The sequence below is a fragment of the Andreprevotia chitinilytica DSM 18519 genome (assembly GCF_000711875.1).
Lineage (GTDB): Bacteria > Pseudomonadota > Gammaproteobacteria > Burkholderiales > Chitinibacteraceae > Andreprevotia > Andreprevotia chitinilytica.
On record NZ_JONM01000006.1, the window covers coordinates 114457 to 227548 of the forward strand.

111 protein-coding genes (2 of these 111 running past the window's edge) are annotated in these 113092 nt (G+C 60.6%); 50 read left to right on the forward strand and 61 right to left on the reverse strand.

Annotation, left to right across the window (positions count from 1 at the left end; all coding sequences use genetic code 11):
* The 9 genes from BR41_RS22855 to gshA all read right to left on the reverse strand — a co-directional run.
* Positions 1–347 carry the 5' portion of a tetratricopeptide repeat-containing diguanylate cyclase gene (locus BR41_RS22855; protein ID WP_051710620.1) on the reverse strand. It extends 1282 nt beyond the left edge of the window, so only the first 347 of its 1629 coding nucleotides appear in the window; its start codon is at positions 345–347; its stop codon lies beyond the left edge, outside the window.
* Positions 348–514: 167 nt separating this feature from the next.
* Entirely contained in the window at positions 515–2242 is a 1728-nt protein-coding gene (gene ptsP, locus BR41_RS09865) for a phosphoenolpyruvate--protein phosphotransferase (protein ID WP_035055786.1), read from the reverse strand.
* Positions 2243–2344: 102 nt separating this feature from the next.
* On the reverse strand, positions 2345–2617 hold the full coding sequence (locus BR41_RS09870) for an HPr family phosphocarrier protein (protein WP_035055788.1): 273 nt from the start codon (positions 2615–2617) through the stop codon (positions 2345–2347).
* Between the two features lie 51 nt (positions 2618–2668).
* Positions 2669–3070: a PTS sugar transporter subunit IIA gene (locus BR41_RS09875; RefSeq protein ID WP_035055790.1), complete on the reverse strand. Its 402-nt coding sequence runs from the start codon at positions 3068–3070 to the stop codon at positions 2669–2671.
* Positions 3071–3514: 444 nt separating this feature from the next.
* Positions 3515–7381, reverse strand: a complete 3867-nt coding sequence (locus BR41_RS09880) for a carbohydrate-binding module family 20 domain-containing protein (RefSeq protein ID WP_035055792.1) — start codon at positions 7379–7381, stop codon at positions 3515–3517.
* A gap of 454 nt (positions 7382–7835) precedes the next feature.
* A complete protein-coding gene (locus BR41_RS09885) occupies positions 7836–8201 on the reverse strand; it encodes a hypothetical protein (protein WP_035055794.1) in 366 nt (121 codons plus the stop codon).
* 489 nt (positions 8202–8690) lie between these two features.
* A complete protein-coding gene (locus tag BR41_RS09890) occupies positions 8691–9725 on the reverse strand; it encodes an FAD:protein FMN transferase (RefSeq protein ID WP_035055796.1) in 1035 nt (344 codons plus the stop codon).
* Positions 9715–10665 carry a glutathione synthase gene (gene gshB / locus BR41_RS09895; RefSeq protein ID WP_035055798.1) on the reverse strand — a complete coding sequence of 317 codons (951 nt, stop codon included), beginning with the start codon at positions 10663–10665 and terminating at the stop codon, positions 9715–9717. Before gshB ends, BR41_RS09890 begins: the two co-directional genes overlap by 11 nt.
* A 186-nt stretch (positions 10666–10851) precedes the next feature.
* Positions 10852–12150, reverse strand: a complete 1299-nt coding sequence (gshA, locus tag BR41_RS09900) for a glutamate--cysteine ligase (protein WP_035055800.1) — start codon at positions 12148–12150, stop codon at positions 10852–10854.
* Between the two features lie 178 nt (positions 12151–12328).
* Here gshA and BR41_RS09905 point away from each other — a divergent pair, with 178 nt between their 5' ends.
* The 3 genes from BR41_RS09905 (at position 12329) to BR41_RS09915 (ending at position 13454) form a co-directional block, all read left to right on the forward strand.
* Complete coding sequence (locus BR41_RS09905; protein WP_156970639.1) at positions 12329–12799, forward strand: DUF4259 domain-containing protein; 471 nt, start codon at positions 12329–12331, stop codon at positions 12797–12799.
* 35 nt (positions 12800–12834) lie between these two features.
* Positions 12835–13122, forward strand: coding sequence for an immunity protein TriTu family protein (locus tag BR41_RS09910; protein ID WP_035055802.1), 288 nt, complete (start codon positions 12835–12837; stop codon positions 13120–13122).
* Between the two features lie 68 nt (positions 13123–13190).
* Positions 13191–13454, forward strand: a complete 264-nt coding sequence (locus BR41_RS09915; protein WP_035055805.1) for a hypothetical protein — start codon at positions 13191–13193, stop codon at positions 13452–13454.
* Positions 13455–13506: 52 nt separating this feature from the next.
* On the opposite strand, the gene BR41_RS24630 is transcribed toward BR41_RS09915, so the two are convergent.
* On the reverse strand, positions 13507–13683 hold the full coding sequence (locus tag BR41_RS24630) for a hypothetical protein (protein ID WP_169741281.1): 177 nt from the start codon (positions 13681–13683) through the stop codon (positions 13507–13509).
* 737 nt (positions 13684–14420) lie between these two features.
* Here BR41_RS24630 and BR41_RS25165 point away from each other — a divergent pair.
* Both BR41_RS25165 and BR41_RS09930 read left to right on the forward strand, forming a co-directional pair.
* A complete protein-coding gene (locus BR41_RS25165) occupies positions 14421–15944 on the forward strand; it encodes a polysaccharide lyase (RefSeq protein WP_245615849.1) in 1524 nt (507 codons plus the stop codon).
* A gap of 149 nt (positions 15945–16093) precedes the next feature.
* A complete protein-coding gene (locus tag BR41_RS09930; RefSeq protein WP_035055809.1) occupies positions 16094–17065 on the forward strand; it encodes a hypothetical protein in 972 nt (323 codons plus the stop codon).
* A 152-nt stretch (positions 17066–17217) separates the two neighbouring features.
* On the opposite strand, the gene BR41_RS09935 is transcribed toward BR41_RS09930, so the two are convergent.
* The 8 genes from BR41_RS09935 to BR41_RS09970 form a co-directional block, all read right to left on the reverse strand.
* A complete protein-coding gene (locus BR41_RS09935; RefSeq protein ID WP_035055811.1) occupies positions 17218–17424 on the reverse strand; it encodes a zf-HC2 domain-containing protein in 207 nt (68 codons plus the stop codon).
* Positions 17417–18049 carry an RNA polymerase factor sigma-70 gene (locus tag BR41_RS09940; RefSeq protein WP_211251714.1) on the reverse strand — a complete coding sequence of 211 codons (633 nt, stop codon included), beginning with the start codon at positions 18047–18049 and terminating at the stop codon, positions 17417–17419. Before BR41_RS09940 ends, BR41_RS09935 begins: the two co-directional genes overlap by 8 nt.
* 33 nt (positions 18050–18082) lie before the next feature.
* Entirely contained in the window at positions 18083–18550 is a 468-nt protein-coding gene (locus BR41_RS09945; protein WP_035055813.1) for a DoxX family protein, read from the reverse strand.
* Entirely contained in the window at positions 18547–19341 is a 795-nt protein-coding gene (locus BR41_RS09950) for an HvfC/BufC family peptide modification chaperone (RefSeq protein ID WP_051710626.1), read from the reverse strand. Before BR41_RS09950 ends, BR41_RS09945 begins: the two co-directional genes overlap by 4 nt.
* Positions 19335–20192 (reverse strand): MNIO family bufferin maturase, encoded by an 858-nt coding sequence (bufB, locus tag BR41_RS09955; protein ID WP_035055815.1) that lies wholly within the window; start codon positions 20190–20192, stop codon positions 19335–19337. Before bufB ends, BR41_RS09950 begins: the two co-directional genes overlap by 7 nt.
* A 63-nt stretch (positions 20193–20255) precedes the next feature.
* Positions 20256–20504, reverse strand: coding sequence for a BufA1 family periplasmic bufferin-type metallophore (bufA1, locus tag BR41_RS09960; protein WP_035055817.1), 249 nt, complete (start codon positions 20502–20504; stop codon positions 20256–20258).
* 87 nt (positions 20505–20591) lie between these two features.
* On the reverse strand, positions 20592–20834 hold the full coding sequence (locus tag BR41_RS09965) for a BufA1 family periplasmic bufferin-type metallophore (protein ID WP_035055819.1): 243 nt from the start codon (positions 20832–20834) through the stop codon (positions 20592–20594).
* Between the two features lie 267 nt (positions 20835–21101).
* On the reverse strand, positions 21102–21344 hold the full coding sequence (locus BR41_RS09970; protein WP_035055821.1) for a BufA1 family periplasmic bufferin-type metallophore: 243 nt from the start codon (positions 21342–21344) through the stop codon (positions 21102–21104).
* Between the two features lie 213 nt (positions 21345–21557).
* Here BR41_RS09970 and BR41_RS22865 point away from each other — a divergent pair, with 213 nt between their 5' ends.
* On the forward strand, positions 21558–22583 hold the full coding sequence (locus BR41_RS22865; protein WP_051710628.1) for a trypsin-like peptidase domain-containing protein: 1026 nt from the start codon (positions 21558–21560) through the stop codon (positions 22581–22583).
* A 265-nt stretch (positions 22584–22848) separates the two neighbouring features.
* Positions 22849–23343, forward strand: coding sequence for a hypothetical protein (locus BR41_RS09980; RefSeq protein ID WP_035055823.1), 495 nt, complete (start codon positions 22849–22851; stop codon positions 23341–23343).
* A gap of 68 nt (positions 23344–23411) precedes the next feature.
* Here BR41_RS09980 and bcaP read toward each other — a convergent pair whose 3' ends face one another.
* A complete protein-coding gene (gene bcaP / locus BR41_RS09985; RefSeq protein WP_035055825.1) occupies positions 23412–24806 on the reverse strand; it encodes a branched-chain amino acid transporter BcaP in 1395 nt (464 codons plus the stop codon).
* 429 nt (positions 24807–25235) lie between these two features.
* Between bcaP and BR41_RS09995 the strand changes: the two genes are divergently transcribed.
* Positions 25236–26345, forward strand: coding sequence for a hypothetical protein (locus BR41_RS09995; protein ID WP_035055829.1), 1110 nt, complete (start codon positions 25236–25238; stop codon positions 26343–26345).
* A 201-nt stretch (positions 26346–26546) separates the two neighbouring features.
* Here BR41_RS09995 and ilvC read toward each other — a convergent pair whose 3' ends face one another.
* The 3 genes from ilvC to ilvB are packed head-to-tail and all read right to left on the reverse strand — an operon-like array spanning position 26547 to position 29889.
* A complete protein-coding gene (gene ilvC / locus BR41_RS10000; protein WP_035055831.1) occupies positions 26547–27563 on the reverse strand; it encodes a ketol-acid reductoisomerase in 1017 nt (338 codons plus the stop codon).
* Positions 27564–27617: 54 nt separating this feature from the next.
* Positions 27618–28109 carry an acetolactate synthase small subunit gene (gene ilvN, locus BR41_RS10005; RefSeq protein WP_035056018.1) on the reverse strand — a complete coding sequence of 164 codons (492 nt, stop codon included), beginning with the start codon at positions 28107–28109 and terminating at the stop codon, positions 27618–27620.
* A gap of 13 nt (positions 28110–28122) precedes the next feature.
* On the reverse strand, positions 28123–29889 hold the full coding sequence (ilvB, locus tag BR41_RS10010; RefSeq protein ID WP_035055832.1) for a biosynthetic-type acetolactate synthase large subunit: 1767 nt from the start codon (positions 29887–29889) through the stop codon (positions 28123–28125).
* Positions 29890–30337: 448 nt separating this feature from the next.
* Between ilvB and BR41_RS10015 the strand changes: the two genes are divergently transcribed.
* The 5 genes from BR41_RS10015 to BR41_RS10030 all read left to right on the forward strand — a co-directional run bounded on the left by BR41_RS10015 (position 30338) and on the right by BR41_RS10030 (position 32809).
* A complete protein-coding gene (locus BR41_RS10015) occupies positions 30338–30907 on the forward strand; it encodes an RNA polymerase sigma factor (protein WP_035056024.1) in 570 nt (189 codons plus the stop codon).
* A 19-nt stretch (positions 30908–30926) separates the two neighbouring features.
* Entirely contained in the window at positions 30927–31346 is a 420-nt protein-coding gene (locus BR41_RS22870; protein WP_169741282.1) for a DUF3619 family protein, read from the forward strand.
* The gene (locus BR41_RS22875) at positions 31325–31774 is read left to right on the forward strand and encodes a DUF3106 domain-containing protein (RefSeq protein WP_084186988.1); all 450 of its coding nucleotides are present in this window, start codon (positions 31325–31327) and stop codon (positions 31772–31774) included. The genes BR41_RS22870 and BR41_RS22875 overlap by 22 nt, the downstream gene beginning before the upstream one ends.
* A gap of 3 nt (positions 31775–31777) precedes the next feature.
* Positions 31778–32350 (forward strand): RDD family protein, encoded by a 573-nt coding sequence (locus tag BR41_RS10025; RefSeq protein ID WP_051710634.1) that lies wholly within the window; start codon positions 31778–31780, stop codon positions 32348–32350.
* Between the two features lie 141 nt (positions 32351–32491).
* Positions 32492–32809, forward strand: coding sequence for a hypothetical protein (locus BR41_RS10030; protein ID WP_035055833.1), 318 nt, complete (start codon positions 32492–32494; stop codon positions 32807–32809).
* Between the two features lie 7 nt (positions 32810–32816).
* Here BR41_RS10030 and amaB read toward each other — a convergent pair whose 3' ends face one another.
* The 8 genes from amaB to BR41_RS10070 form a co-directional block, all read right to left on the reverse strand.
* Positions 32817–34367, reverse strand: a complete 1551-nt coding sequence (gene amaB, locus BR41_RS10035) for an L-piperidine-6-carboxylate dehydrogenase (RefSeq protein WP_051710636.1) — start codon at positions 34365–34367, stop codon at positions 32817–32819.
* 49 nt (positions 34368–34416) lie between these two features.
* Positions 34417–35535, reverse strand: a complete 1119-nt coding sequence (locus tag BR41_RS10040; protein WP_035055834.1) for a saccharopine dehydrogenase family protein — start codon at positions 35533–35535, stop codon at positions 34417–34419.
* Positions 35536–35559: 24 nt separating this feature from the next.
* On the reverse strand, positions 35560–36495 hold the full coding sequence (locus BR41_RS10045) for a TIGR02285 family protein (protein ID WP_169741283.1): 936 nt from the start codon (positions 36493–36495) through the stop codon (positions 35560–35562).
* Positions 36496–36514: 19 nt separating this feature from the next.
* Positions 36515–37396 (reverse strand): TIGR02285 family protein, encoded by an 882-nt coding sequence (locus BR41_RS10050; protein WP_035055836.1) that lies wholly within the window; start codon positions 37394–37396, stop codon positions 36515–36517.
* A 52-nt stretch (positions 37397–37448) separates the two neighbouring features.
* Positions 37449–38336, reverse strand: coding sequence for a TIGR02285 family protein (locus BR41_RS10055; RefSeq protein ID WP_035055837.1), 888 nt, complete (start codon positions 38334–38336; stop codon positions 37449–37451).
* Entirely contained in the window at positions 38333–39139 is an 807-nt protein-coding gene (locus BR41_RS10060) for a DUF1338 domain-containing protein (protein ID WP_035055838.1), read from the reverse strand. Before BR41_RS10060 ends, BR41_RS10055 begins: the two co-directional genes overlap by 4 nt.
* 70 nt (positions 39140–39209) lie before the next feature.
* Positions 39210–40703 carry an apolipoprotein N-acyltransferase gene (gene lnt / locus BR41_RS10065; RefSeq protein WP_051710638.1) on the reverse strand — a complete coding sequence of 498 codons (1494 nt, stop codon included), beginning with the start codon at positions 40701–40703 and terminating at the stop codon, positions 39210–39212.
* Complete coding sequence (locus BR41_RS10070; protein ID WP_035055839.1) at positions 40700–41551, reverse strand: CorC family transporter; 852 nt, start codon at positions 41549–41551, stop codon at positions 40700–40702. Before BR41_RS10070 ends, lnt begins: the two co-directional genes overlap by 4 nt.
* 410 nt (positions 41552–41961) lie before the next feature.
* Between BR41_RS10070 and BR41_RS10080 the strand changes: the two genes are divergently transcribed.
* The 3 genes from BR41_RS10080 to BR41_RS10090 all read left to right on the forward strand — a co-directional run bounded on the left by BR41_RS10080 (position 41962) and on the right by BR41_RS10090 (position 44896).
* Positions 41962–42870 carry a LysR family transcriptional regulator gene (locus tag BR41_RS10080; RefSeq protein ID WP_035055841.1) on the forward strand — a complete coding sequence of 303 codons (909 nt, stop codon included), beginning with the start codon at positions 41962–41964 and terminating at the stop codon, positions 42868–42870.
* A 121-nt stretch (positions 42871–42991) separates the two neighbouring features.
* Positions 42992–43282 (forward strand): hypothetical protein, encoded by a 291-nt coding sequence (locus BR41_RS10085; protein WP_035055842.1) that lies wholly within the window; start codon positions 42992–42994, stop codon positions 43280–43282.
* Positions 43283–43609: 327 nt separating this feature from the next.
* Positions 43610–44896 (forward strand): tetratricopeptide repeat protein, encoded by a 1287-nt coding sequence (locus BR41_RS10090; RefSeq protein WP_035055843.1) that lies wholly within the window; start codon positions 43610–43612, stop codon positions 44894–44896.
* A gap of 262 nt (positions 44897–45158) precedes the next feature.
* Here the strand turns inward: BR41_RS10090 and BR41_RS22880 are convergent, their stop codons facing one another.
* Positions 45159–46637: a rhomboid family intramembrane serine protease gene (locus BR41_RS22880; RefSeq protein ID WP_051710640.1), complete on the reverse strand. Its 1479-nt coding sequence runs from the start codon at positions 46635–46637 to the stop codon at positions 45159–45161.
* A gap of 269 nt (positions 46638–46906) precedes the next feature.
* Here BR41_RS22880 and BR41_RS10100 point away from each other — a divergent pair, with 269 nt between their 5' ends.
* From BR41_RS10100 to BR41_RS22885, 4 genes are all read left to right on the forward strand, one after another.
* The gene (locus BR41_RS10100) at positions 46907–47197 is read left to right on the forward strand and encodes a co-chaperone GroES (protein ID WP_035055844.1); all 291 of its coding nucleotides are present in this window, start codon (positions 46907–46909) and stop codon (positions 47195–47197) included.
* Between the two features lie 111 nt (positions 47198–47308).
* Positions 47309–48949, forward strand: a complete 1641-nt coding sequence (gene groL / locus BR41_RS10105) for a chaperonin GroEL (RefSeq protein WP_035055845.1) — start codon at positions 47309–47311, stop codon at positions 48947–48949.
* Between the two features lie 146 nt (positions 48950–49095).
* Entirely contained in the window at positions 49096–49617 is a 522-nt protein-coding gene (locus tag BR41_RS10110; RefSeq protein WP_035055846.1) for a BRO-N domain-containing protein, read from the forward strand.
* A gap of 76 nt (positions 49618–49693) precedes the next feature.
* A complete protein-coding gene (locus tag BR41_RS22885; protein WP_051710642.1) occupies positions 49694–50614 on the forward strand; it encodes an ankyrin repeat domain-containing protein in 921 nt (306 codons plus the stop codon).
* Positions 50615–50626: 12 nt separating this feature from the next.
* Here BR41_RS22885 and BR41_RS10120 read toward each other — a convergent pair whose 3' ends face one another.
* From BR41_RS10120 to BR41_RS10150, 7 genes are all read right to left on the reverse strand, one after another.
* The gene (locus tag BR41_RS10120; RefSeq protein WP_035055847.1) at positions 50627–51088 is read right to left on the reverse strand and encodes an acyl-CoA thioesterase; all 462 of its coding nucleotides are present in this window, start codon (positions 51086–51088) and stop codon (positions 50627–50629) included.
* A 218-nt stretch (positions 51089–51306) separates the two neighbouring features.
* Entirely contained in the window at positions 51307–52290 is a 984-nt protein-coding gene (lipA, locus tag BR41_RS10125) for a lipoyl synthase (protein ID WP_051710643.1), read from the reverse strand.
* 48 nt (positions 52291–52338) lie between these two features.
* The gene (gene lipB / locus BR41_RS10130; protein ID WP_035056039.1) at positions 52339–52971 is read right to left on the reverse strand and encodes a lipoyl(octanoyl) transferase LipB; all 633 of its coding nucleotides are present in this window, start codon (positions 52969–52971) and stop codon (positions 52339–52341) included.
* Between the two features lie 73 nt (positions 52972–53044).
* Complete coding sequence (locus BR41_RS10135) at positions 53045–53350, reverse strand: YbeD family protein (protein WP_035055848.1); 306 nt, start codon at positions 53348–53350, stop codon at positions 53045–53047.
* The gene (locus tag BR41_RS10140; RefSeq protein ID WP_035055849.1) at positions 53347–54243 is read right to left on the reverse strand and encodes a D-amino acid aminotransferase; all 897 of its coding nucleotides are present in this window, start codon (positions 54241–54243) and stop codon (positions 53347–53349) included. Before BR41_RS10140 ends, BR41_RS10135 begins: the two co-directional genes overlap by 4 nt.
* A 27-nt stretch (positions 54244–54270) precedes the next feature.
* A complete protein-coding gene (locus BR41_RS10145) occupies positions 54271–55407 on the reverse strand; it encodes a D-alanyl-D-alanine carboxypeptidase family protein (RefSeq protein WP_035055850.1) in 1137 nt (378 codons plus the stop codon).
* Between the two features lie 344 nt (positions 55408–55751).
* On the reverse strand, positions 55752–56597 hold the full coding sequence (locus BR41_RS10150) for a PhzF family phenazine biosynthesis protein (protein ID WP_035055851.1): 846 nt from the start codon (positions 56595–56597) through the stop codon (positions 55752–55754).
* Between the two features lie 162 nt (positions 56598–56759).
* Here BR41_RS10150 and pcnB point away from each other — a divergent pair, with 162 nt between their 5' ends.
* From pcnB to panC, 5 genes are all read left to right on the forward strand, one after another.
* A complete protein-coding gene (pcnB, locus tag BR41_RS10155; protein WP_035056041.1) occupies positions 56760–58127 on the forward strand; it encodes a polynucleotide adenylyltransferase PcnB in 1368 nt (455 codons plus the stop codon).
* Entirely contained in the window at positions 58127–58609 is a 483-nt protein-coding gene (gene folK / locus BR41_RS10160; RefSeq protein ID WP_035055852.1) for a 2-amino-4-hydroxy-6-hydroxymethyldihydropteridine diphosphokinase, read from the forward strand. Before pcnB ends, folK begins: the two co-directional genes overlap by 1 nt.
* Before the next feature lie 172 nt (positions 58610–58781).
* Positions 58782–59573 (forward strand): 3-methyl-2-oxobutanoate hydroxymethyltransferase, encoded by a 792-nt coding sequence (gene panB, locus BR41_RS10165; RefSeq protein WP_035055853.1) that lies wholly within the window; start codon positions 58782–58784, stop codon positions 59571–59573.
* Complete coding sequence (locus BR41_RS10170; protein ID WP_035055854.1) at positions 59573–60199, forward strand: transglutaminase-like domain-containing protein; 627 nt, start codon at positions 59573–59575, stop codon at positions 60197–60199. The genes panB and BR41_RS10170 overlap by 1 nt, the downstream gene beginning before the upstream one ends.
* A gap of 24 nt (positions 60200–60223) precedes the next feature.
* Positions 60224–61063: a pantoate--beta-alanine ligase gene (panC, locus tag BR41_RS10175; RefSeq protein WP_035055855.1), complete on the forward strand. Its 840-nt coding sequence runs from the start codon at positions 60224–60226 to the stop codon at positions 61061–61063.
* A 43-nt stretch (positions 61064–61106) separates the two neighbouring features.
* Here panC and BR41_RS10180 read toward each other — a convergent pair whose 3' ends face one another.
* The 9 genes from BR41_RS10180 to BR41_RS10220 form a co-directional block, all read right to left on the reverse strand.
* The gene (locus BR41_RS10180; protein WP_035055856.1) at positions 61107–62630 is read right to left on the reverse strand and encodes a sensor domain-containing diguanylate cyclase; all 1524 of its coding nucleotides are present in this window, start codon (positions 62628–62630) and stop codon (positions 61107–61109) included.
* A 93-nt stretch (positions 62631–62723) separates the two neighbouring features.
* On the reverse strand, positions 62724–63338 hold the full coding sequence (locus BR41_RS10185) for a LysE family translocator (protein ID WP_035055857.1): 615 nt from the start codon (positions 63336–63338) through the stop codon (positions 62724–62726).
* 287 nt (positions 63339–63625) lie between these two features.
* Positions 63626–64420 carry a thiazole synthase gene (locus tag BR41_RS10190; protein WP_035055858.1) on the reverse strand — a complete coding sequence of 265 codons (795 nt, stop codon included), beginning with the start codon at positions 64418–64420 and terminating at the stop codon, positions 63626–63628.
* Between the two features lie 114 nt (positions 64421–64534).
* Positions 64535–64738 carry a sulfur carrier protein ThiS gene (thiS, locus tag BR41_RS10195; protein WP_035055859.1) on the reverse strand — a complete coding sequence of 68 codons (204 nt, stop codon included), beginning with the start codon at positions 64736–64738 and terminating at the stop codon, positions 64535–64537.
* 91 nt (positions 64739–64829) lie between these two features.
* A complete protein-coding gene (locus BR41_RS10200; protein ID WP_035055860.1) occupies positions 64830–67016 on the reverse strand; it encodes a RelA/SpoT family protein in 2187 nt (728 codons plus the stop codon).
* A gap of 15 nt (positions 67017–67031) precedes the next feature.
* On the reverse strand, positions 67032–67241 hold the full coding sequence (gene rpoZ, locus BR41_RS10205) for a DNA-directed RNA polymerase subunit omega (protein WP_035055861.1): 210 nt from the start codon (positions 67239–67241) through the stop codon (positions 67032–67034).
* A 159-nt stretch (positions 67242–67400) separates the two neighbouring features.
* The gene (gene gmk, locus BR41_RS10210; protein ID WP_035055862.1) at positions 67401–68015 is read right to left on the reverse strand and encodes a guanylate kinase; all 615 of its coding nucleotides are present in this window, start codon (positions 68013–68015) and stop codon (positions 67401–67403) included.
* Between the two features lie 135 nt (positions 68016–68150).
* A complete protein-coding gene (locus BR41_RS25425; protein WP_035055864.1) occupies positions 68151–69764 on the reverse strand; it encodes a flagellin N-terminal helical domain-containing protein in 1614 nt (537 codons plus the stop codon).
* Between the two features lie 309 nt (positions 69765–70073).
* Positions 70074–70940: a YicC/YloC family endoribonuclease gene (locus tag BR41_RS10220; protein WP_035055865.1), complete on the reverse strand. Its 867-nt coding sequence runs from the start codon at positions 70938–70940 to the stop codon at positions 70074–70076.
* 102 nt (positions 70941–71042) lie between these two features.
* Between BR41_RS10220 and BR41_RS10225 the strand changes: the two genes are divergently transcribed.
* From BR41_RS10225 to gabD, 18 genes are all read left to right on the forward strand, one after another.
* Positions 71043–72011 carry a serine/threonine protein kinase gene (locus tag BR41_RS10225; RefSeq protein ID WP_035055867.1) on the forward strand — a complete coding sequence of 323 codons (969 nt, stop codon included), beginning with the start codon at positions 71043–71045 and terminating at the stop codon, positions 72009–72011.
* Between the two features lie 27 nt (positions 72012–72038).
* Positions 72039–72947 carry a PP2C family protein-serine/threonine phosphatase gene (locus tag BR41_RS10230; RefSeq protein ID WP_035055868.1) on the forward strand — a complete coding sequence of 303 codons (909 nt, stop codon included), beginning with the start codon at positions 72039–72041 and terminating at the stop codon, positions 72945–72947.
* Positions 72948–73164: 217 nt separating this feature from the next.
* The gene (gene rph, locus BR41_RS10235) at positions 73165–73881 is read left to right on the forward strand and encodes a ribonuclease PH (RefSeq protein ID WP_035055875.1); all 717 of its coding nucleotides are present in this window, start codon (positions 73165–73167) and stop codon (positions 73879–73881) included.
* A gap of 92 nt (positions 73882–73973) precedes the next feature.
* Entirely contained in the window at positions 73974–75032 is a 1059-nt protein-coding gene (dusA, locus tag BR41_RS10240) for a tRNA dihydrouridine(20/20a) synthase DusA (protein ID WP_084186994.1), read from the forward strand.
* The gene (locus BR41_RS10245; RefSeq protein ID WP_035055877.1) at positions 75029–75661 is read left to right on the forward strand and encodes a retropepsin-like aspartic protease family protein; all 633 of its coding nucleotides are present in this window, start codon (positions 75029–75031) and stop codon (positions 75659–75661) included. The genes dusA and BR41_RS10245 overlap by 4 nt, the downstream gene beginning before the upstream one ends.
* A gap of 14 nt (positions 75662–75675) precedes the next feature.
* Positions 75676–76272, forward strand: a complete 597-nt coding sequence (gene rdgB / locus BR41_RS10250; protein WP_156970641.1) for an RdgB/HAM1 family non-canonical purine NTP pyrophosphatase — start codon at positions 75676–75678, stop codon at positions 76270–76272.
* A complete protein-coding gene (locus BR41_RS10255) occupies positions 76269–76505 on the forward strand; it encodes a hypothetical protein (RefSeq protein WP_035055879.1) in 237 nt (78 codons plus the stop codon). The genes rdgB and BR41_RS10255 overlap by 4 nt, the downstream gene beginning before the upstream one ends.
* Before the next feature lie 4 nt (positions 76506–76509).
* Positions 76510–77697, forward strand: coding sequence for a radical SAM family heme chaperone HemW (gene hemW / locus BR41_RS10260; RefSeq protein WP_211251715.1), 1188 nt, complete (start codon positions 76510–76512; stop codon positions 77695–77697).
* 128 nt (positions 77698–77825) lie between these two features.
* Complete coding sequence (locus BR41_RS10265) at positions 77826–78131, forward strand: ElaB/YgaM/YqjD family protein (RefSeq protein WP_035055881.1); 306 nt, start codon at positions 77826–77828, stop codon at positions 78129–78131.
* Positions 78131–78502 (forward strand): phage holin family protein, encoded by a 372-nt coding sequence (locus BR41_RS10270; protein WP_035055882.1) that lies wholly within the window; start codon positions 78131–78133, stop codon positions 78500–78502. The genes BR41_RS10265 and BR41_RS10270 overlap by 1 nt, the downstream gene beginning before the upstream one ends.
* Entirely contained in the window at positions 78499–78804 is a 306-nt protein-coding gene (locus BR41_RS10275; protein WP_035055884.1) for a hypothetical protein, read from the forward strand. The genes BR41_RS10270 and BR41_RS10275 overlap by 4 nt, the downstream gene beginning before the upstream one ends.
* A 70-nt stretch (positions 78805–78874) precedes the next feature.
* A complete protein-coding gene (gene rnk / locus BR41_RS10280) occupies positions 78875–79288 on the forward strand; it encodes a nucleoside diphosphate kinase regulator (RefSeq protein ID WP_035055885.1) in 414 nt (137 codons plus the stop codon).
* A gap of 181 nt (positions 79289–79469) precedes the next feature.
* A complete protein-coding gene (locus tag BR41_RS10285) occupies positions 79470–79853 on the forward strand; it encodes a Rid family detoxifying hydrolase (protein WP_035055887.1) in 384 nt (127 codons plus the stop codon).
* A 98-nt stretch (positions 79854–79951) separates the two neighbouring features.
* Positions 79952–80638: a tRNA (guanosine(46)-N7)-methyltransferase TrmB gene (gene trmB, locus BR41_RS10290; RefSeq protein WP_035055888.1), complete on the forward strand. Its 687-nt coding sequence runs from the start codon at positions 79952–79954 to the stop codon at positions 80636–80638.
* Positions 80639–80856: 218 nt separating this feature from the next.
* Complete coding sequence (locus BR41_RS10295; protein ID WP_051710645.1) at positions 80857–81462, forward strand: LPP20 family lipoprotein; 606 nt, start codon at positions 80857–80859, stop codon at positions 81460–81462.
* A 19-nt stretch (positions 81463–81481) separates the two neighbouring features.
* Positions 81482–82819 carry a flagella assembly protein FlgT middle domain-containing protein gene (locus BR41_RS10300; protein ID WP_035055890.1) on the forward strand — a complete coding sequence of 446 codons (1338 nt, stop codon included), beginning with the start codon at positions 81482–81484 and terminating at the stop codon, positions 82817–82819.
* A complete protein-coding gene (locus BR41_RS10305; RefSeq protein ID WP_156970642.1) occupies positions 82816–83136 on the forward strand; it encodes a hypothetical protein in 321 nt (106 codons plus the stop codon). Before BR41_RS10300 ends, BR41_RS10305 begins: the two co-directional genes overlap by 4 nt.
* A 199-nt stretch (positions 83137–83335) precedes the next feature.
* Entirely contained in the window at positions 83336–84790 is a 1455-nt protein-coding gene (gabD, locus tag BR41_RS10310) for an NADP-dependent succinate-semialdehyde dehydrogenase (RefSeq protein WP_035055893.1), read from the forward strand.
* A gap of 163 nt (positions 84791–84953) precedes the next feature.
* On the opposite strand, the gene BR41_RS22890 is transcribed toward gabD, so the two are convergent.
* The 5 genes from BR41_RS22890 to BR41_RS10335 form a co-directional block, all read right to left on the reverse strand.
* Entirely contained in the window at positions 84954–85820 is an 867-nt protein-coding gene (locus BR41_RS22890) for an SPOR domain-containing protein (protein ID WP_051710647.1), read from the reverse strand.
* Positions 85817–86575, reverse strand: coding sequence for a type III pantothenate kinase (locus tag BR41_RS10320; RefSeq protein ID WP_035055895.1), 759 nt, complete (start codon positions 86573–86575; stop codon positions 85817–85819). The genes BR41_RS22890 and BR41_RS10320 overlap by 4 nt, the downstream gene beginning before the upstream one ends.
* Positions 86572–87531, reverse strand: coding sequence for a biotin--[acetyl-CoA-carboxylase] ligase (locus BR41_RS10325; RefSeq protein ID WP_035055897.1), 960 nt, complete (start codon positions 87529–87531; stop codon positions 86572–86574). Before BR41_RS10325 ends, BR41_RS10320 begins: the two co-directional genes overlap by 4 nt.
* A gap of 76 nt (positions 87532–87607) precedes the next feature.
* Positions 87608–88141, reverse strand: a complete 534-nt coding sequence (gene hslV, locus BR41_RS10330; protein WP_035055899.1) for an ATP-dependent protease subunit HslV — start codon at positions 88139–88141, stop codon at positions 87608–87610.
* A 90-nt stretch (positions 88142–88231) separates the two neighbouring features.
* Positions 88232–89452: an STAS domain-containing protein gene (locus BR41_RS10335; protein WP_156970643.1), complete on the reverse strand. Its 1221-nt coding sequence runs from the start codon at positions 89450–89452 to the stop codon at positions 88232–88234.
* Positions 89453–89675: 223 nt separating this feature from the next.
* Between BR41_RS10335 and BR41_RS10340 the strand changes: the two genes are divergently transcribed.
* Positions 89676–93308, forward strand: a complete 3633-nt coding sequence (locus BR41_RS10340; RefSeq protein WP_035055902.1) for a DUF748 domain-containing protein — start codon at positions 89676–89678, stop codon at positions 93306–93308.
* Positions 93309–93500: 192 nt separating this feature from the next.
* Here the strand turns inward: BR41_RS10340 and BR41_RS10345 are convergent, their stop codons facing one another.
* Together BR41_RS10345 and BR41_RS10350 are read right to left on the reverse strand one after the other, a co-directional pair.
* Positions 93501–94748 (reverse strand): carbohydrate-binding protein, encoded by a 1248-nt coding sequence (locus BR41_RS10345; protein WP_084186998.1) that lies wholly within the window; start codon positions 94746–94748, stop codon positions 93501–93503.
* A gap of 215 nt (positions 94749–94963) precedes the next feature.
* A complete protein-coding gene (locus BR41_RS10350) occupies positions 94964–95887 on the reverse strand; it encodes a LysR family transcriptional regulator (RefSeq protein WP_035055904.1) in 924 nt (307 codons plus the stop codon).
* A 96-nt stretch (positions 95888–95983) separates the two neighbouring features.
* Here BR41_RS10350 and metE point away from each other — a divergent pair, with 96 nt between their 5' ends.
* Positions 95984–98329, forward strand: coding sequence for a 5-methyltetrahydropteroyltriglutamate--homocysteine S-methyltransferase (gene metE, locus BR41_RS10355; RefSeq protein WP_051710649.1), 2346 nt, complete (start codon positions 95984–95986; stop codon positions 98327–98329).
* A 225-nt stretch (positions 98330–98554) separates the two neighbouring features.
* On the opposite strand, the gene BR41_RS10360 is transcribed toward metE, so the two are convergent.
* Positions 98555–99295 carry a glyoxalase superfamily protein gene (locus tag BR41_RS10360; RefSeq protein WP_051710651.1) on the reverse strand — a complete coding sequence of 247 codons (741 nt, stop codon included), beginning with the start codon at positions 99293–99295 and terminating at the stop codon, positions 98555–98557.
* A 535-nt stretch (positions 99296–99830) separates the two neighbouring features.
* On the opposite strand from BR41_RS10360, the gene BR41_RS10365 reads away from it, so the two are divergent.
* The gene (locus tag BR41_RS10365; protein WP_035055906.1) at positions 99831–101408 is read left to right on the forward strand and encodes a tyrosinase family protein; all 1578 of its coding nucleotides are present in this window, start codon (positions 99831–99833) and stop codon (positions 101406–101408) included.
* Positions 101409–101539: 131 nt separating this feature from the next.
* Here BR41_RS10365 and BR41_RS10370 read toward each other — a convergent pair whose 3' ends face one another.
* From BR41_RS10370 to BR41_RS10395, 6 genes are all read right to left on the reverse strand, one after another.
* Complete coding sequence (locus BR41_RS10370) at positions 101540–102166, reverse strand: response regulator transcription factor (RefSeq protein ID WP_051710653.1); 627 nt, start codon at positions 102164–102166, stop codon at positions 101540–101542.
* A gap of 155 nt (positions 102167–102321) precedes the next feature.
* Positions 102322–104559, reverse strand: coding sequence for a PAS domain-containing sensor histidine kinase (locus tag BR41_RS10375; RefSeq protein ID WP_051710655.1), 2238 nt, complete (start codon positions 104557–104559; stop codon positions 102322–102324).
* 270 nt (positions 104560–104829) lie between these two features.
* Positions 104830–105825, reverse strand: coding sequence for a 2-hydroxyacid dehydrogenase (locus tag BR41_RS10380; RefSeq protein ID WP_035055908.1), 996 nt, complete (start codon positions 105823–105825; stop codon positions 104830–104832).
* A 71-nt stretch (positions 105826–105896) separates the two neighbouring features.
* Positions 105897–106145 carry an RNA-binding protein gene (locus BR41_RS10385; protein ID WP_035055910.1) on the reverse strand — a complete coding sequence of 83 codons (249 nt, stop codon included), beginning with the start codon at positions 106143–106145 and terminating at the stop codon, positions 105897–105899.
* A gap of 129 nt (positions 106146–106274) precedes the next feature.
* Complete coding sequence (locus tag BR41_RS10390) at positions 106275–107195, reverse strand: complex I NDUFA9 subunit family protein (RefSeq protein ID WP_035055912.1); 921 nt, start codon at positions 107193–107195, stop codon at positions 106275–106277.
* 44 nt (positions 107196–107239) lie between these two features.
* On the reverse strand, positions 107240–109135 hold the full coding sequence (locus BR41_RS10395) for a lytic transglycosylase domain-containing protein (protein WP_051710657.1): 1896 nt from the start codon (positions 109133–109135) through the stop codon (positions 107240–107242).
* Between the two features lie 261 nt (positions 109136–109396).
* Between BR41_RS10395 and glyQ the strand changes: the two genes are divergently transcribed.
* From glyQ to gmhB, 4 genes are all read left to right on the forward strand, one after another.
* Positions 109397–110290, forward strand: a complete 894-nt coding sequence (gene glyQ / locus BR41_RS10400) for a glycine--tRNA ligase subunit alpha (protein WP_156970645.1) — start codon at positions 109397–109399, stop codon at positions 110288–110290.
* Positions 110291–110313: 23 nt separating this feature from the next.
* Positions 110314–110808 (forward strand): hypothetical protein, encoded by a 495-nt coding sequence (locus BR41_RS10405; protein WP_035055915.1) that lies wholly within the window; start codon positions 110314–110316, stop codon positions 110806–110808.
* A 130-nt stretch (positions 110809–110938) separates the two neighbouring features.
* Positions 110939–112999, forward strand: coding sequence for a glycine--tRNA ligase subunit beta (gene glyS, locus BR41_RS10410; RefSeq protein ID WP_035055917.1), 2061 nt, complete (start codon positions 110939–110941; stop codon positions 112997–112999).
* A 67-nt stretch (positions 113000–113066) separates the two neighbouring features.
* Positions 113067–113092, forward strand: the start of a protein-coding gene (gene gmhB / locus BR41_RS10415) for a D-glycero-beta-D-manno-heptose 1,7-bisphosphate 7-phosphatase (protein ID WP_035055919.1). 517 nt of this gene lie beyond the right edge of the window; only the first 26 of its 543 coding nucleotides appear in the window; the start codon lies at positions 113067–113069; the stop codon falls past the right edge of the window.

Here is a 113092-nt window from a genome sequence, read left to right on the forward strand (position 1 = left end):
TTGATCCAGTAAGCTACAGCCTTACCGGAGTCTCCGTTCGCGGCGCTGCATTGGCCAAGGGCGAGCAGGAGTTGCGCAGCGAGATGCGGGTGGTTTGCTTCTTCTGCGAGGCGCAGCCCTTTGATGAAGAGCGGCCTTGCCTTGCTGGCGCCAGAGAGGACGAGGGCCGATTTGCCCCACCAGAGCAGCGCTTGCGCTTCGCCTGCCGTGTAATTTGCGGCTGTCGCCAGTATGGCGGCTTTTTGCGCAAGCTCCAGGGTCAGCTCGCAGCGCGGCGCGTAACTGTCCTTCGCCTCGTTGAGAAGGCGGTCGATTTCAGCGAACGGGTGCGCGATGGCTGGATTCATGGGCAGAGTTTCTTGGCTCTGCCATTGTAGGTAAATCTGTAAGGCTACAACAGTGCGGCGATTCCCCGATTGGGGGCCGGCGGGAGGAGACGATCGGTAGCAGGGTCGGGCTTGACCGTGCGCATGGCGCCATCGGGGCGCGGCCAAGCCCGGATCATGTCAGCTGGTCAGCTGTTCAGCTTCACCAGCAGATTGCGCAGTTCTTCCGCATCGCCGCTGGCGCGCATGGCATCGATGGTCGGGCGAATCTTGCCCAGGTCGGTCGAGAGCACCTGCTGCTTCACCTTGAGCAGCTGCGCCGGCAACATCGAGAAACGGCGCAGGCCCAAGCCCAGCAACAGGCGGGTCAGGTTCGGGTCGCCAGCCATTTCGCCGCACATCGATACCGGTTTTTCCATGTGATTGGCGGTTTCGATGATGTGCGCCAGCAGCGAGATCACTGCCGGGTGCAGCGGGTCGTACAAGTGCGAGACGCTATCGTCATTGCGATCGACCGCCAGCGTGTACTGGATCAAGTCATTGGTGCCGATCGAGATGAATTCCAGATGATTCAGGAACGAGGCTACGCTGACGGCGGCGGCCGGCACTTCGATCATGCCGCCCAGTTCGATGTGCTCGTCCATCGTGACGCCTTCTTCTTTCAGCTGCGCCACGACTTCGTTCAGATGCTTGCGAATCTGCTTCACTTCCCCGACGTGCGACAGCATGGGAATCAGCAGCTTGATCTTGCCGTGTGCCGAGGCGCGCAGCAGCGCCCGCAATTGGGTGCGGAACATCTGTGGTTCCGCCAGGCACAGCCGGATGCCGGTCAGGCCCAGTGCAGGGTTGGGGGTGTCTACCTCTTCCTGCCATTTCGGAATCTTGTCTTTGCCCAGGTCAATGGTGCGGATGATGATGGGTTTCTTGCCCATCGCCTCCGCCACTTGCTTGTAGGCTTCGTACTGTTCGTCCTCGGTCGGCAGGTCGTCTTCGCGCAGGAACAGGAATTCAGAGCGGAACAGGCCGATGCCGGCCGCGCCGTTGCCGAGCGCCTGCACGCTGTCGTCGGGCAGTTCGATATTGGCGAAGAGTTCGATCTCGATGCCGTCACGCGTCACCGCTTTTTTCTTCAGGATGCCCTGCAATGCGGACTGTTTCTCGGCCCACAGGGTTTGCCGGGCGCGGTATTCGGCGAGGATGGTTTCATCCGGATCGACGATGACGACGCCGTTGACGCCGTCGACGATGATCAGCTCGTTGTCCTGGATCATCGAGCGCGCGTGGCGCAAGGCCAGCACCGACGGCAAATCGAGACTGCGGGCGAGAATGGCGGTGTGGGAGGTCGGGCCGCCGACGTCGGTGATGAAGGCGACGTATTGGCTGTCCTTGAACAGCACCATGTCGGCGGGCGACAGGTCGTGCGCGACCAGGATGCCGTCGCCGGCGTTGGGCACCGGCAAGGGCGACAGCGCATCGTGGCCGGCCAGTGATTTGAAAATCCGCTCTGCCACCTGGATCACGTCATTGCGGCGTTCGCGCAGGTATTCTTCTTCGATCTCGTCAAATTGCGCGAGCAGCACATCAAGCTGCTGGCGTAGCGCCCATTCAGCGTTGCAGCGCTCGTGCGCAATCAGGTCGCGAGGTTCTTTGGATAAGGTGTGATCGTTCAGCAGCATGATATGCAGGCTGAGGAACGCGCCCAGTTCGGTCGGCGCGTTTTCGGGAATGCTGCCCCAGAGCTGTTCCAGCTCTTGCCGGGCGTGGCGCACGGCGGCGTCGTAGCGGGCCTGTTCGGCCGGCACGTCCGCATCGTGCAGCATGTAGTGCTCGACCTCGATGTCGGCTTGGGAGACGAGGTGTGCGCGGCCAATGGCGATGCCGCCGCCGATCCCGATCCCGTGCAGTGAAATACTCATATGCCTTCCTCGTCGACCGCTGATACGGCCTTTTTTTTATATGGTCGGGCGTGCCGGCGACTGCATGCGACCGGCTGCGTATGTTCTATTTTATTTTTGTATTTATTCGCCTTCACCAAACTTGTCGGCAACCAGCGCCTTGAGCGCGTCCAGCGCTTGCGCGTCGTCCGGGCCATTGCTGGTTTCGATGGTGATCATGCTGCCTTTGCCGGCGGCCAGCATCATGACGCCCATGATCGATTTGGCGTTGACGCGCTTCTGGTTACGGCTCACCCACACTTCACATTGGAACTGGCTGGCCAATTGGGTGAATTTGCTCGAGGCCCGCGCATGCAGGCCCAGTTTGTTGACGATTTCGACTTCTTGGCTGGGCATACTGGTAATCCGTAAATGCTTAATCTTAGGTACTTTGGGGCCGTTTGCTGCTTAGCTGCTTGATGGCGGCAACATGTAGAGCACGCCTTCCAGCCCACCGGTGATCGCCTTGCTGACGACGGTTTCGAGCGGTTGATGGCAATAGGTGAGCGCGCGTACCAGCATGGGCAAATTGACGCCCGCCACCGCTTCGATGCGGCCCGGTTCGATCAACCGGTTGGCGACGTTCGATGGCGTGCCGCCATAGATGTCCGTGAGCAGTAGCACACCGCTGCCGTCGCTATCGAGCGTCGCGACCATTTGTCGTGCGCGTTCGACCACTTTGTCCGGGTCATCTGCCTTGCTGACGGCAAGCTGCATCAGGTTGGGCAGGGGACGGCCCATGATGTGCTGGGCACAGGACATGAGCGCATCGCCGAGCGAGACATGGGTGACGATGATGATGCCGACCATGCGAAAGGGTTTCCTTTGAGCGCCACCCCCTCCGCAGACGGATGGCGATGACGGATAAATATCATGGATTCCTGAATTTATACCGGAATCCGGGGATGCTTCCCAGCGTGACGATCCCCGCTTGACGTGCAATTACAACCGGCTGCCAGTAAGGGGGGCGCTTGCGGCCAGTCAGCCGTGTCATGACAAGCGATATCAGGTGATGCTGATCCACCACACTCGTTGCGTATCAGCGCTGGCGGACCGGTATCGACATGATCGCCAAGCCTCGGTTCCACCGCCAGATGCAATCGGCAAGCGGGGCTGTTTTTAAGTGGGGGCTTAGGAATGCATGGCGTGGCGGAAATAAAAAAGCGGCCCGCATGACGGGCCGCCCCAGTTGGCTACTTCGCTACTACTTAATAGCTTTCTTATCTTTTATCCATACCGCACCGTATGTCGCGGTTAGAAATTCCCGTCGCTCAACGACTGCGTGGTGCCGCAAGTCGATGAAGTGGTGGCTTCCCGATTGCCGCTGGTGGTCGACTGATTGCTCTCCCACACGGCGGTGGTGCCGTTCCATTTCACGTACTTGTACTGGATCGCCGTACCGATCGGCAGCGCGACAGTGCCTGTCCACGGCACATTTGCGCCACTGCCCTGGATCGTCAGCGCAAAGCCGCTGGCGGGCGTCCAGCTGCCCAAGGCCGTCTGATTGCCGACCACGTAGAGGTTCTGGCCGGTGACGGTATTGGCGTTGGCGATGGTGAAGGTGACATTGATCGTGGTGCAGGTCGCCGCCGCCGGCGTGGTGACTGACAGCGCTGTGCTGGCCGCTGAGACATTCCCGGCCGCGTCATATGCCTGCACCGTGTAGCTGTAAGTGGTGCTGGCGGCTGCCGTGGTGTCGGAGTAGCTGGCGGTGGTGCTGGTGCCGATTTGCGTCCCGTTGCGCAGAATCTTGTAGCCGGTGACGGCCACGTTATCGGTTGATGCCGTCCAGGTCAGCGCCACGCTGGTGGCCTTGATGGTGCCAGCGGTGAGGCCGGTCGGCACGCTCGGTGGCGTGGTATCTGCCACGCAAGGGTTGGTGGTGCCGGTCTTGCCGCCGGATACCGTCCACACGCCCGTGCTCAGCTGGTAGTTGATGCCGCTGTTGTTATCCCAGGTCGAACCGTTGTTGAAATCGACCTGGAAGGTGCTGTAGCTGCCCAGGTTGATGGTCTTGCTGTACCAACCGGTGCAAGCCAGCGTCATCGCCACACCCGGCGAGGTGGTCCACGTGCCGTTGATACCGTAGTGGATGTTGACCGTGGTCCAGCTCGATGCCGGCTGGTAATACACCGTCGCCGAGTTGCCGGCCAAGGTGGTGGCCGAAACTGCAGCACTGGCCGCCGAGGTATTGCTGGCTGCGTCATACGCCTGCACCGAATAGCTGTAAGTGGTGCCGGCGACGGCCGTGGCATCGGTATAGCTCGTGCCTGTGCTGGTGCCGATCTGCGTGCCGTTGCGCAGAATCTTGTAGCCGGTGACGCCGACGTTATCGGTCGATGCTGTCCAGCTCAAGACCACGCTGCTGCTGGTGACGGTGCCCACGGTGACGCCGGTCGGCACGCTCGGTGGCGTGGTATCCGGCGCTTGCGTGGTGGCCGACACCGCACCGCTCGCTGCCGACGTATTGTTGGCCGCGTCGTATGCCTCCACGGTGTAGCTGTAGATGGTCGAAGCGGTCAGACCCGTGTCGGTGTAACTATTGGTGCTGCTGGTGCCGATTTGCGTACTGTCGCGGAAGACCTTGTAGCCGGTGACGCCGACGTTGTCGGTCGAAGCAGTCCAAGAGAGGCTCACTGTGTTCGTGGTCGTGGCTGAGACAACAGGTGTACCCGGTACGGTCGGCACGGTCGTATCGATGACCAGGAAGGGGTTGATGCCCTGCACCGTGCCGTTCACGTCCTCGACATAGCCCGAACCGGTGGTGGACGTGGAATACGTGCCCGCGCCGACAAAGACCTGCTGGATATCCGTCCTGGTGACGTTGCCGCCGGCATCGGTGGCCTCGATGTAATAGTCGACCAGCTGGTTGCGGTAGTCGGAGATATAGCTGTAGTACAGATTGCCGATCTCCTGCGCCGGCAGCACCTGCATGGTCGCCTTCACATTGGCGTTCCAGTCCACGCCATTCATCACTGGCTTCAGGTCACGCATGGTCATCGGGTACGACTTCCATGCGCCGACATTGGCCGGGTTGATGCTCAGGCCCGTCTTGCCGGCCATCGCTGCCGGGTCGTAGACCTTCCAGGTGTCGTCCGCCGCATCGAGGGTATTCGACGTATGCGGGCGGATCTTCACCTGCATGCTGGAGATACCCAAGGCATCGAAGGCGTAGGTGTAGATCGCGAAATTGCTGTTGTAGTGCTGAACCGTCCAGCCCTCGGCCTTGGAGCCGTTCACCGAACCGGGGTTGTACGGATAGCGCTGCGGCCACCATACCGACGGGCCGGTTTTGACCTTGGCCAGATTGGCATTCACATACGGTTTGGAGAATGCCAGCGAGTTGTTGAACGCCAGCGTCGGTTTGACGTCGTCATCCTTGTTCTCGTCGTAATAGCCGAAGCCCGAATCCATCGCCGGCAGCAGGAAATACCACGCCAGTTCGGCCGGATTCGCGCCGCTCTTGTAGTCGTTGGCAGCATCGCCCTTCACCGGGTAGGAGATCATCCACGGATTGAGCTGGTTACCGGCGTAGGTCACCTGCTTGTCCAGCGCCGTCGTTGGTGACCAATAGCTGGGGTGGCCGTCGAGCCAGATTTGCTCGGATGCCTTGGCGTAATACATCGCTGCCTGTAGCAGCGCGAAGTTGCGCTCCAGGTAATGCCAGCCGTATTCGAACGAGACGGTTGCACCTTCGGCGACCCCCTTGAGGTTCTTCTTCGGTGCCAGATTCATGCCGGTGGCGGTGTTGAAGGCGGAGAACTGGCCAGCCCAGATCATGAACGGCAAGTGCCAGTGATACCAGGTCGGGTCGGACGACGAATCGCGCGTATCTACCCACGAGCCATCCTGCACGTGCTGGATGTCGGTCGCGGGAATCGGGAATTTCTTCAGGTATTCATCGATGCCGAGACAGTAACCGTTGCCGGCGCAGGTGGTGTTGTAGCCCGCTTGCCAGGTATCGAGCGAACCCGAGCGACCGCCGGAGTTATCGCCATCGTGCGCGATCACGTAGAACTGGCGCGCTTCCTGGCTGGCGTACGGTACGTATTCATCGGCCGTCGCCGAGCCATCCCACCCTTCCTGCCACGAGCCGTTCTGGCTGACCGGAATACCGGCGACTTGCGTGACTTCCCCCGTGGCCGGGTCGACATGACGAACCCAGTGTGGTGTCGAGGCGAACGGGAATTTGTTGATGATGTTCTGTTGCTCGTGGGCCATGCCGTTGGCGACCCACGCACCGACGTTGGAGGTGTTCTGCAGATCGGCCCGGTTCGGCGGTGAAATCAACGTATCGCCGGTCGGGTCGTAGGTGCTGTACGGATAGTCTTTCAGCGTGCGCGAGAAATGGTTGTTGCCCATTACCGACCACTGCACGCCGAGTTTGGAGAGCGTGGGAATCAGCCGCTCAGAAAACCCCAGCTCAGTGGGGAAGAACCCATGCGATGCCGTGAAATTGCTGCCGAGGAAATACGACTGCGCCAGCGTGGCGTTCTGGTAGATCAAGTCCTTGAGGAAGTAATCCGGCCCCACCAAAGGCCCCATCGAATGGTGGCCGGTGAAGTGGATGACATCCAGCGTGCGGTTGCCGTTATTGGTCTTCAGCCCGTTGTAGGCGCTGATCCACGATGCGCCCCAACTCGGGTTGGTATAACCCGGCACGTTCTGCAGGTTTTCCAGACTGTTGACGTCATTGACGACCGCGCCGGACATCGTCACGTGGATCTGGCCATTGCCGCCCGCAAAAGTCTGTACTTCGCCGGCTACTTGCTGCGGCCAATACTGATAAGCGCCGGTTTTGGCATTGGCGCTGTAATACGACACCAGATCATCGTGCGGCATGATTGCCCCGCCCAATACCGACGGCAGGTAATAGGTGTAACCCGTTGGCGGGCTGGTTTTCAGGTTGATGACCTGACCGTCGTAGGTGTAGCGGATCGGCGCGCCGATTGCGGTCGCGTTATACGTGGCGTTGACATCCACCCCGTAGAACGGCCAGAAATTCGGCATGTGATTGTGGTAGACGTGGGCGGCCGGAATGGTCCCGGCGGCGGCCGTCAACGCGTAGCATGCCGCGGCTGCGGCCATACCGGCCGCAAGCGGCCTGAGGCGGAAATACATAGGCTTTTTTCCTTTCGATATAAGGCGCACATCACGGCTGCCGCCCGCGGCAAAAGCGAGCGGCAGCGTGCTCGTCATCAACTCCAGGCTTCATTCCGGTGCGCATCCGTTGCATTGACGGCGCGCATTGCTGTGGGGGTGTTGCGATCCCGAAATGCAGCTGTTTCGCGCTTGGCCTGGTTCAGTTTTGTTTAATCCAAACCGGTTTGATTGCGAAACGGATTGAGCATAGTGCTGCAACTGAATGATTTACAACCTCGCGTTGCACCAAAATCAAACCGGTTCGAATTCATTTGGGCTGAAACAGGGCAGAAGGATGGCTTGTGTTGCAGGCGTGGCTTGGATTCAGCCGGTTGTGCTACCGGCTGTCGAATTGATGTCGGTCTTGAGGAAATCGCTGGAAAGGAAAACCGGCCGCCGAAGAGGGAGGGAGCGGCCGGGGGATTCCAGAGGGTCAGCTCGTCATGTCACACATGAGCTTGATTTTGTAATCACCGCTGGCGTCGCTCAATATTTCTGAGCTGTATGTACTGCCATCGGCAGTACATAGCCGACGAAGCTCACTACCGTTGAGCCCTCCATTCCTGACGGCAGTGAATAGGGTACGGTTGCCGATGCCGTACACGATGGAGAGTTTGGTTTTGCCATCCACCGTCGAGCAGGTCGCAGCGCTGACGGCTGCATCGCCGTAGTTCTTGGCTGCTTCCTTGTATTGATCCAGCACCTGCTCGCAGGCGGCATTGGCCAAGGCAGACGCCCCAAAGACGCCCAGTGCGAGCAGCAGTGCGGACATATCGAACAACTTGCTTGTCACTTTCATCGCGGTATTGCTCCATGAAGAAGGAAACGAATGCATCACGATGCACCGTCACGGCCTCAGCCTTTGATGTGTGATGCGAAAGAAATTGTATTTATTTTTGAAAGACATACATACAAAAATTTATATTAATTTATGTCTTTGAATGAAAGTTTTTGGGGTGGGAGGCAGACGCAGCGTGCTAGATCAGATCAAGCTGTAGGGCGGGTTAGCCCTCGCGTGCGAAGCTTGCTTCGCTCAGCTACAGGCGTAACCCGCCGGGCAGCGCTCACAATGGCAGCCAACAATGGCGTGTTGCACTGCGTGGGAAATCGGGAGTGAGCGCGCTGTTGTAGGAGCGAGCTTGCTCGCGATAGCGACGGTAAACGAACCATTGCCATCGCGAGCAAGCTCGCTCCTACAAGGTTGGCGGCATGCGCAGCCCGGACAGCTTAGCCGGCAGAGGTGCCTGTAAAAGACCCGGCCGACAAAGTCGTCCGGGCTACCACGCCATTACCGCAGCCGATAAAGATGCGTCGGCGCAGCCAGCCACTTCAGCCGCGCCTGCAGTCCTGGCGTGCTGTAGGCGTCGCCATCGTTGGCAATCAGCAGCACCTCGCCAGCGCCAAACCGACGCGCGTAGCCTAAAGCGTTATCGATGCCGCCGATGAATACGGGCTGCGTTGCCGCTGCGGCAATCGCTGCCGCTTCCAGTGTCGGCGGTGTGATCACCAGTGCCGCCTGCATGGTCTGCGCCGGTGCACCGCTATGCGGGTCGATCAGCCGGGAATAGCGCTTGTTGCCGACCATGAAATAACGCTGGAAATCGCCCGCCAGCGCCACAGCTTCGCCACTTTGCAGCAGCACCGTGGCCATCTCCGTCGCCTTGCGCGGATGGCGGATCGACACTTTCCACTGCACGCTGCCGTTGCGGCCTAGTGCGATGGCATTGTCGCCCACCGTGATCAAGGCGTTGAAGACGCGATGCTTGCGCAGGTACGCCGCGCTTCGGTCGAGCGCCCAGCCGGTGGCGACGGCATCCAGATCCAGCGCGAGCGCGGGATTGCTGCTGGAGACCTCTGAGCCATCAAAGTGCAGGTCAGCCAGTGTGGGGTGAGTGGACAACAGGGCCGCCACCGTGACGGCATCCGGCAATTTCGTGACCGGCGTGTCCTGATGAAAGCCCCATGCCGCCACGAGCCGGCCGATGCCCGGTTCAAACAAGCCATCCGAGCGCTGTTCATAATCGATGGATTGCTTGAGCAAACCCAGCAACTCTTCATCGACCGGGATGGCCTCGCCGCGCTCGAATGCTTCATTCAGCTGGGTGACCGATGAAGGATGCCAAGCATGCAGCTTGGTGGAGATGCGTTGCAGATCGGCCAGGACGGCATCGGTGTGTCGTTCGGCCTGATCGTCCGGCAGCCCCCAGATCGAAATCGTGACCGGACGCTCGAACGCCTTGCCTTGGCGCTGGTAGAGCGGGTCTTTGCTGCAGCCGGCGAGTAGCAGGCCGAGCAAGGCAAGCGCGGTGAAGCTAAGCCGCAACCCGACGCTCCAGCGCGTCGATAAACAGCGCCGCTACATCGATCCCCGATTGCGCAGTGATCTCGCGGAAGCAGGTCGGGCTGGTGACGTTGATCTCGGTCACCTTGTCGCCAATCACATCCAGCCCCACCAGCAGCAAACCTTCCGCCGCCAGTTTCGGGCCGAGTGCCTCGGCGATCTTGCGGTCGGTATCGGTGAGCGGCCGTGCCACGCCGGTGCCACCCGCCGCCAGATTGCCGCGTGTTTCGCCTGCCTTCGGAATCCGCGCCAAGCACCAATCCACCGGCTTGCCATCGATCAGCAGGATGCGTTTGTCGCCGTCCTTGATCGCTGGCAGATAACGCTGCGCCATGATGGTTTGTGTTTCGTTGGCGGTGAGCGTTTCGATGATGCTGCCGACGTTCGGATCGTCCGAACGCACGCGGAAGATGCCCATGCCGCCCATGCCATCCAGCGGCTTGAGAATGATGTCGCCATGTTCGGCGAGGAAGACGCGGATGTCGGCCTCCAGCTGCGTGACCAGCGTCGGGGCGATGAATTCCGGATGCTTGAGAATGGCGAGTTTCTCGTTGTACTCGCGCAGGCAACGGCCGGGGTTGAACACCTTTGCGCCTTGCGCCTCCGCCAGACTCAGCAAATGCGTGTTGTAGAGATACTGCTGATCGAACGGCGGGTCTTTGCGCATGATCACCGCATCGAAATCCTTGAGCGCGAGCGTTTCAGTCGCGCCGGATTCGAACCACACGCCGTACTCCTGCTGGCTGGTAAACGCAAAAGCCTGCGCTTGCGCTTCGACCACGCCGTTTTTCACCCGCAGCGTATCGGCTGAGCAGGTGTGGATGACGTAGCCACGCCGGTCAGCCTCGACCAGCATGGCGTAGGTGGAATCCTTGTAGATCTTGAACTTGGAGAGCGGGTCGGCGATGACGAGGAGTTTCATCTTGAGCGGGGGTCCGGGGTTCGGGTGTTAGTCCCCTCTCACATCCCGTGCAAGGCTTTGCCTTGTTCAGGGACAGTGGGAGAGGGTTAGGGAGAGGGGGCTTGAAAAGGGCGCTGCATGTTGCACCACCCTCTCCCCCTGCCCCTCTCCCACAAGTGTGAGAGGGGAGTAAAAAGTGCGGCGTATCTACACCGCCAACGCCATCGCCATTTCCGGCTGCGTCGCTTCCAGTTCATAAGAAGCCGCCAGCAACGCCAGCCGGGCAATCACGCCATAGGCGTAGAAGCGGTTCGCATCGCAATCCGGCGAGTCATCACAGTCGGGGGTATTGGCCGGCGTGGCAAACGCCAGCGGCACGAAGTGCATGCCCGGCGCATTCAGGTTCTCATCCGGGCCGCGCTCGGTGTGCACGCGGTAGAAACCGCCGACCACGAAGTGATCCATCATGTACACCACCGGCTCGGCAATCGCGCCATCGATGCTCTCGAACGTCGGCACGCCTTCCTGCACGATCACGTCGTGCACTTCCAGCCCTTCCTTCACCACCGACATCTTGTTGCGCTGCTTGCGATTCAGCCCGACCAGCTCCGCGCCGGATTTCACGCTCATGATGCCCATGCCATAGGTGCCGGCATCGGCCTTCACGATCACGAACGGCGTCTGCTCGATGCCGTGCTCGGCGTATTTGACGCGAATCTTCGCCAGCATGTCGTCCACGGCGGCGGCGAGTTTTTCTTCCCCGGCGCGCTCATGGAAATCCAGTCCGCCCACCGCGCTGAAGTAGGGATTGATCACCCACGGATCGATACCGATCAGCTTGGCGAATTCGGCCACCACTTTGTCGTAAGCGGCGAAATGCTTGGTCTTGCGGCGCATATACCAGCCGGCATGCAGCGGCGGCAGCAAGGTTTGCTCAATGCCTTTCAGAATCTCCGGCACGCCGGCCGACAGATCGTTGTTCAGTAGCACCACGCACGGATCGAAATCCTTCAGCCCGATGCGGCGGCCGTTGCGTACCAGCGGTTCCAGTGTCAGCTTTGCGCCATTGGCGAGTTCGAAATCCGTTGGCTCGGTGATGTCCGGGTTGAGCGAGCCTAGCCGCACCTTCACGCCTGCATGGCGCAGGATCTTGGCCAGCGCCGCCACGTTCTGCAGATAGAACTGGTTACGCGTGTGGTTTTCCGGGATCAGCAACAGGCGGCGCGCGTCCGGACAGAAGCTCTCCACCGCCGTCATCGCCGCCTGCACACACAAGGGCAAAAAGTCCGGATTCAGATTGTTGAACCCGCCCGGGAACAGGTTCATATCCACCGGCGCGAGCTTGTAACCCGCATTGCGCAAATCAACCGAGCCATAGAAAGGCGGCGCATGTTCTTGCCACTGATTGCGGAACCAATGCTCGATCTCGGCCTGCGCCGTGAGGATCTTCTGTTCCAGTTCAAGCAACGGGCCGGACAAAGCCGTGGTCAGGTGTGGGACGGACATGCGGGAAACCTCTTAGGACTGAACTGGCAGCATATGCGGTCAGGGGCTGGGGATTCAACCTTTGGGGGAGGGATTCCATGCGCAGGGCACGGGCCGAGTCTGGTATCGTGCCGCTCCTTCTGCAGCATGGCCCGCTGCAGCAGGTTGACGGCGCTGAAGTTGCGGTAAATTACGACGCATGGATGCGGTGCAACGCCGTACCGGGATCGCTCGTTCAGGAGCGCAGTGCAAGGATCAACAATCAATGAGCGTATGGAATACCGGCATCTTCGATAATGACGACGCCGAGGATTGGCTAAGCGAATTAAGCGGCGCAGAGGCCGGTTTTCTTGAAACAACACTGTCATTGGCCTTTGCCCCCTATCTGGAAGCGCCCGAAGGGAGCCGCGTCATCTGCGCCGCCAAGGCCGCCTCCATGCTGTTGGGAAATACGGCAGACGACGCGCCAGAGGCATTAATGGTTTGGCTCTCGGAACCGAAGTTTTTCTATCTGGAAGATTTGCGGCGGCTGGCATTGCAAGGCCTGGATCGGGTGCTTGCAGATGGCAGCGAATTGAATGAATTGTGGCAAGAAAGCGAAGAGGGTTATCTGCAATGGAAAGCGCAGATACTTCTGCTGGGCGATGAATTGCAAGACGCAGCTTCCTAATGCGTTGCCCACCCATAAGCGCCATGTGAACCGAGATGCTTACCTTATTTCTTGAATGGGTCTATACGAGGGCGGCGGAGCAGATGCCCGCTGCAGAAATGTACGTGACCTTCTGCGCGGAGACAGATAACCGGGCCGCCCGGCTTGATCTGGATACGCCTACTGCCGTTGCTCGAATCACGTGTTGGGACAGCGGAGACTATTTCGCTGAGATTCTTGAGTTCGAAACAGCGAAGCATGTGTACACGTCCCACGGACAACTCGTGCCGGACGAGTGCCTCTCGGAACGATTTCAGGATTTCTTTGTGGCACTGGGCGGTTGATCAAAACAGCCGGTGCCTTTCATCTTCACGGGTCGCATCGCTGATCAGTGGGCGTTACGATTCCGCCCATGCCTGCTCTCAATCTCAAATCGCTCGACCCTGCTGAGCTGATGCCCTTGCCCGAAATTCCGGAAAGCTACGGCCCCCGGAATGAGGAAGAGCAGCGCATCGATGACTTGGTGATGGAAGGTATTAACAGTGGCCCTGGCAAGCAATACGCCAGTGTGGCCGAGTTTGCCGCCGAGTTCCGCGCCCAACGTTCTGCATGCGTGAGTTGCCAAGATTGTTGGGCTTCGCTGCGCTCTGCGCCAACCTACCAAAATCTGCGATAGCTTAAAGGGCCAGCACCTTTTAAAGCGCTGGCCCCTTCCCATCACTTACCGCTTACTTCCTGTCTTTCTCCCTGAACGCCCTCAGTGCCTTTTCATTGATCCGCGCCATATCAATCGCGCTGCGTCGCTCCTGAGCCAGCGAGATACCCGTTTGTGTCAGCTGGTACGCGGCGGAGCCGGGATCGACGATTCGGGCGAGGATTTGGAACAGCCGTCCTAGTTCGTCCACGCATTCGACGCCGTAACGGGCAAAGTCATCGGCGGTGCGGCCGATCGAGCGGGGGGTAGAGGCGTAGCGGGGGAGTGGTGGTGCGGGGCGTACCTTGGGGTTGGTTTGGCATATTGCCTCCTGTGAGTGTGGTGAAACCCCGTCGCTTCGCTTCCAAACGAAGGTGGCGGGCACGAGATGGCGTTGGAAGACCGGTCACAGGAACCCGGCAGCCCGAAGGCTCGCCACCCCAGCCCGCCGCAGAAGACGTGCCAAGGCATGCGGACAAAAAAATAACCGCGGCTGCGGTTGTCCGCCTGTGGATCCGGGCTTCCAAACCCGATCGCGCTATTGAACGCGACGCTCCAAAAGTATCCCAGCCGCGCCGGCTTGGTCAAGGCAGCAACCGTAGGTGGCACCCGTAGCCCGGACGGCTCCGCTGGCCGGGATGGCAGTGGCACGTGGGGCCAGCAACCCCGGCCGCAGAATGCGTCCGGGCTACGGGGGGGCAGCTGTTAGTCGGGGGAAGAATTCGGCGTGTTGCCCGGCGAGCGGATAACTTGCATTCATTGACTGAAAATGGATGCCAAAGTGACAGGTTGTGTGGGGTCCAATCTGGATTTGTTGTTTACATTACAACAGCTTATGACGTTTTTTTGACGCCCCATTCTCGCTATTGCAACCTCCTGCAATCCGGCCGATCGAGCCGGCAACAGGCGTCCGCCATAGAACAAGACGCCAGAGGATGGAGAAGAGAGATGATGCGAACGACCCTATGGGGCGCGGCGGCTGTTGCTGCGTTCTTTGTGCTGGATGCCAGCGCGGCCTGTCGTGGTGCGTGGGCGGAAGGCAATACCTACCAAGTCGGTGACGTGGTGACCTATAACAGCGCGACCTACACCGCGCTGGTGACGCATACCGCGTATGTCGGCACCAACTGGAATCCGGCGTCGACCCCGACCTTATGGAAAGCGGGCGGCAGCTGCGGCGTGACGCCGACTCCCACACCGACTCCGACGGCAACCCCGACCCCCAAGCCGACGGCCACACCAACTCCGGTCCCGACTGCTACGTCGACGCCGAAGCCTACCGCGACGCCTACGCCGACACCCACTGCAACACCAACACCAACACCAACACCAACACCAACACCAACACCAACACCAACACCAACACCAACACCAACACCAACACCAACACCAGTTTCGACCCCTACCCCTACCCCTACCCCTACCCCTACCCCTACCCCTGCGCCGTCACCGACGCCTGTGCCGGGCAGCTGGTTGCTGCAGAACACGTTCGAGAATGACGCGATCGGTCTCTACACCGCGAGCGAATTCCAGAATGACTGGGGCGTCGCGCCGCAAAGCTCCACCGGTTTGGCTGCTGGCCGGCTTTCCATCGTTGCCGATCCGGACAACAGCGCCAACAAGGTGCTGCGCGTCACCTATCTGGCCGGCCAGATCGGCGGTAATTCGGCGATGACGTTCGATGCGCCGCTGCCAACCGGCTACAACCAGCTGTGGCTGCAATACAAGGTGCGCTTCGACAATGCCTTCGCCTGGACCAAGGGTGGCAAGTTGCCGGGTCTGGCCGGGGGCGATACGCCGACTGGCTGCATCCAGAACGGGACGTTCGATGGCTTCACCACGCGCTTGATGTGGCGCGAGAACGGGCTGGCGTTCAGCTATCAGTACTATCCGGGCAAGCTGAATGACTGCGGCGACTATTACGCAGTGGCGACCAAGTTCAAGCCGGGTGTGTGGTACACGCTGACGCAGCAAGTGATCCTGAACGATGCCGGCCAGGCCAACGGGCAATTCCGCCAGTGGGTCGATGGTGTGCTGACGTTGCAGCAAAGTGGCTTGCTGTTGCGCAACGCCGCGACGGTGAGCGTGTCGGCTATCAAGATGGACACCTTCTTTGGCGGCTCGACTACCGATTGGGCGCCGGCAACGGATCAGTACGCCTACTTCGATGACTTCCGCGTGAGTACCGCCTCACCGCTGGCGCTGGTCGATACCGCCAAACCGGCTCCCGCCCATACCGATCCGCTCAATGGCTACAGCCAGTGGAGCAATACGGCGACGTATCAAACGAACGCGCTGGTGTTCCGCATCGATGGCCAAGGCGTGTATCACTACTACAAGTCACGTGGTTATACCGGGGCCAATGTCGATCCGCTGACCACCAGCATTCTCGATATCTATTACCAGGTGTATTCACCGCTACGGCTCGACAATGGTCAGCAATGGCTGGAGCTGACTGCGCCTTGGTCTTGATGGGCACTGTTTGACGTAGTACGTGTAACAAGAAAACCCGCGCATTGGCTCAGCCCTGCGCGGGTTTTTCTTTTGCGCGAGCGTAATTTGCATTCAAGTTTGTCTGCTTTGTGTCGATGTTACATTGACCATTCCCCAGGCTGACATTCATGAAAATTTCGCCGGATTCTTCGTCCCTTGCCAATGCCACGCCGTCAGATCGTCGCAATACCGTATCCGCCCGCAGTCAGACCGCCGCTACCAGTAGCGATGCGCAACCGTCCACAGTGCAGCCGTCCGTCAAGGTCACGCTAAGCCCGTTTTCGAGCAGCGCGTCCACCAATGCTACGAGCGATTCGGATCAAAGCCCGCTGTTCTCTCAGCTGCAGGGCATCATGCGTGCCTTGCGGCAAATGGGGTCGGGCAGTGCGCAGCGCAAAGCCGCCGCGCGGGCGCGGGTGGAGCAGATCAAGAAGCAGATCGAGTCGATGCAGAAGTTTGCCGTCGCGCTTACCCCGCAATCGGCCAAGGCGATGGCGGCACAGGTGCGGATGCTGGCGCAGCAGCTCAAGGCGGCAGCGGCGGAGTTGTCTGGTGGCGGTGGGAGTGCGGTGGTGGTGCCGGAAATATCGATCAACCACGCGGCAGGAGCATCGGATGCTTCACCTACGGTTTCTGCTTCATCCGATCAGGTCGCTACGCCCAGCGCTGCAGATGATGCAGCTTCCCAAGCGCCGACGGCGAATGACGTGCCTGCAGCAACGGATTCGACCAAGGCAGACGATGCTGCCGCCGTTGCCGCAGCGAAAGCTGCCGAGACAGAGGCCACTGCTGCAGCTGGCAAGGCAGAACAGCAGGGGGATGACCCGAAGGCGGGCACCGATACTCACAAGACCCAAGCCACCGGGACAACATCCAGCGACGAAAGCCGCGCCGATCTGGCTACTGTTCGGGCGGTAGCGGAAAAGCTCAAGCAACTGCTGGCGCTGATCCGCATGCATTTGCGGGATGGCCGCAATGCCGATACCAAGGCGGTGGATCGTGCCCTGCACGATATCGACGAGATGAAGCCGGAGCAGGCGGGTGGGGCTGCAGGAGGGGAGAGCGCTGGCGTTGCTGCTGCGGATGGTGGGGCTGCTTGAAGCTGTTCACATTGCCCCTGAACAAATGCCTTGCAGGGACGGAGGGCAACCGTAGCCCGGACGGCTTCGCCGGCCGGGGAGCAACGGTACGTGTAACAGTGCCCCCGGCCGCATAAAGCGTCCGGGCTACAAAGGCAGCCTTGCGCTGTTACTTAACCCGCTGCCTCGTCCGCCGCCGCAGGCGCTTCACCATCCCGAATCAGCTTCGTGGCTTCACGCAATAGGGCGATCTGCTTGCGGTAATTGCGGCAGCCGCTGCACATCGGCAGGTGAGTGCGAATGGTCAGCCATTCGCCGGGGGTGAGCGGGCGATCAAGTGCGTCGGACAAGAGCCGTGTCACTTTTTTGCAGTTAGCCATCGTTGTCCTCCCCGTCGTAGCCCGAATCGTCAAACCCTTTTTCGGTCAGGCAAGTGCGCAGCTTCAGGCGTGCGCGGTAAAGCAGCACGCTACAGTGATTCGCGCTCACCGTCAGCTCGTCGCAGATCTCGGTGGTTTCCAGACCGAGAAACTCGCGCATCATGAACACGCGGCCGGTGCTTTCGGGCAGGTTGTCGAGGCAGAGCTCGAACAACTTCCAGAATTGTTTTTGCTGCAGGGCGGTTTCGGGCTTGGGCCATGGGCGCGGCTTGCTGTGTTGCGCCCAGTGGCCGCTGTCCTTGAACAGCAGCGTATCGAGGATTTCCTCGCCTTCGATTTCGCTATCGAGCGCCGAGAGGTTGATGGTGCGTTGTTTGACGCGCAGCGTATCCACCAGCTTGTGGCGCAGGATGCCGAACACCCAGGTCTTGTGCTGCGACTGGCCGGCAAAGCGTTCTTGCGCCGTCCATGCTGCTGCCAGCGCTTCTTGCACAGCGTCTTCCGCTGCTGCCGCGTCACGTAGCTGCAGTTGGGCGAAGCGCAGCATGTCGCGCCGCAGCCGGCTCAGGTATTCGTGGTCGTGCTGCCAGGGCAGGGCCCTTGCGCTTGCTGCTTCTTCAGCCACTGCGTCTCCGCGTCATCGTTGTTCTTATCCAATTCAAGCCTTTGCCGCACATTGGCTGCGCAGCCGTCCCAATAGCCAAGTATCGACCGACCACAGGCCAGTGCCATGCACGACAAGATAACCCAGCAAGACGCCCCACAACACATGATCCTTGATCGCGATCGGCTCCAGCCCCGGATACGAGATCACCGCCATCACATTGACGAAGAACAATCCGACTGCGCCAAAGCGGCCGGCCAGCCCCAATACCAGCAGTACCGGGAAGAACAATTCGCCACCCGCGCCGAACACGGCTGCAATCGGCGGGGGCAGGACGGGGACATGGTATTCGTTGCTGAACAGCCAGAGCGTGGCGTCCCAATCGCGAATCTTGGTCAGGCCGGACAGGAAAAAGGCGCGGGCGACATAGATGCGGGCGGCGAGCGCGAACAGCGGTTGTAGTTTGGCGGCCAGCGTTTCGAACAGCGCATACAGGCGCTGCAGCATGCACAGGTATTTCATGGGGTGGTCTCCTCGGGTTCTTTTTGTTGATCGTTTTGGTGATCGCGTTGTGGGTCGACGTACTGGTCGACATGGCTGACCAATCCATGCGCGAACAGGTGGGTCAGCAAGGGATTGGGGTCTTCTTGGGCGGCGGCGAGAGCCTCGCCAACCGAGCTGCCGGCCAAGAGCGTGCTGAGCCAGCGGGCTTCGTCGTCATTGAGCTGCCGCCACGCCACGCCGTTGCTGCCACGCCAGACCAGCACGGTTTGCCCGCCGGCATCGATGTGCGCCGTGGGGCCGCCCTCGTGCATGGCGAGCAGATCGGCAATCGGCCATTGCGCGGACTGCACCAAGGCTACGGCCGGGTGAAACCAGAAGCGGGCGGCAGAGAATTGCTCCGGCGATAGCGCCGCGACTTCGGTGGCATCGAGCGGCGGGACATTGTCGGCGTAATAGGCGCGGTGCCGTGCCCAATCGAGCCGGGCGACATCGGCCAGATAAGGCAGCTCCTGCGCGGGGCCGAAGCCGGCGATGAAGTCGGCCAGGCTGGCCCCGTCGTCATGCAGATTGGCGGAGCGGGCGGGTGTGTCGATCACATAGACCCGTGCCAAGGCCCGGAAATATTCCTCGCCGACCAGTTCTGCCACCAGCGGAAAGGCGGCGGGCAGCGCATCCATGCGGTTCAGGCGCACGTTGTTGCGGTAGACGGCGATGCGCTCGCGGGTGGCTTCGGTGAGGCCGGCGGGGACGTGTTCTGCGTCGGAGAGCGCGGCGGTGAAGTCGGCGAGGGTTTCGGCGTAGCTCAGCATGACAGCGCCTCCGCCTGCAATGCAGGTTCCGTGTGGGCACGGGCAATGTGCATGGAGAGCTGGCGGTATTCGTCCAGCAACTCGGGCAGGGACGGCAGATTGGTATCGCGCTCGAGCAGTACCGGTACCGGGCCGAAGCGTTTCAGCGCGGCATCCAGCAGCAGCCACACTTCGGGGCAGACCGGTGCGCCGTGGGTATCGATGGCGCAGCCTTCGACATATTCAAAACCAGCCACGTGGATTTCGCCCACGCAGCCCAAGGGAATCCGGGCGATCTCGGCCAGTGGATCGGTGCCGAGATTGAGCGTGTTCACAAACAGGTTGTTCACATCGAGCAGCACGCCGCAGCCGGTGCGGGTGACCAGTTCTGCCATCAGTTCGGCTTCGGTACAGGTCTCGTTCTGAAAGGCGACATAGGTCGAGACGTTTTCAATCAGGATGCGCCGGCCCAGCGTGGTCTGGACCTGATCGATCCGGCTGGCCAGCAGCGCCAGCGCGCCTTCCAGGCGGGGCACCGGCAGCAGATCGTTGAAAAAACGGCCGTGGTCGCGGTTCCAGCACAGGTGTTCGGAAATGAGCGCCGGCTGCACGCGGGCGATCAGTTGTTTCAGTTGCGCCAGGTGATGCGGGTCAAGCGGATCGACACTGCCGAGCCCTAGACCGACGCCATGCAGGCTGAGCGGATAGTCGGCGCGAATCCGTTCCAGCGCGGCAATCGGCTCGCCACCACCGAAGTAGTTCTCGCTGTGTACTTCCCACCATTCGACTGCCGGGCGGCTGGCGATCACCTCGCCCACGTGCGGCGAGCGCAAACCGAGGCCGGCGGTGGAGAGTGCAGGTTGATTCGACATGGTCTGTTCCGATCCGTGATGCGATTTGCGATTGATTTGATCTGTAACGCGATCCGTAGCGGATCACTGACTGCTGAGTTGCTGTTGTACGGCGGCCTTCAGCTCGGCGCAGGTGCCATCGGGCACGAAGCGGAAATCGGCGTGGGCGTAATCCTCGCTGCCATGGTGAGCGCAACCGTGAGCGGGCGTACGGCAATCGTTCTCACCGGCCTTGGAGACGCCAAAGCATTTTTCAGTGTTGGCGGCGTGAGCCAAGGTGGCAAAGCCAGCCAGGGCCGCGATCAATGCAGTAGTGACGAGGGGATATTTCATTCAACTTCGATTCCGTAGGAGAAACGCTGGGTAGATGGGGCAGAGGCGCGCTGTGCGGCGCCTCTGCACAAACGCTGGCTGGCGCGCTTACATCGGCTTGAGCGTGCCCTTCAAGTGAGTGCATACACCCTTGGCCACGACGCGGAACTCCTTCGGGTCGTTGTCCTTGGTGGCTTGGCCGGCGCAGGAGTGGCCATTGGCCTTGCAGGAATTTTGACCGGCTGCGGCGATGCCGTAACACGGTTCCAGATCCGCAGCCAGAACCGGTGCAGCGAGTGTGCCGCCCAGAACAGCGGTGAGGGCGGATGCGATGACGAGTTGCTTGTTCATGGTCGATCTCCAAAAAAGGTTTGGATGTGGAGGCAACATTGCCTCTCACGGCTTGAGTCGGCACTGGTGGGCCGATATGACACAGACTAGGCAAAATATTTTTGTCCGCTGGTTGCAACGTTGCCGTAATGCGCCGTGCGGTATGCCAATGGGATTGTGGCGGGGCGCGGCGTGACGTTGCGGCATCTGCAGGCGGTGTAGGCACAACAGGCAAAAAAAGGCCGGCTGCACATTACGCAACCGGCCTGCCGTGCAGGGAACTGCGACTTACATCGCAGTGAGCGAGCCGCCCAACTTGCTGCAGGCGCCGACTGCAACGGCCTTGAATTCACCTGGGTCCTTATCCTTGCTGGCTTGGCCAGCGCATGAGTGGCTGTTGCCCTTGCAGTCGTTTTGGCCAACCTTGGCGATGCCGTAGCACTTTTCCTGGTCGGCAGCGAAAGCCGGTGCAGCAAGGGTGGCGCCCAGAACGGCGGTCAGAGCGGATGCGATAAGGAATTGCTTGTTCATGGTCGATCTCCAGATGGTTTGATTCAGGGTTCAGATTTGGGTGTGGAGGCAAGTGCCTCTCACAGCTTGAGTCGATGCAGTTAGGGAGATATGACACCGCGTGGAAAATTTTTTTACGAATTTCTTCGCGCGCTGGCAAATGGCTGTACTGCGTCCTGCACATACGCCAATGGCATTGGATTATATTGACGCATCCGTTAGGGAGCGGTCGGGATGAAAAAAACTTTATATGACGTGCTGGGCATCACGCCGGATGCGACAGCGGCGCAAATCGAGGCGCGTTGCCAGCAATTGCTGGCGCAATTGGCAGCGCAACAAGGCCAGCCAGAGGCCGACAATCAGATCAAATTCATTCAGCACGCCCGTGAGACCTTGGGCGACCCGGTGCGCAAGGCGCTGTACGACCAGCGGCTGGTCGAGCCGGCACCCGTGGCGAGCATGGTCAGCCGTCATGAACTGCCAGACGGCCCAAGTGATCGGCGCTGGCTTTGGGTGTTGCTGGGCGTGATCCTGCTGGGCGGCGGTTATTACCTTGGCTCGCGCTGGCATGCCAAGTCACCGCAGCCCACGCTGGTGACACAAGCGACGGTGAATCTGGTTGGCCGGCCGGCGCAGGTGCAGCAGGCGGCCACCTTATCGAGCACCGAGCTGTTCGAGCGGGTCAGCCCATCCATCGTGGTGGTGATGGGGCTGAACAATAACGGCGATCGCGTGGAGCAGGGCAGCGGCGTGGTGATCGCCGCCGGCCAGGTCATCACCAACTGCCACGTGGCACTCGGCGCGCCGTCGCTGGAGATCTACCACCAGGGCAAGCAATACGATGCCTCGCTGCATTACCGCGATCAGGGGCATGACCTCTGCCAGTTGTCGGTGACCTCCTTGCCGGCGCAACCGGTGCCGCTGGGGGCACTGGCCGCTGTCAAAACCGGCGATCCGGTGTATGCGCTTGGTGCGCCACAAGGGCTGGAGCTGTCCTTGAGCCAGGGCATCGTTTCGTCTCTGCGCGAATTCGATACATCCCGACTGATCCAGACCACGGCATCCATCTCGCCGGGCTCCAGTGGCGGCGGCTTGTTCGATCGTAGCGGCAAGCTGATCGGCATCACCACCTTCCAGTCCCGCACCGGCCAGAACCTCAATTTCGCCGTACCGGTGGATTGGATTGCCCAATTGCCAACGCGCGACGGCAATAGCGACCAACTGCTTGGGGGTGATGAAACGAACCACGAGGGCGGTTAGTCATCGATGTCGTTACCTCGCGTCGTCATCAATCAGCCCGTGTAAAAACGGGCTGATTTTTTTTGGCTAACATAAATGCAGCATCCGCCTGTCTTGGGCCCGATCGACACGATATGCGCCGTACATAAGCGCGTATGCGCTGGCAGGCCACATGAAATGAGGAACGTTTGCTAAGACCACAGAAGGTGTTCCTGCCTTGCCCTTGGTTGATTGGCCAAGGACGACCGCAAGGTGGAACGAAGGCACTTTCTCTGAGGAGATTCAAATGTTCAAAAGATGGTTGGCCGGTGTGTTCATCACGCTGTTTTTCATCCTTGCTCCGTTCGCTGCACGGGCAGAGGTGCCGGAGGAAGCGACGGCGAACGGCAAATATTCGCATCTGATCCAGGTGCTGACGTGCCCAGCCGATGCCGGGAGCTACGGTGATTTCCGGGATTACGGTTATTGGGGTGGCGGGGCGTGGTGCGGGCAGACCGGGCAGGCCGGCTATTGGGTGTGGGTCAACCCGAGCTGGTATGTCTGGAAGGTGAAGTCACCCCACCACGCTAATGACGGCCGGGTGCCGGCTGTTGCTGCGGTGAACGGCAAGTATTCGGATTTACTGCAGGTGTTGCCGTGCCCGGCAGATAGCCACACCTATGGCGACTTTAACGATTATGGCTATTGGGGTGGTGGCCCGTGGTGCCGGCAAACCGGCATGGCCGGCTATTGGGTGTGGGTGGCGCCCAACTGGTATGTCTGGCGGAACAAGAACGACTGAAATGCCGAGCCACACCGGAAATGAAACAGGGGACTTCGAGTCCCCTGTTTTTACGTCATCTGCGGCAATCAGCGATGCAGCAAGGAGTTGCGCCGCGAATAAGCGAAGTACACCGCCAACCCGATCACCAGCCAGATCGTAAAGGCGATCCAGGTGACCGCTTGCAGGTGTGTCATCAGGAACACGCACAAGGCTACGGCCAGCAGCGGGGTAACCGGTGCGCCTGGGCAGCGGAAGCCGCGACGGAGGTTCGGCCGGGTTTTGCGCAGCACCAGCACGGCGATGGCGATCAGTGAGAAGGCGGCGAGCGTACCGATGTTGATCAGTTCGGCCAGGATGTTGAGCGGCACCAGCGCAGCGATCAGCGCGAAGATCACGCCAACGATCCAGGTGGTGACAAAGGGCGTGGCAAAGCGCGGGTGGACTTCTGACAGCTTGGCCGGCAGCAAGCCATCGCGGCTCATGGCGAAGATCACACGGCTTTGGCCGTAGGCCATCACCAGAATCACCGTGGTCATGCCGAGGATTGCGCCGACGTCGATAAAGCCCGCCACCCAGTTCTGGCCGGCATATTGCAGCGCCAGCGACACCGGGTGATCGATACCGGCGAATTTCGGGTAGGGCACGATGCCGGTCATGATGGCGGACACGGCGACATAAAGAATGGTGCAGACCACGAGCGAGCCGATGATGCCAATGGGCAGATCGCGCTGCGGGTTGCGAACTTCCTCGGCGGCCGACGAAACGGCGTCGAAACCGATGAAGGCGAAGAACACCAGGGCTGCAGCGCTGAACACACCCGAGAAGCCGAACGGCATGAACGGCGCCCAGTTGACCGGCTTCACATAGCCGACGCCCACGACGATGAAGAGCAGCACGATGCCGATCTTGATCGCCACCATCACGTTATTGAGCTTGGCAAAGCCTTGCACGCCGACTGACAGCAGGGCGGTGATCGCCATCATGATCAGGAAGGCCGGCAGGTTGAACAGGGTTTCCACGCCCGGCACTGCACCCGGTGCGGCAGTGAGCAGGGTTGGCAAATGCAGGCCAAAGCCGGATAGCAGCGACTGGAAGTAGCCAGACCAGCCGACCGATACGGCCGAGGTCGCCAAGCCGTATTCCAGCATCAGATCCCAGCCGATGATCCACGCGACCAGCTCGCCCAGCGTGGCGTAGGAGTAGGTATAGGTCGAACCGGATACCGGGATGGTCGAGGCGAATTCGGCATAGCACAGCGCCGCCAGACCGCAGGCCAATGCTGCGATGACGAAGGACAGTGTCAGTGCCGGCCCAGCCGTGAGTGCGCCGGTGCCGGTCAGCACGAAAATGCCGGTGCCGATGATGGCGCCAATGCCCATCAATACCAGGTCAATCGGGCCGAGTGCGCGTTTGAGCCCGCTGCTGCCATCGGTGCTGGCGGCGAGCATGGCTTCGATATTCTTGGTGCGAAACAAACTCATGATCAGTATTTCCGGTGATGGCCGTCGCCGCCGTTGGGCACGGCGACGACGGGGATGAAGACAAAACACGAGTGCCTGATCTGGCAAGTTGCCACGGTGGCGATGAGGATGCGGGTGGCATCTGCGTCGCAAGCCCGGGCTGAAAAACGGGATGGCGGACCATACATTGCCGGGGTGATCGGGGGTATTGCGGTCTTCCCGTGTTGAACGAAGTCAGTCATTGCTTAGGTAGTCGGCTGATTTTGCATGGGTTTTTTTGCATGGGCGGCGTTCCGGTCAGTGGTTCATCGGTTCGGGCGGGGCGGCTTTCTGCCGTGCCCAGTTGCATCTGTTCCACAGCATGCTTGCTGGTGTCTGACCATCATCGCCCCGGTGGCGCTTTGTGGCTAAAATGACCAAATTTTTCTCAAAGCTGACTGGAGTTGATGGATGTCGTCCGAGATTGAACCTACTGGATCGGAACCGCAGGAATCAGGGCATGGTGAGGCGGCACATGAGGTCGTGTCGCCGGGAAGCACCGACGAAGCGCACACCACATCCGCTGAGGCTGAACCGCCAGCTGCATCCGCTGCCGCAGATGCGCAGGCCAAACCGAAGCGCTCGAAGTCATCGCGGATCGTGCGCTGGGTGCTGATGAGTGTCGGTGTATTGGCTTTGCTGGCGGTGGTCATTGGCGCAGCGGCTTATTTCATGCAGCCAAGCCGCAACGTGCAGGACACGATCGAGAGCGTGATGGCGGCGGAATTCGGCCCGTATTCGAAGGATCTCAGTGGCTGGCCGTTCGTGGCTGACAGGGAGACCTACGTAATGCATGTCGTCAGTCAGAATCAGGTCGAGATCGATGGCAAGCCGAAGCTGTTGATTGGCGTGATCGGCTATCCGGTGAACGATCCGGCTGGTGCGAATGGTCTGGTACAGCATCGCACGCTGGTCGCCGATATGACCGGGTCGAGCAACGATGGCGTCAAATACTTTGGTATGTACGGTGCGATCAAGGTCTACCACGCGTTCCAGGAAGTGAAGATCGACATGATCAAGCCGGGCAAGGATATGTATGGCTGGCAGGTCGAGTACAAGCACGGCAAGAATGAGGGCTACGAGCAGATTGATCGCGAAATCTATCTGATCGATACGGCCAAGTCGGAAGTGATTTTTGCCGGCACGCTACCGGTGTTGTCGGACAACACCAGCCAGTGCGAACAGCGGAACGTGCAACGTGCGACGGCGAAAGCCAAGGTGGAGGAGCAGAAGGCTTCCGATGCCGCACAAGAAGAAGCATCGTCCGTTGCCACGGCGCAGGCTGATGAAGAAGCACAGGATGAGCCGGATGATGAGCCAATGACTTGCCAGCGCGTCGTGACCGAGTACAAGCCGATCACGTCGAACAATGCCGGTGTCTACCCGCTGGAAGCGAAGACGGAAGTCACGGTCGACGACAAGACCACCAAGATCAGCGGCCGGGTCGTGTTTGATGCGCACACCATGAAATTGACGTTGCCGGATGCGTTGTCCGAGGCGTTTTATGGCAATGGGGATTGATTGCTGATTGTGTCCCCTTTCCCTTGCGTGTAAGGCTTCTGGCTTATTCAGGGATAGAGGGTTAAGGATAGGGGAAAGAGCTCAGCCCTTGGCAAGCACCCTCTCCCCCGCCCCCTCTCCCACAAGTGGGCGAGGGGAGGACGAGCAAATAAAAACAGCCAGCTTTTGCTGGCCGTTTTTATTTGCTGCGAACGCTGCCGATTAGTTCTTGGACTGATCGACCAGCTTGTTCTTCGCAATCCACGGCATCATCGCGCGCAGTTCGGCACCGACGGTTTCGATCGGGTGAACAGCGTTCAGACGACGGCGAGCGGTCATGGCTGGGTAGTTGGTCTTGCCTTCCAGGATGAACTGCTTCGCGTATTCGCCGGACTGAATGCGATACAGCGCCTTCTTCATCGCTTCCTTGGTTGCTGCGGTGATGACTTCCGGGCCGGTCACGTATTCGCCGTATTCGGCGTTGTTCGAGATCGAGTAGTTCATGTTGGCGATGCCGCCTTCGTACATGAGGTCAACGATCAGCTTCAGTTCGTGCAGGCACTCGAAGTAGGCCATTTCCGGCGCGTAACCGGCTTCGGTCAGGGTTTCGAAGCCCGCCTTCACCAGCTCGACCGCACCGCCACACAACACGGCTTGTTCGCCGAACAGGTCGGTTTCGGTTTCTTCGCGGAAGTTGGTTTCGATCACGCCGCCCTTGGTGCCGCCGTTGGCAGCTGCGTAGGACAGAGCAACATCACGTGCCTTGCCGCTCTTGTCTTGGTAGACAGCGATCAGGCTCGGCACGCCGCCGCCTTTCAGGTATTCGGAGCGAACAGTGTGGCCTGGGCCCTTCGGAGCAACCATGATCACGTCGATGTCGGTGCGCGGCACGATCTGGTTGTAATGGATGTTGAAGCCGTGAGCGAACGCCAGTGCAGCGCCGGCCTTCAGGTTGTTGGCGATGTCGCGGTAGTACACGTCCGGCTGGGATTCATCCGGCAGCAGGATCATGACGACGTCGGCATTCTTGACGGCTTCGGCAACTTCTTTCACCGGCAGGCCAGCGGCTTCAGCCTTGGACCACGATGCACCGCCCTTGCGCAGGCCGATGGTGACGTTCACGCCCGAATCCTTCAGGTTCAGCGCGTGGGCATGGCCTTGCGAGCCGTAGCCGACGATGGTGACTTGTTTGCCCTTGATCAGGCTGATGTCGGCGTCTTTATCGTAAAAAACTTTCATGTCTAGGTTCCTTTCAGGGTTGTACTGGGGCGGGCGGTAAGCCCATGCCCGCCGTTAAATCTTCAGAATGCGTTCGCCGCGACCAATGCCAGAGGCGCCGGTACGTACGGTTTCCAGAATCGCGGTGGCATCGAGCGCCTTGATGAAGGCGTCGAGCTTTTCACCGGTACCGGTCAACTCGATGGTGTAGGTCTTCTCGGTCACGTCGATGATGCGGCCACGGAAGATATCCGCGGTGCGCTTCAGTTCTTCGCGATCCTTGCCTGCTGCACGAACCTTGATCAGCATCAGTTCGCGTTCGATGTGGTCGGCCTCGTTGAGGTCGATCACCTTGACCACTTCAATCAGCTTGTTCAGCTGCTTGGTGATCTGCTCGATCACGTCGTCCGAGCCATGCGTGACGATGGTCATGCGGCTCAGGGTCGGGTCTTCGGTGGTTTGCACCGTCAGCGAATCGATGTTGTAACCGCGTGCGGAGAACAGGCCGGTAACGCGGGACAGCGCGCCGGCTTCGTTTTCGATCAGGACGGAAAGAATATGTCGCATGTTCATCCCCTCCTCAGCACAGGTTGCCGTAATCACGGTTGTTTTCGAACGGCGTCTGCTGCATGCCGCGCATGTGTTCCGGCAGATCCATCTGGTTCAGCCCACGGCCGTTCTGGATCATCGGGAAGACGTTCTCGGTCTGGTCGGTACGGAAGTCGATGAACACCAGGCGTTCTTTCAGCGCCGGGCCGAAGGCTTCTTTCAGTACCGGTTCGACATCGGCCGGGTTCTCGACCTTGAAGCCGACGTGACCATAGGCCTCGGCGATCTTCACGAAGTCAGGCAGCGCATCCATATAGCTCTCGGAATAACGCGTGCCGTAGAAGAACTCCTGCCACTGGCGAACCATGCCCAGATAGCGATTGTTCAGGCTGAGCACTTTCACCGGTGTGTGGTACTGCTTGCAGGTGGAAAGCTCCTGAATGTTCATCTGGATCGAGCCTTCGCCGGTCACGCAGGCAACTTGCGCATTCGGGTTGGCAAGCTGTGCCCCCATGGCTGCCGGCAGGCCGAAGCCCATCGTGCCGAGGCCGCCGGAGTTGATCCATTGCTTGGGGCGGCGGAACTTGTAGTACTGCGCTGCCCACATCTGGTGCTGGCCGACGTCGGACGTGACGATGGCTTCGCCGTTGGTGACCTTCCACAGCGTTTCGATCACGTGCTGCGGTTTGATGACTTCGGTCGACGGCGTGTACAGCAGCGAGTTCGGCTTGCGCCATTCGTCGATCTGCTTCCACCAGTTGGCGAGTGCATCCGGGTTCGGCTTGAGGTTCTGCTCTTTCAGCACCGCGATCAGGTCGGTGAGCACCGCCTTCACATCACCGACGATAGGCACGTCGACCTTCACGCGCTTGGCGATCGAGGACGGGTCGATGTCGATGTGGACGATTTTTTTCGGATTGGACAAGAACTGGCCCGGCACCGAGATCACGCGGTCGTCGAAGCGGGCACCGACAGCGATCAACACATCGCAGTACTGCATTGCGAGGTTGGCTTCGTAAGTGCCGTGCATACCGAGCATGCCGACGAAATTCGGATCGGTACCATCTAGTGCGCCCAAACCCATCAGGGTGTTGGTGCACGGCACGTTCAGCATCTTGACCAGCTCGGTTACCTGCGCAGCAGCACCACCTTGCACCGCGCCGCCGCCCACGTAGATATACGGGCGCTTGGCGTCGGCGAGCAGTTGTGCGGCTTTCTTGATCTGGCCTGGGTGGCCTTTGATCGGCGGGTTGTAGCTGCGGATGCTGACCGATTCCGGGTAGGAATATTCAGTCCTGGCCATGGTGACATCCTTGGGGATGTCGATCACGACCGGGCCGGGACGACCCGTGGCGGCGATGTGGAAGGCCTTCTTGAAGGTGGCGGCGAGTTCGCGCACATCCTTCACCAGGAAGTTGTGTTTCACGATCGGGCGTGAACAGCCGATCATGTCCACTTCCTGGAAGGCATCCAGACCGATGGCGGCCGAGGGCACCTGACCGGAGATCACCACCAGCGGAATCGAATCCATATAGGCGGTGGCAATACCGGTGAGCGCGTTGGTCGCACCGGGGCCGGAGGTCACGAGTGCGACGCCGACCTTGTTGCTGGAGCGCGAATAAGCGTCGGCGGCATGCACCGCAGCCTGCTCATGACGAACCAGCACGTGTTTGAATCTGTCTTGCTTGAAAATGGAATCGTAGATTTCCAGCACTGCGCCGCCGGGATAGCCGAACAAGAATTCGACACCTTCCTCGGCCAAGCAGCGGGAAACGATTTCCGCGCCTGAAAGTTCCATCAGGTCACCCCTTGAGGATGCGGACGGAAAAGACTGCCGTCCATTCAGTTCGAGTCCGCAAGTCTGCGTTGCCTGACACCGGGTGAGCTGGAAACGGGCGTGTTTCCAGGCCGGAACGACTGCGGTAACAGCCACTCCCGTGGTGGTTGGCGCTCGGCAGAGCCGCTTTCCCTTCGCTTGTAACCGGGCATCTGCCAATGGTGTTGCGCTTGTGGCACAACTCAATCCGACGCTGTGTGATGCGTGGGCAGTGCAACCGGTTGCGGCGGCCAAATAGGTGGTGCCGCCGGTAAAACTAGTTTGGGTGTGAACCGCGGAAAATAGCCGATTGTCTAGTGCTTGGCAAGTTTTTATGGCCCCTTGGGGCTGCGTTTGTTAGCATCTGCGCCTTCGAGCGCGCGTAGCGTGCTATCTGATAAACGTGATCGCAGATTGGCCGGGGAGCGATTTGGCAACGCAACAAGCGCTGGCGCAGTTTCTGGAAGAAGTGCAACGCAGGGCGTTTCGCCAGGCCATGTTTGCCGTCCAGGATGAAGACACCGCGCTCGATCTGGTGCAGGACGCGATGCTACGGCTGGCCGATCGCTACGCCGACAAGCCGGCCGAAGAGCTGCCGCTGCTGTTCCAGCGCATCCTGCAGAACGCGATCCGCGATCATTTCCGCCGCCAAAAGACGCGTGGTTTCTGGACCGTGTTGCTATCGGCCTTCCAGCCGGACGATGACGACGCCGACGCAGGCGATCCGCTCGAATGGCTGCCCAACCAACCGACCGCGCCGAGCCCTCAGGATGAACACGATCAGGCCCGCTTGATGGCCTTGATCGAAGAGGGCATCAGCAAGCTGCCTGCCCGTCAACGGGAAGCCTTTCTGCTACGTTATTGGGAAGAGTTCGACGTTGCGGAAACCGCTGACGTCATGGGCTGTTCCGAGGGGAGCGTGAAAACGCACTGCTCTCGTGCCACTGCGGCGCTCGCCAAGTGGCTTGGGCATCACGGCATCAGCTGGACGCCCGAATGATTGCCGAGGTATGAAAAAAATGAAGCCATCAACAAACCCGCTAGAAGCGAAGCAGACGCCCACCCCGGCGAAACCTGAGCTTGCCCGCCGGACCACCCAGCTGCTCGATGCTGCGCCGCTGTCGCCGCGTGCGCAGTCGCGGCTGACTGATATCCGCTCGCAAGCGCTCGCGCGCGCACAAACACGCGCTGTGCAGCCGAAATGGGCACAGGCGGGGACATGGGTCTTGTCGCAATGGCAGGCTCATCCGGCGGTTTGGGGCGGCGCGCTCTTGTTGTGTGCGGCGGTGTTGGTCGGCGGTGCCTGGCATGTCGGCGCGTATGAGCCTGATCCGGCGCTCGATACCATGCTGCTGGCCGATGACGTCCCGCTTGATGCGCTGGCCAATGCCGGATCGGGTGAGCGGGAGGTGGCAGCATGGCCCGCCGTAAAGCGCTGAGCCTGTTTGCCGCAGCCAGTTTCGCCGCCGGTGGCGCTTGGGCGGCAGATGTCCCTGCGTGGTCGGCCCTGACGCCGGCGCAGCGCGAGTTGTTCGCGCCGCTGGCCAGCCAATGGAATACGCTGCCTGATCAGCAGCGCGAGCACTTGCTCAACGTCGCCAAGCGGTACCCGACCCTGGAAGCCGAGCAGCAAACGCGTGTGAAAGCGCGCATCTCCCGCTGGGCCAGCTTTACCCCGGCGCAACGCGAACAGGCGCGTGCCAATTACCAGCGCCTGCGAGCGCTGCCGCCAGAAGAACGTGCCCGTGCCATCGCCAGCCTGCGCGAACAAGAGCGCGCCCGTGCCGCAGACAGCCCGCGCGAGCCGGAGCGCGTTACCACTCCCGAGCCAATCCATCAGCTGAAGCTGCAATCAAATAAACCGTAATCCATGAATATTGATATCCCGGCAGCCGTCGCTGCCCTGCCGCGCCGCGCCGGTTGGTGGCGCCGTTTTTTTGCCTGGCTGTATGAAATGCTGCTGTTGGTGCCGGTGCTGCTGCTGGCCAGCATTCCCAGCCTCGCTGTGCAATCCCTGATCCAGTCGGCGAATGGTCTGCCGGTCAATGGCGTGATCGATACGCTGCTGGCACGCTCGCTCAATTTTGTCTGGGAGTTGCTGGTTGGTTTCATCTACTTCGCCTGGTGCTGGCGACGCGGTGGCCAGACGCTGGCGATGAAAACATGGCGCATGCGCCTGGTGAGCATCGAAGGCAACGCGATTGGCTGGCGTGTAGTGGTGATTCGCTTTGCCGCGGCCTTTGTCTGCTGGTTTCCGTTGTTCCCCTTGTGGATTCAGGCCCGGCATCATCCGGAATGGATTCCTTATGCCTGGTTCTCGCTGGGCCTCTTCCTTGCCCCATTCTTCTGGAGCCTGATCGATCGCGATCGGCAATATCTGCATGATCGGTTGGCGGGCACGCGGTTGATATTTGCGCCTAAACAGCTGTCGCGAGCTACGTGATCGACGATATCAAGGTTTTTATTGATATATTCTTTCTGGTTTCGTAAAGTGTTGCGCGAATTAGTCGTTCGATGGAAAGACTACGTTTGAAGATTTTGGTCTGATGTTAATTGCAGCCATATTTGGATATTGGGGTTCTGAATGAAAAAATTGTATCTGATGCTTCTCATGAGTGTTCTAGCTTCGGTCGTTCAGGCCGACGACACCGTTGTGATTAGCGATGTGAGCAAGCTGAAATGGCTTGGTAGTACTAATGGCTTGATTTATTTGAGGAATTTGAGTGATTTTGACCCATCTTTTCTGCCGTGTTGCTACAACTACTATGTCGATACCAGCACCCCAGCAGGGAAAGTTACCTGGACGGCGATCCTGATGAAAATGGGTACTGCTCAGTCGATTAATCTGAGCGTGAGCAATAAAAGCCAAGCAGGCCCAATCGTTTCGTTTGGCAATTGGTAATTCATCGTTATAGAAACTTCACCCCTTGCGCCAGCGGCAACGTACTCCCGTAATTGATCGTATTCGTTGCCCGGCGCATATACGCTTTCCAAGCATCAGAACCACTTTCCCGCCCGCCGCCGGTGTCTTTCTCGCCGCCGAACGCCCCGCCGATTTCCGCGCCCGACGTCCCCGCATTCACATTCGCCAAGCCGCAATCCGAGCCGGCCGGGCCGATGAAGGCTTCTGCCTCGCGTAGATCACGCGTAAACACCGCTGACGACAAGCCTTGTGCCACGCTGTTCTGTAGCGCCAGCGCCTCATCCCATTCGCGATAAAGCAGTACGTACAGGATGGGTGCGAAGGTTTCTTCCTGCATGACGGCGGTTTGGGCGGGCATGTCGACGATCGCCGGCTGCACGTAGTAACCCTCGTTCGGCACGCCGCTTTCGACCGCTTCCCCGCCAACCACCACCGTGCCGCCGTCCGCGATGGCTTGTTGCAGCGCTGCCTGCATCCGCTCCGCTGCCGCGCCATCAATCAGCGGCCCGATCAACACATCGGCCTCACGCGGGTCGCCGATCTTGAGCGACTGGTAAGCGGCAACCAGACGTGGCAGCAGCGTATCCGCCACCGATTCATGCACGATCAGCCGGCGCAAGCTGGTGCAGCGCTGGCCGCAGGTGCCGGCGGCGGCGAAGACGATGGCGCGCAGGGCCAGATCGAGGTCGGCGGACGGTGCGACGATCAGTGCGTTGTTGCCGCCTAGTTCCAGCAGGCTGCGGCCAAGCCGGCCGGCAACGGTTTGCGCAACAGCGCGGCCCATGCGGACCGAGCCGGTGGCGGATATCAACGGCAATTGAGGATTGGTTGCCAGCAAGTGCCCGACGTCGGCCTTGCCCTGTACCAGCTGCACCAAGCCGGTAGGGGTGCCGGGTGAATCCGCAATCACATCCAGTACGATGCGCGTCGCCGCCAGCGCGCACAGCGGCGTTTTTTCGGATGGCTTCCACACCACTGCATCGCCGCAGACCAGCGCCAGCATGGCGTTCCACGCCCAGACCGCCAGCGGAAAGTTGAAGGCGGTGATGACGCCGACCGGGCCGAGCGGATGCCATTGCTCCATCAGCCGATGGTTGGGGCGTTCGCTGGCGATGGTCAGCCCATGCAGCTGGCGCGACAGTCCGACGGCGAAATCGCACAGGTCGATCCACTCCTGCACTTCGCCGGCGGCCTCGGAGGCGATCTTACCGGTCTCCAGCGTGACCAATTGGGCCAGGCTGTCCTTGTGTCGCCGTACCGCATTGCCGATGCGTCGCACCAGTTCGCCGCGTTGCGGGGCCGGGATTTGTCGCCACTGCAGGAACGCCGCATGTGCACCGGCAACCGCCACGTCGACGTCGAGTTGGCAGGCAGGCAGGACGATGCCATGCGCCGCGCCGTCAATCGGGCTGGCTAGCGTGATGGGGGGCGAGGCCGGGTAATGGGCTTTGCCGTCAATGATCACTCCGGGCCAGGTATCGTTTTGCCGCCAATCGTCCAGGTGTAGTGAAGCAAGCAATCGGTTCAAGGCGGTCATGGCAAGACCTCCAGTGGGTTAGTGCAGAAGAGGGGGGGGTGAATCCGGTTCATACCGGTATCTCCTCGGCATAGCGATCCAGCGCGTAATAACCGCCGAACCGGTTGACGAGGAAATCGCTGAGCGCCACCGCATCCTGCGGCACAAAGCCTTGGGTTGGCAGCTTGCCCTCGAAGAACAGGTCGAGCACCGCAGCGGCGCTGGCTGCGGTGGTGAGCTGGATGGCGCTCCAGACTTCGCCGAACAGCTCGCGGTGGTAAATCTTGCGGGCATCGGTGATCTGGCGAAACTGCCCGTGCAGCTGGCCAGAGACCGACACGAACACCAGCACCACGTCCTGCATGGTGATCGGCACGGCGGCTTCCAGCATCTTCTTCATCTGCAGCCGGCCGTGGCGGGATGCGCCCAGCCGCAGGCCGTTCACAAGGAAATCCATCAGGTATTGGTGGCCGGCGTAGCGCACGGTCTTGTAGTTCATCGTCGTCACCTTGCCGGCCAGTGTTTCGCAGAGCGTGCCGAGGCCGCCGGAGGTGTTGAACGCCTCATATTCCAGCCCATCGAGCGAGAAGTGCTCCAGTCCTTCCAGCGGTAGCACTTCGATTTGCCGGCCGTTGATGATGGCTTCGCAGCCATTGCAGTACTCGTTGATCAGCCCGTCGGTGGACCAGGTGAGGTTGTACTTGATGGCGTTGCTGGGGTATTGCGGCAAGGCGCCGACCCGCATCTTGATCGTATCCAGCCGCTCGAAACGGCGCGCGAAGTCAGCGGCGAGAATACCGATGAAGCCGGGCGCGAGGCCGCATTGCGGCATGAAAATCTGCCCCGGCACCGCCGATTTCGCCACCCGGCGGATGGCGCGGGTGGTGGCGACATCTTCGGTCAGGTCGAAATAGCTCACCCCGGCGGCCAACGCCGCGCGGGCAATCGCCGCGTTGACGTCGAAACTGGCTGCCGACAGCACGGCATCTTGCCCCTTGAGGGCCGCCGCCAGTTCCTCGGGTTTGCGGATGCTGCCTGCCCGGGTTTTGACCGGCGCTCGCTCCGCCAGCCGGGCCAGCGCCACGGCATCGCGGTCGGCGACCGTCACATCGTAGTCACCGCTATGGCTGAGCAGTTTGGCAATGCTGGCACCGATCTTGCCGGCACCGATGACGAGGACGGCGGGCATGGCAGCTCCTATCTTGGTCGGGCGCTAGTCGGGGGGTACATCCGGGTGAGTGGCGCGGTAGCTGAAGAACGCGTCGTAGGTCGATTGATATCGTTGCCGCACCGGTGGCGCCAGCCAATCCGCGAGTGCCTGACGATAGAACGGCGTTTTGACCGCTTCGCGTATCGCCGCATCGATATCCCGGATGGCTTGTTTGCCCCGCTCGTTTTTCGTGCAGGCGATGTAGCTGATGAGGCTGTCGGGCGCTTCGTCGATGGGGAGCACGGTGATGTCGTGCTGATAGCGTGCTTGTTGGCGCAGGTATTCGACCACGAAGGGATATTCGATCGTGTAGTCCATCCGTCCGCCATCGAGCATGCGCATGACGTGGCCCATTTGCGGTACGACCATTCGGTGAATCTTGCTCGACGGCGCGTTCAGGATGGCATCCAGTGCCGGGTTGAAACTGCGCTTGTCCTCGACATATCCCGTCACATCCGTACGCGCGACCAGCGTTGCCAACATCAGGCTGGATTTGCCTTGCGCCACCGCGTGAGCGTGGTCGTCACGCATCACCACATGCAATGGCGGCACCAGCAAAGCGCTGGTGAAGTAAGCGACTTTCTCTCGCTCTGGTGTTTTGAGGGCAGAGGCGTAACACAGGGCGTTGCCCTGCGCTATTTCAGTCCAGACGCGTGGAATGCTGGTGCGGATGAAGTGATGCTGATAGCCCGCCATGCGGGGCAGGATGGCGGCCATCAGCCGATCGCTCATGCCATTGCCGAGTTCAGTCGATGATCTTGGTGTGGCCCAGGTGGGCAAGATGTAAATCGGTGGCCAATCGACGAGTGCCCAAGTGATCTCTCTGGTCTGGCCCGAGGCGGGCTTGGCGAGCAACCCGCACAGTGCCGCGCCCAAAGCGAACAGCAACGACCCACAAATGGATGGGATGGGGGCGTGGGCTCTGAGGGCGGCTCGCATGGCGCATTCCTCGTTTGATCTAGTCGGCGAGCCTGAGTGGCTGCTTGCGGCCGTTGTAGAACGCCTCGAAGCGGGGGCGGACGCGCAGCACGACATCTGCCGTCAGCCACGGCGTGACGATGTTGCGGAAGGCTTCGTTGGCCGAAAGCTCGATCAGCGCCGCGTCGATGTCCTGAATGGCCTGCTTGCCCCAGCCATTGCGGGTGCACGCCACATTGGCGGTCAGAATGTCCGGGATTTCGGCCAGCGGCAGCGTGATCAGCTCATGCTCGAACGGCTTGAGCTTCTGGTGGTAGGCCACGACGATGGGGTATTCCAGCGTGTAGTCCAGCTGGCCGGCATCGATCAGCCGCAAGATCCGGCCGGAAACCGGTTCGGCGATCCGGCGTGTTTTGTTGCCGGCCTGGTCGATCAGGACATCGACTTCGGAGGAATAACTGCGCTTGGTCGCGAAGGCGCCTTTCAGTTCGGCATGGTTGAGCAGGTTGGCGAGCACCACCGGTTGGCCCGTCGCGCTGATGCGATTCGCCTGGTCTTTGCGCAGGACCAGATTCAGCGGCGGCAGCACGAATGACGGCGTGAAATAGGCCAGCTTTTCCCGTTGCGGCGTTCTGAGTGCGGAGAGGTAGCACAGGTTATGACCATGCTCGATCTCTCCCCATAAGCGCTGCAGGTCGGTGCGGACGAAATGATGGTGGTACTGCGGCAGCTTGGCGGCCAGCAGCGTACTGGCCCGGTCGCTGATGCCATCGCCCAGGCTGGACGGCCCCTCCAGTGCGCCGTCGGGCGGCACGATGTAGAGCGGCGGCCAATCGATCAGCACCCAGGTGATCTCGCGTGGCTCGCCGCTGCCGGCTGCGACCGCGGTGAATAACAGACAGAGCGTCAAAAGCACGCGCATTGCTGCATCCTCATGTGACCTGCCGACCCGACGTCGGCTGGATTCCCTGTCGCTAGTCCGTCAGCCGGATTGGCTGGGTGTGTCCGTTATAGAACTGGTCGAACCGGGGGCGATACTTATGCTGGATGTCCGCCGGCATCCACGGTGCGGTGATGTTGCGGAACGTCTCGGTCGCCGAGAGCGCAATCAGTGCTGCGTCGATATCCTGCAGGGCTTGCTTGCCCCAGGCGTTGCGCGTGCAGATGGCGTTCAACGCGAACACATCCGGAATTTCAGGCACCGCTTGCAAGGCCAGTTCGTGCTCGAACGGCTGCGTTTTCTGGTGGTACGCCACAATGAACGGGTATTCCAGCGTGTAATCGATGCTGCCGGCCGCAATGAGCCGCAGCAGCTGGCCGGAACTCGTATCGACCACCCGGCGTGCGCCATCGCTGGGGCGGTCGATCAACGCGTCGACCGGCGTGGTGTAGCTGCGTTTGGCCGTGAATGCGCCGGTCAGCTCAGGCTTGGCAATGAGTGCGGTGAGTGATGCCGGCTTGCCGCCCACGTTGAACTGGCTGAGCCGGTCCTTGCGAACCACCAGCGCGAGCGGCGGCAGCACGATCGATGGCGTGAAATACGCGAATTTTCCCCGGTCCGGCGTCCTGAGCACCGAGATATTGCACAGGTTATGGCCACGCTCGATTTCGCCCCACATGCGTTGCAGGTCGGCGCGGATGAAACGGTGCCGGTATTGCGGCAGTTTGGCGGCGACCAGCATGATCGCCCGGTCGCTGATGCCCTCGCCAAGCTCCGCCGGGGTTTCCGGTGTTTTGTCTGCCTTCAGCAGGTAAAGCGGTGGTCGATCCGGCAGCAGCACCCACGTGATCTCCCGCTCAGCCGCGTTGATCACGCTCGCAGCCAGCCCGATCAGCCCGGCGAGGATGCGCGGCCAGTTCATTGCATCCCCCCGCCCTTGAAATCGGTCGATTCAAAGATGCGGTTGGCGCTGGCGGCGACAAAGCCTTGGTACAGCGCGCCGTCTGCATCGGGATAGCGGCGGGCGAATTCGTAATAGCAGGTCGGGATGGTGAGCGGGCCATCGGCAAACCGGATTTCGATCCGGTCAGCCAGTGTGCTGGCCTGCTCCAGCAGTTCATCCGGCGTGCCCTTGATCTTGCCGCCCGCGCTATTGATGGCAAACCCGGCAGCCTCGACGCGTGCCACTGCCTCTTCCAGCGCGAGCGGTGGCGTGAGCTTGTGCATGGCAACGGTGAAGTGGTTGGCCGTCAAACCATGCGCCAACAGCCAGCCGGCGTATTCGCTTTCCGCTGCGACCTGCTTGTATTCCGCGCGGGTCACGGCGGGCCACAGCCGTCCGGCCATGAAGATTGCGGGCTTGATGACCAGATTGCCAGAAATTGCGGTGATGGCGCGTTCGACAATGGCGCGGCTGGCGGGCGAGAGCGCGGCCACGTGCAATTCGGACAAAAACACCAAGGGATCATCGGGCCAGGCCGGCACATAACCCCATGCGCTCAAGTGCTTATCGGGGAATTCATACGGTGCATGGCGTTGGTAGCCGAGGCCGAACAGTACGGTTTCGAGTTCGGCCAGCTGGATCGGGCTGTGATCGAAGGTGCGAAACGCGACGTGATCGTTCACCACGTCGTCGTCGCCAAATAGCGTGCGGATGCGGGCTGCCTGCGGGGCCAGCTGCACATAGCGTTGCCACAGCTGGGAGAAAAAGAGATCGGTATCCATGGGCGGGAGGGTAAAGCAGGAACAATCCTGTTTCAGCCTAGCCCGTGTTTGGCGTGATTTCAGCCGTGGCTTACGGTCGGCGAGAGTCCAGCAGGCGACGAATGACGCAAGTGCCAATCGCAACGAGCAACACCAGGCCGATGGCCCAGTCGCCCCAGCGCATATACGGCGTCAAGCCGGTCATCGGCTGCACTTGCGCTTCCAGCACGCCGCGCATGCGTTCCGGCAATGCGGCAACGCGCCGGCCCTGTGGATCGATCACGGCGGTGAGGCCGGTATTGGTGGCGCGCAGCATCCAGCGGCCGTTTTCCAGTGCCCGTGCCGCACTCATCTGGCCGTGTTGCTCGGCCGCCCATGAGCCGTCGAACCACGCCATGTTGGAGAAATTCGCCATCAGCGTTGCGTTTGAGGTATTGCGGCGCAGCTCGTCGCCGAACGCATCTTCGTAGCAGATGTTGGCTGCCACCGGCACGTTGCCGGCCATCAGCGGTGGTTGGCTTGACCCGCCCGAGGTAAAGCCGGACATCGGCATGTTCAGATAGTGGTACATCCAGCCGAACAGCCACGGCAGCGGCACGAATTCGCCGAACGGAACGAGGTGCGACTTGGCGTAGCGCACGTCCGGCCGGGCGATATTGATCACGCTGTTGTAATACTCGCCGGACCGTTCGCCCTCGATGGCGAATCCGAGCAGCAAATCGGCGTTCTTGCTGCGAGCCGTCTGCTGCAAGCGCTCGATATACGCCGGTGGCGTATCGGCGAGGAAAGAGGGAATCACCGTTTCCGGCAGCAGGATCAGCTTGCCCTTGGCCTCGCTGACCAGGATGGCATTGGCCGACAGTGAGGCGGAGTAGTAGGCGGCATCCCATTTCTCGCTCTGGCGAATCGCGCTCTGGCCAATGCTGACTGCGAGCGGTGCCCCGATTGGCTTCGTCCACTGGATTTGCGCCAAGCCAAAGCTCACCGCGAGCAACGCCACTGTTGCGATCAAGCCCCGCCGCCAATGCACCAGCCATTGCGCCGTCGCCAGCGCCAGCAACCAGCCGACGCCATACACGCCGATCAGCGGGAAGAAACCGGCCAGCGTCGAGACCTGGTTATTGCCAATGGCCGACCACGGAAAACCGGTAAACAGCCAGCCGCGCAGCCATTCGGCGGCGATGAACAGGCTGGGCAAGGTGACGGCGAACCAGATGCTGCTGGGGCTGGCCGGGATTTGCGCGCCACCGGCTCGCAGCCGCACCGCCAGACCGCCTGCCAGTGCCGGAAACAACGCCAGATAAGCCGCGAACAGCAGCACGCATCCTGCCGCCATCCACGCCGGCATGCCGCCGTAGGTGTACAGGCTGATGAAAATCCAGTGCACGTTGGCAGTGAAATAACCCAGCCCCCAGACCCAAGCACGCACAAAGGCGGATTTGGCGGTCGGTGCCTTGGCAATGGCGATGAATAGTGCCGCGAGGGAAACCAGCAGCAGCGGCGCGAGATTGAGGGGGGCGAATGAAAAGACGCTGGCCGCCCCGCAGGCGGCCAGTAACACGGTTGAGGCGAGGCGCCGGATCAAACCTCTTCCTCTTCCTGCACCTTCTCGACCAGTACCGAATGCACGCGACGGCTGTCGGCGCGGACGATCTGGAAGGTGTAGCCGTCGAAGGCGGTCCGTTCGCCGCGTTTGGGCACGTGGCCGAAACGGCTGGTGACGAGGCCGGCGACGGTGTCGAATTCCTCATCGGAGAAATTCGTGCCGAGCGCTTCGTTGAGGTCTTCGATTTCCGTCACGCCCTTCACGCGCCAGTGACCACGGCGGTCGACGATGATGTTGTCTTCGGTTTCGTCGTAGTCGTATTCGTCTTCGATATCGCCGACGATCTGCTCCATCACGTCTTCGATGGTGATCAGGCCGGCCACGCCGCCGTATTCATCCACCACGATGGCCATGTGGTTGCGGTTGTTGCGGAAATCCTTGAGCAGCACATTCAGGCGCTTGGATTCGGGAATGTAGACTGCCGGGCGCAGCATTTCGCGCACGTTGAAGTTGTCTTCGCCTTCGGCGTAATAGCGCAGCAGGTCTTTGGCGAGCAGGATGCCGACTACGTCGTCTTTGTTGCCATCGATGACCGGGAAGCGGGAGTGCGCCGTTTTCATCACGAAGGGAATGAAATCATGCGGCGGGGTACTGATGTCGATCACGTCCATCTGGCTGCGTGGCACCATCACATCGCGCACCTGCATGTCGCCGACATTGAGCACGCCTTCGATCATGGCAAGCGCATCCGCATCCAGCAGATGCCGCTCGAAGGCGGAGTGGAGAATTTCTACGAGTTCGCCGCGGTCTTCGGGTTCACGCAGCAAAAAGTGGGTCAGACGTTCCAGCCAGCTTGCTTTGGGCTGCGTCTGCGAGGGGTCGTCCATTGGGGGATGTACATCCGGTTACGAAGATAGGGGGATGATACCGGAAGATCGCGGAAGTCGTGTTACAGGGCGGTGAGGGATATTGATCGGATAGCCCGGATTGCGCTGCTAAATGAGCGGGCAGTTAATTTCGAAGGAAGATGCATGAACAACTGGGGATTCAGGCTGGTATTCGCCTGCATTATGTGGGCGATTTGCGCGGTGATGAGCGGCGCTTCCACCATGCATTGGTGGCCTCGGCTTTTTACACTCGCGTGTGCATACGTGATGCTTTACACCGCCATTTTTGAATGGCATGCATATGCTGGACTCGGCAGGGTCTCCCAAATAGCCGTCATATTCGTCACCGTACTGCCCGTTGTGATAGCGAGTTATTTTGTGACGCTTGCGTTTATAAGCTAGGTAGTTAAATGCCCGTCCCCGACCTCAACCGCCTCGAACTCTTCATCGCTGTCTTTGAAGCTGGCGGGTTCTCCGCCGCAGCCGACCGCCGTGGCGTTGCCAAATCCCTCGTCAGCCAGCAGGTCGCCAAGCTTGAAGCGGAGCTGGGCATTGCCTTGTTCACGCGCAGCACGCGGCGGGTGTTGCCGACCGAGGCGGGCGAGGCGCTGTATCAGGAATGCTCCCCACTGCTGGCTGCGCTATCGCAAGCGGTGGCGAATGTCGGTGAGCAGCGGGGGCGGTTGGAGGGGCGGTTACGGCTGACCGCGCCGGCGGACTATGCCGGCAATGCACTCAGCGCCTTGCTGGCTGAATTCGCACTGCTGCATCCGGCGCTGGAAATCGAGCTGGTGGTGAGTGATGCCGTGCTGGATCTGGTCGGCGAAGGGTTGGATTTGGCGATCCGCATGGTCGGTAGCCTCAAGGATTCCAGTCTGCATGCGGTCAAGCTGGGCGATTTTGCGCAGATGGTGGTTGCTGCGCCGTCCTTGTTGGCGAAAGCGGGTGAGGTGACCGAGCCGGTCGAGCTGGCTGCGCAGCCGTGGGTGGTGCTGACCCAGCTCAATTCAGCACTGAACTGGCGGTTTACTGATGCGGCGGGCGAGCTGGTCACAGTGCGGATGCGGCCGGTGCTGCGGGCCAACAGCGCCAGCGTGGTGCGGCAGATGGTGCTTTCCGGCGTGGGGTTCTCGGTGCTGCCGGATTTCATGGCGGCGGATGCGTTGGAAGCCGGCCAGCTGGTACAGGTGTTGCCGGCGTGGCAATTGCCGCAGGGCGGGATTTACGCGGTGTATCCGGTTGCGCGCTACCTGCCGGCCAAGGTACGGGTGCTGATTGATTTCCTGCGGCCGAGGATCGGCGTAACGCGTCAACAGTAATGCGGTTGTCCGCCCCAACGAGTGGTTACACTCGGCTACCAAGCACGCACAGTAGCGGGAAGAGGGCGAGCACATACTGGACTTACACGCTCACTACCGAGCGAAGCCCAGGAGAAACACCATGAAAGTTGCATCCATGCTGATCGCTACCGTCTTCGCAGCTACCGCCGCACTCGGCTTGGCTGCAACCCCGGCAGCAACCGCTTCGGCCCCTGCCGCGACCGCGACAACGGCTTCCAAGCCAATGCCGGTCAAAGTGCAAAAGCATTCGGTCAAGAAACCGCACGCCTCCGCTGTGGCGCGTAAAGCTGGCAAGAAGGCTTCGGCCCCGGTGACGCAAAAGGCGCAGGCCAAGCATCACAAGCATCATCGTCACTACAAGCACGCGAAGGCAAAAGCCGCCACCAAGTAACCCGGTCTGGTTACCGGCAAGCCTCGCTGCAAAAACGCCCCGCAATGCGGGGCGTTTTCCTTGGTGCGCGAACTTCTGCCACCACAAACGCAATCTCGTACTACGTCCACGTCCCCGGTGGGAAATCAACCGTCCACCGGGGTTTCCTGACAGTTTCAATTCCGTTCTGCATGTGCATGGGGAGCATTTCTGAGCAATCCATAGTGGGTTCCTGAGGGCTTTGTGACCCAGCCGCGACAGTGATGTGCCTCGGTCAAAGCTTGCATATGACATCAAGATAACCGATGGGCTAAAGTAAGCGCACAGACGAACCTTGAGACCCCGCTAATGCGCCAATCGGACCGCAAGCCAACGATCACGCCGTACTGGGAATGCTTCCCCAGTTTCTTTGCCTACCCATTCAAGTTCGATGCCTTGTTGCCCCTGCTGTGCTTCGCGCTCGGGTTCGGTGCCTTGCTGTGGTTGATGGGCTTTGGCCTGTTTGCGGGTTTGGCTTTCCTGCTGTTGCTGGTGAGCTTTTTCCGCTTCGCTTTCTCGGTGCTGGAGCGCAGCGCGCAGGGCTACCTGGGCGATAACGTCCTTGCCTTTGAGCACGGTGCAGGTCATCGAGGCCGGCCGTACAAGCATTTTGTGGCGCTGCTGGTGGCTGGCGTGCTGACCTTTCTGGTCGCCAAGTACGTCGGCCATCTGGCGGCGCAGCTCTTTTCGCTGGTGCTGCTGCTGGCATGGCCGGCGAGCCTGATGCAGCTCACGCTGAGCGATAGCCTGCTGGAATCGATCTCGCCCTTGCACCTGTTCGTGCTGATCACACAGATCGGCTTGCCCTATCTGGGCTTATGGGCCTGTATCGGGCTGTTGAGCGTCAGCTCCGGGTTTGCGGGCAGCTGGCTGCCCAAGCTGCTGGGCACCGGTTTCGTGGCCATCTTCGTCGGCAGTTTTGTGTTCATGTATTTCGTTATCGTGATGTACCGCCTGATGGGCTACGTGCTGTACCAATACCACGAGCCGCTCGGGCTGTTCGTTCACGTGGAACCGGCGCAGGAAAAGTCGCCACAGGAAGTCGTCGTCGATGAGGTGAGTGATTTGCTGCAGGCCGGGGATACACGCGGCGCCTTGCTTCGGTTGCGCTCGGCGATCCGCCAGTATCCCTATGATCTGTCGCTGCAAGATCGGTATATCAAGCTGCTGCTGGCGACGGACGAAGCGGGGGATCTGAAATCCGCTGCCGCTGATTATCTGAATGTGCTGGTGGGGGCAGGTCGGCTCGCACAAGCGCTGGTGCTGATCGAAACCGTGCAGGCCCGGCATGCCGATTTCGCCCCGCGTGATGGCACGACAGCCTTGGAGCTGGCCCAACTGGCGCACGATCAGCACAAGACCGCTTTATCGGTGGCGTTGATTCGCGGTTTCGAGCAGCGCTATCCCCGGCATCCGGATGCCGCCGTCGCCATGCTGCTGGCAGCGCGAATCCTGTGTGAGCGGCAACGCAATGACGCGCAGGCCCGCAAGATGTTATTGGCGTTGCTCAGCCGCTATCCGCAGCACGCGGCGTGTCAGGAAGCCAGGAAGTTGTTGCTGGTGATCGATCGGTTGGGGAGCACGGCGCAGTCTTGAGCTTACGGTGCTTGGGGATGCGGGAATCGAATATGTAGCCCGGACGGCTGGCCAGCCGGGGTGGCTCCGGTGGCAATGTCTCCCCGTCCGGGCTACGTTGACGACTGCTTTCTCCCCTCGCCCATTTATGGGAGAGGGGTCGGGGGAGAGGGGCGTGCCAAGTACAGCGATCGTTGCAAGCACCCTCTCCCTAACTCTCTCCCACTAATAGCTGGGCAAGGCAACGCCTTGCCCGCGAGGGCGAGGGGAGAACATCCGTACCTCAAGCCTTGAATGCCGCATCTGCCATCGCCCACTTCACTTCTTCCGCGCGCGGGTAGTGCTGGATCAACAGCCGCCAGCACGCCTTGGCACGCGTCGTCTCTCCTTGTTCGCGGAACACCAGCCCGGTGCGGTAGAGCAATGCCGGCAGCGCCGGTTGATCCGCTGCCCGCTTGACCAGCATCTGCAGCAGTGGCTCGCAACTGGTCGCATGCCCGCCGTCGAGCCAGCACGCTGCCAGTCGTAGCCACTGCGGCAGGCTCAGCTTGGGCATGGGCTGACGCTGTTTCAGAATCCACAACCACGCATCGGCGGAGTCCGGCAGCAAGGCCGTGCGCCCGTCGGCGGTCAGCGCAATCACGCGACTGGCGGCTTTGAAGCGCAGAGCGGCGTCGGGTTGCAGTTTGGCCGCCCGATAAAAATCGCCCACCAGTTCGACATCGTTGGAGCGTGCATCAGTCAAGGCGGCGTAGGCACGTGCGGCGCGTTCGAACTCTAGTTTGGACAGCCACTGGGCGGCCTGCTTGCGCTGCACATCATCCCGCTGCGCTTGATCGTCTTGCACCACCTTGTCGGCCGATTGCCAGCCGCGTTGCCAGCGATAGACCGCCACCAGTGCGGCTCCGGTCAGCAGGCCGGCAAAGTGCGCCATGTAATTGACGTGATCTTTCGGCTCCAGCGTGCGCATCAGCGCTTCCTTGAGCAGCCAGATCGGCAGCACCAGCAAGGCGGGCGCGGTGATGGTGCTGAAGTAGACCAGCACCCAGTAAAAGAAGCGGATTTTTCGCGTGCCGTACAGCACCACGAACATCGCCATCACGCCGGCAATCGCACCGGACGCGCCGAGTGACAACATATACGGCGGCGAGGTGCCGAGCAGATCGGGAATCGCAGCCCCCAGGCCCGACAGCAGATAAAACGCCAGAAACAGCCCGGCCCCGAGTGCCATCTCCACCGTGTAACCGACGATGAACAAGATGGCCATATTGCCCAGCAGGTGATCGACGCTGCCGTGCATGAACATGTGCATGAAGACGCCAACCGGTTCCGGCGCGGCGGGGCGTAGTGCAAAGCGTTCGGTGAAGATCTGTTTGTAGAGTGCTTCGAAATGGCTGCGATCGGCATGCCATTTGTCATAAGTGAGCGAATCCGGCGCGATGACCTGACCGGCCGTGAGCTGGTGTCGGAAATCCCGGTCGGCCTGTAAGGCCATCACGGCGCGCGGCCAAGTGGTCGCGAAGTCTTTGTTCAGCTCAGTGGCCAGATCATGCTGGCCGGTTTTCTCAAGATATTTGAGATAGAGCGGCAGTTCGAGCTTGTCCAGGCCGGCCTCGTGATAGAACTCGAACGCGCTGACGCGGCGGGCATCATCGTCGAATTGCAGTCCGAAATAGATGATGCAGCACACGGCGATGAGCAGCAGGGTGACCCAGGGCGGGCGTCGCCAGTCTGGCTTGGCTGGCAGTGGCAGAATCAGCATTCTTCAGGTATCTCTGTATGTCTGGCGTGATCTTGCCGAAAGATATGCGAGCTGCATGGTGGAGGGCAAGCCGTGCCTGCTCAGCGCCGACAGTCGTTGCGTATGTCGTGTGGCCGGCATGTTTTTCCACCTCGGCCCTTGAAAAGCCCTACTCCCGTCCCTATCATTGGCACTCGTTAGCATCGAGTGCTAACAGCAAATCCGCTGCACCATCGTGCGCGGAGTTCTTGTCTGCACATGCACAGGTTTTCCAACAGGAGATTGAAAAGATGGGTATTCGTCCCTTGCACGACCGCGTCGTGATCAAGCGTGTTGAAGCTGAAGAAAAGACCGCATCCGGTATCGTTCTGCCGGGCGCCGCAGCTGAAAAGCCGGATCTGGGCGAAGTCGTTGCCATCGGCACCGGCAAGCTGCTGGATAACGGCTCGGTTCGTCCGCTCGCGGTCAAGGTTGGCGACAAGGTCATCCTCGGCAAGTACAGCGGCCAATCCGTGAAGGTCAACGGCGAAGAGCTGCTGGTTGTGCGCGAAGAAGACATCTTCGGCGTGCTCGAAGCCTAAGTTCGCTTTGCATCGCGGGTCGATGACGGCATCGCTGCCTCTCGTCCCGCGTGCCGTGCTGCCTGATTCAACAGGCAACCCAAGAATTCAATGAATCTGGAGTAAATAGAAATGGCTGCTAAAGAAGTCAAATTCGGTGATTCCGCCCGTGCTCGCATGGTCGCTGGCGTCAACATCCTGGCCGATGCGGTCAAGGTAACGCTGGGCCCGAAGGGCCGTAATGTGGTGCTGGAGCGCTCGTTCGGCGCCCCGACCATCACCAAGGACGGTGTTTCCGTTGCCAAGGAAATCGAACTGAAAGACAAGTTCGAAAACATGGGCGCGCAACTGGTGAAGGAAGTGGCTTCCAAGACTTCCGATATCGCCGGTGACGGCACCACCACTGCCACCGTGCTGGCACAAGGCATTGTCAACGAAGGCCTGAAGTATGTTGCCGCCGGTTTCAACCCGACCGACCTGAAGCGCGGTATCGACAAGGCCGTGATCGCCCTGGTTGAAGAGCTGAAGAAGATCTCCAAGCCGACGACCACCAGCAAGGAAATCGCTCAAGTCGGCTCCATCTCTGCCAACAGCGATGAAGTGATCGGCCAGAAGATCGCAGAAGCGATGGACAAGGTCGGCAAGGAAGGCGTGATCACCATCGAAGACGGCACCGGCCTGGAAGACGAACTCGACGTCGTCGAAGGCATGCAGTTCGACCGCGGCTACCTGTCCCCGTACTTCATCAACAACCCGGAAAAGCAGATCGCGCTGCTGGATAACCCGTTCGTGCTGCTGTTCGACAAGAAGATCAGCAACATCCGTGACCTGCTGCCGGTGCTGGAGCAAGTCGCCAAGGCTGGCCGTCCGCTGCTGATCATCGCTGAAGATGTCGATGGCGAAGCGCTGGCTACCCTGGTGGTGAACAACATCCGTGGCATCCTGAAGACTGTTGCCGTCAAGGCACCGGGCTTTGGCGATCGTCGCAAGGCCATGCTGGAAGACATCGCGATCCTGACTGGCGGCACCGTCATCGCTGAAGAAGTCGGCCTGACGCTGGAAAAGACCACCCTGGCCGAACTGGGCCAAGCCAAGCGCATCGAAGTGGCGAAAGAAAACACCATCATCATCGACGGTGCTGGTCAGGAAGAAACGATCAAGGCGCGCGTTGGCCAGATCCGCAAGCAGATCGAAGAAGCATCCAGCGACTACGACCGCGAAAAGCTGCAAGAGCGCGTTGCCAAGCTGGCAGGCGGTGTTGCCGTGATCAAGGTTGGCGCTGCCACCGAAGTCGAAATGAAAGAGAAGAAGGCTCGCGTTGAGGATGCGCTGCACGCTACCCGTGCCGCCGTCGAAGAAGGCATCGTGGCTGGCGGTGGCGTTGCGCTGCTGCGTGCCCGCGCCAACATGGGCACCATCAAGGGTTCCAACGCGGATCAAGATGCTGGCATCAAGATCGTGCTGAAGGCCATCGAAGCGCCGCTGCGCCAGATCGTTGCCAATGCTGGCGACGAGCCGAGCGTGGTCGTGAACCGTGTCGTCGAAGGCAAGGGTAACTTCGGTTACAACGCTGCGACCGGCGAATACGGCGATCTGGTTGAACTCGGCGTGCTCGATCCGGCCAAGGTGACCCGTTCCGCACTGCAGAACGCGGCTTCCGTTGCTGGTCTGCTGCTGACCACTGACGCGATGGTTGCCGAACTGCCGAAGGACGACGCGCCGGCCATGCCGGGCGGCGGTGGCATGGGCGGCATGGGCGGCATGGACTTCTAAGCGTCCGCTACCCGTCGTATCCCAGTCGTACCCAACAAAACGCCACCTTCGGGTGGCGTTTTGTTTTTGGATCGGACTTTGTAGAGGGGGCGGAGGTCTGACGTTGGCATTTTGGACTAGGCTGTAAGTCCATACGGGAAGGTGCCATGTCCGATTCCGGCAATGATCTGATCGAAGTGCTTGTCATGTTTGGCATCCGGCTGGCGATTGGTGTTGCCTTGATGGTTGCTGCCTATAAAGCGCATCAAATCTTGCTGCTGCCATTTGCAGGCGCGCTCACGGCCATCTTGCTCGCCAAGCCCATTCTTGAATTGATCCCGGCCATCCATACACGGGTTCGCGTTGCCGTGGCTGACGATGCCGATCACTGGTTGTCCTGGGGCGGATTCACGGTGCGCGCCTATCGTGATGAGCGCGGGCGCTGGTGGTTCGATGCAGTCGACGTCTATCGTTTGCTCGATCTGACCTGGCCACCGAATCAGGAAGAAGCGGAGCTTGCGCCAACACAACGTGGCCGGGCCGTGCTCAGTGAGGCATCCATTCATCAATTGCTGAGCGGCAGCAAGCATCCGCTCGCCATGCGGATCAAGGGCTGGTTCGATCGCGAGATGAAGATTTTGCACCGGATGGGGCAGGGGGGCGTACCGCCTGCCCCATCGCAAGACTGACATCGCTTGTCCGCTAGCGGATGCTGGTCTAGCGTGAACAATCAATTCCTTAGTCTGTGATCCGAAGAGGGATGCCATGGATCGGTTCGTTATCGAAGAACAACTCAGACAATGTCTCGGCGCATACCAGGAACATTTCCCGCAGGAACTGGTGGCCCACTACCCGCGCATTGCCAGTCAGATCATTGACCTATGGGGTAGCCGCAATCTGGACATGTATTTTGAAGAGCTGATGATCGACAGTCGCGGCGACCGTCAGGGGTTTCCATCCTCGGTCGCGCACGAATTGCTCGGTCTGATGCGGGTTTATGATTTGCAGCGCGATATTCGTCCGGACGGCATGCCCGACATCTGGGGCCACACCGAGCAGGAACATCTGGAGTTTCGCGAGGCCCGGCCGAAGTTCACCTCCATCACCTTGATCGAGGCAGCGCAGAAGGGCGAGTTGGAACGGTTCGAGGCCATGGTCAAAACCGGCATCAACTGTGACCGGGCCGATGAGCTGGGCAAAAGCGCGCTGATCTGGGCGTCGGCTTATGGGCATACCCCGATCGTTGAGCGCCTGATCGAGCTGGCTGCGGAAGTCCATCGCGTCGATCTGGGCGGCTATCAGGCCATCCACTGGGCGGCGGCCAACGGCCACGTCGATACGCTGAATTGTTTGATCAACCATGGGGCGCATATCAACGCCCAGAACAAGCGCGGCTATACGCCGCTGATGCTGGCGGCCCAAGGCGTGAAGTTGGGCACGGTATCCCGGTTGCTGGAAGCGGGAGCCGATCCGAACCTGGTCGATGAGGAAAGCAACAATGTGTTGCATCAGGTGTTGCTCTACGGGCGGCCTGGCGAAACCATCCCGATCCTGACGCTGTTGCTTGAATACAAAGCGGATGTTCAGCGCTCGAACCGGCAGCGGCAGACTCCGCTGATCATTGCGATGGCGCATACCGAACTGGCTGTGCGCACGCTGTTTTCGCGCCACACCGGTGATAGCTAGCGGCGGCTGGCTTTAGCCCTGCTGTTGCAAGCGCAATGCCCGGCGGCGCTCCGCGGTTTGCCAGCGCGCTCGGCTGGCATCGTCGTCTGGCGTTAGCAGCGGAATGGCGGCGGGTTTGCCGTCCTCACCCATGGCCACCATCGTGAAGTAGCAGCTGTTGGTATGCCGCACTTCCCGCGTGCGGATGTTCTCCGCCTCCACCCGAATTCCGATTTCCATCGATGTCCGGCCGGTGTAGTTCACGCTGGCCAGAAACGTCACCAGCTCGCCCACGTGGATCGGTTGCTTGAACAGCACCTGATCGACTGACAGCGTGACCACATAGGTGCCGGCGTAACGGCTGGCACAGGCGTAGGCCGCTTCATCCAACAGCTTCAGCAATTGCCCGCCGTGCACATTGCCGGAGAAGTTCGCCATCTCCGGCATCATCAAGACAGTCATCGATAGTTGGTGCTTGGGCTGTTGCTGCTGCATGGCGGCGTCCTTCCAATATGCATTTCGGATATACACGCCAGTGTGGGCCAGTCGGCAGCAGCTGTCAGCTAGGGTTGTCAGTTAGCCTTGCCGGAGCGATCCAAGGCAGATCGCGAGTACTACCAGGAGATGCTTGGCACGCTGCCGGTTTGAGTCGCAGGGGTGATCATTCCAATGAAAAACGGGGCCAATCAGCCCCGTTTTGTCGTGCCAGGGAATCAAATCCCTGCATGATGCGCCTGTTGATCTGCGTGATAACTGGATCGAACCATTGCGCCAACCGCAGCATGTTTGAAGCCAAGTTCATAAGCCAGTGTTTCCCACGCCTTGAACTGATCCGGGTGCACGTAGCGGAGCACCGGCAGGTGGCCGTTGGAAGGCTGCAGGTATTGGCCGATGGTGATCATGTCGATGTCGTGGGCACGCATGTCATGCATGACTTGCACCACTTCTTCATCGGTTTCGCCCAAGCCAACCATGATGCCGGATTTGGTTCTCACGTCCGGGTACATCGCCTTGAAGTCTTTCAGCAGCTTGAGCGAGTGCAGGTAATCCGAACCCGGCCGCGCTTGCTTGTAGAGGCGCGGGGCGGTTTCGAGGTTGTGGTTCATCACGTCCGGCAGGCCGTTGGCGAAGAGTTCCAGTGCGACGTCAAGACGGCCGCGGAAGTCCGGCACCAGCACTTCGATCTGGGTGTTCGGGCTCAGATTGCGGGTCTTGCTGATGCAGTCGACGAAGTGTTGTGCACCGCCATCGCGCAGATCATCGCGATCCACCGAGGTGATGACGACGTAATTGAGCTTGAGCGCCGCGATGGTTTCGGCCAGATGCTGGGGTTCTTCCACATCGAGCGGGTTCGGGCGGCCGTGGCCGACATCGCAGAACGGGCAACGCCGCGTGCAGATGTCGCCCATGATCATGAAGGTGGCCGTGCCCTTGCCGAAGCACTCGCCGATATTGGGACAGGACGCTTCTTCGCACACCGTATGCAGCTTTTGCGTGCGCAGGATGTCTTTGATTTCGTAGAAGCGGCTGTTGGTATTGGGGGCTTGGACGCGAATCCAGTCAGGCTTTTTCAGCCGGGTTTCAAGTTGCACCACCTTGATGGGGATGCGGGCGGTTTTGGCTTCGCCCTTGAGTTTTGTGCCCGCTTCCATTTTGGTCGGGGCGGCGGTCGGGGCGATCTTGAGTTCTTCAGTCATAGGCCTGAATGAGAAAACGCACGGGCTATGTAGCAGGCGTGCGGTTAATCAATTGATTTGTTGCAGGATTTTGTCGGCCATTTTACCCGCGATGCTGGCGGGTGTCTCGCTGACGCCGAAATCGGCCAATTGCGCCACGCGCAGCCCCTCATAACCGCAGGGATTGATCATGTCGAATGGGCCGAGATCCATGTTCACGTTGAGCGACAGGCCGTGAAAACAGCAGCCATTGCGGATGCGCAGGCCGAGCGCGGCGATCTTCGCTTCGCCCAGATCATCCCGTATGTAAACGCCGGGGGCATCGACCTTGCCGTAGGCTTCGATGTCGTAATCGGCTAATAGCGCGATCACGCTGTTTTCCAGCCGGCGCACCAGTTCACGCACGCCGATGCCAAGTCGGCGCAGGTCGAGCAAGGTGTAGGCGATCAGCTGGCCGGGGCCGTGGTAAGTCACTTGCCCGCCCCGGTCGATCTTCACGATGGGAATGTCGCCGCGTTGCAGGATGTGTTCGGGCTTCCCGGCTTGGCCGAGCGTGAAGACGGGGGGGTGTTCCAGCAGCCAGATTTCGTCCGGCGTGTCGGTTGTGCGAGCATCGGTGAACGTCTGCATGGCATGCCATGTGGATTCGTAGTCGGCTAGTCCGAGCTGGCGCGTGAGAAGCGGTAGCGCGTCGGCAACCAAGACCTCTTCGTGCGCCGGCCAATCGCCGCCCAGATTTTCTCGCCTCACCCCTAACTCCTCACCCCTCACGGTTCTAAAGCACCATTCGCACCAGCGGGCTGGCCCGTAGCGCTGCATCATAGGCGCGGACTTGGTCGGCGGAATCAAAGGTGACCATCATGGTGGCGGCGAAGTAATTGCCGCCCGTAGAGGCCTTGCTGGTCAGCAGGTTGGGGTTGAAGCCCGGCACGTGCTGCAGGGTGAGTGCCAGGATGGCGGCTTCGAATTCGGCTTGCGGCACGTTCTTGTTGCTGATGGCCTTGATCGGCAGTTCAACGGGGAAGGTGACCAGTTCTTCGAGCGGCTTGCTCGGGATATCGTTGAAGACGGGTTTGGTCATGTTTGATCCAGAGGGCGATCGTGGCCGATGCGCATGACGCCGGCCTTGAATGCTTGATAGTGACGGTAGATGGCTCGATAAATGGGGCCGGGTGTGCCGTTTCCAACTGGCCGCCCGTCCAGCGAAACGACGGCTAGCACCTCGCGGCTGCTGGATGATAGCCAGACCTCGTTGGCATCGCGCAGCTCGGTTTCACTGACTTCGCGGATTTCGATCGGCATGCCGTGCTGGCGAGCCAGTTCGATGATCAGGTCGTAGGTGATGCCGGTCAGCATCAGGTGCGAGGGCGGCGGGGCGGCGATCACGCCATTTTTGACGATGAAGATATTGCTGGCCGAGCCTTCGATCAGCAGCCCATCACGCAACAGGATGGTTTCGGCCACGCCTTCATCCACGCCATGCTGGCGTGCCAGCACGTTTGCCAGCAAGGAAATCGCCTTCACATTGCAGCGCAGCCAGCGTATGTCAGCCATGGTCGCAGCGACCACGCCGTTTTCGACCAGTGCCGGGGCAGGTGGCGTCAGCGGGTCGGCGAACAGGAATACCGTTGGTTCGACCTTGGCCGGGAAGGCGTGATTACGCGGCCATGCCGGGCCGCGCGTCACTTGCAGATAGACCGATTGATCGGCACTGGCTTGTTTGGCGATCAGCTCGCCAATGATCGCGGCCCATTCGGCCGGTGTGTGTGGATTCGGAATCCGTACCGATTCCAGGCTGGTTGCCAGCCGGTTGAGATGCTCAGTGAGCCGGAACGGCTGCCGGTCATAGACCGGGATCACCTCGTAGACGCCGTCGCCAAACAGAAAGCCGCGATCCAGCACCGACACCTGCAACTGGTCGAGCGGGGCGAAGCGGCCGTTCAGGTAGGCGGTTACCGGCGGTACGTTGAGCATCTTTTCTTACTCCGAGCGTGGCTCCGTTTAACTCAGGTGGAGCTTCATCCGCAGGCTATCCCACATCCGGCCGAAGAAACCGGCCTCGGGAACGTTTTCCAGCGCCACGACCGGCACGTCACGCAGCGGCTTGCCGGCTACGTTCAGTTTCAGTGTACCGATCTGCTGGCCTGCCTGAATCGGGGCCATGACGTTTTGCGCCGGGACGAATTCCTTGGTGATCTTGCCGGCATCGCCCTTATCCACGGTGATGAACAGATCACGGGTGAAGCCTGCCTTGGCCATCTTGCTGGCGCCCTTCCAGACACGCACTTCGCCAAGCGCCTGGCCTGCTGCGACGATCTTGGGTGTGTCGTGGAACTGAACGCCCCAGTTCAGTAGCTTGGCCGATTCGTCAGCGCGGATGGTGTCGCCGGTGGTGCCGACCACGACCGAAATCAAACGGCGGCCGTCGCGATGCGAGCTGGCGATCAGGTTGAAGCCGGCACTGGAAGTATGGCCGGTCTTCATGCCGTCGACATTGGGGTCGCGTTCCAGCAGCAGGTTGCGGTTGTCCTGCTTGATCTTGTTGTAGGTGAAGCTCTTGATCGAGTAAGTGGGGTAGAACTCGGGATAGTCGCGAATGATGGCTGCAGCGAGGATGCCGAGATCGGCGGTGGTCGTATAGAGGTTCGGGTCCGGCAGGCCGGTCGAATTGGTGAAGTGGCTGTTCTTCATGCCCAGCCGCGCCGCTTCGCGATTCATCATCTGTGCGAAGACGTCTTCAGAACCTGCTACCGCTTCAGCCAAGGTCACGCAAGCGTCGTTGCCGCTCTGCACGATCATGCCTTTGATCAGATCGTCCACGCTGACCGGGACTTTCGGATCGAGGAACATGCGCGAACCCTCGGTTTTCCAGCCGCGGGTCGATACGGTCAGCATCTGATCCATCTTCAGGCGACCTTCCTTGACCGCTTTGAAGACGACATAGGCCGTCAACAACTTGGTCAGCGACGCTGGCTCGATGCGCTTGTCGGCATCCTGCGCGGCGAGTGTTACGCCACTCTGGAAGTCGGTCAGGTAATACGCTTTGGCGGCAATTTGCGGCACGGGTGGCGCAAATGCGCCGGCGGTTTGAGCGACGAGGACGGAGGCAAGGAAGGGGGCGATCAGGCGACGATTCATCTGGAGACAACTTTTAGTGCAGTGCAAAAACGGGATTATAAGGGAGGGTTTAAATACCAGCCCGTGACAATGTGCGGGATTTTTCAACCTGCAGGAGCGGACTGGCTCGCGGTAGCAGAGAGAGGCAAAGGCGAAAACCTGTAGACACAGAGATCAGTGAGCACACCGAGAACACGGAGAAAGGCATCGCCTTATGTAGGAGCGAGCTTGCTCGCGATGGCGCTCTTTGGTTGACCATTGCCATCGCGAGCAAGCTCGCTCCTACAAAAACCTCGTCTTTCTCATCGATCTCTGTGTGCTCCGTGCTCTCTGTGTCTACAGGTTTGTTTTTTCAGCCGCGCGCATCACGCCGGCAAATCAAACTCCCCACGTCCCACTTCCATCACCCGTCCGCCAACACGAATCGTCCGCTCGGCATCCACCGATAGTGCCAAGTGAGCCAGCCTGCCAGTCCCAATCCCTTGCACCATCGTGTAGTTGAACGGCGTGGGATGCCCGGCATCCAGCAGCCAGCCACCCAGATTGGCGCAGGCGGAACCGGTGCCGAAGTCTTCGCCGATCTGGTTGTGTTGTACCCAGAAGAAACGCGCGGCGATTTCATGGTTGTCGCCAAAGGCCCACACCAAGGCGCTGGCGTGGCCCAGGCGATTGGACGTGTATTTGTTGAAGAGCGGCAGATCAGGTGTTGCCGCCGCGACGGCTTCCGGGCTGGCGAGCTGGATCACCAACTGTTCGGTGCCAGTGTCGACGAATCTGGCGGTGCCGACCAGCGCCGCGGCAGGTACGCCGATGGCTTGGGCCAGTTGTTCAGCGGTCGCTGCATCGCGATAGCTCGGCGCATTGGCGGTGAGCGTGGCCCGGTCGCCGTCGACGCGGACGGGAATCACGCCTGCTTGCAGATCCAGCGTGACCTTGCCGCCGAGGTTGCGCAGCTTGTTGAGTGTCGCTGCCGTACCTAATGTGGGATGACCAGCGAACGGCAGCTCGTAGCCCGGTGTAAAGATGCGGACGCGGGCCGAGGTAGTTTCGCTCGGGAAGACGAAGGTGGTTTCGGAAAGATTGAGCTGGCTGGCGAGCTGCTGCATGGCTGCATCGTCCAGTCCGCGTGCGTCGTCGAACACGGCGAGCGGGTTGCCGGCATAGGCGGTTTCAGCGAACACATTGACGATGCGGAAGCGGTAGGTCGACATGGTAGAGACTCGGCGCAAGAAAAGTCTTATCGTGCAGTGCAAAACCCGTTGCTGACAGCGTCAGTGACCCGCACAAAAAACCGGCACAGTCACGACAATATGCATCTGTATAATGCGCGTTTTGTGCAGTTTTTCGCCCAATCGACGATATTAAAGAAAGACATGATCCGTAAACTGATCGGCAAGGTCCTCCGCCGCCCGGGCAAACAAGTGTTGCACGCCAAACACTACGGCATACGCCGCGAACTTCTGCACTCGAACGCACTGAAAGTGTGTGACCGACTGCAGGACGCCGGCTTCGATGCCTACGTCGTCGGCGGTGCCGTGCGCGACCTGCTGCTCGGCAAGAACCCCAAGGATTACGACGTCGCCACCAGCGCCACGCCAGAGCAGGTGCGACATGTATTCCATCGCTCCCGCATCATCGGGCGGCGTTTTCGCATCGTCCACGTGCCGTTTTACGACCGCGACGGTGAAGAAATCATCGAAGTCACCACTTTCCGTGGCGCGTCCGATGCCCCGACCGATGACGCCGGACGCATCCTGCGCGACAACGTGTACGGCTCCATCGAAGAAGATGCCGCCCGGCGCGATTTCACCGCCAACGCGCTCTATTACGATCCGAATCGCGAAGAAATCATCGATTTTCATCACGGCGTCGCTGATATCGAAGCCAAGCGGCTGGTGATGATCGGCGACCCGATGCAGCGCTACCGCGAAGACCCGGTGCGCATGCTGCGTGCGGTACGCCTCGCCTCCAAGCTTGGCTTGGCCATTGCGCCGGCCACCAAGAAGCCGATGGCGGAACTGGCGGATTTGCTCGAAAACATCCCGTCGGCACGCATCTTCGATGAAATGATGAAGTTGCTGCTGTCCGGTCGCGCCTGGGTCTGTATCACCGCCCTGCGTGACGAAAAGCTGCACAAGCACGTGTTGCCACTGCTCGACAAACTGTTGTCCCGGCCGGAAAGCAGCGCTTTCCTGCAGAAAGCATTGGAAAACACCGATGCCCGTCTGGCGGAAGACAAACCGGTTTCTGCGGGTTTCCTGTTCGCCGCGCTGCTGTGGCAAGAAGTCGAATTCCGCTGGAAAAAGAACGAAGCCGCCGGCGAACACCCGATGCCTGCCTTGGTGAGCGCGATGAACGACGTCGAGGCGCGCGTCGAACGGAAACTGGCGATCCCGAACCGCTACAGCGCGGCGATGAAGGAAATCTGGTTGATGCAGCCGCGTTTCGAGCAACGCACCGGCAGCCGGCCGTCGCGCCTGCTGGAGCAAGCCCGCTTCCGCGCTGCCTATGATTTCCTCGTGCTGCGTGCGGAATGCGGCTTGGCCGACAAGGAACTCGCCGAATGGTGGACGCAGTTCCAGTACTGCGACGAGCCAACCCGTTCGGCGATGATTGCCCGCGTTGCCAATCCGGCCAAAAGTGACGCCAAGAAGCGCCGCAAACCGCAGCGCCGCAAACCGGCTGCAGCCAAGGTTGGCGGTGACGCTGGCGGCAATGGCGGCGCCGCCGACAAACCGTGATGACCCAGGTCTTCATCGCCCTTGGCGCCAACCTCGGCCGGCCGGCACAGCAACTGCGCCGTGCCTGCGAGCTGCTGGCGTGGTTGCCGTTTACCAAGCTGATCCGGGTTTCCAGTTTTTACCGCAGCCCGGCTATGGGCTATGCCGACCAGCCGGATTTCATCAACGCGGTGGTGATGCTGGAGACCGGGCTGGCCGCCAATGAGCTGCTGGAGTCGATGTTCGCGATTGAAGGCATCAACGGCCGTACCCGTTCGTTTCGCAATGCGCCGCGCACACTCGATCTGGATCTGCTGCTGTTCGGTGATGAAACCATCCATCACGACGGCTTGACCGTGCCCCATCCACGGTTGCAAGAGCGGGCTTTCGTGCTGCGCCCCTTGCTGGAAATCGCCCCGGATATCGTCATTCCCGGTCTTGGCCCCGCCAAAGACTATTTGCCGGGCATCACGGGCCAAGCCATTGATTTCTACGAAGACTGAACTGCCTACCTGCCGGAAACCCTGATGATGCGAGACTTGCGCCAGTGTAAGCTCGATGATGCGCTGCACCACAAATGTGCGCATTCCGGTATCGGGTGAACGCAACCCTGTTCACCCGATCCGGCCCCGATACAGACTCAGCCCTCACCGCCAATTCCATGGAAGCCTGCCCATGAAAACAACGCTTTCCACCCTGCACAAGATGAAGCAGGACGGTCAGAAGATCGCCATGTTGACGTGTTACGACGCCAGCTTTGCCAGTTTGCTTTCAGATGCCGGCGTCGATGTTCTGCTGATCGGCGATTCGCTCGGCAACGTCATCCAGGGCAAGAGCAATACGCTCGCCGTGACGATGGAACAGATGATCTACCACACCGAATGCGTGGCGCGTGGCGCCAAGGATGCGTTGGTGCTGGCGGATATGTCGTTCGCCAGCTTCCAGCTCAGCCCGCAACAAGCATTCGAGAATGCCGCCAGGCTCATGGCGGCCGGTGCCGAAATGGTCAAGCTCGAGGGTGGCATGGTGATGGCGGAGACGATTGATTTCCTCGTCCAGCGCGGTATCCCGGTGTGCGAACACATTGGCTTCCAGCCGCAGTCGGTCAACGCCTATGGCGGTTACAAGGTGCAAGGCAAAAGTGCGACCGAAGCAGAAGTGCTCAAGCGCGATGCGTTGGCGCTGCAGGCCGCCGGGGCCGCCATGATTCTGATGGAGATGGTGCCAGCCCATGTCGCCAAGACCGTGACCGAGTCGCTGGCCATCCCGACCATCGGCATCGGCGCCGGCCCGGATTGTGACGGTCAGGTGCTGGTGCTGCACGACATGCTTGGCGTCTATCCAGGCAAGAAGGCCCGCTTTGTCCGGAACTTCATGCACGGCGCGAACAGCATCCAGTCCGCCGTCGAGTCATATGTGAAGGCCGTTAAATCTGGCGCGTTCCCTGCTGACGAGCACTGCTACTGATGAGTGCAACGCAAGATTTGACGCCGTTCCTCGCCGAGAGCGACATCGTTAATTTCAGCCAACCCGAAGTTGCCGCACTGGCGAAAACGTTGCGCCGCGCATCGCCCGAAGCCACCGCTCGCGCCTGTTTCGACTGGGTGCGTGATTCGATCCAGCATTGCGTCGACTTCCAGCGCGAGGAAGTCACCGTTTCAGCGGCCGAAGTGCTGCAGATCGGCACCGGGTTTTGTTATGCCAAAAGCCATCTGCTGGTCGCGCTATGCCGCGCCAATGGCATCCCGGCCGGATTTGGCTACCAACGGCTGACTTTCGATGGTCCCACCCCACCCTATTGCCTGCACGGCTTTGCGGCTGTCTGGCTGGAAGGGTTCGGCTGGTATCGTTGCGATGCACGTGGCAATCGGGCCGCAACCGCTGAGCGCTTGGGCATCGATTGCCAGTTCGACCCGCCACGCGAGAACCTGGCTTTCCCGATTGAGTATCCCGGCGAATGCACCTACCCGAATATCTGGCCGGAACCACTGCCTGAACTGATCCAACAACTGCAAGCCATGACGCGGGTTGCCGAGTATTACGCCAACCCCATCGACGTTGTTCCTGCTGACCACCATTCTGTTCCGGCCTGAGCGCCGCCTCTGTTGACCCCTACCATGCAAATCATCCACACCATTTCCGAACTGCGCGCCTGGCGCAAAACCGCTGGCACCGTCGCCTTCGTGCCGACCATGGGCAATCTGCATGCCGGCCATATGGCGCTGATCCGCGAGGCACGACAGCGCGCCGATCAAGTGGTGGTCAGCATCTTCGTCAACCGCCTGCAGTTCGGCCAGGGCGAGGACTTCGACCGCTATCCGCGCACGCTGGAAGCGGATGCCAAGCTGATCGAGGCCGAATGTGCCAATGCGATCGTGTTCGCGCCGGACGAGCGTGAGCTGTATCCACATGTGATCCAGCAATACAAGGTCGAACCGCCAGCGATTCAGGATGAACTCTGCGGCGCATTCCGCCCCGGCCATTTCCGTGGTGTGGCGACCGTTGTCACCAAACTGTTCAACTGCGTGCAGCCGGATGTGGCCTGTTTCGGCAAGAAGGACTACCAGCAGCTGTTCGTGATCCAGAGCATGGTCGAAGAGCTGAACATGCCGATCGACATCATCCCGGTCGATACCGGCCGCGCTGAAGATGGCTTGGCGCTGTCGAGCCGCAACGGCTATCTCTCTGCTGCCGAACGTGCCGAAGCGCCGCGCCTTTACTACCACTTGGCTCGCATGAAAAAGGCCATCCTTGGTGGCGAGCGCGATTACGCCAAACTCGCGGCGGAAGTGGTGGCTGATCTACGCATTCGTGGCTGGAGCGAGATCGATTATGTCGAAACCCGCAATGCCAAGACCCTCAAGCCGGCCACGCACACCGATCACGATCTGGTGATCCTGATCGCCGCACGGCTGGGCCGGACGCGTTTGATCGACAATCTGGAAGTGGCCTGCTGAGTCGCTGCTGTCGGTCAGCACAACTGACACACGTCGCCGAAACCTAACGCTCGTTCGAACCCGGCGCATCCCCACGCCGGGTTTGTTTTTGCTCATACATGCGCTGATCGGCCGCTTGCAGCACCGCTTGTTCGGTCGCGCCGTCTTCCGGATAGCGTGCCACGCCGTAGCTCGCGCCGACCTGCAGTGAGTTTCCTTCCCAACTGATCGGCGTGAGCATGGCGCGGCGCATGCGATCCAGTATTTCCGTTTCGCGTTCAGCGCTGAGTTCGCCCGGTAGCAGCAGTGCGAATTCATCGCCGCCCCAGCGCGCCAGCGTGTCATTGACCCGCACGTGCCGGCTTAGCCGTTCCGCGACCTTCTTGAGCACGTAGTCGCCCGTATCGTGACCATATTCATCGTTGATGGGCTTGAAGCGATCCAGATCGAGAAAGATCAGCGCACAGGGTGTGCCGTCGGCCACGTGCCGCTCCAGCGCCATATCCAGCGAGCGGCGATTGGCGAGCCCGGTGAGGGGGTCGTGCGCGGCAAGGTGGGCGAGTTTGTCGGCTTCGCGCTGCAGTGTCCGCCGTCGTGCGTGCAGCAGTTTGGCGATGCCAACGAGCGCCAGCAGCAACGGCAGCAGGGTGGCAAGCAGAATCCCGAATGTAGGCGGGTCGAAGTTTTCCCAACCGAGCTGCCACTGCGTTTTCAACACATAGGGCTGCGAAGCACTGGGGATGCGCGAAGTGAGCGTCAGTCGCGGTAGCCAGCGCTGTTCAAGCGGGCTGCGCGGTTGATGGTCCAGCTCGAACAGCTTGGCGGCTTCATTATCGGCGTAATGAACGACGATACGCAGGCCGGGCGGCAACAGGCGCGGGTCTGGTTCCAGCGAGCTGGTTTTGATCACTACACCCACGTAGAAGCGCGCCGGGTTGGCCGTATGGCGATCGATGCCGAGTTGTTCGAAGCCCGCCGGGCGAGTCATGCCATAGGCCCAGTCGCCTTCGACCAGCCGGAATGGTTCTGTGGCGACCGGCGCATCGCTTGTGCCGGATCGCCTGGGGGAACGCAGGAACCGGTTGAAATCCACATCGAGGCCAAGGATTTGCTCGCTGCCGGGCCGCATCGGCTCCATGAATACGATCGGGTAGTAGTCGTCGCGTTTGGGCAGGGGCTCGATCTGGCGGGCGCCGTTGTCACTGAATGCGTGCACGGTGAAGCCCGGATTGCCCAGCAAACGCATCGCCTGCGTGAAGCGTTCCAGTTCGCCGGCCGGAACACGCCGGATCAGCTGCAGGCTGTACAGGTGTGGGTAGCGGGCAAGCAGCTTGCGAGCGTACAGGCGGTCCAGCTCGAATGAGCGGGTTTGCGGGTTGCTCTGGAAGGCGGCAAAGGTTTCCAGCGCCGTATCTGCCCCGGCGAACTGATACCAAAGCCGGTCTTGCAACGCTTGGTGCAGGCGTTGATGGCTGAGCTGGGACTGGCTGATGGCGTAGTTTGCGTAAAACCCGAGTGCGCTGACTGCCAATAGCAACCAGCCCAGCACGATGGCCACGTAAACGAGATGTTGCCGGACAAAACGCATGGCAAAAGTCCGGAAGGGGACTTTATCAGCATACGCTTACCCTGCGGCGGCGAGCGATAGGACAAAGCCTGACGCGCGGGGGAGATGCGATGACTATCTGCGCGCCAGTGCCAACACGCCGCCTACGGCAAAGAACGCACCGCCGCAACCGCGATTGAACAGGCGAACCCGTCCCGGATGACGCAACCAGTTGGCCAGCTGTGTGCCGCCGGCCGCGTAAGCGACTTGCCACACGCTTTCGATGACGAAGAAGGTGCTCAGCAGCACGACCCATTGATGGCCTTGCGGCAGGTGCGGATCAATGAACTGCGGCAGGAACGCGCCCGCGAACAGGATGGCTTTCGGGTTGGAGAGCGCCACGGTCAAGCCGGTGCGGTAGCGGCTCCACGAGGCATCGCTTTTGGCTTGCGGCAAGGCGAGCGACTCGCCGGCGCGCCAGCATTGCACGCCGAGATACACCAGATAGGCCGCGCCGACCAGTTTCATGATCAGGAACAGTGTGGCCGATGCGGCCAGGATCGCCGCTAGGCCGAATGCCGACAAGGTGAACAGCAGCGCCAGCCCGGTCAGTGCACCGGCCATGGTGGCGAGGGTGGCACGCCAGCCATAACGGGTGCCGTGGCTCAGCATCAACAGCATGTTCGGGCCGGGGGTGGCCGAGATGAACAGCGTGGTGGCGACGAAGGCAAACCAGATTTCGGGGCGCATGTGGATTCTCCTTGGAGCGGCTGCGATGCTTGGGACGGTCGGCCGGTTACTGACTTTGCGCCGCAGTGTTGCGCCCGTCGAGTAGCAGTTTCTGCCGTAGTCGGGCGCAACAGTATGCCAACGTCAAAATCTTGGCGTTAGGCGAGGTTTGATAGCGCCCTGTTCGATCGTGCAACGCCGCGAAGAAAACCCAGCGTAGCGGTGCTGGCTAGGCGTGCGAAGCGCAGACAGTACTATTCGTACGGCAGGCGAGCACAACAACGCCAGCAGGGTTTTATTCGTGGCGTTTATTTCGTGCCGCTGATCAGGCCGGTGATCGGGCTGGACGGATCACCGCTATACAACTTCTTCGGCACGCGCCCGGCCAGGAAGGCGTCGCGACCGGCTTCGACGGCCAGCTTCATTGCCCGTGCCATGCGGATCGGATCACGTGCACCGGCAATCGCCGTGTTCATCAGGATGCCATCGCAGCCCAGCTCCATGGCGATGGCCGCATCCGATGCAGTACCGACGCCCGCGTCGACGAGTACCGGCACCTTGGATTGCTCGATGATCAGGCGCAGGTTCCACGGGTTGAGGATGCCCATGCCGGAGCCGATCAGCGACGCCAGCGGCATGATGGCGCAACAGCCGATCTGTTCCAGCTCACGGGCAATAATCGGGTCATCCGAGGTGTAGACCATGACGTCGAAACCTTCTTTCACCAGTACTTCAGCCGCCTTGAGGGTTTCGCGCACGTTGGGGTAGAGCGTCTGTGGGTCGCCCAGCACTTCCAGCTTCACCAGCGTGTGGTCATCCAGCAGCTCACGGGCTAGGCGCAGCGTGCGGATCGCATCTTCAGCGGTGTAGCAGCCGGCGGTATTGGGCAGGTAGGTGAACTCGGATGGCGGCAGGTAGTCGAGCAGGCTGGGCTGGCTGGCATCCTGACCGATATTCACGCGGCGGATGGCGACGGTAATGATCTCTGCGTCGGATTCGTCAATGGCGCGACGGGTTTCGTCGAAATCCTTGTATTTGCCAGTGCCGACCAACAGGCGGGAGGAATAGGTCTTGCCGGCGATCTGGAAGGTATCGGTGGTCATGGTGTGCTCACAGCGACATGAAAATAAATGGTAGGAGCGAGCTTGCTCGTGATGGCTGGCTCACGTCGAGAGGGCTATCGCGAGCAAGCTCGCTCCTGCAGGGAATGGATGGATTTAGCCGCCGCCGACGGCAACGACCAGCTCCAGCCGGTCGCCATCGTTCAGGGTGGTTTCGGCGTGCTGGCGCTTGGGAACGATCTCGCCGTTCACTTCGACGGCAAAGCGTTTGCCAATCAGTTCAAGTTGCTCGGCCAGGGTCGCGACGGAAAGCGCGGCAGGGAATTCACGGCGTTCGCCATTGATGAAAAGCTGGATCACGGGCGGGCTCGGGTGGGGCTGTCGAAGCGAAATATATTAACACGCGATGCGGGCGCGATATGGCGGCGGCCCTGACGTTCAGCGGCTTGGCTCAAGCCCGCGTGCGTTGAATCCGGTAGACGTTTTCCAGCGCGCGCAATCCACGCAGGATGCGGGCCAAGTGCTGTCGGTTGGAGACCTGCAGCGTGAACTGGATCTGCATGTAGCGCTGATCTTCGTCTTCCGGTTCTTGCGTCGAGACGGCGGCGATATTGGCGTCGTGCTCGGCAATGGCGGCGGCGATGGTGGCCAGTGCGCCACGGGCGTTGTCGACCAGTACGCGGATGGGTACGTCGAACAGGCGCGAGACTTCCGGGTCCCATTCCACATCGATCAGCTTGTCGGCATCGACCCGGCCCTTGGAGAGCACCGGACAGTCGTGGGTGTGAATGATCAAGCCCTGATCTTTCTTCACCAGACCCAGAATCGGGTCGCCGGGGATCGGGTTACAGCAGCGGGCGAACTGGATCGCCATGCCTTCGGTGCCGCGAATGGTGACGGCCGGGCCTTTCTTGCTGGATGGCGATTCTTCCTGCCATTGGCCGGCCAGCTGTGCCAGCCGCTTGGTGACGACGACCGCCAGCCGTTTGCCCAAACCAATATCGGCCAGTACGTCATTGCGTGATTTGACGCCGTTCTCGCGCAGGTATTTGTCCCAAACCTCGTCGGTCACGCTTTGGCTGGGCAGATGCAGCGTGGATAGTGCATTGAGCAGCAGGCGTTCACCCAACTGTACTGAATCCTCGAAACGCATGCTCTTGAGGAAGTGGCGAATATGGCCGCGTGCCTTGCCGGTAGTGACGAAGGTCAGCCAGCTCGGGTTCGGCTTGGCATGGGCGGCGGTGACGATCTCGACCTGATCGCCGTTCTTGAGCTTGTAGCGCAACGGCACCAGCTCGTGATTGATCTTGGCGGCAATGCAGCGGTCGCCGATGTCCGAGTGCACGGCGTAGGCGAAGTCGACGCAGGTCGCGCCTTGCGGCAGATTGAGAATCTTGCCCTTGGGCGTGAACACATAGACCTGATCCGGGAACAGGTCGACCTTGATGTGTTCGAGGAATTCGATCGCGTCGCCGGAGTCGGTTTGCAGTTCCAGCAGCGATTGCAGCCACTGGTGGGTTTTCTGCTGCACATCCGAAAAGCTGTCGTCGCCGCTCTTGTACATCCAGTGGCTGGCGACACCGGCATCGGCGATGCGGTGCATGTCTTGCGTGCGGATCTGGATTTCGATCGGCGTGCCATACGGCCCGAACAGCGTGGTGTGCAAGCTCTGATAGCCATTCGATTTCGGAATGGCGATGTAATCCTTGAACTTGCCGGCAATGGGCTTGTATAGGGCGTGCAGCGAGCCGAGCGTGAGGTAACAGGTCGGGACGTCCTTCACGATCACGCGGAAGGCGTAGATATCGAGTACTTCGGAGAACGAGAGCTGCTTCTCCTGCATCTTGCGGTAGATGCTGTTGAGGTTCTTCTCGCGCCCGGAAACACTGGCTTCGATGCCGACGTCAGCCAGCTTGTGTTTGATGCCATCGAGAATCTTGCTGACCACCTCTCGGCGATTGCCACGCGCGGCCTTGAGCGCCTTTGCCAGCACGCCGTGGCGGCGCGGATGCAGATACTTGAACGAGAGATCGTCCAGTTCCTGATAGACCGCGTTCAGGCCGATGCGATTGGCAATCGGCGCATAGATATCCATGGTTTCGCGGGCGATGCGCTTTTGCTTGTCCGGCCGCATCGCATCCATGGTGCGCATATTGTGCAGCCGGTCGGCGAGCTTGATCAGCATTACGCGGACATCACGCGCCATTGCCAGCAGCATCTTGCGGAAGTTCTCCGCTTGCGCCTCTTCCTTGCTCTGGAATTCGAGCTTGTCGATTTTCGACATGCCATCGACGAGTTCAGCGACTGGCTTGCCGAACTTCTCGGTGATTTCCAGCTTGGAAACTCCGGTGTCTTCCATCACGTCATGCAGGAGCGCGGCGGCCAAGGCTTGTGCGTCCAAATGCCAGGCGGTGAGGATGCCGGCGACCGCCAGCGGGTGCGAGATATACGGCTCGCCCGATTGGCGTGTCTGACCGCGGTGCGCTGCTTCGGAAAAAACAAAAGCCCGGGACAGCATGTCGCGGTCCTCGGGCTTCAGGTATTGCGTGTCGTCGATCAGGAAGCGGTTGGCAGCGTCCAACACTTGCGGCGCAATGGCTGCAAGTTCCGGAACATCATGCGCTGCCAGCGCGGCCATACGACGACCGGACGGTTACGTCCGATTCCGAACCAGCAGTTCGCGGCCAACCAGACCGGCGGCAACTTCGCGCAAGGCCAGTACGGTGGACTTGTCGCGACCCGGATGATCGACTTGCGGCGTGGAGCCATTGGCAATCTGGCGCGCGCGGTAGGCGGCCACGAGAGTCAGGTCGAAACGGTTATCGATGTTGTGCAGGCAATCGTCAACAGTGACACGGGCCATTTTGAAACTCTCCAAAAAAACAGCGCCGCCCGCGGGCGGCGAAAGCAATATTCTAACAGAGCTGGGGGGTATTTCGGGTATCGATCGATCAGACCTTGGTCGATCCGTCAATCGGTGCCATCGGCCAAGTGAGCTCGACCGACGGCTGCGCAGCCCGCTTCAGCCTTTCAGGCTGGCGATCAGCGCGGTGTGCCGGGCGGATTGGCGCGGTAGTTTCAGGCGCTCGGCGCGGACAACGCTGACGATGTCACGCACGGCTTCATCGATGTGTTCATTGACAATCACGTAGTCGAATTCGTCCACGTGGCTGATTTCCTCGCGCGCCGCTGCCATGCGGCGGGCGATGATCTCATCGCTATCCTTGCCGCGGTTGCGCAAGCGCGTTTCCAGCACTTCGACGGAAGGGGGCAGAACAAAGAGGCCGATCGATTGCGGAAACAGGCGGCGGACTTGCTGCGCGCCTTGCCAATCGATTTCGAGCAGGATGTCGCGGCCATTGGCGATCACCTCATTGATCCACACTTGGGAAGTGCCGTAGTAATTACCGTACACCTCGGCGTGTTCGAGCAGCTCGCCGGCGTTGATCATCCGTTCGAACTCGGCGCGTTCGACAAAGTGATAATCCTTGCCGTTGACTTCGCCGGCGCGCGGCGCGCGCGTGGTGAATGAAACCGATAGCTGCACGTTTTGATCGGCGGCGAGCAGCGCCGCAACCAGCGTGGTTTTGCCTGCGCCCGAAGGTGCGGTGACCACGAAGATATTGCCTTTGGCCATGCGTGAAAAACTCGTTGGAAAACTAAATTGCAGGGTAGCACATTCGCGCGGCACTGAAAGCCGATGTGCTTATCAATGGGCGCAGGGATGAAAAAAGGGGACGGCGTACCGTCCCCTGACTTGCGTTTTGCCCGCTTACTTGAGCAGCGATAGCACCTGCTGTGGCAACTGGTTGGCTTGGGCCAGCATCGCGGTCCCTGCCTGTTGCAGGATTTGCGAGCGGGTCAGGTTGGCCGTTTCCGCGGCGAAGTCGGTATCTTGAATCCGGCTTCGGGCGGCGCTGAGGTTTTCCGACGTCGTTGCCAGGTTCGAGATCGTGGCCGAGAAGCGGTTTTGCAGCGCACCGAGTTTCGCGCGTTGGTCATTGATCGATGTCAGCGCGTCGTCGACGATCCGCAGCGCTTGGGTCGCGCCTTCCACGGTTGAGGTGTCGAGGCTTTGCACGGTCTTGATGTCGGCCTGGTAAGAGGTGCCCGAGGCAAAGACTGAACCGGTAGCTGCCCCGGCGGCGGTAAACATGACGCCCGAGGCAAACGACGCGCCGCTGGTTGTGATGGCGTAGGAGTTCTCTGAATTCAGTACCACCTGACCCGCAAAGGCGACACTGCCTGTGGCGCCGGCGTTGAATATCGAGCTGGCTTTCAGGTGCTGATTCGCGCCTTGTGAGGTGACCGGGTCGAAGTTCCAGCCGCTGACCGCGCCGCCGAAGCCGCTGGCCGCGCCGCTGGCCGAACTGAGGACGATATTGGAGCCATCGCCGTTCGTCAGCTTGATCCCGTACGTGGTGGTGCCGTTCGGATCCTTGAAGGTATCGAGCTGAGCGGTCACGCCGGTTTGCGATGATCTGGCGTTAAAGGCCGCAATCGCTTGCTGGTAATCATTTCCGATGGGGGTGCCGCCACCAGCAGCAGTGACCGAGAAGGAGACGGATTGGAATGTCGAGCTCTTGGAGGCGACTGCTAGCGTATAGCTGCCGGACCCCATCGAAATGACGGTCTCGGTGGTGGCGGTGGCTTTGACGCCGGTGTTGGCCTGATTGATCTTGGCCGCAATGTCACCGGCCATATCGGTGCCGGACACCGAAATGCTGACGCCGTTAATGCTGAACGTGCCGCTGCTGGTGACCGCGTCACCGGCCACGTTGACAATGCCGCTGCCGCCCGCTGCGTAAGTTGCCGCGCCGGTTACAAAGTTGCTGGTTGCCGCAGTGCCGGTACCGTTGCCGTCGCCGATCTGATACGTGCCGTATTGGTTCGTACGCAGGTTGGCGGTCGTTGCGGTGATGGTTTCATTCGCATTGGCACCGACCTGGTAGACCGCGGCGCTGAATGTGCCGTCAAACAGCTTCTGGCCGTTGAACTGTGTGGTCTGGGCAAAACGATCCAGTTCCGACGTCAGCTGCGTGACTTCCGAGTTGATGGCTTGGCGGTCGGAGTCGGAGTTGGTGGCGTTGGCCGATTGCACCGCCAGTTGGCGGATACGTTGCAGCAGGTCCGTCATCTGGCCCAGTGCGCCTTCACCGGTTTGCGCCAGTGAAATGCCATCGTTGGCGTTGCGCTGTGCCTGACCGTCGCCGTTGATCTGCGAGGTCATGCGCTGGGAGATCGCGAGGCCGGCGGCGTCGTCCTTGGCGCTGTTGATGCGCAAGCCTGAGGATAGGCGCTGCAGGGAAGTGTGAAGACTGTCCTGCGACCTATCCAGATTGATCTGCGCATTCAGCGAAGCGATGTTCGTATTAATGACTTGCATCTCAGTCGTCCTTTCGAGATGGGCAGCGCGACGGGTGCGATTACGTGGTCCGGTCGGTCGAGCAGCCTTTTTTCATAAACGGGGCGTTGTCACAGGTGACGCCCTGGCTGACGGTGCACGTAGCAAGCCGCGTGCCAGCCATGTAAATGGCATGAACGGTCGATTTCGAGGTGTTTTCGGCCTGTTCGTGAGGTGCGGCAAGGCAGGGGCGGCAAAGCTTGCCGCACAGGTGGCGATGTCTGCCGGGAGGGCGCAATGAAAAAGCCGCCAGAAACGGCGGCTTTTTGTGAGGCGATCGATGCCCGATGGTTATTCGATGTTCTGAATCTGCTCGCGCATCTGCTCGATCAATACCTTGAGCTCGATCGACGTGCGTGCGCTCTCGACGGCGGCCGCCTTGGAACCCAGCGTATTGGCTTCGCGGTTGAGCTCTTGCATCAGGAAATCCAGCCGTTTGCCGGTCGCCCCGCCTTTCTTGAGGATGCGGCGGACTTCGTCGAGATGGGTGATCAGGCGTGTGAGCTCTTCATCCACATCGACTTTCTGTGCGAACAGCACGATTTCCTGTCGTACGCGTTCGTCATCGAGTGTGCCGAGGGCTTCAAGCAGGCGGGCTTTGATTTTGGCTTCGTAATCACTCACCAGCTGCGGTACGCGTGGCTTGATGTCGGTGATCAGCGCTTCCATGCCAGCGACGCGATCACTGAGATGGGCTTTCAGTTTTTCACCTTCGCGGCCACGGCTGGCGTTGAAATCGGCGATGGCGACTTCCAGTAGCTCCAATGCGGCGGCTTGCAGGGATTCGGCTTCTGGCGTTTCCTGGCTCAACACGCCGGGCCAGCGTAGCAGCTCGCCCAGCTTCAGTTCGCCACCGCTCGGTGCCAGGGCTTGTGCTTCTTGTGCGACGGCGAGCAGTTGCTGTAGCAGTTCCCGATTGAGTTCCAGCTTGCCAGCCAGACCCGCTTGCACGTTGAAATTGATCCGGCATTCCACTTTGCCGCGGCTGACGGTGCCGCCAACTTTCTCGCGAATCGTGCCTTCAAGTGCACGCAGTTCCTCTGGCAACCGCAGCGTCAGATCGAGGAAGCGGTGATTGACGGCGCGCAGCTCGACGCTGAGCGTACCGCCCGGCAGCTCGCGCTGGGCGATGGCATAACCGGTCATGCTGAAGATCATTCGAGTTCTCCGAGGAGCGGGGCGATCTTTACTTTCAAAGGACCGCCGCCCACAATGCTTTCAAAGTCCCGAGTATAACGGCAAGCACGCACAATCCCACGAATGCCGCTACCTAGTAATCAACCGCTTCCACGCGGCTACCAACTTCTCAATTACACCGTCGCCAAGCTCCTTTCAGCTGGCGGCTTTTCCATTGTCTATCTCGCCCACGACGAGAACGACTATCCGGTTGCAATCAAGGAATACCTGCCCAATTCACTCGCTTTGCGTAAGGAAGGCGAGCGCGTGGTGGCCAGCAGCGAAGAAAACCTCGCGCTATTTCGGCACGGTCTGAAGTGTTTCTTTGAAGAAGGCAAAACGCTCGCGCATATCCAGCACCCGAATATCGTGCGCGTGCTCAATTTCTTCCGCTCCAATGAAACCGTCTACATGGTCATGGAATACGAGCGCGGGCGAACCTTGCAAAAGGAAATCCAGCTCAAGCATGGTCGTGAAGGTGTTGAGGAAAAGCTGATTCGCAGCGTGTTCTATCATCTGCTCAACGGCCTGCGCGAAGTCCATCTGAACAAACTGCTGCATCTGGATATCAAGCCGGCCAATATCTATATCCGCAAGGATGGCTCGCCGGTATTGCTCGATTTCGGTTCGGCCCGCCAGACGCTCACGCAAGAACACAATCGCCTCACCCCGATGTACACGCCGGGCTTTGCCGCGCCGGAGCAATACAACAAGAAAGAAACGCTGGGGCCGTGGACGGATATCTACGGCATTGGCTCATCAATGTTCGCCTGCATTACCGGCACTGCCCCGCAGCCGGCGGATCAGCGGCTGAAAGAAGACAAGCTATTCGATTTGCGCGACCGGTATGGCGATCGTTACTCGCCGGAATTGCTCGACTTGATCTGGCAATGCCTGTTGCTCGATGCGACCGAGCGGCCACAAAGCGTGCCGCAGCTGCAAAAATCCTTGCTGGAACCGGCATCGCCGCCGGCCAGAAAACCAGGCTTGGTGCGAACGCTCAAGCGGACCTGGCAAACGCTGACTGCCCGGCCAGCGCCACCTTCACAATAAGAAGAACACTGACGGAAGACTAAAACCGTGAAATTCACTGTTTACCAGGACAGCCGCACCGGCGGACGCAAATACAATCAGGATCGTCTCGGCTATTCGTATAGCCGCAATGCGCTGCTTTTGGTGGTCGCCGATGGCATGGGCGGCCATTTGCACGGTGAAGTGGCCGCGCAGATTGCCGTCGAGCTGATTACCGATCAATTCCAGAAAAAGGCACTGCCGGCACTGGATGACCCGCAACGCTTCCTGCTGGATGCCTTCCAGCGTTGCCACGAAGCCATTTACAACTACGCCGCCAATAACCAGCTGCTGGAAATCCCGCGTACGACCTGCGTGGCAGCGGTAGTGCAAGATGGCGTGGCGTATTGGGCGCACTGTGGCGATTCACGTCTTTACCTTGTGCGCGGCAACAAGATCGTCAAGCAGACACGCGACCATTCCAAAGTGCGGAAAATGGTCGAGGAAGGCAAGATCACGGCGCAAGAAGCCCTGAGCCATCCGGAAAAGAACAAGATCTACTCCTGTATCGGCGGCGCATTCCCGCCGGAAATCGACCTCGGCGGCCGGATTGCGCTGAATGATGGCGATACGCTGCTGCTCTGCTCCGACGGCTTCTGGGGCACGCTGGACGAGTCGGACATGATCCATTTTCTCGGTGCCTTCCCGGTATTGTTCGCGATTCCGCAACTGATGGATCGGGCTGAGCTCAGTGGTGGCAAGTTCGGCGACAACCTCTCTGCGCTGGGCATCAACTGGCACGATGATCAGCAAGAGCTGGGCGAAAGCGATAGCCAGATTTCGACGCAACGCCTTGATCAGAACACCATTACCACCCACGTCGACCCCATCGATGCCAAGGCGGCCGAGTTCACCGAAGAAGACATCGAGAGCGCCATCGCCGAAATCCAGGCGGCGATTGCCAAGTACTCCAAATAGCCCTGCGTGAAGGCCGGCCAGCTACGCACGGATTCTGGTGCTCTGGCCGGCGAACCCCGTATTCCCTTGGCTATGCAGGGCCTTGGTGTTGGCCTATCCGGGCGCGCCATCGCTGGATGCGTTGATCCTGAGCTTGGCCGTTGCGTGTGATCCGGCCCGGAGGTTGAGGCGCATGCCGCTATAATCAGCCGATTCGTCGACACTCAGGATTCACCCTATGCGCCCATCCGGCCGTACCCCCCAGCAGCTGCGCCCCGTCAAACTCACCCGCAACTACACCTGCCACGCCGAAGGCAGCGTGCTGGTGGAGTTTGGCGATACCAAGGTGATCTGCACCGCCACGGTCGAAGAAAACGTGCCGCCGTTCCTCAAAGGCAAAGGACAGGGCTGGGTAACGGCCGAGTACGGCATGCTGCCGCGTTCGACTGGTGGACGCATGAAGCGCGAAGCGGCGCAAGGCAAGCAGAGCGGGCGTACACAGGAAATCCAGCGCCTGATCGGTCGTTCCTTGCGCGCAGTGGTTGATATGAAGGCGCTTGGCGAGCGGCAGATCGTGCTCGATTGCGACGTGATCCAGGCTGACGGCGGTACGCGTACGGCCAGCATTACTGGTGCATTTGTCGCATTGTCCGATGCCATTGCCGGCCTGATCGCTGCCGGCAAGCTCACCGCCAGCCCGATTCGCGAACACGTCGCCGCTGTATCGGTTGGCGTTTATCGGGGGTCGGCCGTACTTGATCTGGACTACCCGGAAGATTCGGACTGCGAAACCGATATGAATGTGGTGATGACCGGTTCCGGGCGCTTCATCGAAATCCAGGGTACGGCGGAAGGTGAACCGTTCTCGCGCGATGAGATGAGTGCGCTGCTGGATCTGGCCGATGCCGGTATTCGCGAACTGATTGTGTTGCAGAAACAGGCGCTGGCTGGCTGAGTTTGTGTCGTCGCAATGACTGCCGGCGCGAAGTGAGTTCCAGCCCGCCGCCGACCGGGCCGATTTGACCGCCCTGCCGCCTACAACGGAAAATGCGTTCGCGCCCGCCGGTAGTTTCTCGGCGGGCCATTTTATTTTCTGCTGCCAGGTTTCCTCGCGTGAATATCCCAAGCCCCTCCCGCCGCTTCTGCATTGCCCCCATGCTGGATTGGACCGACCGCTTCTACCGTCGCTTCGCGCGTGAACTCACACGCGATGCCTGGCTGTATACCGAGATGGTCAACACCGGGGCGATTATCCACGGCGACCGGATGCGGCAGTTGCGTTTCGACGACATCGAAAACCCGCTGGCGCTGCAGCTGGGCGGCTCCGAGCTGGCTGATCTGGCCCGCTGCGCCAAGATTGCCGAGGACTGGGGCTACGATGAGGTGAATCTGAATGTCGGCTGCCCGTCCGAGCGCGTGCAGTCCGGCAGCTTTGGCGCTTGCCTGATGCTGGAGCCAACGCTGGTGTCCGATTGTGTGAAAGCGATGCGCGATGCGTGTTCGATCGACGTAACGGTCAAGCATCGGATCGGCATCGATGCGGTCGAGGACTATGGCTTCCTGTTGAATTTTGTCGCGGAAGTGCATGAGGCGGGCTGCAACACCTTTATCGTTCACTCGCGCAATGCCATCCTCAAAGGCCTGAGCCCGAAGGAAAATCGTGAAATTCCGCCGCTCAAATATGATTATGTCTATCGGTTGAAGCGGGATATGCCGCAGTTGGAAATCATCATCAATGGCGGCATTGATACCCATGAGGCGGCGCTTGGCCATTTACCGTATGTCGATGGCGTAATGATCGGCCGTGAGGCGTACCATAATCCATGGATGCTGGCCGAGGTCGATGCGCGTTATTACGGGCGAGATTGGCAGCCGGCAGGTCGGGCCGATGCAATGCGGGCATTACGCGGCTTTGTGGAAAACGAACTGGCCGATGGTGTGCCGCTTCGCTTGATCGCTCGCCATGTGCTTGGCTTGTTCCAAGGGGTGCGGGGCGCACGCAATTGGCGGCGGACCTTATCAGACTCAAAACAACTAAAAGATGCCGGTTGGCCTTTGATTGAGGCCGCCCTGGCTGAAATCGAAACTGTCGAGGATGGAGCATGAAAAAAAATTCGTTGTTGTGGGGCGTGCTACTGGCCGTGTCGCTATGGACTGGGGTGGCGCTGGCCGACGACGTCACACTGATCGGGCTGCTGGGTGGCAAGGCCATGTTCAAGATCAACGGCAAGCAGCAGCTGCTTACGGTCGGTCAGCAGGTCGGACAGGTTAAATTGCTGCGGCTGGATTCGGAGAAAGCCGAAATCCAGGTGGGTGATGCGACACGAACGCTGCATTTGGGTGAAGGCTATGTATCGAGTGTCAGCGGCGGTAGCCTGACCTTGACGGCGGATGCTGCCGGCCATTACTTCACTGAAATTCATATCAACGGGGCTACTTCCAAAGCGATTGTCGATACGGGTGCCACTTATTTATCGATGTCCGAAGCCACGGCCAAAAGTTTGCACATCAGCTATCTGGATGGCCGCCAGTCGGCGACCAAGACGGCAAATGGCCTGGCGAAAGTTTGGCTGGTGCAGCTGCCGCGCGTCGATGTCGGCACGATTGCACTGTTTGACGTCGCGACGGCGGTGATCGAGGGCAATGCACTTGATATCACGCTGGTAGGCACTTCGGTGCTGAGCCGTTTTCAAGTCAAATACGACAGCAACATGATGACGCTGACCAAAAAGTAGCCCGTGAAGAGTAATTGATGAAACGCATTGTTCTCGCCAGCAATAACGCCGGCAAATTGAAGGAATTCAGTCGTCTGTTTGCCCAGCTTGATATCCAGATCGTGCCGCAGGGCGAGCTTGGCGTGACGGAAGCCGAAGAGCCGTTTGATACCTTTGTCGAAAATGCACTCACCAAAGCAAGGCATGCTAGCCGGGCGACGGGTTTGCCGGCATTGGCTGACGATTCCGGTATCTGCGTCCCGGCACTGGGTGGCGCGCCGGGCGTGTATTCCGCCCGCTTCGCGGGTGAGCCGAAATCGGATGCGCGCAATAACGAGAAGCTCGTTACCGAACTCTCGGGTAAACAAGATCGGCGCGCGTGGTATTACGCTGCACTGGTGCTGGTGCGCCATGCCGATGACCCGCAACCGCTGATCGCCGATGGCATATTGATTGGCGAGGTGCTTGATGCCCCGCGCGGCGACGGTGGGTTCGGCTACGACCCTTACTTTCTGGTGCCGCAATTTGGCAAAACCGCGGCCGAACTTGATCCTGACGAAAAAGCCGCCATCTCACACCGAGGCAAGGCGCTGCGTGCGCTCTTGGAAAAGTTGAAGGAAACCGGCTTGTGAGCAGTCAGGAAGAAACCCGTTGGGCCAAGTGGTGTCGTGATGACGGATCGGTCGTCTCTTGCACCGAGAAAGTCAAAGTGATGAACGAGAACCTCGACGAGCTGTTGCAAGTCGCTCAGGACTTGTTCGAGGATGGCCTCCTGATGGAGGTCTCCGAAGACCAGATGAAAAACGTGTTGCACGCGCTGGTCGAGAAGTTGCACAACCCCTACGCCAAATCGGCCAAGCAATAAGCCAATGTCTACCATCGCCATGCCGGTCGGCCGCAGCAACTGGGGCCTGACCGCGCTTCCGCCGCTCGCGCTGTATATCCATTTCCCTTGGTGCGTGAAGAAGTGCCCCTATTGCGACTTCAATTCGCATGCCCAGAAAAACGGCTTGCCGGAAGCGGAATACATCGAAGCGTTGCTGCGCGACCTGGAAACCTGTTTGCCGCTCATCTGGGGGCGGCCGGTCACCAGTATCTTCATGGGCGGTGGCACGCCCAGCCTGTTTTCTGCTGAGGCGATCGATACCTTGCTCGCCGGCATTCGCGCCCGCGTAAAGCTGTTGCCGGATGCGGAAATCACGCTGGAAGCCAATCCAGGCACGTTTGAATCCGACAAGTTCGCTGGCTATCGGGCTGCAGGCGTCAACCGGCTTTCGATCGGCATCCAGAGTTTCAACCCCCAGCATCTGCAAGCGCTAGGGCGTATCCATAACGACGACGAAGCGCGCCGCGCCGTCGAGATCGCGCATCAGCATTTCGATAACTTCAACCTCGATATCATGTATGCGCTGCCGCAGCAGACGCTTGAGCAGGCGCTCTCCGATATCGACGCTGCCATTGCTTGCCGCCCGACGCACATCAGCGCCTACCACCTGACGCTTGAACCCAACACGCTGTTCCATCGCTACCCGCCGCCATTGCCGGATGATGACTTGGCGGCGGATATGCAGGACGCCATCGAGGCTCACTTGGCCGCTGCTGGTTACGAGCATTACGAAACCAGCGCCTTCGGCCAGTCTGGGCGGCGTGCCCGGCATAACCTCAACTACTGGACGTTCGGTGACTACCTGGGTATCGGCGCCGGTGCCCACGCCAAGATCAGCTTCCCGGACAAGATCATTCGCCAGATGCGCTACAAGCAGCCCGGCGAATATCTGCAGCAAATGGCCGCTGGTAGCGCGGTGCAAACCGAAGAAGCCGTGACGCAGGCGCAATTACCGTTCGAGTTCATGCTGAATCTGCTGCGGCTGACCGATGGTTTTGATCTGGCGCTCTTCACTGAGCGCACTGGCTTGCCGGTCACGCGTGTCGTGCACGAGATCGAACGCGCAGTGGCAGATGGTCTGCTTGAGCGCACGCTGAATCATGTGCGCCCGACCGAACGGGGCCGGCGTTTTCTGAATACCTTGCTGGAACGGTTTCTGGCTGAGTCTTGACGCCAGATTTCTGCCAGCCATTATAAGAAAAGTCTTAAAATTTCACTTTCTGCAAGATTTACGCTTGGAGATTGTCGAAAATATCCGACAATGGACAGTTCACATCGCTCATTTTCCGGGAGAAAGCCATGACGACTGCCAACACTGAAACCGAGTTGATCGACGACCTGCGCACCGTGCTCAACGACACGGAAAGCCTGTTGCAATCCGCAACTGGCGAGCAAGGCGACAAAGCGCGTGCCCTGCGCGAGCGTATTACCGCCAATCTGAAAGACGCAAAGGCCAAGCTGATCGAAACCGAGCGTTTGGTCGCAAATAAGGCCAAGGCAGCGGCCAAGGCGACCGACGAATACGTACACGAAAACCCGTGGCAATCCATCGGCATCGCAGCCGGCGTCGGCTTCCTGCTGGGCTTGCTGGTATCCCGCCGCTAATGAGCGACAACGCTTCGCACCCCGGGTTGGCGCAGCGCTTGGCCGCCAATCTGGTTGGCTTGGCGCATAACCACCTCTCGCTATTCAGCATCGAACTGGAAGAAGAGCGCGAGCGTTTGCTTGGCATGCTCTTGCTGGGTTTGATCGGCGTCGTCGTTATCGCGTTGAGCTTGGTGCTGCTGTCGATTGCGCTGGTGTGGTGGGTGGATGTCGCCCAACGTGGTGTCGCCATTCTGGCACTGGGCGTGTTCTACCTGCTGGCCGGCGCCGCTTGCCTGCTTGTGGTGCGCAATCAAGTGGCGCGCGCCCCCAAGCCCTTCGCCGCAACGCTGAACGAGCTGCGCAAGGACAAGGAGCAATTCCTGCCATGAGTTCCGCCCGCAAGCAGCTCAGAGCATTGAAAAAAGAAGCGCTCCAGTTGCAAGCCGATAGTTATCGGCTGCAGCTGGCCCAGGATTGGGAAACGCTACGTTCGCCGTTCAAAAAGGGTTTGGCCATGCGTGGCCTGCTTGGCGCGTTTGGCAGCCCGCACGGCTTTGGTGACTGGGCCGCGAGCCTGTTGTCGCAAGGCCGCTTCAACTGGATTGCCCGCGTTTTGCCGCTGGCCATGACGGGTTGGCGCATTGCCAAGCTGGCTCGTCGCTGGTTTGCCCGTGCCGATCGCGACCGTTGATTTGGTCGCTCCCCGTACCACCCTTGTTTGACCGCTCGCGCTTGAATCCCTGAATTGAGGAGTACCTGTGATGTCGGCTCTACCGTCGATAACGATTTCCAGCCTGGACTACGACCGGCTGACCAGCCTGATCGAATCGGTCTCCGCTCGTGATTTTCCGGGGATCACTACGCTGGAAAACGAGCTGGAGCGGGCTGATGTCGTCGAGCCATCTGCCATGCCGGCTGACGTGGTCACCATGAACAGCCGGGTACGTGTTGTCGATGCTGCCACGGGCGAAGAACGCGAACTGACCCTCGTCTACCCGCGTGATGCCAATTTTGAACAAGGCCAGATCTCGATTCTTGCGCCGGTCGGTTCGGCGCTGCTGGGATTGTCGGTCGGCCAGAGCATTGCCTGGCCGGTGCCGGGTGGCAAGGAAACGCAAGTTACCGTGCTCGCCATCACTTACCAGCCGGAAGCCGCGGGCGATTTGCATCGTTGATCCGCATTTCCAATGCATCCCACCCATCAAACGGCCTGCCAGTCACCTGAGCAGGCCGTCTTGTTTTGTGCTGCGGTGCGGCACCCTCAAAACCGGCTGGAAGTGTGCCTGCCATACCGCCGTCCGACCGATTACAATCGGCAAGTCCAATTATTTCGCGCCCTTGCGCCCCGGAGACCTCATGAGCAAATCCATCATCCATAGCGACAGCGCCCCGAAGGCGGTCGGCACTTATTCGCAAGCGGTCAAGGTGGGCGATACCGTCTACTTGTCTGGCCAGATCGGGCTCGACCCGGTCAGCAACGTGCTGGTCGATGGTTTCGAAGCGCAAACGCACCAGGTATTCAAGAATCTGCGCGCCGTGGCGCAGGCGGCTGGTGGTGATCTATCGGACGTCGTGAAGCTTGGCGTGTTCGTGGTCGATCTGGCCAACTTTGCCAAACTGAACGAAATCATGGGCGAATACTTCAGCGCGCCGTTCCCGGCTCGTGCCGCGATTCAGGCGGCTGCGCTGCCCAAGGGGGCGTTGGTTGAGGCGGACGCGGTGTTGGTGCTGACGAAATAAGCATTCGACTACAGGTATAATCCAGTCCATCGTTCGAACCGAGCGCCGCTTTTTGCGGCGCTCGGCGTTTCAGGATTTGGATTTCGCTGGATTTCGTCATGGACAACCCACACTACATGCGCCGTATCCGCAGCTTCGTGCTGCGCCAAGGCCATCTTTCCGCTGGTCAGGAGCGTGCCCTCAACGAGTTTGGCCCGCGTTTCTGCATTCCCTATGCGAACGCGCCGCTCGATCTCGATGCCGCCTTCGGTCGTCACGCGCCGCGTGTGCTGGAGATCGGCTTTGGTATGGGGCAGGCCACGGCGGAAATCGCTGCTGGCCGGCCCGATACCGATTTCCTCGGCGTCGAAGTCCACACGCCCGGCGTCGGTAGCCTGTGCAAATTGATCGGCGAGCAGTCGCTCACCAATATCCGCATCGTGCAGCACGACGCTGTCGAAGTGCTCGAACACATGCTGCTGCCAGCCTCGCTCGATGGTGCGCATATCTACTTCCCCGACCCATGGCACAAGAAGCGCCATAACAAGCGGCGGCTGGTCCAGCCGGCTTTCGTGGCGCAACTGGTGTCGCGCATCAAGCCGGGCGGCTACCTGCATCTGGCGACCGATTGGGAAGACTATGCGATCCAGATGCTGGAGGTGCTGTCTGCCGAGCCGCAGCTGGAAAACACCGCCGATGGCTACGCGCCCCGCCCCGACTACCGGCCGCTGACCAAGTTCGAGAATCGTGGCATCAAGCTCGGTCATGGAGTTTGGGACTTGGTGTTCAAGCGTCGCGCTGGCTGACTGTATGACGAGCGACTAGACTCGCACTATTGCGAGCGGCCAATAAAAGCTGCCTGGCGTTGTTCCGCAGTCTTGCCGTACTTGAAGTACTGTCTACGACTGCGCGCCTAGCCAGGCAACTTTTCTTGGCCGCTCTCAGCCGAGGATGCCTGTTTCCATATGCAAGAGATTTGCGTGGAGATGCGCCGAGGCCACTTCGATTTGCCGGAGAAAATCCCATGATTCAGCGCGTACTCCTCTTGTCGCTGCTAGCGGCCGCCTTGGCTGGCTGCAGCTGGTTCAAGCCCGGCGGCTCGTCGGCCCAGGCGGCCGGCGCACAGCAAACACCCGTCATGTTGCCAAGCCGTGTGACGGCGGTCGGTTACGGCGCATTGCCAAACATGGATGGCTACACCATGGCGCAACGCCGTTTGCTGGCGATGCGCGCCTCCAAGCTTGATGCGCTACGCGCCTTGGCGGAAACCGTGCACGGGGTGCGGATCACCGGCCAGAGCACCGTCGCCGCGCTGACACTGCAAAATGACAGCTTCCGCTATTACATCGACGCCTACTTGCGCGGCGCACGCGTACTCACGATCAACCCGCTGCCGGACGGGGCCTACGAAACCGTGGTCGAGCTGCAATTGAGCCCGGATTTCTATCGCGATGCCGGTATGGCCCAACAAGGACTGCAAATTGAGTCGCCGCGGGTCGATGGCCAGCCCAACCCGGATATTCCTTCAACGGCCCCTGCAGCTACCGCGCCAGCGGCACAGGCTGCGCCGGTTGCCCCGCAGCCGGTATCTGTGGCGTTGCCGGCAAACAACTTCTACTACGCACGCTGAGGCCGGGGATGCCCCACTCATGGCCGCCACTCTGATGCAATCTGCGCTGCGCCGTCTGTTCATGCTGTTGGCTGGTTTGCAGCTCAGCGTGGCATTGGCGAGTCCGGTCGAAGGCGTTGCGCCGTTCGACGGCAATATCCCCGCCGCGCGCGACGCTGCCATTGCGGATGCATTGCAAAATGCCGCGCTGTTCAATGGCAGCTCGGTGCGTGCCATTGCATTGAAAGACGGTGATCAGGTCGCCGAAGCGCAGCAGATCCGCTCTGGCGCGGCACCGGGCTCCTATACGCTGTTGCGTGAATGGCAGGCTGGCGGCCTGTATTACGTCGAGATCGAGCCGGGCAAGCCCGCTCCGACGGCGTTGGCACAGAAGGACGCACAAAAGGCTCAGTCCACCAAGACGGCCGCGACGCAACCCGCCACCGAACAGCAAGCGCAAAATACCTGCGCCGCCGCCAGTTACCGACGCCGGGCCCTGATCTCGCCGTTCTGGTTGAGCCAACCCTCACAAGCCAATGACCTTTCCCAAGCCAACGATGGCCTGAAACAACTGCTGGTCGATCGGCTTGGCAATACCGGCCGCTTTCTTGCCGTGTCGGCGCCGAATGAGTTGCCGTTCGCGCCGGTGATCGGGATTGCCGACCCGCAATTGCAACCGGATCAAGTCCGCCAGCTGGCCCGCCGCTATGGCGTGCAGTTCGTGGTGGGCGGCATCGTGCGCGATCTATCAACCGAAGGCGAAACGTATCGCCCGGCCTATGGTCAGGAAGTACGCCCAGGTGAACGCAAGCTCGGCTTGGGCTTGCCGTTGTGGAACTGGCTCGGTGTTGGCATCAAGGCCATGCCGAGCGCACGCAACGTCGATATCGAGCTTTACCTGTTCGATGGCGTTTCTGGCGCGTTGGTTACCCGTCATCGCGCCCAGCAAGTGGCCAGTGGCGATGTCTTGGGCCGGCAAGGCCAACCGGTCAACAGTGCCAGCTTCGTGAATAGCGGTATTGGCCACACCATCACCGCCACGCTCGATCAGCTGGCCGCGCAGTTGGCATCCGATGTGTCCTGCATTCCGTTCTCATCGCGCATCACCCGCGTCGAGGGCCGGCGTGTTTATCTCGATGCCGGTGCCTTGGCCGGCCTTGCGCCGGGCGACAAGCTGCAGCTGTACCGGCTACGCAATGGCCAGAGTGTGGAGAGCGGTAACGGTGACACCGCGCAGCGGCTCGGCATGGTCGAAGACTTGGCCGGCAGCCTGTCGATCTTGCAGGTGCAGCCCTTGTTTGCCATCGCCCAACCGGATGGCGGGCAAGCCGAAGTGGGCGATTTCGCACGGTTTGTGAGTACGGGGAAGGCCAAATGAAACCGATGATCCGTCCGATGATTTGCTTGGCGCTGCTCTTGCTGGCTATTCAGACCGTGGCCGAAGCATCCACCGATGCCGAGCTCAAGTGCCGCTGCCCGCGACGAAGCCCGATTAGGCACATGACCGTCAAGCGGCCAATGCAACACAAGCCGGTCTTGGCCGCTCCCGCCAAGCCAGTCCAATCGGTCGCCCGCATCGTGATGGAGTCCTCGCCGGAGCATCCGGTGCTGCCGGTCGCCAAGACGCGCCGTGACGATCCGCAATGGATGGTGCTGACCAGTGAGCAGCGTTGGCAGCAGTACAGCTATCCCTGACCTCCCGCGGCTCTTGATCCAGATGCGACACCGGCCTAATGCCGGTGTTGTTACGTCCGCTTGACCTTTCCCGGCATCTTTGGCTGCACGTCATGGGTCGGCGTGAGTTGTGCTGCTGCAGCGGGGCGGGCTATGCAGTGATAACTACGCTGACGCAGCAGTCGGAAAATGAATTGATTTCGTCTCCCAAGGATTGCTCATGTTCCCCCTGAAAGACCCCGCGCTGTTCCGCCAGCAAGCCTATCTCGACGGCCAATGGCTCGATGCCGATAGCGGTGAAACCTTTGCCGTCCACAATCCCGCGACCGGCGAAGAAGTTGGCCGCGTGCCGCACATGGGGGCGATCGAGACATATCGCGCTATCGAGGCCGCCAATGTGGCGTGGCACGCATGGCGTCGCAAGACCGCCAAGGAACGCAGCGTATTGTTGCGGCGCTGGCACGAGCTGATGTTGGCGAACGTCGACGATCTGGCCGCGATCATGACCGCTGAGCAAGGCAAGCCGTTGGCCGAATCACGTGGCGAAATCGGTTACGCAGCATCGTTCATCGAATGGTTCGCCGAAGAGGGCAAGCGGGTGAGTGGCGATACGCTGGCCACGCCGGCGGCTGACAAGCGCATCGTTGTGGTCAAGGAACCGATCGGCGTCTGCGCTGCGATCACGCCGTGGAATTTCCCGGCCGCGATGATCACCCGCAAGGTCGGCCCGGCGCTGGCTGCCGGTTGCCCGATCGTGGTCAAGCCGGCGGAGAGCACGCCGTTTTCCGCGCTGGCCTTGGCGGTGTTGGCCGAGCGGGCCGGCATTCCGGCCGGTGTCTTCAACGTGATTACAGGTGATCCGCGCACCATTGGCGGTGAGATGACCGCCAACCCGATCGTGCGCAAGTTGTCGTTCACTGGTTCCACTGCCGTGGGCCGACTGCTGATGGCGCAGAGTGCGCCGACGATCCAGAAGTTGTCGCTGGAACTGGGCGGCAATGCGCCGTTTATCGTGTTCGACGATGCGGATCTGGATGCTGCAGTCGTCGGCGCGATGGCGTCGAAGTACCGCAATGCCGGCCAGACCTGCGTCTGCGCCAACCGCATTTATGTGCAAGACGGCGTGTATGACGCCTTCGCCGCCAAACTGGTTGACGCAGTGCGTCAGCTTAAGGTGGGTAACGGTTTCGAGGCCGGCGTGGAGCAAGGGCCGCTGATCAATATGGCGGCGGTTGAAAAGATCGAATCCCACATCGCCGATGCCGAGGCGCAGGGCGGCAAGGTGCTGATCGGTGGCAAGCGGCATGCGCTCGGCCAGACCTTTTTCGAGCCGACCGTGCTGGTCGGCGCGCATACCGGCATGAAAGTGGCGAAGGAGGAAACGTTCGGCCCGCTCGCGCCGCTATTCCGCTTCAAGACCGACGAAGAAGTGATCGCGATGGCCAACGACACCGAGTTCGGCCTGGCCAGCTATTTCTACAGCCGCGACATCAGCCGTGTCTGGCGTGTGGCCGAGGCGCTGGAGTACGGCATGGTGGGGATCAACACCGGGCTGATTTCGAACGAGGTCGCGCCATTTGGCGGAGTGAAGCAATCCGGACTGGGGCGCGAGGGCTCGCACTACGGCATCGATGACTATCTGGTGATCAAATACATGTGCCTGGGTGGGATGTAGGAATCGTCCCGCCTGTGCATGGTTTTTGTCCCCTCTCCCACTTGTGGGAGAGGGCTAGGGAGAGGGTGACGAAAAGAACACGTCATGTGGCACGACCCTCTCCCCCAGCCCCTCTCCCACAAGTGGGAGAGGGGAGACCACCCCACCAGCCCCAACCCCCACGTTACTTGCAATCCACCTTCTCGACATAAGACCCCCGCAACAGCTCGCTGACCTTGGTCAACTTGCTCGTCTGCTCGTCGGTGGCCTTCTTGATCAGGAAGCTGGTGTGGCGCACGCCGTCGTCGCGTTCGCGCACGATGGCGGATTTAACGCCTTTTTGCTTCAGCTCTTCCAGTCGGCGGTTGCCGGCTTCCTGCGTTGAGAAGATGCCGAGCGAGATGGCGTTCTGCCACTTGCTGCCGTTGTTGACGACGAAATAGTCATCCACGCCAAGCTCTGCGAATTGCTGGGCTTTTTTCTTGGCGGTTTCCAGATCGGCGAGCGGCGGCACGTAGACCCAGTATTTGGCGTTCTGGCTGGCGGGCGTTTCCTGTGCGGTCAGCCCGAGTTGGCGCAGTTTGTCGCGCGCGATATTGGCCTGGTCGCCGGTAATACCGGTCCAGCGCAGACAGAGGGCGCCTTGCGCCTCGGCGACGGGGGCCGGGGTAGCCGGGGCTGGCTTGGGGGCTGGCGTGATAGGGGGCGTGGGTTTCGGCGATGGGGTCGGTTTCGGTGCTGGAGTAGGCGCTGGCGTGACGGCCGGTGTCGCAACCGGCGTTGCAACCGGTGTCGCCGCTGGTGTCGGAACCGCTGTTGCTGCTGGCGTCGGCGCGGTGGTCGGTGAGGCGGTTGGTGATGCAGCAGTTGCCGAGGAGGCGGACGACGCGGCGGGCGCACTCGAATCACCCCCATTGAGATGGGCGATGCGAACCTGCGAGGCGTTCACTTCTGGCGGCCGCTCGCCAACGGGCGCAATTTGCGGCACCCAGCGCGAATAGGCGAAGAACAGCAGGTTGGCGACGAGCAGCAGCGCGAACAGCCATTTCATGGCGTGGGCTCCGGGTGGTTCGCCAACGCGGCGAGGCCGCGCAGCACAAGGTCGGTTTCGAACTGAACCGGTACGGATAACAGCGGCGCGATCCGCTCGGCATCGCCGCCGGACAGCAGTAGGCGGGGTTCTTCGCCGCGCAGCTCGACACGCTGCAGCATGGTTTCGATGCTGGCTGCCAACGCCGTGAGCACACCGGTTTCGATGGCGTCTTCGGTCGAGGTCGGAAAGTCGTGCACGCTGCCGACGGCATCCGGTAAGCGGGCCGTGCCAGCCGCGAGCGAACTCTTCATCAGCCGGTAGCCGGGCAGGATCATGCCGCCGAGGAAGGTGCCATCGGCGGTGACGGCATCGATGGTCAATGCGGTGCCGGCGTTGGCCACGACCAAGGCTTCGCCGGGGTTCAGGCTGCGTGCGCCAAGCACCGCCGCCCAGCGATCCGGCCCTTGTTGTTCCAGCCGGCGATAGCGATTGGTGACGCCCAGTGCTGCCCGGCTGACTTTCAGCCACTGGATCGGCTGCTGCCACAGTTGTGTGCAGGCCACTTCCAGTTGAGTCGTGGCATCCAGCGTTGCGACCGAGCAGCCACGGATAATCGTCGGGGCGGGCAGGGTGGCAAAGCGTTCGGTCAGCAGGTGAAAATCGGGGTGCGGGGCATCGCCACGAACCGCCCAATGGCCGTCCGGCGTAACCAATGCCCATTTGAGGCGCGTGTTGCCCAGATCGAGCAGAAGCTGCGTGACTGGGCCGCTCATGCGCGCCTCAGGCTGACATCGCCAGCATGAACGATGGTTTCGCCGTCTGAGGTGCCAAGTCGCAGCGCACCGTCACTGGTCAGGCCGAGCAGCACGCCGTGCCGGATGCTACCAGCAGGGTCGAGCACGTTCACCGTGGCACCGGTCCAGGCGTGGTGCGCTTCCCAGTTGGCGCGGAAGGCGGCGAAGCCTTCGGCGGCAAAGCGGGTCAGGCCGGCTTCCAGTGCGGCCAGCAGTTGCGCCAGCAAGGTATTGCGGTCGAGCATCAGGCCGCCCTCGCGCAGGCCGGTCGCAGGCTGATCCAGCTTCGCGTCTGGCGCGTCCAGATTCAGGCCGATACCGATGACGGTGGAGACCGGCCCCATTGCGTCGCCGGTGATTTCGATCAGGATGCCGCCGGTTTTCTTCGCGCCGCTGCTGTTTGCATCCAGCAACAGATCGTTCGGCCATTTGAGCTGGATGACACCGACGCCGGCGTGGGTGAGGGCATCAGCGAGGATGCTGCCAACCGCCAGCGGCAGGCCGGCCAGGGTGTTTGCGCCACCGGGGAAGGTCCAGCACAGCGAAAACAGCAGACTGCCGCCGAGCTTGCCTTGCCAGCTCCGGCCCATGCGACCGCGGCCGGCATCTTGCCATTCTGCCGCCAGTACGCGCCCATGCGCCGGGTCGGCAGCGAGCCGCTTGTTGGTCGAATCTGTACTGGGGGCGGTGGCAAATTGCAGGATGCTGCGCTTGCCGAGCAGCTGCTGGATGCGCTCGGCATCGAGCCAGTCGATGTCCTGCGTGAGCCGATAACCCGCGCCGTGGCGGCGCTCCAGCGTCACGCCGAAGTGTTCGGCTTCGGCCAGTGCGGTAGAAACGCTGGCTCGCGATAGGCCGAGTGCATCGGCAATACCGGAGCCAGAGGTGAAACTGGTGGCGTTCAGAAAACGCAAGCAGGCAAGCGTGTGAGTCATGGCCGGGATTGTAGCCGAGCCGGGAATGGATATGAGGCGATTTCAATCGTCGGTATGCCAACGATTGAAAGCCGACTTACAGACTCTCGAGAACGTGATTCTGGTTGGTGTAGATGCAGATATCACCCGCAATCTCGAGCGCCTTCTTGACGACGACTTCCGGCGGCAGGTCGGTGTTGTCGATCAAAGCCTTGGCCGCAGCCTGGGCGAATGCGCCGCCGGAGCCGATGGCGGCGATGCCTTGTTCCGGTTCAAGCACATCGCCATTGCCGGTGATAACCAGCGTGGCGGTCGGGTCGGCGACGATCAGCATCGCTTCCAGCCGGCGCAGCGCCCGGTCGGTACGCCAGTCTTTTGCCAGTTCGACGGCAGCACGGGTCAGCTGGCCCTGATGCTTTTCCAGCTTGGCTTCGAAGCGTTCGAACAGCGTGAATGCATCGGCCGTACCGCCGGCAAAGCCGACGATGACCTTGTCGTGGTACAGCTTGCGCACTTTGCGCGCCGTGCCCTTGATGACGACATTGCCAAGCGTGACCTGGCCGTCGCCGCCAACGCAAACCTTATCGCCACGGCGAACAGAAACAATCGTGGTGCCGTCAAATTGCTGCATGGGTATTTACCGCTGGAAGACTGAGGGATGCGTGGCAGATGGGGGCCATGCGGGCGGTATCAAGCGGGGAGGCCGTTCAAACGGGTACTTCTAGCGTTTGACCAGCGTCATCAAATCCGCGACACCCATCAGCTTGAACAGGCCCGCCACCGGTTCGTTCGCGCCGAGGATGGTCGGCATCTTGCCGGCCTGCATCAGCTCAACGCCGAGATTCAGCATCTGGCCGGCCGTATCGAAATCGACGCGCAGCACGCCGGAGAAATCGAGCACGGGCTTGCTATGCGTGGCGGCAAAAGCGCGAATCTTTGCCAGTGCATCGGCCGCGCCGCCAACCAGATCGCCGGCGAGTTCCAGCCGGTCGGTGACGGGTTCGCCTGATTTTTCGGCTGCTTTTTGCGCGGCGGGTGCTTGCGGCGCTTTGGCTACGAGCTTCGGGTCCCACGACGGCGGCGAGACTTCGAAGGTGACGGCGTAGTCGATGGCGAGGTTTTCAAATGCCTCTTGCTCGCCGCTGGTCTGGGTGATTTCCATCAGCAGCAACCAATAGGGCGCTTCGGCCGGGTGGCGGCGGCCGGATTCGATCTTGCCGGACAACATCTTGGTGACGCTGTCGACGCCTAGCCCTTGCAGTTGAGCGCCCAGCTTGCGCGCGCGTGGCCAGAGTGCCAGCAGCTCGGCGGCGGCCATGCCGTCGATGTCAGTTACGCGACTGAAATCGAGCCGAACCGGCCCGCCGCGTTCGCAAGCTTTCAGAATTTTCTGGATTTCTGCATTCGCGGCATCACCAACCAGTGACGATGGCAGGGTCACGAGGCCGGTAGCAGCCTGTGGTTTGGTCGTTGGGGCGGATTTCATATCGCGCCACAGCGGCGGTGATGTTTCGAATTCGACGACGTATTGCAGCCCCAGCTCGTCGAACGCGGTGTGGTTGCCGGCGATTTGCAGCAAGTCGAACATCAACTGCCACGGGCCGGTCTGGCGGCTGCCCTTGAACGACGGCATGGCCGCTTTCAGGCTATCGATGGCGGCGGCGAGGCGACCGTTGGCATAGAGCACCACGGCTTCTTCTTCGGCCGGGGTTAGTTGCGAGCTGGATTCCTCGACCTCGATGGTCAGCTCGGACAAGTTGTAGCTGGTCGTTTCGCCATGCTGCTCGGCCGGCGTTTGTGCGGCGGGGCGGGGCGCTGGCTGTGCCGGCGTCGCCGGAAAGTCCGACGGCGTGGCAATGCTTGACGTGCTCGCAGCGGATGAACCCGGAGAAAGCGGTTTTACAGGTTCGGAATCTTTTTTGCGGAAAAGGGAAAACGCCACGGTGAAATCGTCCCGGCCGCCAAGCGGCACGTCTGCTAATCGGTTAGTTGGGCCTGATTTTACTGCCAAAATAGCCGCTCAAGCGACTCTTGCCAGTGTTGAAAGGTGCTTTGTCACTGACAGACGGGCTTGACGAAGTCTAAGACGCTGTCATGCGCTTCCCAGCAAGACAGCCAAACCACTATAGTGGTTCCAATTCCACCCTGCTTTGTGATTCATTTTCATGACCGTTCAGCGTTTGCTTACGGCCCTTCGCCGTTGGCGCCGTGCCCTATTTCTTGTTCTTGCCGTTGCCGTCGCTGTGGGGCTCTTGGGGGGCGTTGCGCTGCCCTGGTGGGCCAAGCCCAAACTTGAAGCAGCGCTGTCGGATGTGCTGCACCGGCAGGTGTCGATCGGGCATATCGGCCTGAATCCTTACACGCTGACGGCCACTTTGGACGATCTCAAGGTCGTTGAAGCCGGCCAGGCGGTGTTGGCGGTGGGGCATATCAAGGCCGATCTCGATATCGCATCGATCTGGCGGCGCGGCCCGGTGATCGACGAACTGCTGATCAATGCACCTTACCTGAAGGCGATCCGCCTTAGCGAGCACCAATACAACTGGTCCGACTTGCTGAACCAGCCCGCCAAGCCTGCCAGCGAGCCGTTGCACTTCGCCGTGCACAATATCCGCCTCATCGGCGGCCGGATCGAATTCGACGACCGTCCGCTCAAGCAGACGCACAAGCTGGAAGCGATCGAGCTTGGCGTGCCGTTCATTTCCAATCTGCCGGTCTTCATCGATACCCATGTCGATCCCACATTGGCCTTCAAGCTCGATGGCGCGCCGTTCCGGCTCACGGGCGATACCAAGCCGTTCTCACCCAGCCGTGAGAGCACGCTCAAGTTGGCGCTTACCGATCTGGATATCGCGCGCTATTGGGCCTATCTGCCGACGCCGCCTGCGCTCCAGCTGAATCGCGCCGTTCTGGCGACCGATCTGCGCCTGGTGTTTCGCCAGCAGCCCGCGATGAGCATCTCGCTGGAAGGAGGCGTGAAGCTGCACGATGTCGCGCTCGATGCCAGCGGCCAATCGCTGTTGCGGCTCAAGTCCGCCGACATCGGGTTGGCGCGGGTCGAGCCTTTGGCTGGCGTAGTGCAGCTGAATAAGTTGGCGCTGACTGGGCCCGAGGTCACGGTGAGCCGCGATAAGGCGGGCGAATTGAACTGGCTCGCGGCGCTGAAAACTGCCTATGAGAAAACAGAGGTGAAACCGGAAGCCAAAGCGGCCAGTGCGCCAGCCAAAGCAACGGCCAAGGAAGCGCGCAAGCCGCATTTCGCCATCACGACGCTAACGATCGACCAAGGCAGCATCGACGTGCGCGACGCCACTGTCGATTTCGTCACACGCATCGATGGTATTGCCTTGCATGCCAATGGCCTCGACAGCGCCACCGGCAAGCAAGCCACGGTGAAGCTGGATTTGCACAGCGATGCGTTGGGGCAATGGCACCACGACGGCAAGTTGCAGCTCGCGCCCATCAGCGCCGAGGGCGACCTGACGTTGACCGCCATGCCGCTGGCGGGGCTGGCACCGTTTTACCGTTCACAACTGGCGATTGACCCCATCGGCGGCACCACCGACATCGCCACGCATTATCGCTTCGCCCAACCGGACAACGCCCCGCTGGAACTCAAGCTGGCACATTTGGGCGTCACCGTGCGTGATCTGCTGATCAAGCGGGCCAAAGCCAAGCCAGTGCTGGCTGCCGCCAAAGAGATCAAGGTCGAGAACGTTGGGTTGGACTTGGCGCAGCGGCAGGTCACGCTGGATCGGGTCGCGCTGGCTGCGCCGGTATTGAACGTCACTCGCTTGGCCGATGGTCGTTTTGAATTCGCTACGCTTGCAACATCCACCTCACCAGATCGATCTGCCAAGCACGCCGCCAAACAGGAACCCGCCGCGCCGACCGCGCCGTGGAAAGTCACGCTACAGGAACTCGCCGTCAGCGATGGCGCGGCACAGTTCGAGGACAAAACGCTAGCCGGCACGGTGCCATTACAGCTCAAGCGGGTGGAGTTGTCCGCCAAGCCCTTGCAGTGGCCGCTTGGTGGGCAAACGCAATTGAAGCTGGCGGCGCAAGCGGGGCGGAACGGCACGTTGCAAGTGGATGGTGTCGTGTCGCCAGAGCCGCTCGCCGGCAAGCTGGCGATTCAGGCACGGCAGCTGGATATGGCCTATGCCCAGCCATATTTCAGCCCTCTGCTGAACATCACCCTCGCCAGCGGCCGGCTCTCCACCAAGGGCAACCTGAGCTTCAAACCCGGCCACGCGCATGACCCGATGGCGGTCAGTTATAGCGGCAACGCCAACGTCACCGACTTCTATGCGCTGGACAAGCTCAGCGGTGAAGACTTCCTGAAATGGAAGAGCCTGTATTTCGGCGGCATCGATGTGCAGACCCAGCCGATCAATGTCGGCCTGAAAGAGATCGCGCTGACCGATTTCTACGCCAAGTTGATGCTCTCGCCGCAAGGACGGCTGAATCTGGCGGACATTGTCGTGCACGACCACGCGCCGACGTCGGTGACGGTAGAGGCCAGCGCACCGGCTGCCGCATCAGTGCCGAAGGTGGCTGTTGCCTCTGCTCCGGCGAGTGCTGCCAAGGCGGTGGTGCCCGTCCGCATCGGCAAGATCACCTTGTCCGGCGGCAACATCAATTACACCGATAACTTCGTCAAACCGAACTACACCGCCAACCTGACCGATATGGCTGGCTCGGTCGCCGGTTTGTCGTCGGTGGATGCCACCCGCGCCACGCTGGATTTGCGCGGCAGTATGGATCGCATCGCGCCGGTTACCATCTCCGGCCAGCTGAATCCGCTCGGCAAGGATCTGTTTCTCGATATCCAGGGCGCGGTCAAAGGTTACGAGCTGACTGCTGCGTCGACCTATGCGGCCAAGTACGCCGGCTATGGCATCGAGAAGGGCAAGCTATCGATGGACGTCGGCTACCACATCGAAAACGGCAAGCTGCAAGCGCAGAACCATGTGGTGCTCGATCAGCTCACCTTGGGCGAGACGCCATCCGGCAGCCCGGAAGCGACCAAGCTGCCGGTGAAATTCGCGTTATCGCTGCTGAAAGACCGGCGCGGCCAGATCAACGTGCAGCTGCCGGTGACTGGTTCGTTGGATGACCCGCAGTTCAGCGTCGGCCATATCGTCTGGCAGGCGATTTTCAATGTGCTGACCAAGATCATCACCTCCCCGTTCGATGCGCTGGCCTCGGCTTTCGGCGGCGGGCCGCAGTTCTCGTATGTGGCGTTCGAGCCGGGTATTGCCAAGCTGGAGCAGAAGCAGTTCGACGGCCTGACCAAGCTTTCCGAAGCACTGGCAGACCGGCCGGCCCTGAATCTGGATATCGCCGGCTGGGTCGACCCGGAACTGGATCGTGAAGGGCTCAAGGCGGCGAAACTCGCCAAACTGATGCGGGGCGCCAAGGCCGGCAAGCTCGCGGATAAGGGCGAAGCAGGCGACGAGGCTGCACTGGAAATCAGTGCCGAGGACTATCCAAAGTTATTGGAGCAGGTCTACAAACAGACCAAATTCCCCAAGCCCAAGAACGTTCTCGGCCTGTCGAAATCGCTACCGCCAGAGGAAATGCACAAGCTGCTGCTCGCCAACCTGCCAGTCACCGACGACGACCTCAAGGCGCTCGCCTCGCAACGTGCATTGGCGGTGAAGGACTTCCTGAAAGGTATCGGCGTGCCCGAAGCGCGGTTGTTTCTGGTCAACCCCAAGCTGGATGCGACGGCGAAGGATGGTGAGAAGGACAAGGGGCCGAGCACGCGGGCGATGTTTTCGCTGCACGGGTGAGCTATCACCGTAGCCCGGACGCTTTGCGGCCGGGGGACTCCGTGTGAATGGACCCGGCCGGGTGACTTTTCATGCACTGCCACCCCGGCCGCAAAGCGTCCGGGCTACGGGTTGATCTCCTTCATCCTTGGCGCGATGGGAATGAAAAAGCCGGCTTATGAGCCGGCTTTTTCATTCCGCAAATCGAATGCATCAAAACCCGAGGCTGTTCAAAAACTTGTTGGTAAACCCCAACGTCCCTGCCTGCCCGTAGGTATTGCACGTCGCCAGCGATGGTCCTGGCGCGCAATCGCTGTCGCGGTCGAACGACCACAGATGCACGCCGGCCAGATTGTTTTGCTTGGCAAAGTTCGACATGGTAGCGACGTCTGCCAGCGTAAAGGTTTCATCCTGAACGTCGTTGCCACCGATCATTGGTGTCAGTTCGATCTGGCTGAACGGCACGCCGTAGCCGTTATGCAGGTTGATCGCCGCCTGATTGGCCGATTTGCCCATGTCGCACTTGCCGTTGTTCCCGATCACGCAATTGGCCGGCGTCGCTGCGCCGTAGTCCATCACCATCAGGTTGATGGTGTAATTGCTTAGCCCGTAGGTCTTGATGGCGTTCAGCACCATCACGCCTGTAGCGCTCAAGCCGAGTGTCGAGCTGCCGCCCAGCGTTGCCAGCGAGAAGCTGAAGCGCAAACGCGGATAGGTGCGTTGCGCCACGATCACGCGCTGGACCAGATTGTTGATCACGTCCTGGCTTTGGCCGGCTTCGAGGTCGAAATCGATGCCCAGCAGATTGCTGGAATAGTAGGTCTTGATAAAGCGCTCAAACCCCTGGTCGCTGCCGCAGGTAAACGCGCCCGAGGTACTGCCGGTCGAGATGACGTAGGTTTTGCCGTTGCTCAGGAAGCGCTGGATGTTGGCGTTGGCGATGGTATTCGGTAACGGCCCGCCCCAGCTCTCGAAGCCGCACTCGCCGACGGCGAAGGCCCAGGTCAGGGTCTTGAGCCGGCTTGGCATCACGTTCACGACCGGTTGCCTTGTACCCGCCACAGTCGTCGAGATCGCCGCCGTGTTCCAGTCCATATTCAGCGCGATGTCTTTGTAGACGCTGAACACGAAGTCGCCGACCGCTGGCGCGCCGCTTGGCCGGGGGGTGAGCACGGGGGTCAGTGTTGCATCGGGCACAGGCGTGATGACGGGGGCTGGTGTCGGCGTGCTGCTGTGATCCGCGCCAAGGTCAGTCCACAAGCTGTTGAGGGTGGGGTTCCAGCCGGCGCTGCTGAAGTCGGTCTGATTGACCAGCGCCTGATAATTGTGACCGTTGTAGAAAACGATCGTACCGGCCGCGTAATAGGTATCCGGCCCCCAGGCAGGATAGGTGGCAGCGATAGCGCCGGTGGCGGCCAGGACCGGCAAGGCCACCAGTGCAAATTTTGTACATGCGCGCATCAAGAAAGTCACAGCGCTTTTCTCCAGATATTGCCCGTTGCGATATGCCGCGACAGGCCAAGAATACGGAGTATGGAGAAAGACGGATTTCAGTCAATGACTTTGCTTGTAAGGCGTATACCCTAGGGTGACCTTCTCCCCTCGCCCATTCATGGGAGAGGGGCCGGGGGAGAGGGGGGTGCCAAGTGCAAAGTCCAATTCACGCGCCACTTCCCTCACCCAATCAACTGAATCCCAGGCAGTTCCGCCACGCAAACCTCGCGCACGATCGCCACGAAATCTTGCAGATAAGCGGTATGGGCGCGGTCGTCCAGCACGGCGGCATTCAGCTCGGCGCGCAGGCCGTTGGCAGTGATGGGGCGGGCTGCGACGTAATCGCGTTCCAGATAATGCTGCACGCTCCAACCCGGCAGGGCGGCGATGCCACGCCGGCTGGCAACGAGCTGCAAGATGGCGACGGTTAGCTCGGTGGTGCGGCGCTTCGGGTTCACGCCGGCCGGTTTGAGCACTTGGCGGATCAGGTCAAGCATCTCGTCCGGCACCGGATAGGTGATCAGCGTTTCGCCCGCAAAATCCTCGGCGGCAAGGAATGGCTTGGTTGCCAGCGGATGATCGCGCGCCAGCAGACCGACCATGTCATAGGCGAACAGCGGCAGATGGGCGATGCCGCTTTCGGCCTCCGGCACCGACACGATGGCCAGATCGGCGCGGTCTTCGAACAGTAACTGCACCGGGTCGGCATGAAAGCCGGAGACGATATCCAGCTCCACCTCCGGCCAGCGCTCACGGAAGGTATCCATCGCCGGCATCAGCCAATCGAAGCAGGTATGGCATTCCACCGCGATGCGCAGGCTGCCGGCTTCACCCTCGCGCAGCTTGGCGATATCACGCTCGGCGTTTGCGATCTGCGGCAACACCAGATCGGCCAGCTGCACCAGTTTGTCCCCCGCAGGCGTGAGCTTGAGCGGCGCGGTCTTGCGGGCAAACAGCGGCAAGCCGTAATGCTCTTCCAGTAGCCGCAACTGATGCGATAGCGCGGACTGGGTCAGGAACAGCCGCTCCGCCGCGCGGGTGAGATTGCCGGCATCGCGAATCGCCGCGAGCGTTTTCAGGTGGCGCAATTCCAGTAGCGATTGCATGAGTGGCTCTCAGTGAAATCGTGAAAATAATGAGTTTGAATCATAAAGACCGGGCGAGGATCATGCAAACCATATTCATTGATATCGAGGTTTGTCATGACTGCTGCTCATGTTTTGGGTTTTCCCCGCATCGGCGCCCAGCGCGAACTCAAGTTCGCCGTCGAGTCGTTCTGGCGCGGTGAGATCGCCGAAGCCGAACTTGCCGCGATTGGCAGCACGCTGCGCCGCCGTCACTGGCAATGGCAGAAGGATGCCGGGCTGGATGTGGTCACGACTGGCGACTTCGCGTGGTACGACCAGATGCTCAATACCGCCGCACTGCTCGGTGCCTTGCCGGCCCGCTTCGGCTTCGATGCCAAGTCGCTCACACTCAAACAGTATTTCGAACTGGCTCGCGGCAACGTGGATCAGCCGGCGCTGGAAATGACCAAGTGGTTCGATACCAACTACCACTATCTGGTGCCGGAACTGGATGCCGACACGCGCTTCGACGGCGGTGTGGACTGGTTCTTCTACGAGCTGGAAGAAGCCCGCTCGCAAGGCTATGACGTGAAGCCGGCGCTGATCGGCCCGCTGACTTTCCTCTATCTCGCCAAGAGCAAGAGCACCGGTTTCGACAAACTCGGCCTCGCCAGTCGCATCGTGCTGGCCTATCGCCGTATCTTGGAAAAGCTCGCCGCGCAGGGGGTGGAATGGGTGCAGATCGACGAGCCGATCCTGGCGCTGGAACTCGACCTGGCATGGCGCGATGCCTTCGCCCCGATCTATCGCGAATTCGCCCATGCCGGTGTGAAGCTGCTGCTGACCACTTACTTCGATAGCGTCGCGGCGCATACCGATCTGCTCGCCACCTTGTTGGTGGCTGGCGTGCACGTCGATCTGGTGCGTGCGCCGCAACAGCTTGATGCGCTGCTGGCGGTCTGGCCGCAAGACAAGGTGCTATCGGCCGGCGTGATCGATGGCCGCAATATCTGGGCGGCCGATCTTTCCGCCAAGCTCGCGCAACTCGAAACCGCCAAGACCAAACTGGGCGACAAGTTGTGGGTGAGTGCCAGCTCGTCGCTGCTGCACACGCCGGTCGATCTGGCGCAGGAAGACCAACTGGATGCCGAACTCAAAGGCTGGCTGGCCTTTGCCAAACAGAAGCTGGACGAGATCGTCGTCCTCAAACGGGCGTTGAATGAAGGTCGTGCTGCCGTCGCCACACAACTGGCCGCCAGCGACAAGGCCGCTGCCTCGCGCCGTAGCTCCGCCCGCATCCACAACCCGGACGTTGGCAACAGGGTGGCGGCGCTGACTGCTGCCGATTCGCAACGGGATAGCATCTACGCCGTGCGTGCCGATGCGCAGCGGGCGTGGCTCAAGCTGCCGGTGTTGCCGACTACGACCATCGGCTCCTTCCCGCAAACCAGGGAAATCCGCGCCGCTCGTGCCGCCTTCAAGCGTGGGGCGTTGCCGGAAGAACAATACGTCGCCGCGATGCAGGCCGAGATCAAACGGGTGGTCGACAAGCAGGAAGCGCTGGGGCTGGATGTGCCGGTGCATGGCGAGGCGGAGCGTAACGACATGGTCGAATACTTCGGCGAGCAGCTGTCCGGCTTCACCTTTACCCGCTTTGGCTGGGTGCAAAGCTACGGTAGTCGCTGCGTGAAACCGCCAGTGATCTTCGGCGACGTGAGCCGCCCGGCACCGATGACGGTCGAGTGGAGCCGCTACGCCCAATCGCTGACTATCAAGCCAATGAAGGGCATGCTCACCGGCCCGGTGACCATCCTGCAGTGGTCGTTTGTGCGCGACGACCAGCCGCGTGAGCAGACTTGCCTGCAAATCGCGCTGGCGATCCGGGATGAAGTGGTCGATCTGGAGCGCGCCGGTATCAAGGTCATCCAGATCGACGAACCCGCTTTCCGCGAAGGCTTGCCGCTCAAGCGCAGCGATTGGGATACCTATCTGGAATGGGCCGGCCGTGCTTTCCGTGTCTCCGCCAGCGGGGTCGAGGATGCCACGCAGATCCACACCCACATGTGCTACTCGGAGTTCAACGACATCCTGCCCGCCATCGCCGCGATGGATGCCGATGTGATCACCATCGAAACCAGCCGCTCGGATATGAAATTGCTGGAAGCGTTCGGCACCTTCCAATACCCGAACGAAATCGGCCCCGGCGTCTACGACATCCACAGCCCACGCGTGCCACCCGTGAACGAGATGCTGCGGCTGATCGCCAAGGCATTGGACGTCGTCCCGGCCGAGCGCTTATGGATCAACCCCGACTGCGGCTTGAAAACCCGTGGTTGGCCGGAGACGGAAGCGGCGCTGGCCAACATGCTGGCCGCAACGCGTGAGGCGCGGGCGGCGATTGCGGAGGGGCGCAAGTTGGTCGTGCAAGCGGCTGAGCATGGTCACTTGCATGCAGAGCACGCGTGTGGCTGCGGGCATTGAACCGGTTCGTGCAGGGCGAGTGGAAGTGGCCTTGTCCGGCGGGTTACGCCGCAAGCGGCTAACCCGCCCTACGATATTGGGTAGGAGCGAGCTTGCTCGCGATGGCGGCGGTAAATGAACCATCGCCATCGCGAGCAAGCTCGCTCCTACAGGGAACTCCACGCTTGAGAAAGCATTAGAACTGGTGACGAGGGGCTTGGGGTATTTGGAGAGTTAACGCACTACCTAGGTCGCCGCTGTCGGCTCCGTTAGTGCCCCAAAGTCCAGATTGCTTGGCGCATCCAGCACTTGTTGCGCCAATGCCCCGGTTTCCTCGGTATCGGTGTCGACAATCTCGAGCTTGAAACCAGCCGCCCCAGCCGTACCGGTTCCAACCACAAAGAAGCCGAAATTGACGGTGTCCGCCTCATCCGGCACCTGCAATACGACTTCCGCCAGCGTCCAATCCTGCGTGCCGTGAAGAGGCCGGTTGTCCATGTTATCGAAGCGGATGCCTCGCGTATGGCGGCTATCCACGCGCATCCACATTTGTACTTTGAGGGCGTGCGCGCAGCATAAATTGGCGGTCAAGCGTAGGCGCTTGCCGCGATAGCTGCCGGCTTTGACGGCTTGCATCAGCGTGCCAAAGCCCGGGTCTTGGTTATAAATCCGGCTTGCTTCCTCGTTGAGGGAGCAACGAATCACGGCCGGGTGTTGCCCGTGATGCATGCGGGACGTATCCACGCCCATGAGGTAGATATCGGGCCGCGAACCTGCCTTTGTCCATCCTTCCGGCATCGGCAGGTCTTGGGGCGCGGCGGTTGGCGCATCCACTTCGATCCTGGCCGCCAGCACATTCCAGTTGTCACATTCAAACAGCCGGGCGATGACGTCGAGGCATTCGCCGTGGCCCAGTTCGATGTCTTTTTGCGCCAAGGACTGACGCAACGATTTCGCCATCAATTTGGCGTCGCGATAGGTACGCATGAGGAAATCCCTTGCAGTAATGCGAACGTCGTACGGTCGGTGCTTGCGTTACCGAAACGTTCGCCATGCAACGGATCGGGAGAGTGGGTGTGCATTCACCATCCCGGAGAGGGTGCAAGCGGCAGGCTGCACAAGCCTGTCCGAATTCTGTGATTCCCGGCGCAGGTAGTCAATTGCGCTGCAAAACATGTTGTGGAGTGGCGTATCCGCTTATCAACTTCGCGTGCCGGCGCGTTTTTGTGCCCACTGATCATCGAGCCTGCGTTATGCATACTTACTAATTCTATTTCTTTATCTGTCTTGAAAATGAATATGCATCCCGCATAATCATGCCGAGCTGTATGGATCGCTGGCGTTTTCAATGTCCCGGACCAATGCGGCTTAGCGTGCATTCGGGGTGGTTCGTCCTGGGCACATCACAACCGTTATCACCCTGTGGGCTGGCAAATGCTTGGTCGGCGGGATGGGAATCACGATGAAAACCGGATCGATTGGAAGGTGGCACATACTCAAGGCGCTCTTGCTGGCTGTCGTCATGGCGATGTTTATGCCGACGCTGGCGCAGGCCGATACAGCAACCCGGCTCAGCTGGGAGACGTTCGCCAAAGACCCGCAGCGCGTGGCCAGCCTGCGCAAGGCGGTGGCGGTGATGAAATCGCGCAATGGCGCGGACCATACCAGCGCGGAATATCGCACCAGCTGGGAATACTGGGGCTCGATCCACGGTTATTTCGGCGCGCAGTCGCCGGATGGCACGGTGGAGGAATACCAGCAGTGGATGAAGGACAACAACCTCTGGAAGCCGGAGTACGAAAAGTACTTTGTCGGCGTGACGGACAGGCTGCCGCCGGATCAGACGGCGACAGATGTCTGGTCGCAATGCCAGCACGGCACGCCGTGGTTCTTTGCGTGGCATCGCTTCTATCTGTTCCGTTTTGAGCGCGTATTGCAAGAGGCCGCTGGCGATCCGTCCTTGCGTTTGCCGTACTGGGATTACACCGACCCGGCGCAGGTTGCCATGCCGTCGGCGTTCATTGCGCCGACCTATGTCGATGAAGCGGGCAAGACCGTGCCGAATCCGCTGTTCGAGGCACGCCGGGCGCCGGATTGGCAGAAGGGCACCGGCACGCTGGACCCGAAGCGCACCAACATCAACGCAGCCTTGCTCAATCCCAACTTCCTGAGCACCACGGATCAATCGGGCGCAACCGTGCCGGGCTTCCAAAGCATCATTGAAAGAAGCCCGCATGGCAGCGTGCATTGCGCGGTCATGGGTTGTCCGGTGACGGTGATGGGGGCGGTGCCGTATTCGTCCAACGATCCGATCTTCTGGCTGCACCATGCCAATATCGATCGCATGTGGGACTGCTGGACCAGCATCGCCGGCCACAAGAACCCCGATAGCCAGGAATTCCTCGAACAGTCGTATACCTTCGTGGATGCCAAGGGCGTTGCGGTCACCAACAAGGTACGGGACTTGTTCGACGGCAAGCTGATCGATTACGTCTACGAGAAAGCTTCAGATTGCGCCCGGCCTGCAGCCTTGTTTAAGGCGAATGCGGTGGGGGTATCCCCAGCGCCGGTTGTGCCGCACGGCGCGACCACCAGCATGCTGATCAGTACTGCTGCGCGTGGCATTGCCATCGACAAACCGGTGACCAAGAAGCATATCGGCCTGGTGGCAGAGAAAACCAATGCGGTGCCGTTGGCGCTGGCGTTGCGTGGGCATGCCTTGGTGCCATCGCGCACGGAGCTTGTCCTGCGTGGCGTCAAATACCAGGCCCACCCCGGTACGATGTTCGATGTGTATCTGGAGAACGCGCAGGGCAAACGGGCTTATGTCGGCACTTTGAGCTTCTTTACCGGTGGCGGTGGTCATGGCCATGCCCATCATGATGCACAGGCCGCAACGGATGAAGTCTTCGATGTGACCGATAGCCTGCGCGAACTGGCCGGTGCCAACGCGACCTTGAAAGACGTCAGCGTGGTATTCGAAGCAACGACGGGTCGTCTGGGCCGCGATGAGAAGGCACTGTTCAATGCCAAGTCGAAACTGACCGTCGACGAGATTGATTTGCAGGTCAAAGTGCCGGCAAGTACGCCAGCGGAGTGAGGGCTGGATCGTGGGGAGGCTGGTCGAGCGCTAGCCTTGCCCCGTGATCAATGGCAGTAAAACAAATAGCCCGGCAATTGCCGGGCTATTTGTTTTGGAGCGGTCTGGGGCGCGAGTCGGCGATCAGCCGATCAGACTTCGACGCCGGCATCTCGCAGCAACGCTGCCAATTCCATCGCCGTCTTCACATGCATCTTTTCCAGAATCCGGGCGCGGTGGACTTCGACCGTCTTCATCGAGATGGAAAGATCATCGGCGATCTGCTTGTTGAGGCGGCCGGTCAGGATCAGCGCCATTACTTCGCGCTCACGCGGGGTGAGGGATTCGAGGCGGATTTCGACGGCGTTCTTGGCTTGCCACTGGTTGCGGCGTTCGGCATCGGCGGCGAGGCTCTTTTCCACCAGATCGACGATGTCGTTGTCGTTGAATGGTTTCTCGACGAAATCAGTGGCGCCATCCTTGAGCGCACCCACGGCCATCGGCACATCGCCGTGGCCGGTGAGGAAGATCACCGGCGGCAGATAGGCGTATTCGCGCAGTTTCTGGAACAGCTCCAGGCCGCTCATGCCGGGCATGCGCACGTCGAGCAGGATGCAGCCGAAGCGATCCGGGCTGTATTCCTTGATGAAGGATTCGGCGCTGGAAAAGGCCTGCGCTTCGTGGTCGCGGGTGGAGAACAGCCAGGCGAGCGCGTCGCGCAGTGCGTCGTCATCGTCGACGATGGCAATGCGGTGCGGCCCTGTTTTCGATTGAGTCATGTTCGCGAGGTCCTTGATTTCATCAGCAACGGAGCGCGTCGAAGGTGACGTGCCCGCACATTTCTAAAGCAGCTTCTTAGGGAATAGCGTGCCCGGCTTACGTTTGCCAGACACATGAATACGGTGTGCCGCTGGGCGAGCATTATCCACTGCTACTAGGGCTCTTGCGCATCGGTATCTTCATTGAACGGCACGGTGAAGATAAAGCGGCTGCCGCCACCGGCGTTGGCCTCCACCCACAGGCGGCCCTGATGGTGCTCGATGATCGAGCGGCAGATGTTCAGGCCCATGCCCATGCCGGCATCCTTGGTGGTAAAGAACGGCTTGAACAATTGTTCCAGTTGCTCGGGCGCAATACCAGCCCCTCTATCCGCAATGGTCACCCGCAGCAAATTGCCGTCCCGCGCCAGATCGATGGCGAGCATGCGGCGGGCGGGGGGCGTGTCTTCCATCGCTTCGAGGGCATTCTTGATCAGGTTGAAGATCACCTGCTCCAGCATGACCGGGTCGGCGTAGAGCGCGGGCAGGTCGTCGTCCTCGCGGAACGAGACTTCCACGCCGCGCCGGGTGACTTCGTGGCCCAGCAGGTTGAGCACGGTATCGAGCAGCGCGTTGATCTCGCAGCGCTTGCGGTGCGGCGCGCGGCGCTGCACGAACTCGCGGATGCCGCGGATGATCTGGCCGGCGCGCTTGGCTTGCTCGCCCATTTTTTCGATGGCTTGTGAGAGCTGGCTGGTGTTGGGCGTGGGCGAGGCGAGGATGTTGCGGCAGCCGCTGGCGTAGCTGGCAATCGCGCCGAGCGGCTGGTTGAGTTCGTGCGCGAGCGAGGAGGCCATCTCCCCCATCGAAATCAGCCGGGCGGTTTGCTGCAGCGCTTCGTTCTGGCGGCGCTCGCGGGCGGCGGCGGTCTTGAGGGCGGTGATGTCGGTGGCGATTTCCAGCCAGACCGCGCTGCCGTCCACCCAGACGCTTTGCCGGCTCTTGATCTGATACCAGTGCTCGCGATAGCTGTCGTACCACTCGGCATCGACCGGGGGTTCGGCCCGGCGCGGTACGAAGGGCACGATGCAACAGCGACCACGCCAGTCCGGCAGGCCGAAGGCACGGTCGAACTGGTGGTTGGACATCAGCAGCTCGCCGCTGGCGGCGTCGGATACGGCCACGGCGGCATCCAGCCCGTTCAGCACGGTGACGAAGCGCTCGTGCGAGGCTTGCAACGCCTGCCGTTCGCGGCGGATTTCGGTGATGTCATACAGCGACGCCATCCAGCCAATGTGGTTGCCTTCGCCATCGATCAGGCGTGAGGCATACAGGCGCACGTCGAAGCGCTCGCCATTGCGCCGCATATAGCGCACCGAGAACCCGTTCGGGTCGAGTCGGCCGGCGAGAATGGCGTCGGATGCGGCCTGGCAGCGCTCCAGTTCTTCCGGCGGCCAGTAGGGCATCGGCTGAATCTTGTTCAGCAGCTCGTGCTCGTCGTAACCGACCATGTCGCAAAAGGCGCGGTTCACATAAATGACCTTGCCGTGCAGATCGAGTGCTTCCAGACCGGTGACGAGCGAGTTTTCCATCGCCTCACGTAGCGCGGTTTCGCCGCGTAGCTGGACTTCGGCCTCGGCGTGCTGGCGGATGTGCGTCTTGAGGGCGCGGGTGGTCAGCAACATGGCGATCGACAGCAGGAACAGCATCCACGGCAGCAGATCGAGCAGCGGCCGGCTTGGCAGGCGGTAGACCTCGGCCCGCAGGGTCAGGCCACCAGGCGGGATGTCGAGGCCGATTTCCTTGAACACGCCACTCGGGTCGAGCTGGCGCTGCGATTTGGCGGCGATGCTGCGTTTGTTTTTATCCAGCAGGGCAATCTGGTAACGCTGCGCAATCCACCAGGGCACTTGCTGTTGCAGCATGCGATCCAGCGCCAGCGTCGCGACGATGAAATGGCCGTCCGGTACGGCAACGGCGTACTGCACCAAGGGCTTGTGGTCATGGGCGACGAGCGGCCCCCAACCGATTTCGCCTTCGAACGGTAGCGATTGCCATTCCTGCGCTGCTCGCCAGGTGACGCGGCCGAGTACGTCTTCCAATGCGAGGCCGACCAGCTCCGGGCTGCCTTGCGTGAATGACAGGGCGCGGGCCTGGAACTTGGGGCTGGCGTAGTCGTTGCTGGCTTCCAGCGTGGCGGCCAGACCGTTGATGGCATCGACGTCGGCGCGGATTTGTTGCTCGATGGCCTGCTTTTGCCACAGCAAATCCTGCTCCAGCTGGGTGCTGCGTTGGGTTTCGACTTCTTCCCGTGTGAGCAGCAGATAGGCGGCGAACGCCAAGGCGAAGAGCGCGGCGATCAGGCTGGGCAACAGGGCGAGCCACGTGGAGCGGCGGGTAAGGCTTTGTGTCATTCCAGAAGCATAAGGGCGGGCTTGCGCAAGCTTGCCCGTGTTGGGGAATGCAAGCAACAGTGAAAGGCTAAGGCGAAAATCCGTAGACACGGAGATCGGCGAGTACACAGGGCGCACGGAGAAAAGCATCGCTTTATGTAGGAGCGAGCTTGCTCGCGATGGCACCGTTTGATTCACCGTTGCCATCGCGAGCAAGCTCGCTCCTACAGAAACCCTCGATTTTCTCCCCGATCCCTATGCGCTCTGCGGTTCAGGAGTTTGGGTTTTGACCTAAGCCGCCACTGCGTTGAGCAATGCCTCGCCAGCTGCAAACGCACGCACATTCTCGATCACCGTATCGGCGATATTGGTCAGTGCTTCACGCGTGAGATAGCCCTGATGCGAGGTGATGACCACATTGGGAAAGGTCGTCAGCCGCGCCAGCATGTCGTCCTGCAGCGCCTGGCCGGACAAATCCTCGAAAAACACGCCTTCCTCGTATTCGTACACATCCAGCCCCACGCCGCCGAGCTTGCCGTCCTTGAGTGCATCGATCAGCGCGGCGGAGTCGATCAGGCCGCCCCGGCTGGTGTTGATGATGATGGCGCCGGGCTTCATCGTGGCGAGCGATTCGGCGCTGATCATGTGGCGGGTTTCCGGGAACAGCGGCGCATGCAGGCTGATGACGTCGGCTTGGGCCAACAGCTCGGCCTGCGTGACGAAGCGGCAGCCCAGTTCGGTTTCAAACGAGCGGTCTGGCGAGCGGTCGTAGGCCAGAACCTGCATGCCGAAGCCACGGGCGATGCGGATGGCGGCGCGGCCGATCTTGCCGGCCCCGACCACGCCGAAGGTGCGGCCGGAGAGATTGATGCCTTCCAGCCCATCGAGCGAGAAATTGCCGTCGCGCACGCGGTTGTAGGCGCGGTGGGTCTTGCGGATCAGCGTGAGCAGCAGTGCAAAGACATGCTCGGCAACGGCTTCGGGCGAATAGGCCGGCACGCGGGTGACGACGATGCCGTGTTCTTTGGCCGCAGCGAGGTCGACACCGTTGTAGCCGGCGCAGCGCAATGCGATATGACCAACGCCCAGCCGAGCCAATACCGCAATGGTGGTGGCGTCCAGGCGATCATTGACGAAGGGGCAGACCACATCGAAACCGGTGGCGAGCGGCACGGTTTGCCGGTTGAGCCGGTCATCGAAGAACACCAGCTCGTGGCCATGATCGGCATTGGCGTGGTTGAGCGATTGCTGATCGTAGGGCTTGCTGTCGAATACGGCGATGCGCACGGCGGCCTCCGGGCTTCGTGAATGGCTGAGCTGTCTAGAGCGGGTACTTTGAGCGGATGCGACTGGGGGGATTATTTGAACAGCAGCGTCTCGGTGCATGCCAAGGTCTGGCCTTTCCAGACCCGGCCATTCAACTGGGCGGAGACCGCCGTTGCTGCCGCATTGCTGATATCGAGCTGCACCCATGCCAGCGGCTGGCCCGATGCGGCGTCGATCCTGATATTGCCGATGTCCCCGGAGTAGCCCTGCTCGCGCAAGAAGCTGGTGATGTCGTCCGGGGTGACGTCGGCGGGTAGGCGACTAATGACTACAACGGCCATGGGATGACTCCTGGACAGTGAAAATAACCGTAATCAGCGCCTACGTAGCCCGGACGACTGGGCCGACCGGGGCGCACGTAGAACTTGCAGATGATCCCGAAGAAACAGCGGGCCGGCGATATGGCCTGGCTACGCTGCGCGCCGCCCATCACCGGCTTTCGCGTTCTTGCCGAGATAAGTCGGTGCGATATCTTCCATCGCTGCAGGATGCCACCCGAGTATCGAGGGAAATCCCGCCGGGTCGATATTAGGGGTTTTCATCGAATCCAGATTGTCTTGCGTAAGAGGTGGGTCAGGCAAGAGCATCATCATGGCAGCTTGCGCGCTGGCGGCCCAAGCCGGCAAGGGCAGCACGTGGGTGGTGCGCCCATTGAGCGAGCCGGTGTAGCGCACGATCTCGGCCAGGGTATACATGCCCGGCCCGACCAGATTCAGCGTCATGCCGGCCAGCTCCGGGCGGTCGATGCCAGCGACGAAGGCCCGTACCACGTCTTCGACCCATATCGGCTGGAACTGCGCCGCTGCTGCACCCAGAGGAAGAAGCGGCGCAAGCCGGGTGATCCTGGCAAATAGGGTGAGAAAGGAGTCCCCTTGGCCAAATACCACCGAGGGACGATAAATCGTTGCCGCCAGCCGGCTGCGACGGACGACGTTTTCGGCGCGGCCCTTGCTGCGCTGGTAGCGGGATGGTCCGTTTACATCGGCGCCGAGTGCGCTCATGTGGAGATAGCGCTTTACGCCGCTGGCTTCGCAAGCGCCGACGATTTTCTCGGTCAGCGTCACGTGGGCATGCTCGAATTCCGCTTCGCTGCCATTCAGGATGCCGACGAGGTTGATCACGACATCGTGGCTGGCGACCAGCTCCGCCAATTGGGCCGGGTCGTGCACATCGGCCTCGACGACCTGAATCTGCCGCGATGGATTGGATCGGGCCAAACCGGCATCGCGATGCCGGGTAGGAACGGTGACGAGGTCGCCGCGGGCAGCCAGCTGAGTGGCCAGATGGCTGCCGATGAAACCATTGCCGCCGATCAGGGTGATGCGCTTCATGCGGGCTCTCTCATCGTGTTCCGCTGTTGTGTTTCCCGCACCGGTCAGGGCGCATCCACCGCGCCGCCCTTGGGGGGAATGGGCGACAAACGCTGACTCATCGTCACTTTTTCGCCCAGCAGGATGCCGTAGTGTTCAGCGTTGGCCATGACCTTCTTCACGTAGTCGCGCGTTTCGTCGAACGGAATCGTTTCAATGTAGATCACGGCGTCCAGCGTTTGGTCGGTTTGCCAGGCGCGTGCCCGGCCCGGCCCGGCGTTGTAACCCGCCGTGGCAAGCACCGGGTGGCCGCTCAGGCTGTCCTGGATGTAGCCGAGGTAGAAGGTGCCGAAGCGGATATTGGTGTTGATCTGGTTCAGCTCGTCCGGGCGCACCTTTTTCATGCCGAGCTTGCCGGCGACCCACTTGGCGGTGGGCGGCATCAGCTGCATCAGTCCGCTCGCGCCGACGCTGGAGCGTGCCACGGTCATGAAGCGGCTTTCCTGCCGGATCAGACCGTAGACCCACGCGGCATCGATGCCGTTTTCCTGGCTCTCGCGCTCGACGATGTCGCGATACGGCGTCGGGTAGCGCAGGCGCGGTTCAACCGGGCCGGGTACGCGTTCGGCGGTGTAGATCATCCGGTCGAGAATGCTGTTGCGCTCGGCGAGCATGGCGGCGGCGACTTGTTCGGTGGGCGACAGGCCGCGAATGCCCCAAGCCCATTCGCGCAATCCCTCGGGCCGCCAGTCTTGTGCATAAAGCGCCAGCGCGCGTTGCAGGCCGGGCTTTTGCTGCACGTTGCGGATGTCCTGCTCGGTCGCCGTCACCGGGGGCAGCGGGGTTTGCGCGAGTGGGCCTGCGGCATCTCGCGCCAGCAAACCATAGAAATCATCAGCGCTGGCAAGCTCGGCCAGGATGGGCGTGGCTTCGGCTGGCCGGTTCAGCGCCTTGAGCGCAACTGCGCGCCAGTAACGCCAGACGGTGAGCTTGAGATCGTCGGCCGGCATGGCGTCGATACGGGCCAAGGTGGTCTTCGGGTCACGCGCAAAGATCGCGGCGCGCACGGCCCAGAAGCGACCGGACTCATCGAGCCCGGCCATGCCGCCGCGTTCGAACCACTCATTGGCGATCGGGTTGTGCTGCTTGATGGCGATTTCGCCCAGTTCTTGCCAGCCATAGCGGCGGTCGGCTTCGGGCCAATCCTGTCCGAGCTTTTCCAGCCAGGATGCAGCGCGGTCGGCATCGCTGCGGGCTAGACGCTGGATCGCATACAAGGCAGCTTCACGCGTGCCGCGGTCGTTACCGGTGAGCTTGGGCAGGACTTTGTCCGGCGTGTTGGCGGCTTGGGTGATCGGGCGATTGGCGAGCGCAGCCGGGAAGCCGACGCGGGCGGACAGCTGCCGGGCGAAATCGGCCTTGTTGGCGGACAACGCCATGCGAATGCGCGCCCAGACGTCGTCCTTGCTCAGTTGCTGGGCATCGAACAGGGCATCGAAGACCGGGGCGCAGGATTCCGGCCGTCCCTGCTCGGTAAACCAGAGCGGCCGCAGCCGCACCAGCGCGGTGGTATCGCTCTTGGCCAGCGCGGATTGGCCGGCCAGACATTGCAATTCAATCGATGGGCTATCGAGTTGGGCGTATTGGATGTCGAATGTCTTCCAGTCCTGCCGCTTGCCCAATTCCTTGAGCCAATCCTGCCGCAGCTTGTCGGCCAGCGGCGTGCCGTCGAAACGGTCGAAGAAGGCTTTGAGGTCGGAATCATTCAGTTTGTCGAGCTGGAGCGAATACCAGTAGTACTGCGGGTACATCTCCATCAGATCGCCGCGATTGGCATCGGCCATTTGCGCGATTTTCTGGATGTCGCGGGCGCGGACTGCCTCGCGGAGCGTGAGTAGGTCGACCTGCGCCAGCGCAGGTAAAGAGGAAACAATAAGGACTAAGGCGAGCAGACGTTTCATTGAGGGCTTGGATTCGTTGGGCGGGGCAGCAGATGGAGAGGACTGCCGAAATCAGGAAATTAATCGTAATTCTAATGCAAGGGCCGTGGCCGATCTGTGAGATTTGGTCGGCCGGCGCCGGTTCCCCATGGAATTGTTACGATGTTGCCAAGCGGAATCGCGACGGCCGCCGATTAGCCGGCCGAAGGTAAAAGCAAGTAGAATCAAGCGATTCTGTAACAGCAACGTGCGCCCATGCGGCGCGCATCACAATTTTTAAATATGCTGACTTTCCAAGAAATTCTGCTCAAGCTGCAAACCTACTGGGCCCGCCAAGGCTGCGCCCTGCTCCAACCGTACGATATGGAAATGGGCGCGGGCACCAGCCACACCGCGACCTTCCTGCGCGCCATCGGCCCCGAGCCGTGGAATGCCGCTTACGTACAACCGTCCCGCCGCCCGAAAGACGGCCGCTACGGCGAAAACCCCAACCGCCTGCAGCACTACTACCAGTTCCAGGTGGTGCTCAAACCCAATCCCGACAACATCCTCGATCTCTACCTCGGCTCGCTCAAAGAGCTGGGCATCGATCCGACCGTGCATGACATCCGCTTTGTCGAAGACGACTGGGAAAACCCGACGCTGGGCGCATGGGGCTTGGGTTGGGAAGTGTGGCTGAACGGCATGGAAGTCACCCAGTTCACCTACTTCCAGCAAGTGGGCGGCCTCGATTGCAAGCCGGTGCTGGGCGAGATTACCTACGGCGTCGAGCGTTTTGCGATGTATCTGCAAGGCGTGGATAGCATCTATGACATCGTCTGGACCGAATACCCGAACGGTCAGAAAGTCACCTACGGCGACATCTACCACCAGAACGAAGTCGAGCAGTCCAAGTACAACTTCGAGCACTCCAACGTCGAGCTGCTGCTGAGCCTGTTCAACAGCTTCGAATCCGAAGCCAAGCGCCTGCTGGAAGCCGGTCTGGCGCTGCCGGGCTACGAGATGATCCTCAAGGCCGCGCACACCTTCAATCTGCTGGATGCACGCGGCGCGATCTCGGTGACTGAGCGCGCAGCCTACATCGGTCGGATTCGCACACTGGCGCGGCAAGTGGCGCAGGCCTACTACGACAGCCGTGAAGCCTTGGGCTTCCCGATGTGCCAACCGGCCGCCTGAAGCAAGCCGGATCAGGTGCCCCGATGCGGATTCTTGCCAGTCTCGTCCTGACCCTGCTGCTGGTCGCCTGTGGCGACAAATATGACGCCAACCTGGCTGGCCCCGATCCGGTGCCGGCCAAGCATGCCGACTGGCGCAGCTACGGCGATATGGCGGATTTCGAAATGCTGGTCGACGTGAATTCGATCACGCATGAAGACGAAGCCGACAAGGGCTCGCCCAAATACACCTATGTGTGGATGTGGCAGAAGTTCAAGCAAGACGAGATCGACGGCCAATCCAAGGGTAAGTACCGCAACAAGTACACCCGGCAGGCCATTGATTGCCCCAGTGGCCGCATGGCCGGCATCGCGGTTGAGTTGCGTGATGCCGACGACCTGAAAGTGGCCCGTTACGATGTTCCGGGCTATCAGTGGGAATTTGCTGATCAGGAACCGAATAGCTATGGCGCAGATTTCGTGCGCCAAGTGTGCAAGATCATGACTGATAAGGCCGCTAAGCCGGCTGACGCATCGTGATTCATAGGACTTATGTAGGAGCGAGCTTGCTTGCGATAGCAACGTTTGAAATGTCGCCATCGCGAGCAAGCTCGCTCCTGCAGGGCTCCGCTTAAGTGAGCCGAATAGATAAAACTGAAGAGTTAAAACAATGACGCAAACGCTGTTGATTGAACTGTTTACCGAAGAACTGCCGCCCAAGGCGTTGCCGAAGTTGGGCGCGGCCTTTGCCAAATCGCTGTTCGACGAGCTTGCCAAGCTGGGTTTCGTCGATGCTGGCGTGGAATACCACGCCTTCGCCAGCCCGCGTCGTCTCGCGATCAGCATTCCTCAGGTGCTGGCGGTGCAGCCGGATCAACGCATCGAGCGCAAAGGCCCGGCCGTTGCGGCCGGCTTCAAGGATGGTCAACCCACACCGGCACTGGCTGGTTTTGCCCGTTCGTGTGGTGTGACGGTAGATGCGCTGGAGCAAGGCTCTGATGGCAAACAAGACGTCTTCATTTTCCGCAGCGTGAAAACCGGCGAGCCGCTCTCCGCTGTGTTGTCTGGCCTGATCGATGCCGCACTGAAGAAATTGCCCGCGCCGAAGATGATGCGCTGGGGCGACCGCGACGGTCAGTTCATCCGTCCGGTACACGGCCTGACCGTGTTGCACGGCGCAGACGTGGTGCCGGCCAAGGTGTTGCATCTCGAATCCGGTCGTACCACGCAAGGTCACCGCTTCCTCTCCAAAGGCCCGGTCGAACTCAAAACCGCCGAAGGTTACGAGCGCCAGCTGTTCGAGGAAGGCAAAGTGGTGGCGAGCTTCGCTGCCCGCCGCTCGCTCGTCGGCCATCGCCTTGAGACTGCCGCCAAGAGACTCAATGCCACCATCGCTGCCGATGATGCGTTGTTCGACGAAGTGACGGCGTTGGTCGAATGGCCGGTGGTGCTGGAAGCCGGCTTCGAGGCCGAATTCCTCAAGGTGCCGCAAGAGTGCCTGATTCTGACCATGCAACAGAACCAGAAGTACTTCCCGCTGCTGGATACGAATGGCAAGTTGATGAATCGCTTCCTGCTCGTCTCCAACCTGGAAACGGCGGATTCGTCCTTTATCACCGGCGGTAACGAGCGCGTGCTGCGTGCGCGGTTGTCCGATGCCAAGTTCTTCTTCGAGCAAGACCAGAAACGCCGGCTGGAAAGCCGCGTGCCGGGTCTGGCTACCGTCGTGTATCACAACAAGATTGGCAGCCAGCTGGAGCGCGTGAACCGTCTGGTGAAGATCGCCGGCGAAATCGGCCCGGCACTGGGTGCGCAAAAAGCCGTTGCCGAACGCGCTGCCTATCTCGCCAAGGCTGATTTGCTCACCGATATGGTCGGCGAATTCCCGGAACTGCAAGGCATCATGGGCATGTATTACGCCGGTCTGGACGGTGAGGGCGAGACCGTCGCCAATGCCATCGAAGGCCATTACCACCCGCGTTTTGCCGGCGATACCTTGCCGCAAGGCCCGGTGGCGCAAGCGGTGTCGCTGGCGGACAAGCTCGAATCCATCGTCGGCATCTGGGGCATCGGCCTGATCCCGACTGGCGATAAAGACCCGTTCGCATTGCGCCGCGCTGCGCTGGGTGTAGTGCGCCAGTTGCTCGATCTACCGCTCGATTTGCGTTCGCTGCTGGTGGCGACGGACGCTGCTTTCCCGGCCGGTGTCGTGGCCGAAGGCACGGTTGATGGCGTGTATGGCTTCATGCTCGACCGCCTGAAGAATTATCTGGCCGCCGATTTCCCGGCTGCAGATATCGATGCCGTGTTGGCACTCAACCCGCCGCGTTTCGACGAAGTGCTGGCCCGCCTGAAGGCTGTGGCCGAGTTCAAGGCGTTGCCGGAATCTGCCGCACTGGCTGCCGCCAACAAGCGCATCCGCAATATCCTCAAGAAAGTCGAGGGTGGCGTGCCAGCGATCAATGCTTCGCTGTTCAACGAAGCGGCCGAAAAGTCCTTGTTCGATGCGTTGCAAACACTCCAGACCCCGGTTGAAGCCGCCGTGAAGTCTCACGATTTCACCGGTGCGCTCAAGCAACTGGCCGCGTTCAAAGCCCCGGTCGATGCTTTCTTCGAGGGCGTCATGGTGATGGCAGACGATCTGGCCGTACGTGGCAATCGCCTGGCCTTGTTGTCGGCCCTGGCCGATTTGATGAACCGTGTGGCGGAATTGTCGCTGCTGGCCGAATAAACAGTGAAGTGCGAGGAGTAAGGTAGGAGGTGTGAACCTTTGTGCCTTATTTCTTCCCCACCCGAAAATGAAACTACTGATTCTTGATCGTGA

Bases quoted from the DNA above. Each gene is read 5' to 3' on its own strand.
- BR41_RS10270 (WP_035055882.1), top strand. From the start codon at position 78,131: ATGAGCGACAACGCTTCGCACCCCGGGTTGGCGCAGCGCTTGGCCGCC.
- groL (WP_035055845.1), top strand. From the start codon at position 47,309: ATGGCTGCTAAAGAAGTCAAATTCGGTGATTCCGCCCGTGCTCGCATG.
- BR41_RS10120 (WP_035055847.1), bottom strand. From the start codon at position 51,088: ATGCAGCAGCAACAGCCCAAGCACCAACTATCGATGACTGTCTTGATG.
- BR41_RS10320 (WP_035055895.1), bottom strand. From the start codon at position 86,575: ATGAGCGGCCCAGTCACGCAGCTTCTGCTCGATCTGGGCAACACGCGC.
- pcnB (WP_035056041.1), top strand. From the start codon at position 56,760: ATGATCCGTAAACTGATCGGCAAGGTCCTCCGCCGCCCGGGCAAACAA.
- BR41_RS10150 (WP_035055851.1), bottom strand. From the start codon at position 56,597: ATGTCGACCTACCGCTTCCGCATCGTCAATGTGTTCGCTGAAACCGCC.
- BR41_RS09945 (WP_035055813.1), bottom strand. From the start codon at position 18,550: ATGAAATACCTGTGCATGCTGCAGCGCCTGTATGCGCTGTTCGAAACG.
- lipA (WP_051710643.1), bottom strand. From the start codon at position 52,290: ATGACTGAAGAACTCAAGATCGCCCCGACCGCCGCCCCGACCAAAATG.
- BR41_RS09950 (WP_051710626.1), bottom strand. From the start codon at position 19,341: ATGCTGAGCTACGCCGAAACCCTCGCCGACTTCACCGCCGCGCTCTCC.
- BR41_RS09965 (WP_035055819.1), bottom strand. From the start codon at position 20,834: ATGAACAAGCAACTCGTCATCGCATCCGCCCTCACCGCTGTTCTGGGC.
- dusA (WP_084186994.1), top strand. From the start codon at position 73,974: ATGCGTTCGCGCCCGCCGGTAGTTTCTCGGCGGGCCATTTTATTTTCT.
- BR41_RS10360 (WP_051710651.1), bottom strand. From the start codon at position 99,295: ATGCGTACCTATCGCGACGCCAAATTGATGGCGAAATCGTTGCGTCAG.
- BR41_RS10030 (WP_035055833.1), top strand. From the start codon at position 32,492: ATGAAAAAATTGTATCTGATGCTTCTCATGAGTGTTCTAGCTTCGGTC.
- BR41_RS10200 (WP_035055860.1), bottom strand. From the start codon at position 67,016: ATGGCCGCGCTGGCAGCGCATGATGTTCCGGAACTTGCAGCCATTGCG.
- ilvB (WP_035055832.1), bottom strand. From the start codon at position 29,889: ATGGAACTTTCAGGCGCGGAAATCGTTTCCCGCTGCTTGGCCGAGGAA.
- BR41_RS10135 (WP_035055848.1), bottom strand. From the start codon at position 53,350: ATGACCAAACCCGTCTTCAACGATATCCCGAGCAAGCCGCTCGAAGAA.
- BR41_RS10180 (WP_035055856.1), bottom strand. From the start codon at position 62,630: ATGCGTTTTGTCCGGCAACATCTCGTTTACGTGGCCATCGTGCTGGGC.
- ilvN (WP_035056018.1), bottom strand. From the start codon at position 28,109: ATGCGACATATTCTTTCCGTCCTGATCGAAAACGAAGCCGGCGCGCTG.
- panB (WP_035055853.1), top strand. From the start codon at position 58,782: ATGAAAACAACGCTTTCCACCCTGCACAAGATGAAGCAGGACGGTCAG.
- metE (WP_051710649.1), top strand. From the start codon at position 95,984: ATGACTGCTGCTCATGTTTTGGGTTTTCCCCGCATCGGCGCCCAGCGC.
- bcaP (WP_035055825.1), bottom strand. From the start codon at position 24,806: ATGAGTTTGTTTCGCACCAAGAATATCGAAGCCATGCTCGCCGCCAGC.
- ilvC (WP_035055831.1), bottom strand. From the start codon at position 27,563: ATGAAAGTTTTTTACGATAAAGACGCCGACATCAGCCTGATCAAGGGC.
- amaB (WP_051710636.1), bottom strand. From the start codon at position 34,367: ATGACCGCCTTGAACCGATTGCTTGCTTCACTACACCTGGACGATTGG.
- hemW (WP_211251715.1), top strand. From the start codon at position 76,510: ATGTCTACCATCGCCATGCCGGTCGGCCGCAGCAACTGGGGCCTGACC.
- BR41_RS09910 (WP_035055802.1), top strand. From the start codon at position 12,835: ATGCTTACCTTATTTCTTGAATGGGTCTATACGAGGGCGGCGGAGCAG.
- BR41_RS09880 (WP_035055792.1), bottom strand. From the start codon at position 7,381: ATGTATTTCCGCCTCAGGCCGCTTGCGGCCGGTATGGCCGCAGCCGCG.
- BR41_RS25425 (WP_035055864.1), bottom strand. From the start codon at position 69,764: ATGCAAGTCATTAATACGAACATCGCTTCGCTGAATGCGCAGATCAAT.
- BR41_RS10245 (WP_035055877.1), top strand. From the start codon at position 75,029: ATGAAAAAAAATTCGTTGTTGTGGGGCGTGCTACTGGCCGTGTCGCTA.
- BR41_RS10275 (WP_035055884.1), top strand. From the start codon at position 78,499: ATGAGTTCCGCCCGCAAGCAGCTCAGAGCATTGAAAAAAGAAGCGCTC.
- BR41_RS09930 (WP_035055809.1), top strand. From the start codon at position 16,094: ATGAAAATTTCGCCGGATTCTTCGTCCCTTGCCAATGCCACGCCGTCA.
- BR41_RS10045 (WP_169741283.1), bottom strand. From the start codon at position 36,495: ATGCGAGCCGCCCTCAGAGCCCACGCCCCCATCCCATCCATTTGTGGG.
- BR41_RS10375 (WP_051710655.1), bottom strand. From the start codon at position 104,559: ATGACACAAAGCCTTACCCGCCGCTCCACGTGGCTCGCCCTGTTGCCC.
- BR41_RS09875 (WP_035055790.1), bottom strand. From the start codon at position 3,070: ATGGTCGGCATCATCATCGTCACCCATGTCTCGCTCGGCGATGCGCTC.
- BR41_RS22885 (WP_051710642.1), top strand. From the start codon at position 49,694: ATGGATCGGTTCGTTATCGAAGAACAACTCAGACAATGTCTCGGCGCA.
- gmk (WP_035055862.1), bottom strand. From the start codon at position 68,015: ATGGCCAAAGGCAATATCTTCGTGGTCACCGCACCTTCGGGCGCAGGC.
- BR41_RS09935 (WP_035055811.1), bottom strand. From the start codon at position 17,424: ATGGCTAACTGCAAAAAAGTGACACGGCTCTTGTCCGACGCACTTGAT.
- gshB (WP_035055798.1), bottom strand. From the start codon at position 10,665: ATGAAACTCCTCGTCATCGCCGACCCGCTCTCCAAGTTCAAGATCTAC.
- BR41_RS10220 (WP_035055865.1), bottom strand. From the start codon at position 70,940: ATGATCTTCAGCATGACCGGTTATGCCATCGCCCAGCGCGAGCTGCCG.
- BR41_RS10040 (WP_035055834.1), bottom strand. From the start codon at position 35,535: ATGCCCGCCGTCCTCGTCATCGGTGCCGGCAAGATCGGTGCCAGCATT.
- glyS (WP_035055917.1), top strand. From the start codon at position 110,939: ATGACGCAAACGCTGTTGATTGAACTGTTTACCGAAGAACTGCCGCCC.
- panC (WP_035055855.1), top strand. From the start codon at position 60,224: ATGCAAATCATCCACACCATTTCCGAACTGCGCGCCTGGCGCAAAACC.
- BR41_RS22870 (WP_169741282.1), top strand. From the start codon at position 30,927: ATGAAGCCATCAACAAACCCGCTAGAAGCGAAGCAGACGCCCACCCCG.
- BR41_RS10070 (WP_035055839.1), bottom strand. From the start codon at position 41,551: ATGGACGACCCCTCGCAGACGCAGCCCAAAGCAAGCTGGCTGGAACGT.
- gshA (WP_035055800.1), bottom strand. From the start codon at position 12,150: ATGTCCGTCCCACACCTGACCACGGCTTTGTCCGGCCCGTTGCTTGAA.
- BR41_RS25165 (WP_245615849.1), top strand. From the start codon at position 14,421: ATGATGCGAACGACCCTATGGGGCGCGGCGGCTGTTGCTGCGTTCTTT.
- rph (WP_035055875.1), top strand. From the start codon at position 73,165: ATGCGCCCATCCGGCCGTACCCCCCAGCAGCTGCGCCCCGTCAAACTC.
- BR41_RS09980 (WP_035055823.1), top strand. From the start codon at position 22,849: ATGTTCAAAAGATGGTTGGCCGGTGTGTTCATCACGCTGTTTTTCATC.
- BR41_RS10055 (WP_035055837.1), bottom strand. From the start codon at position 38,336: ATGAACTGGCCGCGCATCCTCGCCGGGCTGATCGGGCTGGCTGCGAGC.
- bufB (WP_035055815.1), bottom strand. From the start codon at position 20,192: ATGTCGAATCAACCTGCACTCTCCACCGCCGGCCTCGGTTTGCGCTCG.
- BR41_RS10385 (WP_035055910.1), bottom strand. From the start codon at position 106,145: ATGGCCGTTGTAGTCATTAGTCGCCTACCCGCCGACGTCACCCCGGAC.
- BR41_RS10300 (WP_035055890.1), top strand. From the start codon at position 81,482: ATGGCCGCCACTCTGATGCAATCTGCGCTGCGCCGTCTGTTCATGCTG.
- BR41_RS10100 (WP_035055844.1), top strand. From the start codon at position 46,907: ATGGGTATTCGTCCCTTGCACGACCGCGTCGTGATCAAGCGTGTTGAA.
- BR41_RS10370 (WP_051710653.1), bottom strand. From the start codon at position 102,166: ATGACTCAATCGAAAACAGGGCCGCACCGCATTGCCATCGTCGACGAT.
- BR41_RS10025 (WP_051710634.1), top strand. From the start codon at position 31,778: ATGAATATTGATATCCCGGCAGCCGTCGCTGCCCTGCCGCGCCGCGCC.
- BR41_RS10390 (WP_035055912.1), bottom strand. From the start codon at position 107,195: ATGAAGCGCATCACCCTGATCGGCGGCAATGGTTTCATCGGCAGCCAT.
- gabD (WP_035055893.1), top strand. From the start codon at position 83,336: ATGTTCCCCCTGAAAGACCCCGCGCTGTTCCGCCAGCAAGCCTATCTC.
- BR41_RS09970 (WP_035055821.1), bottom strand. From the start codon at position 21,344: ATGAACAAGCAATTCCTTATCGCATCCGCTCTGACCGCCGTTCTGGGC.
- BR41_RS09870 (WP_035055788.1), bottom strand. From the start codon at position 2,617: ATGCCCAGCCAAGAAGTCGAAATCGTCAACAAACTGGGCCTGCATGCG.
- glyQ (WP_156970645.1), top strand. From the start codon at position 109,397: ATGCTGACTTTCCAAGAAATTCTGCTCAAGCTGCAAACCTACTGGGCC.
- BR41_RS22890 (WP_051710647.1), bottom strand. From the start codon at position 85,820: ATGAAATGGCTGTTCGCGCTGCTGCTCGTCGCCAACCTGCTGTTCTTC.
- BR41_RS10110 (WP_035055846.1), top strand. From the start codon at position 49,096: ATGTCCGATTCCGGCAATGATCTGATCGAAGTGCTTGTCATGTTTGGC.
- trmB (WP_035055888.1), top strand. From the start codon at position 79,952: ATGGACAACCCACACTACATGCGCCGTATCCGCAGCTTCGTGCTGCGC.
- BR41_RS10050 (WP_035055836.1), bottom strand. From the start codon at position 37,396: ATGCGCGTGCTTTTGACGCTCTGTCTGTTATTCACCGCGGTCGCAGCC.
- BR41_RS22875 (WP_084186988.1), top strand. From the start codon at position 31,325: ATGGCCCGCCGTAAAGCGCTGAGCCTGTTTGCCGCAGCCAGTTTCGCC.
- BR41_RS09915 (WP_035055805.1), top strand. From the start codon at position 13,191: ATGCCTGCTCTCAATCTCAAATCGCTCGACCCTGCTGAGCTGATGCCC.
- BR41_RS10060 (WP_035055838.1), bottom strand. From the start codon at position 39,139: ATGGATACCGATCTCTTTTTCTCCCAGCTGTGGCAACGCTATGTGCAG.
- BR41_RS10170 (WP_035055854.1), top strand. From the start codon at position 59,573: ATGAGTGCAACGCAAGATTTGACGCCGTTCCTCGCCGAGAGCGACATC.
- BR41_RS10090 (WP_035055843.1), top strand. From the start codon at position 43,610: ATGCGCCAATCGGACCGCAAGCCAACGATCACGCCGTACTGGGAATGC.
- BR41_RS10185 (WP_035055857.1), bottom strand. From the start codon at position 63,338: ATGCGCCCCGAAATCTGGTTTGCCTTCGTCGCCACCACGCTGTTCATC.
- BR41_RS10085 (WP_035055842.1), top strand. From the start codon at position 42,992: ATGAAAGTTGCATCCATGCTGATCGCTACCGTCTTCGCAGCTACCGCC.
- BR41_RS10350 (WP_035055904.1), bottom strand. From the start codon at position 95,887: ATGCAATCGCTACTGGAATTGCGCCACCTGAAAACGCTCGCGGCGATT.
- rnk (WP_035055885.1), top strand. From the start codon at position 78,875: ATGTCGGCTCTACCGTCGATAACGATTTCCAGCCTGGACTACGACCGG.
- BR41_RS10405 (WP_035055915.1), top strand. From the start codon at position 110,314: ATGCGGATTCTTGCCAGTCTCGTCCTGACCCTGCTGCTGGTCGCCTGT.
- BR41_RS10225 (WP_035055867.1), top strand. From the start codon at position 71,043: ATGCCGCTACCTAGTAATCAACCGCTTCCACGCGGCTACCAACTTCTC.
- BR41_RS10395 (WP_051710657.1), bottom strand. From the start codon at position 109,135: ATGAAACGTCTGCTCGCCTTAGTCCTTATTGTTTCCTCTTTACCTGCG.
- BR41_RS10365 (WP_035055906.1), top strand. From the start codon at position 99,831: ATGGCGATGTTTATGCCGACGCTGGCGCAGGCCGATACAGCAACCCGG.
- BR41_RS10345 (WP_084186998.1), bottom strand. From the start codon at position 94,748: ATGCGCGCATGTACAAAATTTGCACTGGTGGCCTTGCCGGTCCTGGCC.
- rpoZ (WP_035055861.1), bottom strand. From the start codon at position 67,241: ATGGCCCGTGTCACTGTTGACGATTGCCTGCACAACATCGATAACCGT.
- BR41_RS10305 (WP_156970642.1), top strand. From the start codon at position 82,816: ATGAAACCGATGATCCGTCCGATGATTTGCTTGGCGCTGCTCTTGCTG.
- hslV (WP_035055899.1), bottom strand. From the start codon at position 88,141: ATGCAGCAATTTGACGGCACCACGATTGTTTCTGTTCGCCGTGGCGAT.
- BR41_RS10325 (WP_035055897.1), bottom strand. From the start codon at position 87,531: ATGACTCACACGCTTGCCTGCTTGCGTTTTCTGAACGCCACCAGTTTC.
- BR41_RS10295 (WP_051710645.1), top strand. From the start codon at position 80,857: ATGATTCAGCGCGTACTCCTCTTGTCGCTGCTAGCGGCCGCCTTGGCT.
- BR41_RS22880 (WP_051710640.1), bottom strand. From the start codon at position 46,637: ATGCTGATTCTGCCACTGCCAGCCAAGCCAGACTGGCGACGCCCGCCC.
- BR41_RS09885 (WP_035055794.1), bottom strand. From the start codon at position 8,201: ATGAAAGTGACAAGCAAGTTGTTCGATATGTCCGCACTGCTGCTCGCA.
- BR41_RS10145 (WP_035055850.1), bottom strand. From the start codon at position 55,407: ATGAATCGTCGCCTGATCGCCCCCTTCCTTGCCTCCGTCCTCGTCGCT.
- BR41_RS09905 (WP_156970639.1), top strand. From the start codon at position 12,329: ATGGATGCGGTGCAACGCCGTACCGGGATCGCTCGTTCAGGAGCGCAG.
- BR41_RS10190 (WP_035055858.1), bottom strand. From the start codon at position 64,420: ATGACCACCGATACCTTCCAGATCGCCGGCAAGACCTATTCCTCCCGC.
- folK (WP_035055852.1), top strand. From the start codon at position 58,127: ATGACCCAGGTCTTCATCGCCCTTGGCGCCAACCTCGGCCGGCCGGCA.
- bufA1 (WP_035055817.1), bottom strand. From the start codon at position 20,504: ATGAAATATCCCCTCGTCACTACTGCATTGATCGCGGCCCTGGCTGGC.
- BR41_RS10340 (WP_035055902.1), top strand. From the start codon at position 89,676: ATGACCGTTCAGCGTTTGCTTACGGCCCTTCGCCGTTGGCGCCGTGCC.
- BR41_RS10265 (WP_035055881.1), top strand. From the start codon at position 77,826: ATGACGACTGCCAACACTGAAACCGAGTTGATCGACGACCTGCGCACC.
- BR41_RS22865 (WP_051710628.1), top strand. From the start codon at position 21,558: ATGAAAAAAACTTTATATGACGTGCTGGGCATCACGCCGGATGCGACA.
- BR41_RS10140 (WP_035055849.1), bottom strand. From the start codon at position 54,243: ATGCTCAACGTACCGCCGGTAACCGCCTACCTGAACGGCCGCTTCGCC.
- BR41_RS10285 (WP_035055887.1), top strand. From the start codon at position 79,470: ATGAGCAAATCCATCATCCATAGCGACAGCGCCCCGAAGGCGGTCGGC.
- BR41_RS09995 (WP_035055829.1), top strand. From the start codon at position 25,236: ATGTCGTCCGAGATTGAACCTACTGGATCGGAACCGCAGGAATCAGGG.
- ptsP (WP_035055786.1), bottom strand. From the start codon at position 2,242: ATGAGTATTTCACTGCACGGGATCGGGATCGGCGGCGGCATCGCCATT.
- BR41_RS10080 (WP_035055841.1), top strand. From the start codon at position 41,962: ATGCCCGTCCCCGACCTCAACCGCCTCGAACTCTTCATCGCTGTCTTT.